A 112,865-nucleotide genomic window follows, 5' to 3' on the forward strand; every position below is an offset into this window, starting at 1 on the left:
ATATTCTGGAGTAGCCAGATTTCCCTGCTCCATTTTCGCCGTAGATAACGGTCAGACCGGTCGGCGAAATTGGGAGGCGACCGCCTTGAACCAACGCGTTGACGTGTTGTAACTCTTTGATGGCGACAATCTGAACAAGTCGAGTGGGGTTGGTCTGAGGGGCGACCTCGGTGCTTGCTAACTTCTTGGCTACTCGGCCATGCTCGTCGGGGATACCCGCTTCAACCTTGGCAAGCGCATAGATGTCCTCGATGTCCTCCGGCGACAGCTCGCGATTCTCGTACAGTCGGGCAATAGCGTCTTGCTGCCAGGCCGAAAGAGTCTTCGACCACTGATGAATTTCTTGGATGATTGTCACAGGTCAAGCCCCCGTAATTTATCGAGACTGATGTAGTTGCTTTGGTCGGTGCATTATTTGAAATGGGATAGATATTTTAATGTTATACGCGCGAATATAAATGCGTATACCGAAAAATCGGTATTTTTTTGACCGACCCCTGCAACCGTTTTCAACAAGACGACGCGCCGAGAGACTATGCACGCGAGTTGTGAGTCATCCAGAAGTGTGAGTCTGCAATGCGAGGCTACTAGGGCGACTCGCTACCCGTATCTCTCCGTGTGCATCGAAATGGGAACCTAGTACTATATCCCGCGCCTTTCGAGTGGGTAACCTCGGTGAGGGGCGTGTTGATAGGTGCTACTCCTTGGAGGGTGTAGGTCGACATTGCGTTTACCGGGGCGCACGTGCGTTGGTTGACGGTCTCACAGCGCCGGAGGTGCTCGCAGATGCGTTCGCTGGCGGGTGGCGCGGGGACCTCGGAGGCGGAGGTTTCTCCGCTCTCGAGGCATGCTAGAGGGCTGCGCTTTAGTTCTATTCGTTTCCGTTAAGCTGCGTCCCGCCCGAGTTTGCGGGCGGGACAAAGGCCCTAAGGAAAATTTTTGTAGCAAGCTTCAAGTGGAACCTGTCCGCATTTTTGTGGGCGCGGCACGGTTCACTCGCCCTCACTCCACCGTCACCGACTTGGCCAGATTCCTAGGCTTATCAATATCCGTCCCCCGCGCCAACGCCGCGTGATACGCGAGCAGTTGCATCGGCACCGTATGCAAAATCGGCGACAACGGCCCGTAATACTCATTGAGCCGAATCACCTCGATCCCTTCACCCGGCACGATCCCGCAGTCCACGTCAGCGAACACGAAGAGCCGCCCGTTCCGCGCACTGACCTCATGCATGTTCGACCGGAGTTTCTCGAGCAACATGTCATTCGGCGCGACCGCGATCACCGGCATTTCATTGCTGACGAGCGCCAGCGGCCCATGCTTCAACTCACCCGCCGGATAAGCCTCCGCATGAATATACGAAATCTCCTTCATCTTCAGCGCGCCTTCCAATGCGATCGGATAATGCATCCCGCGCCCGAGAAACAGCATGTTGTCGCGTCGCGCGAGTAGCTCCGACCACGCCATGATCTGCGGTTCCAGCGCGAGCACTTTCGACATCGCATCGGGCAGATGCCGCAGCGTCCGCAGATGTTCCTTCTCGTCGTCGTCATTCAGCCGCCCGCGCACCTGCGCCAGCGACAGCGTCAGCAGGAACAGCGCGACGAGCTGCGTCGTAAACGCCTTCGTCGACGCCACGCCGATCTCGACCCCCGCACGCGTCACGAACTGCAGCGCGCATTCGCGCATCAGCGCACTCGTCGCCACGTTGCAGATCGCGAGCGTGTGGATCATCCCGCTGCGTTTCGCGACATGCACGGCCCCGAGCACGTCGGCCGTCTCGCCGCTCTGCGATACCGCAACCACCAGCGTGCGCGGATTCGGCACGCTGTCGCGATAACGGAACTCGCTGGCAATCTCCACGCTGGCCGGCAGCTTCGCGATGCTTTCGATCCAGTACTTCGCGGTCAGCGCCGCGTGATAGCTGCCGCCGCACGCGAGCAGCAGCACCGAATCGACGTCATTGAACACGCGCCACGCGCCGTCGCCGAACAGCTCGGGCATGATCGACGAAACGTCGAGCAGCGTATCGGCCACGGCCTGCGGCTGCTCGAAGATCTCCTTCTGCATGTAGTAGCGATACGATCCGAGATCGGCCGCGCCGCTATGCGCGGCGACGCGTTGCACCGCGCGCTCGACGCGCTGACCGTTCGCATCGACGATCCAGTAGCGATGCAGTTGGATATCGGCGACGTCGCCGTTCTCCAGGTACGCAATGCGATCGGTGATACCCGACAGCGCAATCGCGTCGGACGCCAGAAAATTCTCGCCTTCGCCGACCCCGACGACGAGCGGCATCCCGTCGCGTGCGCCGACGATCCGGTGCGGCTCATCGCGGCACATCACCGCGATCGCATAGCTGCCGCGCAGTCGCGCGACCGCGCGCCGTACCGCGTCGAACAGGTCGCCGTCGTACAGATGGTCGATCAGATGCGCGATCGCCTCGCTGTCGGTCTGGCTCGCGAACACATAGCCGTGCGCCTGCAGTTCCGCGCGCAGTTGATCGCAGTTCTCGATGATCCCGTTGTGCGACAGCGCGATGCGCGCATTGGCGTCGCTTGGCGAGAAGTGCGGATGCGCGTTGAGCGTGACGGGCGCGCCATGCGTGGCCCAGCGCGTATGCGCGATGCCCGTGTAACCGGACAACGCTTGGTCGGCAATCTCGCGCTGCAGGTTCGCGACGCGATCGACGCTGCGGGCGCGCGCCAGCGCGCGGTCGCGGTAGACCACGACGCCGCACGAATCGTAGCCGCGGTATTCGAGCCGCTTCAGGCCGTCGACGAGGTTCGGCAGGATGTCCCGCTGGGCAACCGCCCCGACAATTCCACACATATCGCGCTCCGTAAATGTCCTGTCTGGATCAGTGAGAGCGATGGTAGAACCAGCGAAATGGAATTAAATTTCAAAAAATAACAGATAATGAAATGGATGGTATATCGTCTATCATATTGAAATTAAATTTCACTCTCTGACGGGAAGGAGTGGCCGATGGCCGGCATCACCCTCGACGACCTCGACCTGCGCATCCTCGCGATCCTGCAGGACGATGCATCGGTATCGAACCTGCAACTCGCCGAGCGCGCGCTGTCGTCGCCGCCCACCTGCATGCGTCGCGTGCGCCGGCTGACGGAGGCCGGCGTGATCCGTCGGCAGGTCGCGGTGCTCGATCCGGTCGCGATCGGCACGGCCGTCACCGCGCTGATCGAGATCAGCCTCGACCGGCAGACGGCCGAAGACTACGACGCGTTCGAAGCGTACGTGTGCGCGGAGCCGGCCGTCACGCAGTGCTACCGCGTGTCGCCGGGGCCCGATTTCGTCGTGATCGCCGATCTGGCCGACGTCGCCGAATACGACGAATTCGCGCGGCGGCTGTTCACCGGTGCATCGAACGTCCGCAACGTGCGGACGTTTTTCTCGACGCATCGCGCGAAGTTCGAAGCGAACGCGCGGGTCGCGCACGCGACGCGCAAGCGCACATGACGTAAGTCCACCGCGTGTTCGTCCGGCATCAAGCAGCAGCCGCTTCCGCCAGTTGCAGCGGCTTGCCGTATCCGAAGCAATGCGCGGGCTCGGGAAACACGCGCTGCCGCACGTCGTGCGCGTACTGGCGGATCGCGTCGCGCATCACCGCGTTCGCATCCGCGTAGCGCTTCACGAAGCGCGGCGTGTACGCATCGAATGCGCCGATCATGTCCTCGGTCACGAGCACCTGCCCGTCACATGCGGGCGATGCGCCGATGCCGATCGTCGGGATCGTCAGCGTTTCGGTCAGGTGGCGCGCGAGCGCTTCGGCGGTGCCTTCGATGACGACGCTGAACGCGCCGGCCCGCTCGGCCGCACACGCGGCGTCGAACACCTGCGCGGCCGAACGCGGGTCCATGCCCTGCGCGCGGAAGCCGCCCGTCGCGTTGGCTTGCTGCGGCATGAGGCCGACATGCGCCATCACCGGAATGCCGCGATCGGTCAGGAAGCGGATCGTGTCGGTCATCTCGCAGCCGCCTTCGAGCTTCACGGCCTGCGCGCCGGTTTCGGCGAGCAGCCGCGCGGCGGAGCGATAGGCTTGCGCGGGCGATTCCTGGAACGTGGAGAACGGCAGGTCGACGACGACGCACGCCTGCGCGGCGCCGCGCCGCGCACGACGGCCGCCCCATGTGCAATCATCATGTCGAGCGTGACGCGCAGCGTATCGGGCATCCCGTACAGCACCATGCCGACGGAGTCGCCGACGATGATCACGTCGGCTACTTCATCGACGAGCTTCGCCATCGGCGCGGAGTACGCGGTCAGCGACACGAGGCTGCCGATGCCTTTGGTCGAACGGATCGCGGTGACGGTCTTGCGGGTGATGCGGGTATGAGCGCTCATGGGCGGAAGCCGTGTGAAAAGGGAGCCGCCACGGTAGCATCGCGTGCGTTCGTGCAATGACCTTCGGAGGACGTCTTATGTTGCTGTCGGGACAACCCGGCGACCCTTACGCGGTGCCGCCGATGGCGCGCCTACCGAGGCCGCTGTACGTGCGGGCGTTCGGCATTCCCGGTAACGTGAGCGTCGACGCGCACAGTCATCCGTGGGCGCAGTTGATGTATGCGACGAGCGGCGTGCTCGAGGTGTCGACGCCGTCGGGCCGGCAACTGCTGCCGCCGCACTACGCGATGTGGATTCCGCCGCATGTGCCGCATGCGGTGTCGACGCGCGATTGCGTCGCGTTCCACAGCCTGTATCTCGACGAAGCCATTGCGCGCAGCGACGTGAACGACGATTGCACGATCCTCTGCATGACGCCGCTGCTGCGCGAACTGGTGATCGCGACCGGCGAGTTGCCGGTGAATTACGACGAGGCGGGGCCCGACGGTGCGCTCGTGTGCCTGATCGCGGACCGGATCGCGCGCATGCAGCCGGCGCCGCTCACGGTGCCGCTGCCGCGCGATCCGCGCCTGCTGAAAATCGCGCGCGCGTTGCATGCGGCGCCGGGCGATACGCGCAGTCTCGACGAATGGGGCCATCAGGTCGGCGCGACGCGGCGCACGCTGTCGCGGCTGTTCCGGCAGGACACGGGGCTGTCGTTTACCGAATGGCGGCAGGGCGTGCGGCTGGTCGCGTCGCTGCCGCTGCTCGATGCAGGCGAGCCGATCGGCACGGTGGCCGCGCAGCTGGGTTACGACTCGACGTCGTCGTTCATCGCGTTGTTCCAGACGAAATTCCGCATGACACCCGGCGCATATGCGAAGCGTGAAGCGCGCCGGCCGCTGCTGCCCGCGTGACGCGCTTCGTCGATCAGAACGCGAGCGCCTGCTGCATCGGATGATGCGCGCCGCGTGAAAGCTCTGCGCCTTCGAGCGACAGCAGCGCACGTTTGCGATCGATGCCGCCCGCATAGCCGGTCAGGCTGCCCGATGCGCCGACCACGCGATGGCACGGCACGATGATCGATACCGGATTGCGGCCGACCGCACCGCCCACGGCGCGTGCGCCGCTCATCGGCAGCCCGACGCGTTCGGTGATGTCGCCATACGACACGAGTTCGCCGAACGGAATCGCAAGCAGTTCCTGCCAGACGCGTCGCTGAAACGCGGTGCCGCGCAGGTGGATCGGCACCGAGAACGTGTCGCGCGCGCCGGTGAAGTATTCGGCGATTTCTTCCGCGACCCGGCGGGCGACCGGCGACCTGGCGAGCGTGTGCGCGTCGTTCAGGATCGCAAGCGACGGGAAGTATTTCTGGCCGACGAAGTACAGGCCGGTCAGCGCATCGTCCTCGATGCGTACGGCGATGTCGCCCAGCGGGCTCGGAATCAGGTGAGCGGGAGTCATCGCGATACATCTCCATGAAGACGCCACACATGCAGTGCGGCATACGCGCGCCACGGCGCCCAGCGCGCCGCATGCGGTGCTGCTGATGGCACGCGCGTGCGGTCGGTGCGGGCGGCGCGGGCGGACAGCAACACGTCGTCGGCGGGGAATGCATTCGGCCATGCCATCGCACGCATCGCGACGTACTGCACCGCGCGTTCGTCGAAGCCGGGCAGCGCGCGCAGCGCGGCGAGCGTTGCATCGAGCGGCGCCATCGGTTCGAGCGCGAGCGTGCCGTCGTCGACCGCGCGGGCGAGCGACACGATCGCGTGCGCCATGTCGCGCTCGATGCCGATCGTTTCGAGGGCCGAAGGCGGCAGCGCGGCCAGTGTCGCGGCACAGGGCAGGGCGCGCATGAGGCCCGGCGGCGCACCATCGACCGAGTGACCGAAGCGCTCCGCGATTCGTGCGAGCAACGGCATATCGGCCTGCGCCGCCGCCAGCTGCTCGCCCGCGATCGCACGGATCGCGATCTCCAGGCCGTCGAACGCGCCGGGCACGCGCAGCCCCGGCGAGCCGCTCGCGAGATCGCCGAGATGCGCGTCGATCACGTCGGGCCGGCTGTCGAGATCGAACAGCCGGCGCACGCGTGCGAGTACGGCCGGTACGACCGGCGTCAGCGCGGGCGACACGGTGACGGCCAGCGCGAAGCGCTGCGGCACGTGCGCGACGGACAGCCAGCCGGCCACGCAGCCGCCGTCGTGTCGATTCGGCAATTCGACGACGCGTGCATAACCGCGCGCGTCGATCCGCTCGACGCCGTCGATCTGCCGCTGCGCAAGAAAACGCATCAGGTCGGCCCACGCGAACGGCGGCCGGTACGGCAGCGGGAAGGTCATGTCGCCGTCGGCCGACGCGCCGGCCCCTTTGCGCAGTCGCAGCGGATTGAGGCCGTAGCGCTGACGGAACAGGTCATTGAAGCGCCGTACGCTGCCGAACCCGGCCGTCGACGCGACGACGGCCACCGGCAGCGCGGTATCGGTCAGCAGCCGCTTGGCCATCAGCAGCCGCTGCGTCTGCGCGAACTCGACCGGCGACACGCCGAACTGCGCGCTGAAGATGCGGCGCAGATGGCGTTCGGTCACGCCGACGCGCCGTGCGAGCGCGGCGACGGAATGCGCGTTCAGGAAACCGTCGTCGATCAGCGTCGCGGCCGCGTCGGCGAGATTGCCGGACAGGTCGAGCAGCCCGTGGCCGGGCGCGAGTTCGGGGCGGCAGCGCATGCAGGGCCGGAAGCCGGCTTTCTCGGCGGCCGCGGCGGTCGGGTAGTAGCTGCAGTTTTGCGCTTTCGGCGGCTTCACCGGGCAGACCGGGCGGCAGTACACCCCGGTCGTCGCGACGCCGACGAAGAACCAGCCGTCGAAGCGGCGGTTCCGCGAAAGCAGGGCGTCGTAGCAGGTGTCGGGATCGAGGCGCATGGGACGACTGTAAACCATCCCCGCGGTCGATTCTGGCTGGAATCGGACATGTGTCTCGGCTGCCGCGCGCCTGCCGCGCCGCAGCGGGAAAATCAGGGGAAAAACGGTTAATACCACTTTGCGAAACAGTCGTCTCTTTTACCGCGACTAATTTGAGATGACTCATCGAAATCCCCGACTGACACGGCACCGGCAGACGCCCTATCCTTTGAAAAACGTTTTCCAGATGGGTTGGCGAAAAGGGCCGGTGCGTCAGCGCGTGGGCCGTTCGCCCCGGCGCCGGTCGCCGGTCAACGAATACCGCGCGGCGCGACGGGCGCGACCGCGCATCGGAGACATTCATGCAATCTGCCGTCGTCGGCGCCGTGCGCGCGGCCGCCAGCCGCTACCGCTGGACCGTCTGTGCGCTGCTGTTCTTCGCGACCGTGATCAACTACATGGATCGGCAGATCCTCGGCCTGCTCGCGCCGATGCTCCAGCACGACATCGGCTGGAGCCAGGTGCAGTACGGCCGCATCGTGATGGCGTTTTCGGCGTTCTATGCGCTGGGTCTGCTCGGCTTCGGGCGCATCGTCGACTGGCTCGGCACGCGCGTGTCGTACGCAGTGGCGATGCTGGTATGGAGCATCGCCGCGATGCTGCATGCGGCGGTCGGCTCGGTGACGGGCTTCGCGTTCGTGCGTGCGCTGCTCGGGATCGGCGAGGGCGGCAACTTCCCGGCCGCGATCAAGACGACGGCCGAATGGTTCCCGCGCCGCGAACGCGCGCTCGCCACCGGCATCTTCAACTCGGGCGCGAACATCGGCGCGGTGTTCGCGCCGGCGATCATCCCCGCGATCGCGGTGGCCTACGGCTGGCGCGCGGCGTTCGTGATCATCGGCGCGATCGGCATCGTGTGGCTCGCGGTGTGGCTGGTGATGTATCGCACGGCCGACACGCGCGCGCTCGCCGCGGAATACGACGAGCCGCGCGACGAAGCCGAAGCGCTCGACGCGGCGAACGCGAACGCCGGCGCGCCGCGCTGGGGCGAACTGATCCGCAAGCGCGAGACGTGGGCCTTCCTGATCGGCAAGTTCCTGACCGATCCGGTGTGGTGGTTCTACCTGTTCTGGCTGCCGAAGTGGCTCAACGAATCGCGCGGGATGGACATGCAGCACATCGGTTTGCCGCTCGTGTGCATCTATGCGCTGACGACGGTCGGCAGCATCGGCGGCGGCTGGCTGTCGTCGATGCTGCTGCGTGCGGGCTGGAGCGTGAACCGGGCGCGCAAGACGGCGATGCTGATCTGCGCATGTTGCGTGCTGCCGATCGCGTTCGTGTCGCAGGTGCAGAGCCTGTGGATCGCGGTGCTGATCGTCGGCCTCGCCGCCGCCGCGCACCAGGGCTGGTCGGCGAACCTGTTCACGACGGCGTCCGACCTGTTCCCGCGCCGCGCGGTCGCATCGGTGGTCGGTATCGGCGGGATGGCCGGCTCGATCGGCGGCGTGCTGTTCTCGGAAGTGATCGGCCAGGTGCTGCAGCGCACCGGCCACTACTGGGTGCTGTTCGCGATCGGCGCGTCGGCCTACCTGATCGCGCTGGCCGTGATGCACGTGCTCACGCCGAAGATGAAGCCCGCGAAACTCGATGCGTGATCGCGTATCGGCAAGCGACAACGCCGCCCTCGGGCGGCGTTTTTGCGTTCGGGGACGTGACGCGTCGCGACCGCGTCAGCCGGCCGATGCGGTCGACGCGCGCATGATCAGCCGCGGCTCGAACGTCGAATAGCTCGCGTCGGTGCGCCCGGCGAGCGCATCGATCAGCTTCTGCATCGCAAGTTCGCCCATGTTCTCGCTCTGGATGTCGACGGTCGTCAGCGCGGGCGCCGCGTATGCGCCGTACGGCACGTTGTCGATGCCGGCGACGGACACGTCCTGCGGCAGGCGGAAGCCGAGCGACGCGGCTTCCTTCATGAAGCCGAGCGCGATCAGGTCGTTGTAGCAGATCACGGCCTGCGGGCGCTGCGGCCCGAGCATCACGCGCGAGCACGCACGCTCGCCGGCCTCGGCGGTCGGCGCGTGCGCGTCGTGCACGTCGAGCGTGAGCCCCGCTTCGGCGAGGCAGTCGCGCGCGCCCTGGATTCGTTCGTCGTTCACGCGCGCGGTGCCGAAGCCGAGATATGCGATGCGCGTATGGCCGAGGTTGAGCAGGTGGCGCGCGAGCATGTAGGTCGACAGCCGGTTGTCGATGCCGACGCTCGGAATCGGCAGGCCGGGGCTGCGACGCAGCAGCACGAGCGGCTTGTTGAGGTCGAGCATCCAGCCGGCTTCCTCGTCGGGCATCCGCGTGCTGACGATCAGCCCGTCGACGCGCTGCGCGAGCGCCTCGATCAGCGAGCGTTCGCGCGCCTGGCTCTCCTCGGTATCGACGAGCAGCAGCGTGTAGTCGTGCTGCAGCGCGACGCGGTTCGCGCCTTTCACGACGTTCGTGAAGTGCGGGTTGCTGATGTCGAGGATCACGAGGCCGATGGTGCGCGTGCGGCCGGTGATCATCGAGCGCGCAAGCGGATTCGATCGGTAGCCGAGCCGCTCGATGGCCTCCTTGAGCCGTGCCTCGACGGTCGGCGAGAAGCGTTGCGTGCCGTTCACGTACTTCGATACCGTCGCGACCGACACGCCGGCTTCCGCGGCCACGTCGCGGATCGTCGAGGAAACTTTTTTCATCGGAAGGGTAACGTTTTCGTTCGATAACGCCGGATTGTGGCAGAAAAAGCCGGCGTGCAGCCACCCGTCGATATCGGGAAAGTGCGGATGGCTGCGAGCAGATTCGACCATTGACGCTCGACGCCGCGCACGCGTATAGTTGGAAAACGTTTTCCGCTTTAAGTCAGATCAAGGAGATTCGATGAACGCCTCATCCACCGCCGCGCGCAAACCGTTCGGCCGCCTGCTGCTGACGGGCGCGGCCGGCAACCTCGGCCGCCAGTTGCGCGGCGCGCTCGCCGACTGGGCCGACGTCGTGCGCGTCAGCGACATCGCGGCGCTCGGCGACGCGGCCGCGCATGAAGAACTCCGCGTGGTCGACCTGGCCGACCGGCCGGCCGTGATGCAGCTCGTCGACGGCGTGGACGCGATCGTTCACCTGGGCGGCATTTCGGTCGATGCGCCGTTCGACGATCTGGTCGGCGCGAACATCACCGGCACGTACAACCTGTACGAAGCCGCGCGCAAACACGGCGTGAAGCGCGTCGTGTTCGCGAGCTCGAACCATGCGATCGGGTTCCATCCGGTCACCGAGGTGCTCGACGCCGATGCGCCGCTGCGCCCGGACAGCCTGTACGGCGTGACGAAGTGCTTCGGCGAATCGCTGTCGCGCTACTACTTCGACCGCTTCGGGATCGAAACCGTATGCCTGCGGATCGGCTCGTCGTTCGAGGTGCCGAAGAACCCGCGCATGCTCGTCACGTTCCTCAGCTATCGCGATTTCATCGAGCTCGTGCGCTGCTCGCTGCTGACGAACCGCGTCGGGCACGCGATCGTCTACGGCGCGTCGGACAACCCGGTGAAGTGGTGGGACAACACGAAGGTCGGCTTCCTCGGCTTCCGTCCGCGCGACAGCTCCGAGCAGTTCGCCGGGCTGTTCCCGGTGACGGCGCCGACCGCCGAGTACGACGATCCCGCGCAGCGGTTCCAGGGCGGCGGGTTCGTCGTCGGCGAGCCGATGGAGCGCAACGTGAAATAAGTCAGGCCGGCGGCGGGCGCGGGCGTCGGCGATCAACGCAGGATGTCGGTCGCCTTGTGCCGCTCGTCGACGCCGTCGATCAGGATCAACGGGCCGCTCGCGTGCCGTGCGCGCAGCGGCTGGATCTGCCGGTACGCATCCGAGTCGTACCACGCGCGCACCATGTCGAGATCCGGAAACGCGATCGCGATCAGGTCGCCGTGCCATGCGCCTTCGCGTACCTCCGGCCGTGCGCCGTGAATCACGAAATGGCCGTCGTACGGTGCGAGCGTGCCGTCGATCCGTTCGAGGTATTCGACGATGTCGTCGCACATTTCGACGTCGTGCAGATGGGCGATGGCGTAGGCGGTCATGGCGGGCTCCTTGGCGTGATGCGGTTCGAGAATCGATGGCGCCATGATCGCGGCGCGGGCGGCGCGCGTCGATTACCTGCGACGTAAGCAAATCGGGGCGAGCGCGCCGCGTCTTGCTTCAGGCCGAGGCGCGCATCGATCGATGGACGGCGCGGCGCAATCCCGCATCACAATCCCGCGGCACACGCCATCACGCCCGCTTGCGCGCTGCCCGCACGACGGGCGTCGCCTCCAGCGGCTCGCTGGCCTGCTCGCCCAGCCGGTCGAGCATCCGTTGCGCGGCGCCCGCGCAATCCTCGCCCGCCGGCTTGTTCTCGATCTCGTCGATCAGCGTTTCCAGATGCTGCCGGTTCTGCGCGAGACGCCGTTCGAGCAGCGCGATTTCGTCGACCTTGTGCCGCAGCGCGGCCAGCAGTTCGTCGTGCGGCCATGCGCCGAGATCGGGCGGCAACACCGCGCGGATCTCGTCGAGCGAGAAGCCCGCGCCCTGCGCGCGGTCGATGATCGCGAGCCGCGTCAACGCTTCCGGCCCGTATTCCCGATAGCCGTTCGCCTGCCGGCGGGCCGGTTCGAGCAGGCCGCTCGCTTCGTAGAAGCGGATGCGCGACGCCGCGAGGCCGCTCGCCTTCGCCAGTTCGCCGATTTTCATGATGGGCTCCAAAAAGGGCTTGACCTTAAAGTTGACTTTAAAGTTATCGTTGGCCATCGTCAATCGAGGATCTGCACCATGAATCTGTTTGCGCCCCTCACACTGCCCAACGGGGCGGTGATTCCGAACCGTCTGGCCAAGGCCGCGATGGAAGAAAACATGGCCGATGCGGATCACGCGCCGTCCGACGCGTTGCTGCGCCTGTACCAGGCGTGGGCCGACGGCCAGGCCGGCCTGATCCTGACCGGCAACGTGATGGTGGACGGCCGCGCGATGACGGGGCCGAACGGCGTCGTACTCGAAAGCGACGCGCATCTCGACCGTTTCCGCCGCTGGGCGCAGATCGCGCGCTCGAACGGCGCGCACGTGTGGATGCAGATCAATCACCCGGGGCGCCAGATGCAGGCGGCGCTCGGCCAGACGACGCTCGCGCCGTCGGCCGTGCCGCTCGCGCTCGGCGCGCTGTCGAAGCAGTTCCCGGTGCCGAAGGAGATGACGGCCGCCGACATCGCGGACGTGCAGCAGCGCTTCGTCCGTGCCGCGCAGCTCGCGGAGCAAAGCGGCTTCACCGGCGTGCAGGTGCATGCGGCGCACGGCTATCTGCTGAGCCAGTTCCTGTCGCCGCTGACGAACCGCCGGCAGGATCAATGGGGCGGCAGCATCGAGAATCGCGCGCGCCTGCTGCTCGATATCGTGAAGGCGGTGCGTGCGGCGGTGTCGCCGGCATTCGTCGTCGCGGTGAAGCTGAACTCGGCCGATTTCCAGCGCGGCGGTTTCAGCGCGGACGACGCGAAGCGCGTGGTCGAACTGCTGAATCCGCTCGGCGTCGATCTCGTCGAACTGTCGGGCGGCAGCTATGAAGTGCCGGCGATGCAGGGCGACGCGCGCGACGGCCGCACGCTGGCGCGCGAAGCGTATTTCCTCGAATTCGCGCGCGACATCACCGCCGTCGCGCGGATGCCGCTGATGGTCACGGGCGGCATCCGCCGTCGTGCGGTGGCCGAGCAGGTGGTGAACAGCGGCGTGGCGATGGTCGGCATCGCGACCGCGCTGTCGATCGCCCCGAACCTGCCGCGCGACTGGCGCGCCGGCAAGGACAGCGCGCCGGTGCTGCAGCCGATCCGCTGGAAGAACAAGGCGCTGGGCGCGCTGGCGAACATGGCCGTCGTCAAGTTCCAGCTCGCGCGATTGAGCGAAGGGCGCCGCACGCATCCGCAGGTATCGCCGCTGCGCGCGCTGGTGGGGCAGCAACTGGCCGCGCAGTGCCAGACGCGGCGCTACCGGAAGTGGATGGCGGGGCGCGCGGCGGGCACGCGTGCATGATGCATCGACGCGCGCCGGCGATGCCGAAGGCTGACCGGCACGCCGCCGCGGTCGTGCCGCCTGGCACGTTGCGCGGCGGCCTGCGCGCTCAGAACCGGTAGTTCGCCAGTACCTCGAAGCGCCGGTCGTTGCCGAGCAGATACTGCGTCTCGTTGTAGTACGCGGACTGCACGTAGCGGCGATTGAACACGTTGTACGCGCGGGCGGTGATCGTCGTGTCCTTGCGCGGCTTCCACGCGAGGCCGAGGTCGACGGTCGTGTACGACGGCATCACGAACTGGTTCGCGGTATCGGCGAACCGCTTGCCGACGTACTTGACGCCCGCGATGCCGGTCCAGTCCGGCGCGAAGCGCCAGCTTACCCACAGGTTCGCGAGCCGCTGCGGCACCGACACCGGCACGTTGCCCGCGCGCGACACGGTCGTGCCGGCGGACGACTGCTGGAAATCGTCGTATTTCGCGCGCAGGATCGACACGTTCGCATCGACGCGCCAGTCCTTCGCGATCTCCGCGCCGACCGTCGCCTCCAGCCCGCGCGACGACTGCTGGCCGACCTGGATCGACTGGTTCGGATTCACCGGGTCGGCCGTCAGGAGGTTGCTCTTCACGATCCGGTACGCGGCGAGCGTCCATTCGGCCTTGCCGTCGAGGAACGACTGCTTCACGCCGATCTCGATCTGCCGGCCGGTGGCGAGCGTGAAATTCGCCTTCGACGCATTGAGCGACAGCAGCGAGCTGACCGGATCGGCCGCGACCGAATACTGGCCGTACACGGCGAGGCCGGGCCGCACGTCGTACACGGTGCCGATGCGCCAGCCGGTGTTCGCGAACACCTTCGTGAATGCGCCGCCGTTCACGAGATCGTCGCGGTTCACGCTCGCATGGTCGTAGCGCAGCCCGCCGATCACCGACCAGCGCGGCGTGATCTCCAGCCGGTTCTCCGCGAACAGCGCGTACTGGTTCGACTGGCTGCGGTACTTCGGAAACGTGCCGGCCGTGTTGATGAAACTGCCCGGATCGAAGTTGTACGGATCGACCGTCGACGTGCCAGCATACGGCGAATTGTTGTCGTGCTGGAACGTCGTGTGGTTGAACTCGACGCCCGCCGAAAACGTGTTGCGCATGCCGAGCAGCGCGCCGCCGACGGTGGCCGTCGTCACGTTGCCGTACTGTTCCTGGTCGTGAAAGATCTCGGTGTAGCTGCTGCGCCGCACTTGCGCGCTCGACGGCAGGTACGTGTAGTACTCCGCATCCTTCCAGTGACGGTTGCTCTTCATCCGGTACAGCGTGCTCGTCACGTTCAGGCTGTCGCTCGGCTGCCAGTTCGCCGAGACGGTGGCCCAGCTGTCGCGGAACGCGATGTCGGCGTCGCCGACGTTGTAGTTCTTCTTGTCGAGCGCGCGGTCACGGGCACCGTTGACGAGCGGCACGCCGAAATACTGCATCGGATGCATGAAGCCCTGCGCGTACGACGCCGTCACGTACAGCTCGGGCGTCACGTCGTAGCGCAACGCGCCGGACACCGACAGGTTGCGCGAATCGCCGCGGTCGACCCAGTTCGACGCGCGGTTGCCGCTGATGTCGAAGCGGTACGACAGCTTGTCGTTGATCGCGCCGCCGCTGCCGAACGCGGCGCGTGCCGTGCCTTCGGTGCCGCCGCCGACTTGCAGTTCGTTGCGGATCGGCGTGCGCGTCGGCTTCTTCGGCACGATGTTGACCACGCCGCCGATCGCGCCTTCGCCGTAGATCACCGAAGCGGGGCCGCGCAGCACGTCGATATGGTCGACCGACCACGTGTCGAACGGGAACGTGACGCCGATCGCGCCGTACGGGCGCACGCCGTCGTACAGCTGCGTGACCGACGACGCGCCGACGAAGCCGCGCGCGGCGAGCTCCGAGTTGCCGTTGCCGGGATGCGGCGACGCGCTGATGCCGGCGGCGCGGCTCACGGCGTCGATGATCGAACTGTCGCCGCGCGTGTCGAGTGTCGCGCGGTTGATCTGCTCGACGCTCGCGGGCGTTTCGAGCGGCGACAGCCCGAGATGGCTGCCGGTGTCGAGCGGTTGCGTCAGGGCGGGCGCCTTCCGCGCGTCGACGCGAATCGGTGCGAGCGTGGCGCCGGTGCCGTCGACACTGCGTTCCTGTGTTTGTGCCTGCCCGGCCGGCGACAGCGCCGCGAGCACGGCGGCGGGCAGCATCAATCTGAACTTCATTGTTTCGGTTTCCTTCGAATGGGGGGACGCGCTTGCGTCGGTCACGCCGCGGCGCGCGCCGCGCGGCCGAACAGCAACCGGTCGAGCAACCAGACCGCGACGATCGTCAGACCCATCAACGGGAAGACGAGGCCGAGCAGCACGAGCCCGGCGAGCCAGCCGCGCATCGGCGGCGTGCCGCGTTCGCGCGACGGTGCGCCCAGCGTCCCGGCCGGGCGGCGCTTCCACCACATCACGGTGCCCGTGACGGCCATCGCGGCCAGCCCGAGCGACAGCACCGCGCAAATGATCTGGTTCGCGAGCCCGAAATAGCGGCCCATGTGCAGCGACGTGCCGTACGACACCGCTTTCGATACCGCGCCGTAGTCGCCATAGCGGATGTCCTTCAAGACCGCGCCGCTGTACTGGTCGACGTAGATCGTGCGTTCGGCCTTCGGGTCGGCCGGAAAGTACGACGCGGTGAACACGCCGTCCGGGCCGGACGGCAGCGCGAGCGTGTAGCCGCTCGTCACGCCGAGCCCGGCGACGATCGCGATCGCGCGGCCCAGCGGCAGCGGCGCGGGTGTGGGCGCGGCCGGCGAATGCGGCACGGGTACGTTGCCGACCGCCCACGGCGTTTGCGGCAACGGCAGGTCGTCCATCACCATGCCCGGCATCGATTCGCCGGAATCGTGGTGATGGCCGGACGGCGCGGCGGCCTGCGCAGGGGCATGCCCGGCCGTCGCGGCGGCACCCGGGCGCGTCGAGCGCATCGACGCGCCGCCCCACGCGCCTTCCGGCGCGCCGAGGTTCACGGTCGCGGCGAGCGCCTTGAAGTTCTTGCCCCACGAGCCCGACCACGGCAGCCCGGTCAGGATGAACGCGATCGTGCCGGCCGCGAGCCAGATACCGGCCGTCGCGTGAAGGCTCTTCCACAGCGGCCGGCCGCGCAGCGACAGGTCGGGCCGCAGCGCGCGCCCGACGCGTGCCGCGCCGCGCGGCCACCACAGCGCGATGCCGGTGCCGATCATCACGAAGGTCCAGCAGGCGGCGAGCTCCATCAGCAACTCGCCGGTCTTGCCGAGCAGCAGCTTGCGATGCAGCATCCGGTCGACCTGCATGAAGCGGTTCTCGACGCTCAGCGTGCCGAGCACGCTGCCGTCGTACGGGTTCACGTACACGCTCTCGCGGCTGCCGTCGCGCAGCCGGAAACCATACTCGGCGCTACGGTCCGGCGCGGTGGAGACCTGCACGGAAACCGGCGTGGCGTCGGCCGGCATCGCGGTGCGGGCGCGGGCGAGCAGCGTGTCGGCATCGAGCCGCGGCGTCGTGCGCGGTTCGACGACCAGCCGGTGCGGATACAGCAGCGGCTCGATCTGCGGCTGGAAGCAATAGAGCGTGCCGGTGATCGCGAGGATCACGAGGAACGGCATCACGAACAGGCCGGCGTAGAAGTGCCAGCGCCAGAGCGTCCGGTAACCGGCGCTGGCGGAACGGGCGGGCGAGATGGCCCGATCGACGGTGGTCGACATGGTGTGAACTCCTCGGGTTCGTCGAGCGGCGGGGCTGGCGCGGGCCGGCGGCCGTCAACGTGCGTCGCACCCGCGTGCGGGCATCGCCGCAGCAGGCGGCGCGGCGCGCTGCGCAAACGGGGCGCAGGGCGGCGTCGCCCGCGCGATGCGGGCAGGCGGGTGAGCGCGTGAATCAGGTCGGGTGAAACGAACGGCGTGAACGCGCAGGCACGTCGACGTGCCTGCGCCACGGGGCGGAACGCTCAGCAGAACCGAGGAGGGGCGCGGGAGGGCGGGCGATCGTCGAATACCGATCGCACGAAAGGAAGACTGTCGAAGTGAACGCGGAAGCGTCGCGGCGCCGCCGCGGGAAACAGCAGCACCAGCAGCACGAACGATGCGATCGCGGTGAACAGCGCGGCGCCGAATGCGCACAGGCTGTCGCCGTTACCGGAAGACGCCGCCTTGTCGGCGTGCGCGTCGTGCTTCAGTGCATCGACGAGCGCCAGCGCATCGTTGGCCGGCGTGATCGGCGCGCTCGCGTCGAAGCGGGCGGCCAGCGCGGCGGCGGTGACGATCAGCGGGCCCTGGCCTGAACACAGCACCACCGAGCCCGCATCCGGACCGTCCGGATCGAGCATCACGGCGCCCGACATCAGCGCGCGGGACAGCAGCGTCACGAGGAGGAACCCCCACAGCCACTGTCGCGCGACGCCTGGCCGAAGCAGGAAGCGGCGAAGTGCGTTCATGGCGCGCGATTGTACCTCCGTTTGCGTGGAGGGGCAGGCGGGCCGTGCGTGTGGAGTGGGGCAAGTCAGGGGGAGCCAGGGGTGACGTCCCGTTCTCCGTCGGCCAGCAGATCGGCGCGATCGGCCGGCGACAGTCGCTTCATCATGCGCTCGGTGTCGTGACCGTAGCGGCGATCGTTCGATCGGGATGCTTCCGCGCGTTGCGACCGTATTGCTTCACGAAGAAGCCGAATTCGCCGGCTGGCCGGGATGTCCGGTTTCTATTGCCAACGCTCATGCGGCGAGGTTATCCGACACTCGCGCGAATCGCGTATGGCCGGCGTTGCCGCGACGGTCCTGCGCGGCCCCCGAGCCGTTGCGCCCGCTTACACCGGATACGCATCGTCGACCTTCAGGTTCGCGAGCCGGAATAGCGTGCGCAGCGTCTGCGGATGGATGTCGCGGTGCGCGGCGAGCGACGTCAGCATGAAGTCGAGCACCTTCGCGTAGCGGAGCAGCACGAGGCAACGCGCAAGATCGGGCGTGCGGCCGCGCATGTCTTCGGCGAGCGTGACCATTTGCGTCGACAGCGTGCGCGCCATCTCGAGTTCCATCTGCTGTTTTTCGGTCCAGTCGGGCAGCGGCTGTTCGAGCACCTTCGCGAGGAAGAGCTGGAACGACGTATCGGACGAATTGGGCTGCGCATCCATGAAGAGCCTCGTTGCGTGTGCATAGCGTACGGGCGTATCCGTGGGAGCGCCCGAGGGTGAGATCATGTCCGCGCGGTACCGGGCGCGGCTTCTGCCCGAACGGAATGCAGATTCCGTACCAGCCCTGCCGGACGATTGTTGAGCAATGTTGAGCCGTGATCCGGCATCGGTCGGCGAGTCCCGTCGGGACTGGATCGCGCAGGCGATCGAGGAGGGTGTCTACGGGCGGGAGGTGGGCGACGTCGGGCGCCCGACGCGGCGCGACGACGCGAAATGCTTCACGGATGTAACGTAACGCGGGCGTCCGGCGCATCGCGCGCTCGTGCCGGCGAATGGCCGGAACGATGCGTGCCGCGCGGTGCGGCCATGCCCGCCGTGCGTCCGCCGACGGGAAACGGCTGCAGGGCGCGCGCGCCGCCGCATCGCGCGAACCGGCGGCGAATGCGCCAGTTGTTTCAAAACAGAGACGGTTCGGCGCGGCGACTGGTTGCATGGCCACGCAACTGGCCCAGCGATTGGCCGCGTAATTGTCCATGGGCAGACGGTGCAGGTTTGCCAACAATCTCCCGAACATCCCCGCGAGGTTCGATATGAGCGTCCACACCTTCTTCTCGGCCAACCTGCTGCTCGCCTACACCGCCTATTTCATCGGCACGGCCAGCCCCGGGCCGAGCAATCTCGCGATCATGTCGGTCGCCGCGAACCAGGGCCGCAAGGCGGCGCTCGCATTCGCGCTCGGCGTGATTTCAGGGTCGATGTTCTGGGCGACGGTGGCGGCGCTCGGCATCTCGGCCGCGCTGCTCGCGTGGTCGAAGCTGCTGGTCGCGATCAAGGTGTTCGGCGGGCTGTACCTGCTGTGGCTCGCGTTCAAGTCGGGCCGCACGGCGCTGGCGGGGCCGCCGGCGGCAGCGGCGAACGCGGCGCGCGAGCAGCGGCTGTCGCGCTTCTACGTGCGCGGCGCGATGCTGCACCTGACCAATCCGAAAGCGATTCTCGTGTGGGTATCGATCGTCGCGCTGTCGTCGAACGGCGCGGGCGGCGCGCATGGCGCGGTCGTGCCGGGCTGCCTGGCGATCGGCTGCGTGGTGTTCGGCGGCTATGCGCTGGTGTTCTCGATGGACGGGGCGCGCCGGTTGTACGTGCGCGGCCGGCGCGCGATGGAAGCGTGTCTGGCCGTCGTGTTCGGCGTGGCGGGCGTTCGGCTGCTGGTGACGAACGTCTAGCCCGCGCAGCGTGTGCCGGAAGCGCTCCGCCGCGTTGGCGTGCGACGGAGGCTCCGGTATCGGTCAAGCCGGCTTCAGAAAATGAAGCCCGTATTGATGAACTTCGAGTGGTGATCCGACACGATCGAGTCGAGCAGCTGCTTGCTGCTGTCGGTCTGCTTCGCCGCGACCATCGAGCGGATCGAGAACGCGCGCAGCGCGTCGCTCACCGACAGCGTGCCTTCCGCCGAATCCTTGCGGCCCGCGAACGGGAACACGTCGGGCCCGCGCTGGCACTGGCAGTTGATGTTCACGCGGCACACCTGGTTCACGAGCGGATCGACGAGCGCGCCGATCTGCGCCGGATCGGAACCGAAGATGCTGACCTGCTGGCCGTGCTCCGACGTCGTCACGTAGTCGAGCGCGGTTTCCACGTCGTCGAACGGCGCGACCGGAATGATCGGCCCGAACTGCTCCTCGCGGTACAGCTTCATCCCTTCGGACACCGGATACACGACGGCCGGGTAGAACAGCGTCTTGCTGAATTCGCCGCCCTGATGGTTGACGACCTGTGCGCCTTTCGCCTTCGCGTCGTCGATCGCGTCGGTCATGTACGCGGTGCGATGCATGCCGGGCAGCGGCGTGATGCTGACGCCCTTTTCCCACGGCATGCCGATCTTCAACTGTTCGAGCGCGGCGGTGAAGCGCTTCAGGAATTCGTCGACGATCGAACGATGCACGAGCAGCATCTTCAGCGCGGTACAGCGCTGGCCGTTGAACGACAGCGCGCCGAGCAGGCACTCCTTCACGGTGAGGTCGAGATCGGCGTCGGGCAGCACGATCGCCGCGTTCTTCGCGTCGAGACCGAGGATCGCGCGCAGCCGGTGCGACTTCGGGTGCTGCTTCTTCAGGTGATCGGCGACCTTGCTCGAGCCGATCAGCGCGAGCACGTTGATCTTGCCCGACGCGAGCATGTGCGGCACGACCACCGCGCCCGGCGCATAGATCGTGTTGATCACGCCCTTCGGGAACGCATCGCGGAACGCTTCCAGCAGCGGCTCGAACAGCAGCGTGCCGTACTGAGGCGGCTTGAACACCACGGTGTTGCCCATCAGCAGCGCGGGGATCAGCGTCGCGAAGGTTTCGTTCAGCGGATAGTTGTACGGGCCCATGCACAGCACGACGCCGAGCGGCGTGCGGCGGATCTGGCCGATCGTGCCTTCCGCGATCACGAAGCGCGAGTTCGCGTTGTCGAGCTCCTTCAGCGCGTCGATCGTCTGCGTCATGTACGTGACGGTGCGGTCGAACTCCTTCTGCGAATCGGCAAGGCTCTTGCCGATCTCCCACATGATCAGGTTCACGACGAGTTCGCGCTGCGCGACCATCCGCTTGATGAAGTCCTGCATGCACGCAATGCGCTGCTCGACCTTCATCGTCGGCCACTCGCCGCGGCCGGCGTCGTACGCGCGCACCGCGGCGTCGAGCGCCGCGTCGCTTTCCGTTTCGCCCATCACCGGGTAGCTGCCGATCTCGACCTGCTCGACGCTGCCGTCCGCCTGTCGCACGCATACCGGCGACAGCACGGTCTTGGTTGCGCCGTCCCACGGTCGCAATTCGCCGTCGACGAGCGACACGCGCTGGTGGATCGGCGAAGCCAGCCGGAATTCGGCGGGAATCTCTTGCAAGGCGGGAAACAGGTGCTGCAGGGAGGCGGAATCGGGCATGACGGTCTCGTTTGACGGGGTGTCCGGGAAGGACGGGCGATGCGAATCCTGAGCGGAATGATCCTCGATCCTGAATCGGCATCATGACGCGCACGCGGCTGCTCGTCACGCACGAACATGGCCGATTCAATGATTGGAACCAGTTCCATTTAAAAGGAACGCCGCAATGAATGCAACCTGGGTGCTATCGCGTCGAAATGACCGTAAGCATTTGGAAAGATTGTTGCCGAATCGTCGATATAACAGCCAGGGTGCAACCGCAAACGTTTTACTTCGGCGGAATTGAGCGGATAATGGCCCGACGCGGTGAGAAAAAAATGCAGTGAACCTGAGAGCAGACGTAGTGAAGAACAGAAGAAGATCCGCCGCGCCGCCGATACGAGGTCGGCTGCCCGGAGCGCCGGGTCGGGGTTGCCCGGTCCGGCGCGCACCGGACGATTGAATCCGTGCCGCCTGCTGCTCCTGATCCTTCGTGATCCTCTCCAGCTTCTCCGTCACCCCTGTCCCGCATCCCGCCTCTTGCCGATCGTTGCCGCATTCAGGCGACCGATTCAATTCTTTCGTTTTTATTACGTTTCAAGCCGTTCAATAATCTGAAATAGAAAGGCATTCGTCAGGAATGCAGAGCGCAATGCGCATTCACGTTGCGGCCAGGCGACACGCTGAAAATTAATTAAAAACACGAATCATTCTCGTTTATTATTTCGCCGCATTACGAGCCGTGACGGGAAGTCACGGCTTTTTTCGTGCCGGTTGCGCCGGCCGGCGTGCGTTCGTTCGCCGTTTTCTTCACCCCCTTCTACGTTCACGATGAAACTCAACACGAGCGCGTGCCATGCGCTTCTGATCGCCACGTCGCTGGCCGGCGCCCGCACTTCGTTTGCGCAGGCGGCCGACGCCGCGGCAACCCTGCCCGCGATTTCCGTCAACGCGGCCGCCGAGCATGCGTCGTACGACGGCGGCCATTCGCGTGCGGCGACCAAGACCGACATGTCGCTGATGGACGTGCCGCAGACCGTGAACGTCGTGCCGCACGCGGTGATCGAGGATCAGAACGCGACGTCGCTGCAGGACGCGTTGCGCAACGTGCCGGGCGTCGGCTTCTCGGTCGGCGACGGCCAGCGCGACCAGATCACGATCCGCGGCTTCAACAGCATCACGGACCAGTACGTCGACGGCATTCGCGATGACGCGCTGTACTACCGCGACCTGTCGAACGTCGATCGCGTCGAGGTGTTGAAGGGGCCGGCGGCCGTGCTGTACGGACGCGGCTCGGCGGGCGGCATCGTGAATCGCGTGCTGAAGCGGCCGCTCGCGAGCCCGGTGAACGACGTGGGCGTGACGCTCGGCACGCGCGGCGAGCGACGCGGCGAATTCGACCTCGGCTGGAACGCGAACGACGCGGCACGCTTTCGCATGACCGGTGCGGCCGAGAATTCGAACAGCTTCCGCGACCAGTTCCAGCTCAACCGGCAGGCGATCGCGCCGTCCGCGCAGTTCAAGCTCGACCGCGACACGGTGCTGAACGTCGAATTCGACTACCTGCACGACCGCCGCACGTCCGACCAGGGGATCCCCGCGTATCTCGGCCGGCCGGTCGACGTGCCGATCAACACGTACTACGGGTCGGCCGACGGGGTGAACAGCTCGTACAACGACGTCTCCGCGAAAAGCGCGACGGTGTCGCTCGATCATCGCTTCAACGATTCGCTGTCGTTCCACGGCGCGATCCGCGCGTACGACTTCTCGCTCGAGCGGAAGAACTACGTGACGTATGAGCCGATCAAGACCGCCGCGCATCCGGTCGTCACGCTCGACCAGTCGACGCGCCAGCGTACCGATCACGGCATCGACGGGCTGTTCGAACTCACGCAGAAGACGTCGCTGTTCGGCATGCGCCACGAGCTGCTTTACGGGCTGGAACTGTCGCAGCAGCAGAAGTTCGACACGATCTACAGCGTGTCGAAGGTCGCGACCTACGATCTCTTCAATCCGCAGCCGGTCGTCCTGCCCGGCGTGCCGACCGGCACGCGTGCGAAGACGAACGCGTCGACCGTGGTCGGGCTCGCGGGCGTCTACGCGCAGGACCTGATCTCGCTGACCGAACACTGGAAGGTGCTTGCCGGCCTGCGCTTCGACTACCTGAACCAGATTCGCCACGACTACACGTCGTCGAACGTCAATCTCGATCGCACCGACCATGCGTGGAGCCCGCGCGTCGGCCTGATCTACGAACCGCTCGACTGGCTGACGCTGTACGGGTCGTTCAGCCAGTCGTTCTCGCCGCTGGCCGACACGCTGATCAGTTCCGGCGCGTTCACGAACGGCGCCGCGCTCGCGCCGCAGAAGACCACCGCGTATGAAGTCGGCTCACGCTTCGACCTCGGCGGCAAGGCGACGGCCAGCGTCGCGCTGTTCGACATGCGCCAGACCAACCAGCAGATCGGCGACCCGGCGAATCCCGGCTATGCGCTGCCGATCGGTACCCAGCACGTACGCGGGATGGAGCTCGGCTTCACCGGCGAGATCGCACCGAAGTGGTCGGTGTATGCGGGTTACGCGTACCTGAACGGCACGGTGGACGGCTCCGCGCAATCGACGGCGGCCGGCCTCGCGGTATCGAGCAATACGCCGGGGCTGATGCCGCGCCACAGCGCGAACCTGTGGCTCAAGCGCGAGCTGCCGTACGGCTTCTATGCGGCGGCCGGCATGCAGTTCCAGTCGGCGCGCTACACGTCGGCGAGCGATCTCGTCACGCTGCCGTCGTTCACGGTGTTCAACCTGGGCGCAGGCTATCGCAGCAAGAAGGTCGACGTGACGCTCACGCTCGACAACCTGTTCAATCGACGCTACTTCATCGCCGCGCACGGCAACGCGGACCTGTACAACATGCCCGGCGATCCGCGCACGCTGACCGCCACGGTGAAGTGGCACATGTAACGCACGCGGTGCGCGACGATGCGGGGCTTCCTCGCGATGCCTCGCACTCGAGCGCCCATGATCCGGCTCGCGCTTGATGTGTCGAGCATGAGCGGTCGCGCCCGCGCGCTGCTGGTGAAGATCGTTTCTGCCGGCGTGCCGGCGCGGCACGCATGCGGCGCCACCGCGTCATGACACCGGCGCGACCGCGCCGTTACTCGACGTCTTCGTCATCCTCTTCATCGGCGTCTTGCACGTCGCGTTCCGGCGCCGCATACGCGCTCGCCTGTTCGAGCAGCCAGCCGCGGAACGATTCCAGCGGCTTGCTGTGGCTGAACTCGGTCGGATACACGAGGTAGTACGCCGAATCGCCGACGGTTGCCGCGTCGCACGGCACGACGAGGCCGAGCTGCTGCAGCTGCTCCTCGACGAAGAACTTCGGCACGAGCGCGACGCCGAGCCCGGCCGCGGCCGCGCTGATCAGCATCGTATGCAGTTCGTAGCGCACGCCCTGCATCGTGCGGATGTCCTCGACGCCGTGCGTCTCGAACCACTGCGCCCACGCGCCGGGGCGCGTCGTCGAGTGCAGCAGCGGATACGCGAGCAGATCCTCGACGCGCTCGACCGGCCCGTTCAGCAGCGCGGGCGAGCAGATCGGCACGACTTCCTCGCCGAACAGGTAGTCGGACGACGTGCCGGGCCAGGTCGGCTTGCCGTAGTGGATCGCGGCTTCGAAGTGCGTGTCCTCGAACGAGAACAGGTCGGTGCGGCTGCCCATGTTCACGCGCACGTCGGGCGTGCGGTCGTAGAAGCTCTTGATGCGCGGGATCAGCCAGTGCGACGCGAAGGTCGGCAGCACCGCGAGTTCCAGGTAACCGCCACCGCTGCCGTGCGCGATGATCGACAGCGTGTCGCGGTCGAGCGTTTCGAGCGCGCGCCGCACCTGCGTGCCGTACAGCTTGCCGGCGCGCGTCAGCACGACGCGCTGCTTCACGCGCGCGAACAGCCGCACGCCGAGGCTCGCCTCCAGCGTCGCGATCTGCCGCGACACGGCGCTTTCGGTCAGGAACAGCTCCTTGGCCGCGTGCGTGAAGCTCTCGTGGCGGGCGGCGGCTTCGAAAGCCACGAGCGCGCCCATGTTGGGGATCTTGAATTTGCGCATGATGCTCGATTGATCTGATGAATGGACCCGTACGCCGCCCGGGCGAAACGCCGGCGATGAGCGGCTGATAATTCCAAAAACTCATCACGTATCAATTTAATCTCGCTTTACGCCCCGCTGCAACCCTTTGAATAATGCTTGCCATGCAAGGCTTGGCGCCCGCGGGCGGCGGGCCGACGAGTGGCCGGCACGTTTGCCGGCGAGTCCCCGAGACGAGAATCCTGATGCGCAATCCGAATATCGACAGCTTGCTGACCAAGCTGCTGGGACAGGCGAAGACCGACGCCCTGTTCTCGACCCTGAACATGCCGGCCATCCTCGAAGAATGGGAAGACGGCGTCGTGACCCGCGCGGAAATCGCGCAGGCGATGAACATGGCGCTGTTCGAAGGGCTGCTCGACCGTTCGGCGAACGGCCGCGCGTACACGGCCGAGGCGATCGAAAACGGCGGCTCGGTCCATTTCGACCACGGCGCGCTGCGCACGGTGCGCTGGCCGCACACGGGCGCACTGCCGCCGGGCGAGGCGGCGTTCACGCGCATCCTGCGTCCGCTCGGCTTCCGTCTGAACGGCCGCTACCCGCTCGACAAGCTCGGCATGACCGGCCGCGCGTATGCGCATGAAGACGCCCCGGATGAAATCGCGCAGTTCTTCGTCAGCGAACTGCATCCGGAGCGCTTCTCGAAGGAATTCCAGCAGGCCGTGACGAACGTGGTCGGCTCGTCGCGCGACCCGCTGTCGCCGGCCGCCGTCGCGCGGCTGTGGGAAGTCGAGCGCGAAGGCTGGCTGTCGCTGGAAGACGCCCATGCGCTGCTGCCGGAAATCGTCGGCGCGTTCGCGCGCCAGCACGACGTGCCGAACGAGCTCGACTACGAGACGCTGCTGATGGAATCGGCGGAAATGGCGTGGATCGCGACCGAGGGCAACGCGTTCAATCACGCGACCGACCGCGTCGCCGACGTGTTCAAGCTGTCCGACGACGAGAAGGCGAAGGGGCGACCGATGAAGCCCGAAGTCGAACGCTCGCGCTCGGGCCGCGTGTTCCAGACGGCCTATCGCGCGGATACCGTCGAGCGCGAATTCCGCACCCGCGACGGCGGCACGGTGAAGCGCAACGTGCCGGGTTCGTTCTACGAGTTCATCACGCGCAAGCGCACGTTCGACCAGGCGGCGCGTCGCTGGGTGACCGACCTGCGCTTCGATGCGGGCAACGCGCAGGGCATCTTCAAGATGACGGCGAACGCGGCGAAGTAAGCGCGACGCGTCACGCACTGCGGATGAAAAGAAACGGGCCGGCGGCTGATTTCAGCCGCCGGCCCGTTTGCATTGACGGGGCGTCGCGCGTCAGAAGAGGTGCGTGACCAGAAAAAACAGCACCAGCAGCCCGATCGGTACGCCGAGCAGCCATGCGATCAGATATTTGCCCATGTCGTGGTCCTCCTCGTGGCCGCGACGCGGCGTGCGTCGCGGCGGGGTGAGACGACTGGCGCGTTACAGCTCGCGGTCGAACTCCTTCAACTGCTTCTCGGCTTCGTCGCGGGCGATCCCGTAACGCTCCTGGATCTTGCCGGCCAGATAATCGCGATTGCCTTCCGCGACCTGGAGATCGTCGTCGGTCAGCTTGCCCCACTTGGCCTTCAGCTTGCCGGTGAGCTGCTTCCACTGACCCTTGATCTTGTCTTCGTTCATGGTGTGCTCCTTTCGTAAGGGGAGAAAAGTGCGGCGCTCGGCCGCGGGGTAGCTCAGGCCTTCGCCTTCAGGCCGGATGCGTCGACGTGCTTCACGCCCTTGATCGCGCGGGTCACGGCGACGGCCTTCTTCACGGCGACCTTCGTCGGCAGCACGCCCGTCAGCGTGACGACGCCGTCCACCGTCTTCACGCTGATGTCGGTGCTCTTCACGCCGTCGGTCGTTGCGAGCTCACCTTTCACCTTGGTCGTGATCCACGTGTCGGTGACAGGCTGATTCGATTCGCTCGCCATGCCGCTGTCGGTCGACGAGGCCTGGGCATGCGCGTTCGTGAGCGGCGCGGCGGAAAGCAGGAAGGCCGCGCTGACGGCGAGCAGGGTCGAAAGGTGCGAGGTCTTGTTCATTGATGTTCTCCTTCGATTGGCGGGTTGAATCAATCAGTCGGTGAGCACGGCGCGTTCCCGTGCGGTTCCGGTGCGTTCAACGCGCGATCGGCGTGTCGTAGCCGGGCTCGCGCGGCGGCATGTCCGGGCGCGGTACGTCGGGTGGCAGCGGTACCGGCGGGTCGGTGCCGGGCGCCGGTTCGGGCGGATGGTCCGGGGCCGGTTCGGGCCGCGTCGGATCGGGTGTCTGATGCAATTTCATCCGGGTGTCCTCCCTCTGCGGTATGAAAGGGCAGCGCATGAGCGCCGATGCAGTACCAGCGTACCGACGCGAACGCGAGCGGACATCGCGCAAATTCACCGGATCGGTTAGTGCGTTTGCACTGGGGGACGGAACAGACGGCGGGGTGGGGACATGCACCACGACCCGGGCAACGCGGCGCGACAGGCGCGCTGGCCGCATCGCACCATTCGGCGGGGCACCGCACGATCACGGGCGGCGTGCGAATGTACTATTCGAGATAGTGCATTCGCGCGTGTCGCGCCGTTGCGCGGCACGCGATCATCGCCGCACGCGCCGGCCGGGGCATGCCGCTGCAACGGGCGCTCGGCCGGCGCTCATGTTGATCGCTCATGTTGACGACAAGGGACAACGATTCGATGAACGAACCAGTAGACGAACAGGCGCTCAAGTCGCATACCGACCGGCGCCAGCTGCACCAGATCATCGCGGGGCTGACCGAGGGCGTGATCCTGATCGAGCCCGACCAGCGGATCGTCTGGGCGAACGAGGCTGCGCTCGCGATGCATGGCGTGACCGAGTTGAAGGCGCTCGGCGCGGACGTTACCGAATACCGCGAGCGATTCCGGCTGCGCTACCGGAACAATCATCCGGTGCGCGACGGCCACTATCCGATGGATCGCGTGATCGCGGGCGAGGAGTTCAGCGACGTGACGGTCGAAGTCGAATCGGCCGCCGACGAGTCGGTGAGCTGGGTGCACCGCATCCGCAGCCTGGTGCTGACGAACGCGGCCGGCGCGCCCGACTGCCTCGCGCTCGTGCTGCACGACGCGACCGAATGGGCGAGCGCCGAGGAACGCTTCGAGCGCACCTTCAACGCGAATCCGGCGCCGGCCGTGATCTGCCGGCTCGACGACTTGCGCTACGTGAAGGTCAACCAGGGCTTTCTCGACATGACGGGCCACGCGCGCGACGACGTGCTCGGCCGCTCGGTGTACGAGATCGACGTGCTCGAACAGGCCGAGCGACGCGAGCTGGCGATCGAGCGGCTCGGCGAAGGCGCGACGATCCCGCAGATGGAGGCCGTGCTCAAGCTTGCCGACGGCAGCACCAAGGCGGTGGTCGTCGCCGGGCAGCCGATCGACATGAACGGCGAGGCGTGCATGCTGTTCACGTTCATGGATCTCGAGCCGCGCAAGCAGGCCGAGCGCGCGCTGATGCAAAGCGAGGAACGCTTCGCGACGGCCTTCCGGATGGCGCCGGTCGCGATGGCGATCGTCACGGCCGACCGTTTCGAGCTGCTCGACGTGAACGATGGGTTTGCCGCGATGACGGGCCATGCGCAGGCCGATCTCCTTGGTAAATCCGCGGACGAGATCGGGCTGTGGGCCGAACGCGGCGCGTGGTCGCGTATCGAAGGCCGGCTCGCGGGCGACGGTCACGTGCGCAACGTGGACGTGCAGATTCGCACGCGCGACGGCGACGTGCGCGATTGCGTCGTGTCGGCCGACCCCGTCGCGATTCACGGGCGTGACTGCCTGCTGGTCGCGCTGCTCGACATCAGCGACCGCAAGCGCACCGAGATGGAGCTCGTCTATGCGATCGAGACGGCGATGCAGGACGCGTCGTGGTTCAGCCGCACGCTGATCGAGAAGCTCGCGAACGTGCGGCGCGCGAATGCGCCGGATGCGGGCGCGCAGCTGTCCGACCTGACCGCGCGCGAGCGCGACGTGTTCGACCTGCTGTGCCACGGTCTGGCCGACAAGGAAATCGCCGGCCGCCTCGGGCTGGCGCCGAACACCGTGCGCAATCACGTCGCGACGATCTACGCGAAGCTCGACGTGCACAGCCGCGGCGAGGCGATCGTGTGGGCGCGCGAGCGCGGCATCGTGGGCGCGGCCGAAGCGAACGGCGCGCGCGGCGACAAGAGCGGCGCGAAGGGCAAGGACTGAGCGCGGCGGTACGAATGCACCATGTGGATTGGTGCATCCGCATCTACCTCGCGCGGCGCCCCGCTTGCGATCCTGTCCACTCGGCGGTGCGACGGAAGGCGCCGCATCGCCGGCTCTCCCTCAAACCATCGCAGGAGATGACCATGGACAGGAATCGCATCGAAGGCAAGCTCAAACAGGTCAGGGGTTCGGTCAAGGAAGCACTCGGCAAGGTGACGGGCGACCGCGAGACCGAAGCGGAAGGCGTGGCCGAACAGCAGGCCGGCAAGCTTCAGGAGAAGGCCGGCGAGGCGGCCGATGCGGTGCGCAACCACACGGGCACCGATCGGCACTGACCGATGACGCGGCGCCCGCAAGGGGCGTCGCGAAGGCCGGCCGGGCCGGCATCGCAACGATGATGCGTTGCCGGCATGACCACGACCGGCCCCGACCCGGCGGCGCAGCCGCTGTCTCCTGCCGCGGACTTCCATCCCGGCTCACCGTCGTACGGGCCGCGGAGCGGCCATGACCACGGAACTTGATGACCAAATCTCACAACATAGTTCCGATATTTCGTTTGCTGCACGGGTATTGGCTACCCACAATCCATTCACCTCTTTCGCGATGAAAGGTTCTTCGGAGACGGAACCACGGTGAACGGCCAGCCGGTCGGGCGCATGGCGCCTCGGCGGCGCACGCCATCGCCGGCGCGCAGGAGGTTGCCGACGCGCGCCGATCGCGCGTTGCATCCCGATCCCCAGCAGAAGGACAGCCATGACGTTCCACATTCGTTCGCTTTCCGGCGTCGCCCTGACCGCCGCGCTTCTCGCGTTCCAGACGGGCGCGGCCCATGCGCAGGAGACGATCGTCAAGGTGGGCGTGGCCGGCCCGCTGACGGGCGGCGGCGCCGCCTACGGCAAGGACATCGAGAACGGCGTGCGCATGGCGGTCGACGAAGCGAATGCCGCGCGCACGATGGTCGGCGGCAAGCCGGTGAAGTTCGTCATCGCGTCGCAGGACGATCAGAGCGATCCGCGCACCGGCGTGCAGGCCGCGCAGCAACTCGCCGACGCGCAGGTGGCCGTCGTGATCGGCCACTTCAATTCGGGCACGACGCTGCCCGCGTCGAAGATCTACGCGAAGGCCGGCATTCCGATGATCACGCCGTCGGCGACCAATCCCGACATCACGCGCGCCGGGCTCGGCACCGTGTACCGCGTGATCGCGACCGATACGCAAAACGCGGGCAACGCCGGTGCGTACGCCGCGAGCGTGACGAAGGCGAAGCGCATCGCGATCATCGACGATCGCACCGCGTTCGGCCAGGGCGAAGCCGACGAATTCGAGAAGGCCGTGAAGGCGAACGGCGGCACGATCGTCACGCGCGAATTCACGAACGACAAGGCCGTCGACTTCAGCGCGCAGCTCACGAAGATCAAGAGCACCAACGCCGATCTCGTGTTCTTCGGCGGCCTCGATGCACAGGCCGCGATGCTCGTGAAGCGCATGCGCCAGCTCGGCATCCGCGCGCAGTTCCTCGCGGGCGGCGGCGTGATGAACGCGAACTTCATCAAGCTGGCCGGCAATGCGGCCGAAGGCGCATCGGTGTGGGAATACGGGCAGCCGCTGTCGCGTCTCGCGAAGGGCAAGCTGTTCGAAACGAAATTCAAGCAGAAGTACGGCGTCGACATGCTCGCGTATGCGCCGTTCGCGTACGACGCGACGTGGATCGCGATCAACGCGATGCAGAAGGCGAACTCGACGAAGCCGGCCGATTTCAACGGCGCGCTGAAGGGCACGCGCTACGACGGCATCACGGGCACCATCGCGTTCACGAACACGGGCGACCTGAAGAATCCGAGCTCGACGCTGTATGAAGTGAAGAACGCCGCGTGGCAGCCCGTCACGACCCAGTCGGCGGACTGAACGCAACCCGCGCGCGGGCTTTCGCGGCGATGCCGGACGTGCTGAAATAGCCGCAGCGATCGTCCACGAAGCCTGCCCGCGGCACGCCGCGCGAGTCGCGGCGCGAATCACCCACAGGCCCTGAGCCTTTTACGTGCAACCGGAGTCAGTCGTGAGTTCTCAAGTCGTCATCGTCGGCGGTGGTGTGATCGGCAGCTCGATCGCTTATTTCCTGCGCGCCACCGATCCCACGGTCGCCGTGACCGTCATCGAGCGCGACCCTACCTATGCCAGATCGTCGTCGGCGCTGTCGGCCGCGTCGATTCGCCAGCAGTTCTCCACGCCGCTGTCGATCGAGATGTCGCTGTTCGGCATCGAGTTCCTGCGCACGATCGGCGAGCGGCTCGAAGTGGACGGCAACCGGCCGTCGATCGATCTGCACGAAGGCGGTTACCTGTTCCTCGCGACGCCGGCCGGCGACGCGACGCTGCGCGAGAACCATGCGCTGCAGACGCGCCTCGGCGCCGATATCCGGCTGATGGACGGCGACGCGCTGCGCGCGAAGTTTCCGTGGCTGAACGTCGACGATCTCGTGTCGGGCGCGTACGGCGTGAGCGGCGAAGGCTGGTTCGACGGCTACGGGCTCGTGCAGGCGCTGCGCAAGAAGGCGCAGGCGCTCGGCGCGCGCTACGTGCCGGCCGACGTGAAGGACGTGGTGCGCGACGGCCGCAGGATCACGCATGTCGTGACGGGCGACGGCGAGCGTTACGCGTGCGACACGCTCGTCAACGCGGCCGGCGCATGGACGCGCACGCTGTCGTCGATGATGGGCATCGACATTCCCGTGTATGCGCGGCGGCGCAGCATCTTCAACGTGTCGTCGCCGGCGAAGCTCGCCGATTGCCCGCTGCTGATCGATCCGACCGGCGTGTATTTCCGGCCGGAAGGGCGCACGTATATCTGCGGCACGTCGCCGAGCCCGGATCGCGACCCGGACGACCTGCCGCTCGACGAAGTCGACCACGACCTGTTCGACGACGTGATCTGGCCGACGCTCGCGCACCGCGTGCCGGAATTCGAGGCGCTGCGCGTCGAGAATTGCTGGTCCGGTTACTACGAGTACAACGTGTTCGATCACAACGCGATCATCGGCTACCACCCCGAACTCGACAACGTCGTGTTCGCGAACGGCTACAGCGGCCACGGGCTGCAGCAAGGGCCGGCGACGGGGCGGGGCGTCAGCGAACTCATTCTGGGCGGGCGTTACGACACGCTCGACCTGTCGTCGCTCGGCTGGGCGCGCGTGCTCGAAAACCGGCCGATCGTCGAAAAGAACGTCGTGTAGCGCGGCGTGACCGCCCGGTATGGGGTGGGCGGGATTCTCCTAGTGTCTCAAACCCGTTGGCCCGACCGTGTCGGGCCTTTTTTCGTTGCGCGGGCGGGTTATCGCGCGCCGTAGACGGCATCGCGCAGATCGAGCGTGTACTGCCCGTTCATCCCTTCGTAGAGCGTGTTCGTCAGCGACACGACGGTGAGCCCGCGTGCGCGGTCGACGAACCACGAATGACCGTAGACGCCGCCCCAGCGCCACGTGCCGACGGATTCCGGCGACGCGGCCGCCCGCGGGTCGCGCAGCACCGAGAAGCCGATCCCGAAGCCCGCGCCGGGCAGGTCCGGCAATTCCCGATCGCCGGTCTGTACGCGGCCCATCTCGTCGACCAGCTCAGCCGGCAGGATCGTGCCGCCGCCCGCGCGCAGCGTGTCCAGCACCGTCAGCACGTCGCCCGCGGTGCCGACCATCCCGGCGCCGCCCGACGGGAACGCGTGTGCATTCAGCGCGCGCGACGGCGAGTACGTGACGCCGACGAACCCTTCGTCGATGGGCACCGTCTCGTTCTCGGCGAGCCGGTGCGGCTGCGGCGTGTCGTTCACGTACGGCGTGGCGAGCCGCGCCGGATCGCGTGCGACGAAGCTCGTGTCGCGCGCACCGAGCGGGCGCAGCACGAGCGCATCGATCGCATCGGCGAGCGGCACGCCGCAGACGGCTTCGATCAGCGCACCGATGACGTCGATCGACAGCGAATAGTTCCAGCTGGTGCCGGGCGCGAACAGCAGCGGCACGCTCGCGATCCGGCGCAGGTTTTCGGTGAGCGTGATCGATGCGCCATCGAGCCCGTCGGAGACACCCGCACGCGCATAGGGGCCGTTCGCGTCGGTTTCGTTGAAACGATAGTCGAGGCCGGCGGTATGCACGAGCAACTGGCGCACCGTGATCGTCGGCACGCGGCCGTCGGGCAGCGCCGGACGGAATTCGGGCAGCCAGCGCGCGATGTCTTCGTCGAGCGACAGCTTGCGTTGCGCGACGAGCGCCATCGCGGCCGCCGAGACGATCGGCTTCGTCACCGATGCGAGCCGGAACAGCGTGTCCTCGCGCATCGGCGTACGCGATTCGCGATCCGCGAACCCGGCCGCGCGGCGATAGACGAGCTCGCCGTCGCGGGCGACGAGGACGACCGCGCCGACCAGGCGCTGCGTGTCGAGCTGGCGGGACAGGACCGTGTCGATGCGTTCGGCGAGCGCCGGATCGGTGGACGACTGCTGTGACGATGCGGGAGAGGAGGTCATCGAAGTTTCCGTCGTGAAGAGCCTGGTCGACATGTTATGAGGCGGTTGCCGCACGCGTCGTTAACCCTTACTCCGAACAGGGCGATGGGCGCGGCACGGGCCGGCATGGGCGAACACCGACCCCGGCGGCCGACAAAATAGGCGCCAATCGTCCGTTGGCGTTCGTTAGAATCTGCTTTCGTCGAGGAAATGACGCATTTGCATGGTGCAGAGCAGTATCGAATCGAAGACGCTGCTCGTCCTGATTCCATCGTTCATCTTTCACCGGAGGCGAGCATGCCAGGTTTACTTCCCGATGTTGACCGCGAGGGGCTCCTTGAATATTCGGTGGTGTACACCGATCGCTCGATCAACCATATGTCGCAGCGTTTCCAGGGCGTCATGCGCGACATCTCCGCCACGCTGAAAAAAGTCTACAACGCGAAATCGGTCGCGATCGTCCCAGGCAGTGGGACGTTCGGCATGGAAGCCGTGGCGCGACAGTTCGCGACGAACAAGAAATGCCTCGTGATCCGCAACGGCTGGTTCAGCTTTCGCTGGTCGCAGATCTTCGACATGGGCAGCATTCCGTCCGAGACGACGGTGCTGAAGGCGCGCCCGGTCGAAGCGGGCAGGCAGGCGGCCTATGCGCCGGCGCCGATCGACGAAGTGGTTGCCGCGATCAAGGAAAACAAACCCGATCTCGTGTTCGCGCCGCACGTCGAAACCGCGTCCGGGATCATGCTGCCCGATGCGTACCTGCGCGCGGTGGCCGATGCCGTGCATGCGGTCGGCGGCATGTTCGTGCTGGATTGCATCGCGTCCGGCACCGTGTGGGTCGACATGCAGGCGAGCGGCGTCGATATCCTGATCAGTGCGCCGCAAAAGGGCTGGAGCGCGTCGCCGTGCTGCGCGATGGTCATGTTGAGCCCGCTCGCACGCGAGCGTATCGATGCGACGACCAGCACCAGCTTCGCGTGCGATCTGCGCAAGTGGCTGCAGATCATGGAAGCGTACGAGGGCGGCGGGTTCGCGTATCACGCGACGATGCCCACGGACAGCCTCACGACGCTGCGCGACGTGATGAAGGAAACCGACGCATACGGCTTCGACAAGGTGAAGGCGGAACAGCTCGAGCTCGGCGAGCGCATTCGCGCGCTGCTGACGGAGAAGGGGATCAGGAGCGTGGCCGCGAAAGGGTTCGAGGCGCCGGGTGTCGTGGTGAGCTACACGGACGATGACGGGATTCGCACCGGGAAGAAATTCGCCGATGTCGGTTTGCAGATCGCGGCGGGCGTACCGTTGCAATGCGACGAGCCGGAGGATTTCAAGACGTTCCGGCTCGGGTTGTTCGGTCTCGACAAGCTGCATGATGTCGATGGCGCGGTGAAGCGGTTTGCCGATGCGTTGAACCGGATTGTTTGACGCGGTTTTGCGGGGTGGAGTGTTTTGGTGGCCGCCGCTCATTCGTTGAGCGGCGGCTTTTTAGTCGTTGAAAACGCAACCATTCTGGATCGTGACATGACCGAAGGCGCTCTGACGTTTGCCAGTCAGGCTGAATGGGAAAGCTGGTTGGAGCAAAACGGCGGCACGTCGACCGGAGCATGGCTGCGGTTCGCGAAAAAAGGCGTGGGGCAGCGAACCGTCAGCTATGAAGAGGCGGTGGAAAGCGCCCTCTGCCACGGCTGGATCGATGGTCAGAAGAAGGCCGAGAGCGAGCAATACTGGTTACAACGCTTTACCCCGCGTTCGGCGAAGAGCATCTGGTCCAAAATCAACAAGGACAAGGCCGAAGCGCTGATCGTCGCCGGCAGGATGCGCCCGGCCGGCCTGCGTGAAATCGAGAGGGCCAAACAAGACGGCCGTTGGGAGGCTGCCTATACGTCGGCCAGCAATTCGATCGTGCCGGACGACTTGCAGGCGGCTCTGGACGCCAATCCGAAAGCCGCGAAGTTTTTTGCGACGCTGAACAGCCGTAATCGCTATGCGATCCTGTTCCGGATACAGCACGCCAGGAAGCCTGAAACACGGGCACGCAAAATCGCGGAATTCATCGACATGCTGAAGCGGGGCGAGACGTTTCATCCGTAGATGAGTGGGGTTTCTGACGGAGATTTTGTCGAACCCGATCGACGCGGGAAATGTTCCGGTCGCCGTATGAACGGGAAAACAGGAATGGGAGCAAGAATGCATATCCGCGCATCGGCGTTCAGCCCGCGTCGCGCGGCGCTCGGCGTCGTCATGGCGCTGACGTTGTCGTGGTTCACCGCTGCGCAAGCGCAGAGCTGCGCACCGGATAGCGTGGCTCCCGAGTGCTTGCTGCAGCGTAGTCAAGATGAGTTGCAGCGAGTCGATGGCGAATTGAACCGTACTTACCAAAAGGTTCTGAAGTCGCTGTCACGGCCACGTGACGAGTACGTCGACTATCCGGCACTCAAGGTGAAATTTGTCGCGGCACAGCGGCAATGGCTCCGTTTCATCGACGACGAGTGTTCCGCTTGGTATCTGATAAACGAGGCAGGCGCGGATCGTAATCTTGATCTACTGACTTGCGAAATCGATAGAACACGGGATCGTACGCGTGAATTGAACGCGTGGCTCAAGCAAGTGAGCCATGATTAGCGCAGCGCTAGATAAAGACAGCCATGAGTGCCGGGCGCGCGGCTAGAGTCAGCGCAGTCACGTGGTGCACCGGCATGGTAGCTCCGACATAACGGAGAAGCGAGCGATGATCTCAAAGAACGTCCGCAGAGCGACGGCAGACGATGTCCCGGTGCTGACACAGATCCGGAACGACGCCCATGCCAGGAAAGTCGCGCACGGCGACTACGTGTGGGGCAGGGAAGGCGACGGTTTTTCCGAGCGGTGGGTGCGAAACCATGTCGCCGAGAAAGCCGTGTACGTCGTCGAACAGGATGGCGCGCTGGTCGGCACGTTCTCGCTCGACTTCGACGAGGACAGGCACTGGGGCCGCAAGCGCCGATCGCCGGTTACGTGCATGGGCTTTGCGTGCGGCGAGGTTTCAACGGGCTCGGACTCGGCGGCTTCATGCTCGACTGGTGCGCTCATGAGGTGAGCCGCTTGAACCGGCGTTTGCTTCGACTCGACTGCGGCGCTGAAAACACGAAGCTCTGCGCTTACTACGAGTCGCTGGGCTTTGTCCGCGTCGGATTGAAAACGGACGGTATTGTCTGGTCCCTGTACGAAAAACCTGTCAGTTCGGCCAGCCGGTGATCGCGGCGGTCCGTCTGCAAACGCTGCCAGTGGGCCGCACGATTGACCATCGCGCGTTCGCGAACGGTTCGACGTCACTCGACGCCGCGTCACCGTTGCCCTGCTACGCAGGCAACAGCCCCGCTTTACGATAATTGTCGATCAGCGCGTCATAGAGCGAGAGATCGGCGCGACTCCGCGCGATGAGCTGCGCGCCGGCGATGGCCGCGAAGATGGCCCGCGCCCGCTGTTTGCTCTCCCGGGCGCCGACCACGGCCGCCGCGGACAGAGCCTTGCTCAGCCACGCGACATTCACGTCGGCGAAGGCCAGGACTTCTTTCATCACGACTTCCGGCAGATCGTCGGTTTCGGCGGCCATGAAGCTGCAAAGGCACAGGCGGTTGCCGGTCTCGAGCGCCTTGCGGAAGGTATCCGGATAGCGACGCAGGCAATCCAGCGGATCGCGCGAGTTGGCCAGCATGTCGTCCAGCGCCGCCGCCGAGTCTTCCCAATAACGCCTCGCTACCGCTGCGCCAAGATCGGCCTTGCTTTCGAAGTGGTGGTAGATGCTCGCGGCCTTGATCCCCACCTCGCTGGCGAGATCCCGATAGTTCAACCCGCCGTAGCCGTGCGTCTGCGCGAGCCTCGTGGCGGCCGCCAGGATTCTTTCTCTCGAGTTCGAGCTCGCATCGTTCGTCACTGCTTCAGTCTCCGCGCACGGGAAAAGGGTGTTGACACCCGGGATTGTACCTTATATGGTTAACCTAACAAACGTTAGGTAGATTCATGAGAGACGTGTCTTTCACGTCGTCCGACCCAGTGCAACCGACTACGGAGCGCCCCGCAATGACTTCCAGCAACGTCGATTTCGATGCAGCCCGACTGCCCCTGATGAAGATCCACGATTTCCCGACAGGGCCCTATCCGACCCGCGTGCGTATCGCGCTGGCCGAAAAAGGGCTGCAATCGCGCGTCGAGTTCGTGATGGTCGATCTTTACAAGGGCGAGCACAAAAAGCCCGAGTTCATCGCCGGCAAGAATTATTCGGGTACGTTGCCGGTGTTGGAGCTCGATGATGGCACCTGTATCGCCGAGTGCACGGCCATTACCGAATACCTCGACGCGCTCGACGGCGTGCCCACGCTCACCGGCAGCACGCCACGCGAAAAGGGCATCATCCACATGATGAGCAAGCGCGCCGAGCTCGAGCTGCTCGATGCCATCAGCGTCTATTTCCATCACGGCACGCCGGGGCTGGGCCCCGACGTCGAGACGTATCAAAACCCGGAGTGGGGGTTCCGCCAACGCGACAAGGCGCTGAAGGGCATGCGCTACTTCGATGCCATTCTGCAAAGCCAGCCGTATGTCGCGGGCGAGGCGTTCTCGATGGCCGACATCACCGTCATCGGCGGTCTGATCTTTGCGATGCTCGTGAAGCTGCCGGTGCCCGAGGAGTGCGAGGCGCTTCGAGCCTGGTACGCGAGAATGCGCCAGCGTGAGAGCGTCAGGAACCAGCCGGTGTTTGCCAACCTGACTTGATCTGGCGCGGCCGCCGGTCGATAACGGGCAGGGGGTTCACGCAGCCCCTGCACGGCACACATTGAACGGCGCGGGCGTGGCAGGCGACGCTTCGTTATATGAAGTAATCGCTGTCATACGGCATGAAATCCCGTTCCGTTGAGTCGGCCAGAGTGGCGGGCGCCGTAGTCTGCACTGAGCCTTGGCCGTCGCCTCGCCCTACACCGATTCCGTCGCGCCGCCCGCCACCGGGCGCAGGTGGTGGCGCAACAGCGGCGCGGTGATCGCGGTGGTGAACAGCGCGAAGATCACCAGCATCGTGTAGACGTTCTGCGGCAGGATGCGCAGTTGCAGCCCGATCGACAGGAAGACCAGTTCCATCAGGCCGCGCGCGTTCATCAGCGTGGCGATCACCGTCGCGTCGCCGCTCGTGTGTCCCGTCAGTCGCGCGCCGGCGAACACGCCCAGGTATTTTCCCGCGAAGCCGACCACGATGAAGGCCAGCAGCCAGAGCCATTGCGCATGGGCGGTGACGTCGAAGAACTGCAGGTTCAGGCCCGCGCAGGCGAAGAAGATCGGCATCAGGATGGTATGCAGGAAGCCGCCCAGCAGGCGGTCGAACTGCTCGCGCACGCTCGGTACGTCGCGCAGCAGCATGCCGATCAGCAGCGCGCCGAACGCGCTATGGAAACCGAGCTGCGAGGTGATCCACCCCGACACCAGCACCGAGGCGACCAGGATCGCCACCGTGTCGCGCGACCAGCCCTGCGCAAGCGAGCGCCCGACCACGCGCAGCAGCACACCCTTGGCCGCGATCACGAGTAGCGCCACGTAGGCGGCGAGCAGCACGACGTTGACGGCGAGGGCGCGCCATCCGGCGGCGTTGTGCGACAGGCAGACGAGCAGCGAGAGCGCGCCCCAGCCGAGCAGGTCGCCGACCATCGCCGCCGACAGCGCCGACGCGGCGCCGGCATGCCGCGTGAGATTCAGGTCGGTCACGATGCGCGCCATCACCGGTACGGCCGATACCGACAGCGCCACGCCGCAGAACAACACGAACGGCCAGAACGGCTGCTGCGGCGCCAGGACGTCGTGGGCGAGCCAGCCCACCGTCAGCCCCCGCCGAACGGCAGCAGCATGCCCGGCACGGCGATCAGCACCGGGCCGAGCAGCGCGCGTTGCGCCGGCAGGCGCACGTCGAGGCCGATCTCGAACATCAGCAACGCGAGGCCGATCTCGCCGATACGACTGATCGCCGAGGTGTTGTCGGGCGTGAACAGCTCGTGATAGAGCGACGGCGTGACGACGCCGAGCGCGAGCGGGCCGAGCAGGATGCCGCCGGCGATCTCGCCGATCACCTTGCATTGCCCGAGCCGCTCCGCGATCGCACCGCAGCCGTTACAGACCAGAACGACGAGCGCCACTTGTATCAGCCACATCACGTGTTCCTTGAGGAAGAAGGGGAAAATCGTTTCGCGACCATGCGGCCCTGCGGGGGCGCGCGGCAGTGGGTTCAGTCGAGCAGCGCTTCCGAATCGACGCTGTCGAAGATGATTTCGCGCACCAGTTCGCTGGCGCCGGCGGCGATCGTGCCGGCGGTCGCGTCGCGATAGAGCCGCGCGACATCGGATTCCGACAGGTAGCCGCGCGCGCCGTGAAATTGCGCGCACAGATGCGCCGCTCGCTTCGCCAGCTCGGTGCTGCGCAGCTTCAGGATCGACGCGTCGCCGCTGCCGAGCCTGCCGCCCACGTATTGCTGCACCAGCTGATAAGCGAAATGGCGCAACAGCCGCAATTCGGCGATCAATTCGACCAGTTCGTGCCGGATCGTCTGGTTCGCGCTCAGCGGCGCGCCGCGCACCACGCGCTGGCGCACGAAGCGATTCATCAGCCGGATGCTGCATCCCGCGCCACCGAGCGCGAGCATGCCTGCCACCATGCGCTCGAAGTCGAGGCATCGCATCAGGTAGGTGAACGCCTTGTCGGGCTTGCCGAGCGTGTTCTCGCGCGGCACCGCGACGTCCTCGAAGCGGATGTCGCAGACATCGGCGCTGCGCCAGCCCAGCAGGTTCAGCGGCGTGCGCGTGACGCCGGGCGCCTCGGCATCCACGACCAGCAGGCTGCAACCGCCCAGCGCGTGGCGCCGCGCGTTGCTGCGGACCAGCGCGACGATCAGCGTGGCCTGCGAGCCGTTGGAGACGAAGCGTTTCGTGCCGTTCACGCGCCAGCCGTCGCCGCTCGCCGCGGCGCTGCATTGCAGGTCGCTCAGGTCGCTGCCGGCCTGATCCTCGGTGATGGCGAGCGCCGCCACGGCCGTGCCGTCGCGCATCCTCGCCAGATAGCGTTCGCGCTGGGCGTCGTCGCCGAACCAGGCGAGGTAGGACGCCGCCATGAACGCATGCACGCCGATCGAGGCGCGCACGCCCGCATACCCGAGGCGTCCCAGCTCCTCCAGGAACACGGCGCTGCGCACGAAGCCTTCGCCCGCCAGCGGCAGGTCCAGCCAGCCCTCGGCGGCCAGCGCCGGCCAGATGGCGCGCGGAAGATGGCCGCGCGCCTCGGCGCCGTCGGCTTCGGGCAGCAGGCAGGCCTGCAGGCGCTCGCGCAGCTCGGCCGCGAGGCCGCGATACGACTCGTCCGGATAGGGACTGGACATGGGCAGCCTCGTTACTTCACCGAGACCACGCGATGCGCGGGCAGCACGTCGGTGAAGCGGCCGGCGATCTTGAACACCGCGCTCGGCGTACCGGCCGCCGCCCACAGTTCGTCGAACTGGAGCAGGTCCTCGTCCACCAGCAGCGCAACTTCCTCCCGGTGGCCGAACGGCGGCACGCCGCCGATCGCGAAGCCGGTGGTTTCCTTCACGAAGTCGGCATCGCCCTTGACGATCTGCGCGCCTATCAATTCGGAAATCGCCGCCTCGTTCACGCGATTCGGCCCGCTGGCGAGCACCACCACCGGCCGGTTGTCGGCCAGCGAGCGAAATACCAGCGACTTGACGATCTGCGCCTTCTGGCAGCCGAGCGTGCGCGCGGCGTCGTCGGCGGTGCGCGTGGAGGCGGGCAGTTCGAGGACTTCCATCTGCAGGCCGCGATCCGCCAGCAGATCCTGGAAATATTGGGCGCGTTTGCTCAGGCTCATGCTTGTCACTCCAGTGTCTGTTTCAGATGTCGATGATCGATCTTGCCGTTGGCCGAGATCGGCAGTTCGTCGCAAAGATGGATTTGTGCCGGCACCATGTACGCGGGCAGGACTTCGGCCAGCGCGGCGCGAATCTGCTCGGCCCCGCTGCCTTCGCTCCTGGGCACGACGAACGCCACCAGCCGCTTCTCGATGCCGTTGTCATGCACGGTCACATAGCTGCGCCGCACTTCGGGCCGGTTCTGCAGATGGAACGCGATCTCGCCGAATTCGATCCGGAAGCCGTTGATCTTGACCTGGTCGTCCAGGCGCCCCTTGAACACCAGCACGCCGTCCTCGCGCAGGTAGCCGATATCGCCGGTGTGGTAGAGCCGCTCGCGTCGCCCCGCGATCTCGTATTCGACGAAGCGCTCGCGGGTGATCTCCGGCATGCCGAGGTAGCCGGGCGTCAGGCCCGGCCCCGCGACGCAGATCTCGCCGGGCTCGCCGGCGCGGCACAGCGCACCCTGGTCGACGACATAGAGGCGCGTGTTCTGGATCGGCAGGCCGATCGGCAGCATGGTTTCGTCGGGGCCGATCTCGCGCACCGGATACCAGGTCGTGAAGGTCGTGCATTCGGTCGGACCGTAGACGCTGACGATCCGGTCCGCGCCGTAGCGGCGCAGTGCCTCGTTCATATGGCGCAGCGAGTGGGCCTCGCCGCCGGTCAGCACCGTCTCGACGTTCGCGAGCGTCGCCGGCGCTTCGTCGACGAGCGCGTTGAACAGCGCGGTGGTCAGGAACAGCAGGTTGATCCGGTGGCGCTCGATCAGGTCGCGCAGGCGCGACGCGCGCACGAAGCCGTCTTCGTAGACGACGCACGCGCCGCCATTGAGCAGCGGTCCCCAGATCTCGAAGGTCGCGGCATCGAACGTGACCGGCGCCATCTGCAGCACGCGGCTTTCCGTGTCGAGCCGCGCATAACGCGCGCCGAAGACCAGCCGCGCGACGCTTCGATGCTCGATCGGCACACCCTTGGGCTGACCGGTGGAGCCCGACGTGAAGTTGATGTAGGCGATCGAGGCCGCCGTCGCGCGCCCGTGGGGCGCTTCGCGTTGGCCTTGCTCGCGGAGCGTGTCGACCGACACCGGCAGCGCGCGACACGCGCCGAGCGCCGCGGGCGCCGGGCCGGCCGCGCCGTACAACGCATGGCGGCAGCCGGTCTGCTCGAGCAGGTGCGCGATGCGCTGGGCGGGCCAGGCCGCGTCGAGCGGCAGGTAGGCCGCGCCGGCCTTGACGATCGCCAGCAAGGCGGCCACCAGATCCACGCCGCGCGGCAGAACCAGCGCGACCACGTCGCCGGGGCGCACGCCCTCGTCGATCAGGCGCCAGGCCAGCGCATTGGCGCAGTCGTCCAGCTCACGATAGGTGCAGATCCGGCTCGCCGTGATCACGGCTGCCGCCTCCGGCCGGCGCGCCACGGCGCGGTCGAACAACTCGCCGATGCTCGCGTCGTCAGGGTAGGGCACGGACGTCTGGTTGATCCGCTCGTGAAGCGACCATGCGGCTTCATCGCAGCGAAGCGATTTCATCGAACTAGCTCCTCAAACGAGTAGCCATGTGCGCAAGCAACGGCTCGCGATGGCTATCGAGAAAGAAATGCGCGCCGTCGAACCCGACCAGCTCGCATCCGGATGTAGTGAAGCCGCGCCAGCCGGCCACGCTGGCCTCGCTGTCGATCGGATCGGCGTGGCCGTAGTAGACATGGAGCGGCACGTCGAGCGGCGTGCGGTGCCAGTTGCCCCACAGCTCCGCGAGCCGCATGTCGGCGCGCATGATCGGCAGCATCAGGCTCATCAGCCGTTCATCCTCGAGCACCTCGGTCGGCGTGCCGCCCATGGTGCGCAACGCGGCGCGGAACGCGGGCTCCGGCAGTTCGTGCAGGTAAGGCCGCGCCTGCGGACTGTCGGGGCTGCGGCAACCGCCGATGAACAGCCCCCGGCAGGTGCCCGGCGGCAGCACCGGGCGCATCCGCTGCGCGATCTCGTAGGCGAGACGGCCGCCGAAGCTGTGCCCGAACAGCGCGTGCGGCTCGCCGAGATACGGCGCGAGCGCGCTCGCGCAATCCTCGACGAGCGCGGGCCACTCGCCGTACAGCGGCTCGCGCAGGCGCATGCCGCGGCCGGGCAGGCGCACCGCCACCAGTTCGACATCCGGGGCGAGGTGCTCGACCCAGTTGCGGAACAGGTCGGCGCTGCCGCCCGCATACGCGAAACAGATCAACCGCAGCCGGGGAGCGGCCACGGGGCGCGGAACCAGGCACCACCGTGCCTGGGCCGCGCCGGCTTGCACCTGCGTCACGAGGTGCGCGTTTCGCTGTGTTGCGCGATGTGGCTCGCGATGTCGGACAGGCGGCTGTGCTCGAACAGCGCCTCCGGGGTCAGCGCATCCTCGCCGAAGCGCTCCTCCACGCGCGAAAGCAGCTTGACCGCGGTGATGGAGGTGCCGCCCGCCGCGAAGAAGTCGCTGTCGGCGTTCTCGACCCGCAGGCCCAATGCACCGCAGGCCTCGACCAGCCACGCCTCGATGTCGGTGATATCGTTGCGATTGCTCATGGTGTTTAGTGCTCCTGCCGGATTAGTTGGCCTGGAAACGGAAGCCGTTGACGTTCTCGGTGACGAAACGGTTGTGACCGAAGGCGTCCTGGCCCGCGACCTGCACGCAGCCGAACTTGTCGAGACTGGCGCTGCCGCCGAATTCTTCCAGCGTGTTGGAATACGGATAGACGCGCACCGAGTTGGGCAGATAGCGCGCGGCGAAGCCCAGCCGCATCTTGTCGGTCAGCCCGCTGTGCGGATGCGACGCGTGCATGAGCGTCGACCAGAAGATGATGAACTGGCCCTGGCGCATGACCATCGACTTGGCCTGGCTCTCGTCCGGGCTCCAGTTCGGGTCCTTCTGCAACTGTCGGTAGTCGTAGCCGAAGAAGCCGCGGCGCACGCCCTGTTTTTCCCGGTTGTTGATGGCGTCCTCGCGATACTCCATGACCTTCGATTCGTCGTAGTTCATGGTGCGATGCGTGCCGGGAATGAACTGCAGGCAGCCGTTCTCGATGGTGGCGTCGGTAAACGCCGACCAGACCGTGATGGTGCCGCCGAATTGCGCATCCTCCGGCCACACGATCTGCGGGTGCTTGGAGCCGGCCACGTTGGAGAAGTTGTCGGCCTGATGCCAGTCCGTGCCCTCGTCGCCCGGATACTTCGGGAAGAACTCCGAGCGCCAGCACAGTACGTCCGGGCCGAGGATGCTCGCGACCCGGTCGGTGATTTCCGGGCGCGTGATGTGCGAGGCCAGGAAGTCGATATCGAGATGGCGATCGTAATTGGCCAGATTGGTGACGCCGGAAATCGATTTTTCCTGGCTGTAGATGGCCTTTTTGGTGTTCAGCAGCTTGGGGCGCAGCGCCTGAAGGTTGGCTTCCATCTGGTCGCTGGGGTAAAGATCGAACGGCCCGATATAGCCGTTGCGATGAAAATCTGCCAATTCTTCCTGGCTCAAAGCAAACCTGGTACTACGTACCTCGATAGTATTGTTCATGGTTATTTTTACGGCCCTCGAAAGATGGAACTGAATTGCTCGACTGCGACATCAAAAAGCGAATATCTTTTATTGTTGTTACGTTTTTGTTTTTAATCCGGGAGTTTGATTCGCGCTGCGGCATGCATGTCGCAAGCCGCAGGCGCTACAGCTGCTCAGCCCTGCAGGGCCGGCTTGGCGTGGCTCATGCCGAACTTGATCGGCGCGCCACGTGGTTTCTTCTGCTCGATTTCCATTTGATCGATAATATCGCGAAATTCGATTTGATGGTCGGCCATTTCGCCCATCAAGAGCGCGATTACCGCGAGGTGAGACGGCACAGCACCTTTTTGTGAATAATTGGTGATTGAATTTTCATTCATCTTCACCAGGCTCGCAAATTCCCGCACGGTCAGCCGCGCGCGTTTGAGCTGATCGCGGAATTCGAAATACGTCATTACGGACACAACGGCTCTCCTTCAAAAAGCTCCGGGGCTTTGCCTGAACAAATCCGCCCTGCACGATTTCTCGATTCCGCGATCCCGGGCAATGGCCCGCTTACATCTTCACCTGATCGAGGAACGTCTTCTTGCCCGCCTTGTAGACGTACAGCGAGATCACGCCATGCGCGAGATCGCCATGCGAATCGAACTGGGTTTCACCGATCACGCCGTGATAGTCGGTCGGCGGCATCTGCGCGAGGATCTTGGCGGGGTCGGTGGATTTCGCCCGCTTCATCGCATCGACGATGATGTACACGGCGTCATAGGCGAACGGCGCGTCGTATTCGACTACCTGTCCGAAGCGCTTCTTGTATTTCGCCTGGAACGCCTCGCCGCCCGGCATCGTCTGGATCGCCGCGCCGGCCTGCGAGCACACCACGTTCTCGGTCGCATCGCCGGCGAGATTGGCCAACGATTCCGTGCAGACGCCATCGCCCGTGAAGACGCGTGCGCGCAGGCCGAGCTGCTTGGCTTGCTTGGCGAACGGGCCGCCGGTCGAATCCGAGCCGCCGTACATGATCGCGTCAGGCGTCTCGCCCTTGATTTTGGTGAGTACCGAGCGGAAGTCGATGGCCTTGTCGCTGGTGGCATCGTGCGACAGCACGGTGATGCCCAGTTCCTTCGCGCGCTTCTCGAATTCGTTCGCCAGGCCCTGGCCGTAGGCGGTCGAATCGTCGACGATCGCCACACGATGGATGTTGCCCAGCTTCTTCGCATAGTTCGCCAGCGCCGGGCCTTGCTGCGCGTCGGTGGCCACGACCCGGAAGGTGGTCTTGAAGCCCTGCTGCGTGTAGACCGGATTGGTCGAGGACGGGGAGATCTGCGTGATGCCGGCTTCGCTGTAGATCTTCGAGGCCGGGATCGACGTACCCGAGTTCAGGTGACCGACCACGGCCACCACCTTGTCGTCGACGAGCTTCTGGGCCACTTGCGTGGCCGTGCGCGGATCGGCTGCGTCATCCTGGGCGTCGAGCTGCAACGTGACGGAGTGCCCGCCGATCGTCAGGCCTTTCGCGTTGATTTCCTCCACCGCGAGGCGCGCGCCGTTTTCGTTGTCTTTACCAAGATGCGCGATCCCGCCGGTCAACGGCTCGACGCTGCCGATCTTCACGACGACCGGGTCTGCACTCGCTGCCGTCGCGGCGGCAAGCGCCAACACCGCAATCGTGGCGTTCAGCGAAAGCTTGAGTGCGCTGGATAAATGTGCTCGTTTCAAGTGCGGCTCTCCTGCGAGTGTGGTTGAGAACTTCCCGTCACGCCCGGCAACTGACCGGTGCCTTGTTTTGAATCACGCCAGCCCCTCGCTCGCGACCCCGTCGGCAGCCTACTGGCCCCCCGGGTTTCGCCGCTCTGGTGCAGGACGACGACGTGCAACACCGCAAATCGTCTTATGTATCCATATTATGTATTTTGGATACATTGGTAGCATATCGGTGCCAAGATACAATTGGCAAGTCAAAAAAATCAAGCCGGAGGTATGCATTGCGACCCCCAAACACGCTGGTCGCGGAAGCGATTCGCGAGGACATCCTGCGGGGAGAATTGCCGCCTGGAACGCCGCTGATCCAGGAGAACCTCTCGGTCAGATATGGTGTGAGCCGGATTCCGATCCGGGAGGCGCTGGTGCGCCTGGAAGCCGACGGGCTCGCCCGGCAGGAGGGCAAGCGCGGCCTGACGGTGGCGCCGCTGCATGCCACCGAGGCCGAGGACTTGTGGATGATGCGATCGCGCCTGGAGCCGCTCGCGCTCGAAATGGCGTTTCCGTTCCTGACCAAGAGCGTGCTGGGCGAAGCCGAGGACCTGATCGACAAGGTCGAACACCTCGGCAACGACCCCGCGAAACAGAGCCAGGCGAACTGGCTGTTCCACCGCACGCTTTACGAGAAGGGCAACCGCCGGCGCCTGCTGGTCACGCTCGACGGGCTGCATTTGCAGGCGGAAAGGTACTTGCGGTTCCAGTACGACGTGATGAGCCACAGCCGCGACAGCCGCACCGAGCACATGGCCATCCTCGATGCGCTGCGTGCCCGCGACCTGGAGACGGCCTGCCAGGGCCTCGTGCGGCACATCGAGGACGCCGGGCGCAAGCTGGTCACGGCGTTGCGCAACGTGCCCATCGCGGAGGCGTAGGCTTTCGCCGCATGGGCCTCGCCGACTGAACCGATGCCGGCGATGCCGGTTGGCGGCAGCCGGCGAGATCACTGACAATATGCCGCTGTAAAAAATGAGAGAGGGTGCGGTATGCGCTGGATCGGCAAGACGCTCGCGGTGATCTCGGGCATGGCGGTCGTCGGTATCGCGTGCGTTCAAGCCGCCCCCAGCGAAACTGCATTCCCGCGCTTCACGCAGGCCGAAGGCAAGCTCGATGCCGACGGGCTCCCGCTGTCCGGCGTGAAGCTCTGCGTGCTTCCCGACCATGCGCCGTGCTTCGAGATGCCGCCGACGCTTGTCCCCGGTTCCGCCAAGGAGCTGTATCAGTTCGGTCTGAATCCGCGGTCCGAACGATTGCCGATTGCATCCGGCGGCTCGTGGGTGTTTTTAGCCGGAACGTTTTCAGGCGGCGGCAGCGGAATGCTGGAGCGCGTGGCCGTCCTGCGTGTCGGCGCGAACGGCAAGATCGAGAACCTGATGCCGATCGTCACCGAAACGGAGATGGCCGATCGCGCGATGTGGAACTTGCCGGCGGTGTCGCCGTATCCGCTGTTCGTCCGGGCCGACTATGTGTGGGGCAAGGGCGAGGATCATTTCGGCACGCACTTCTTCGACGTCGACGCATGGGCGTTCGATCCCGCCGTCAATCAATACGCGAAGCGCTTTTCCTACCGGACGAGCCAGCGCTACGACAGGGGCGAGGGTGCGGACCACGTGCTGAGCGCCGAGCGTGCGGAAATCCTCCGCCGCCTCGCCGCCGCCAAGTAGCGCGCTATCGCTGCGCGTCCCCGTAAGTCTCCTTGCACACCGCGCGTAGCGCGTCGACGAGCAAATCCCGCGCGGGCGACCGGGAATCGGCGGAGCGCGTGAACAGCGCAATGGGCGGCAACGTCCACACCAGCGAATACGGCACGATCGCCACGCCGGCGATCCGCACCAGTTCCTCCGCGATATCGGCCGGCACGATCGACACGGCTTCGTCGCTCGACGCGATCATTTCGCCGATCAGCTTCGACGAGTAGCTTTCGACGATCGGCACGGGCGGCGCGATGCCGGCCGACAGGAACAGGTCGGTCACCTGTTCGCGCATCGGCGTATGCGGCGCGCCGAGAATCCAGTCGAGCGCGTGCAGCTTGTGCCAGTCGAGCGGCGTGCGGGCGAGCTTCGCCGCCAGCCGCCGGCTCGCGATCATGCGCGGCTGCTGCTGATACAGCACTTCGAACGAAACCTGCCCGAGATCGATCGCCGACGACGCGCGCCCGATCACGATATCGACACTGTGATCCTTGAGTTGCAGCAGCAGCTGATCGCTGGTGCCCTCGTGAATCGTCACGGTCAGGCGCCGCTCCATGCGCGCCTGCAGCCGCTTCAGCGCGGCCGACAGCATCTGGCCGGAGATGAACGGAATCACGCCGATGTGCAGATGGGCCGCATGCCCGGCGGCGACGGCCTCCATCTCGCGGGCGAGGTGGTCGAGATCCTTGATCATCGCCTTCGCGCGCTCGAGCACGACCGCGCCGAGCGCCGTGGGCCGCATGCCGCGCGACGAGCGCTCGAACAGCGGCGTGCCGAACATGCTCTCCAGTTCGGACAGCGCGTTCGTCACGGCCGGCTGGCTGCTCGCCATGTGCTCGGCGACCCGCGTCAGCGAGCCGTGCTGCTGGATCTGCAGCAACAGCACCAGATGCCGGATCTTCAGACGCGCGCCGAGCCGCCTGACCACGTCGTTTGCATCAAAATTCATTGACTGGTCATGCATTCATCATGAAAAAGTGATGGACCGATATTAAAACAGAATCATCACGTTATGGCAGATCCCTAGAATCCTCTTCATGGATCGCGCCGGGACTGGCCTGGCGCCCACGCCGAGACCCAGAACATGAAACAGACAGAGACACAGCAGCAGGCCGCGTTCGACTATCACGAGTTTCCGACCCCCGGGAAAATCTCGGTCGTGGCGAGCAAGCCGCTGGTGACCCAGCGCGATCTGGCGCTGGCCTATACGCCCGGCGTGGCGAGCGTGTGCGAGTCGATCGCCGCCGATCCGCTGCAGGCGCACCGCTTCACGAGCCGCGGCAACCTGGTCGGCGTGATCACGAACGGCACCGCCGTGCTCGGTCTCGGCAACATCGGCCCGCTCGCATCGAAGCCGGTCATGGAAGGCAAGGCCGTCCTGTTCAAGAAGTTCGCCGGGATCGACGTGTTCGACATCGAGATCAACGAGACCGACCCGGACAAGCTGGTCGACATCATTGCCGGCCTCGAACCGACGTTCGGCGGCATCAACCTCGAGGACATCAAGGCGCCGGAATGCTTCACCGTCGAGCAGAAGCTGCGCGAACGCATGAAGATTCCCGTCTTCCACGACGATCAGCACGGCACGGCCATTACCGTGTCCGCCGCGTTCATCAACGGGCTGAAGGTCGTCGGGAAGTCCATCAAGGAAGTGAAGGTCGTGACGTCGGGCGCCGGTGCGGCCGCGCTGGCGTGTCTGGACCTGCTGGTCGACCTCGGGCTGCCGGTGGAAAACGTCTGGGTGACCGACATCGAGGGCGTCGTCTATCGCGGCCGTACCACGTTGATGGACCCGGCCAAGTCGCGCTTCGCGCAGGAAACCGACGCGCGCAAGCTTGCCGAAGTGATCGGTGGCGCGGATGTGTTCCTCGGCCTGTCGGTCGGCGGCATCCTTACGGCAGAGATGCTGAAGGCAATGGCAGCACGCCCGCTGATTCTCGCGCTGGCCAACCCGACGCCGGAAATCTTCCCGGAACTGGCGCATGAGACGCGCGACGACGTCGTGATCGCGACGGGCCGCTCGGACTACCCGAACCAGGTCAACAACGTCCTCTGTTTCCCGTACATTTTCCGCGGCGCGCTCGATGTGGGCGCGACGACGATCACGCGCGAGATGGAAATTGCCGCGGTGCACGCGATCGCCGGGCTGGCCGAGGAAGAGCAGAACGAAGTCGTCGCGGCGGCCTATGGTGCGTACGACGTGTCGTTCGGCGCGCAATACCTGATTCCGAAGCCGTTCGACCCGCGCCTGATCGTGCGGATCGCGCCGGCCGTGGCGAAGGCGGCGATGGAAGGCGGCGTGGCGACGCGTCCGCTCGCGAATCTCGATGCGTACGTCGAGCAGTTGCAGCAATTCGTCTATCACTCGGGCGCGTTCATGAAGCCGCTGTTCGCGACTGCCCGCCAGCTCGTGCGTGACGGCGGCAAGGCGCGGATCGTGTTCACCGAAGGCGAGGACGAACGCGTGCTGCGGGCGGTGCAGGTGATCGTCGACGAGAAGCTGGCGCGTCCGATTCTGGTCGGGCGCCCGGAGGTGCTGCTGGCGCGCATCGAGCGGTTCGGCCTGCGTTTGCGACTCGGTCAGGACGTCGAAGTGACCAATCCGGAATATGACGAGCGCTTCCCGCAGTACTGGACGAAGTATTGGGAACTGCGCTGCCGCGACGGCATTTCGAAGGAAATGGCGCGCGTGGAAATGCGTCGGCGCCTGACGTTGATCGGCGCGATGATGGTGCAGCTCGGCGACGCGGACGGGATGATCTGCGGGACGGTGGGCGAGTATCACAATCACTTGCGGTTCGTGGACGAAGTGATCGGCAAGAAGCCGGGGGCCTCGACTTACGCGGCGATGAACATCCTGTTGCTCGATCAGCGGACGGTCGCGCTGGTGGATACGCACGTGAACGACAACCCCGATGCGGAGCAGATCGCGGAATTCACGATCGCGGCGGCGCGGCAGATGGAATGGCTGAACCTGACGCCGAAGGTGGCGCTGCTGTCGCGGTCGAATTTCGGGTCGGGGAGCGCGGCTTCGGGCGTGAAGATGCGCCGGGCGCTGGAGATCGTGCGCGAGCAGGCGCCGGACATCGAGGCGGATGGCGAGATGCATGGCGACTGTGCGCTCGATGAAGGGCTGCGCGCGAAGCTGCTGCCGATGTCGCCGTTGAAGGGGGCCGCGAACTTGCTGGTTTGTCCGAATGTGGATGCGGGGAATATCGCTTACAACCTGCTCAAGACCGAGGCGGGGAGTAATGTGGCGGTGGGGCCTTTCCTGTTGGGTGTTAATGCGCCGGTGAATATTCTTACTTCCAGTGCGACCGTGCGGCGGATCGTGAATATGGCTGCGTTGACGGTGATCGAGGCGAATCGGGGTGTGGCGGGCTGATTGATTGGTTGGTTGTTGTGGGGCGGCTGAGGCTGCCCTTCGTTTGTCGGCTTCAGTTGCGGGTTGAGTCCGCAGCCAGAAGCGGTCGTTAGCCGCCACCGGTATCGGCTTCCTGCACGAATGCTTCGGTTTTGCCTGAGCCTGGGTCGCCGAGCAACACGTATGCCGTTAAAGCTCGCGTGTCGCTCAGCGGGATCGGTTTTGCAACCGGACCATCTTTGATGTCAGATTGGCGCGTGCATGTGCGCGGTACCAGCAGCATCTGCGTCTCTTATCTTTTGGTTGAGTTCATTGTTCAGCGAGTCCCAATAGTAACCGTACGCCGATGCACATCACGTAATCCATGACTTCACGGCCATGCTTTCAGGCATCTAGGCGGCGGAAGCGGCGATGCGGGATATGCGAGGGAATGCGTGACTTCGGGAGCACGCCCCAACACGCATCAAATCCGCACGCCATGCCGCCCGTCCCCCCATTTAATGACCAAACCGCAAGACCTAGTGCATAGATATCGTTTGCCGAGCCCTTAATGACTATCGACAATCGTGGCTCGAATTCCCCGCCGCGGCGCCAGAAGCGCCTTGGCGGCCGGCACTCGGCGGCTATTCCGGCCGCCCACGCCTTCCAGCACACGACGACATGTACGCGTTCACGCCCTCATTCCAAAACCCTGCCGGCTCGCCGATCCGCGAGTTGTTCAAGTACCTGTCCGAACCGGGCATGATTTCCTTCGCGGGCGGCTATCCGGCGAGCGACCTGTTCGACGTCGACGGCCTGAACGCGGCCGCCGAACGCGCGTACGCACAGCCCGTCCGCTGTCTGCAATACGGCCCGACCGACGGCCTCGCCGAGCTGAAGCAGCAACTGATCGCGCTGATGGCGCGTCGCGGCGTCGGGTGCACGCCGGCCGAACTGCTCATCACGACCGGTTCGCAGCAAGGCCTCGACCTGCTGCTGCGCGTGATGGTGTCGCCCGGCGACGTCGTGCTGACCGAACAGCCGGCGTACCCGGCCACGCTGCAGGCGATGCGGTTGCAACAGGCGCGCATCGTGACGATTCCGGTCGACGGCGAAGGCCTCGACGTCGATCGCCTCGCAGCGCAACTCGCGTCCGGCGCGATCGCGCAGCCGAAGCTGCTCTACACGGTCCCGACCTTCGCGAACCCGACGGGTGCGACGCTCACGCGCGAACGCCGGCTGAAGCTGCTGCGTCTCGCGGTGCAATACCGTTTCCTGATCGTCGAGGACGATCCGTACGGCGACCTGCGTTTCGCCGGCGAAGCCGTGCCGTCGATGCTCGCGCTGGCCGGCGAGGTGGACGGCGCGCGCGACTGGCTCGTGCATTTCGCGAGCCTGTCGAAGATCGTCGCGCCGGGGCTGCGCGTGGGCTGGACGATCGCACCGGCCGAGATCACGCGGCGCTGCGTGATCGCGAAGCAGACGGTCGATCTGTGCAGCACGCCGTGGACGCAGGCCACCGCCGCCGAATATCTGGCCGACGGTGCGCTCGAACGTCATCTGCCGCGCATCACGGCCGCGTACCGACGCAAATGCGACGCGATGTGCGACGCGCTGCGCGACGGCTTCGGCGACGCGATCGAATTCCATCGTCCCGAAGGCGGAATGTTCGTGTGGGCGCGGCTCGGCGCGGTATCGTCGGACGTGCTGCTGCAACAGGCGATCGCCAACAAGATCGTGTTCGTGCCCGGCAAGGCGTTCTTCGCGGACAACGTCGACGCGGCGTCGCTGCGCCTGTCGTTCGCCGCGCCGGACGTCGATGCGATCCGGGAAGGCGTCGCGCGCCTCGTGCGCGCGTATGGTGCGGCGCTGGCCGCGTGAGGAGACATCAGCGTGAATATCACCGTCAACGAAACGGCATCGACGGGGGCGGCGGCGAGCGCCGCCTATAAGCAGCCGGCGAAGCATCGCTCGTCGCAGATCAGCGCCGGGCCGCAATATGTGGCCGACGTGCTCGGCCGCTTCGGCGCGGAGCCGGCGCCCGATGCAGGCGATGCGGCGCCGGTCGTGCTCGGCTACAACTGACGGGCGTACGGGCGGCGACGCATCCCATGCGAGCCGTCGCCGAAACAAACGGTTAAGCTGGCGCGATCGAAACACCGACGATCGCCGCCGCCCCATGTCCGACTCGACCACCGACTCGATCTCCGAATCGCTCGCGCAAACCTACGACCGCTTGTGGTCCTGCCTTGAATCCGGCGTCAACGTGCAGCGCTCGCCGTTCACGATGCTGCAGGCGGCGACCCTCGGCCTCGATGGTGCGCCGAAGGTTCGGACGATCGTGTTGCGCCAGGTGAGTCGCATCGAGCGCGTGCTGTCGTTTCATACCGATGCACGTTCGGCGAAGGTCGCGGAGTTGCGTCGCGATCCGCGTCTCTCGATCGTCGCCAACGATCTCGACACGCTTGTGCAGATTCGTGCGGAAGGCGTTGCATCGATCTGCGACGACGAGGCGCAACGGCGCGCGATCTGGGAAGCGAGCCGTCCGCATACGCTGCTGCTGTATCGTGCGCCGCTGCCGCCCGGCACGCCGGTCGTATCGCCGGAAGCCGCGCATCTTGACAGCACAGCTCCCACCGCCGACGGCTACGAAAACTTCTGCCTGATCTACATGACGGTCACGCGCATCGACTGGCTCGAACTCGCGCGCGCCGGCCATCGTCGCGCGGTATTCGAGCTGAACGAACGCGGCTACGAAGCTCGCTGGATCGCGCCCTGACGCTGGCCGAGCGTACCCAATCCGCTCAAGGCCGCCCGTCCGACGCGGCCTGGATCATCCACGCGCGCATCACCGCGATCGCATCGTCGTCGCGGCGCTCGGCCGGATACACGAGATAAAACCCCATCGACAGCGGAAACGCGAAGTCGAACGGCTTGCACAGCCGTCCGGCGGCGATGTCGCGCTCGACGAGCGGCTCGGTCGCGAGCGCGATGCCCTGGCCGGCGACGGCCGCATCGATCGCGAGCGACGTCTGGTTGAAGCGCAGCCCCTTGTGCGGATCGACGTCGACCGGTGCGGGCATCGCCGCGAGGAACTCGGGCCACAGATCGTGCGCGTCGTGCAGCAGCACCTGCCCGGCGAGCGCGCGCGGCGAAGCCGGCGCGGTCAGCACCGACGGGCTGCACACTGCGCACACGTCGAGCGGGAACAGCGCATGGGTGGCGAGATGCTTGCCGAACGGCGGCTTGCCATAGCGGATCGCCAGATCGACGCCATCGTGGCGGAACGTCGCGATCTGCGGATCGGCGATCACGCGCACGTCGTAGTCGGGGTGTGCTTCGGTGAACTGCGCGAGCCGCGGGATCAGCCACTTCGACGCGAACGACGGCGTCGTGCTGATCGTCAGCGCGGCGCGTCGTTTGACGAGCTTGTCGGTGGCGTCGGCGATCGCATGCAGCGCGCGCTGCACGTCGGAGAAATACGCGGCGCCGTCGTGCGTGAGCGCGAGGCCGCGCGGCAGGCGCTCGAACAGCTTCAGGCCGAGCACGTCCTCGAGGTGGCGCACCTGCTGCGCGACGGCGCCCTGCGTGACGCCGATCTCGTCGGCGGCGGCGCGGAAATTGAGGTGCCGCGCGGACACTTCGAACGCACGAAGCGCATTCAATGGCGGCAGACGGGAAGGGCGTGGTGGCATCGTCAGGCTGTAGAAAAACTATCGGCTGGCGGCAGAAATACTGGTTCGACAGCCGGAATCGATGCGCCTACATTACCACCATGGCGCGCCGAATGGCGGCTGCGCGGCGGCAGAATCGGAACGAGGAGCACATCGTGACTGTAGAAAAAGTGGCGTTGATCACGGCGGCGGGCAAGGGCATGGGCGCGGCGATCGCGCGCGAACTGGCGGCGACGGGCTATCGCGTCGCGCTGATGTCGCCGTCGGGCAGCGCGGTGGCGCTTGGCGAGGAACTGGGCGGTTTCGGCATCCAGGGCTCGGTGACTGAAGAAGCCGATATCGACAAGCTCGTGCAGGAAACGATCGCGCGCTACGGGCGGATCGACGCGGTCGTGAACAACACCGGCCATCCGCCGAAGGGCGAGCTGCTGGCGATCACCGACGACAACTGGCACGCAGGGCTCGACCTGATTCTGCTGAACGTGGTGCGCGTGATGCGTCGCGTGACGCCGATCTTCCAGAAGCAGGGCGGCGGCGCGGTGGTGAACATCTCGAGCTTCGCGGCGGACGCGCCGGAGCAGCCGATGCCCGTGTCGTCGGCGCTGCGCGCGGCGTTGAGCGCATGGACGCGCCTGTACGCGGAACGCTATGCGGCCGAGAACATCCGGATGAACGCGGTGCTGCCGGGCTTCATCGACAGCTGGCCGGAAACGCCGGAGATCGTCGCGCGCATTCCGGCCGGGCGCTTCGGCAAGACCGGCGAGATCGCGAAGACGGTCGCGTTCCTGCTGTCGGACGGCGCGGGCTACATCACCGGGCAGAACATTCGCGTCGACGGCGCGATCGTCAAGGCGCTCTGAGCGCCGCATCGGCGAGCGGCCATACAGGCGTGGCCGCTCACCACGCAACAGCTACAAACGCGTACAAATCAGACAAATCCGGGATACATCAGACCTTTCGAATAGGCGACGCCGCGTGACGAGGGCGCGCCTGATTGAAAGCCTGGGCGCGATTCCGCGCGCGGCATGTTCACTTTCCACTTCACGAAAGGAGATGCCGAACGATGTCTTCCACACCGTTTTCCCCGATGCGTCGCCACCTGCTGGCCACTTCCGTGGCCGCCGGGGTGTCGGCGATGCTGCCCACCGCGCTGCATGCGGCCACCGGCGCGAGCGGCATACGCTCGTTTACCGCACACATTCCCGATGAAGCCGTGGCCGACCTGCGCCGTCGCATTGCCGCGACGCGCTGGCCGGGCCGCGAGACCGTCGCCGACGAATCGCAGGGTGTGCGGCTCGCGCGCATGCAGGCGCTGCTGCGCTACTGGGGCACCGACTACGACTGGCGCAAGGGCGAGGCGCGCCTGAACGGTTTCCCGATGTTCATCACGGAAATCGACGGGCTCGACATTCATTTCATTCACGTGCGGTCACGGCACGAGAACGCGATGCCGATGATCATGACGCACGGCTGGCCCGGTTCGATCTTCGAGCTGCTGAAGGCGATCGGCCCGCTCACCGACCCGACCGCGCACGGCGCGAGCGCGGACGATGCGTTCCACGTCGTCGTGCCGTCGCTGCCGGGCTTCGGCTTCTCGGGCCGGCCAACGAAGACCGGCTGGGGCTCCGATCACATCGCGCGAGCGTGGGGCGAGCTGATGGCGCGGCTCGGCTATACGCGTTTCGTGTCGCAGGGCGGCGACTGCGGCTCGGTGATCTCGCACCGGATGGCGATGCAGCGCGTGCAGGGGCTGGTCGGGATTCACGTGAACATGCCGGCGACGGTGCCGCCGGAGATCGCGACGCTGCTCGCGACCGATGCGCCCGCGCCGGCTTCGCTGTCGCCGAAGGAGAAGGCCGCGTACGAGAAGCTCGCGACGTTCTATCGCGACAACTGCGGCTACTCGGCGATGATGGTCACGCGGCCGCAGACGGTCGGTTATGCGCTGGCGGATTCGCCGTCCGGGCAGGCTGCGTGGATGTACGACAAGATTTCGCAGTGGACTTATAGCGGAGGAGTACCGGAACGCTCGATTCCGCGCGACGAGATCCTCGACGACATTTCGTTGTACTGGCTGACGAACACCGCGACGTCGTCCGCGCAGATCTACTGGGAGGATCACTCGAACAATTTCAACGCGGTGGATATCTCGTTGCCGGCGGCGATCACGGTGTTTCCGGGCGAGATCTATCAGGCGCCGCGCAGTTGGGCCGAGCGCAGTTATCACAACCTGATCTACTTCAACGAAGTCGACAAGGGCGGGCACTTCGCGGCATGGGAGGAGCCGGAATTGTTTGCGCGTGAAGTGCGTGCCGGGTTCCGGCCGTTGCGGCGCGTGTAAGCAGGGGGCGCGACGAATGCGGGCCGGCCTGTTGCGCGGCTCGCGTTCGTTTTCAGGTCACCGCCTGCAACGCCTGCGCAAACCGCTTGTCCGCCAGATACGCGACGTTGAAGCGGCAATACTTCGACGGACGATCGGCCTGCGGCGAGAACACCGCCCCGGGCGCGAGGATCACGCCGCGCTCCAGCAGCGCCTGCGCGAGCAACATCGAATCCGGCCAGCCGGGCAGCGCGGCCCACAGATACAGGTTCTGCTCGCACGGCCGATAGACCTCCGCGCCGAGACGGCCGAGCGCATCGAGCGCGGTGCCGGTCGCGCGCCGCAGCTTCTCCTGCAGATGATTCGTATGCCTGAGAAAATGGCCATCGCTGACGATCGCATCGAGCGTGCGTTCGCAGTATTCCGAGGTGCTGACGTGCGTCAGCATCTTCACGTCGGCGAGATCGCTGGCAAGCGCCGCATTGCACGCGAGAAACCCGACACGCAGCGCGGCCGACACCGATTTCGAAAAACTGCCGATATAAATGGTGCGGCGCAACTGGTCGAGCGTCGCGATGCGCGTGAGCGAGCGCGGCCGCAGGTCGGCCAGCGCATCGTCCTCGACGATGATCAGGTCGTGCGCGTCGGCGAGTTGCAGGATACGGTGCGCCTTGGCCGCACTCGTATCGGTTGCGGTCGGGTTGTGACCGACCGATTGCGTGAAGAACAGCTTCGGCCGGTACGCGGCGATGTGCTCGGCCAGCTTCGTGACGTCGGGCCCGTCGATCTCGCGCGGCACGCCGACGATGTTCGCGCCGCTCAGTTTCAACTTGCCGAACAGCGGGTAGTAGCCGGGATCGTCGACGAGCACGGTGTCGCCGGGGCGCACGAAATAGCGCAGCACGAGGTCCATCGCCTGGTTCGCGCCGTGCGTGAGCACGATCTGCACGGGCGGCGCCTCGATCTCGTAGCCGGCGAGCTTCTGCTGCAGCGACTGGCGCAGCGGCAGGTAGCCGAAGCGGCTGCCGTAGCGGAACAGCGACGCGGCGCTCGTGCGCATGATGCGCTGCTGGTACTGGTTCAGCCGCGTTTCCTCGAGCCACTCGATCGGCGGGAAGCCTTCGCCGAGATTGAGCACGTCGGGCTTCGCGTGCAGTTGCTCGCGCATCAGCCACACGATGTCCATCGCGCGGTCGAGCGAGCTCGGCTCGTCGAGCTCGGGCGCGGCCGCCGCGCGTCGCGTGACGAAGAAGCCCGAGCCGCGGCGCGGCTCGATCAGGCCGTCGGCCGCGAGCATCTCGAACGCGCTGATCACGGTGTTCTTCGAGCAGCCGGCTGCCTCAGCGTATTCCCTGATCGACGGCAGTTTCGCGCCGGCCGGCAACACCCCTTCCTCGATCTGTCTGGCGAGATTGTCCGCCATCGCGCCAGACAGGCTGGCTTTTGCACGCTGTTTCATCGGAATCTTCCGTCGGACCGGCCCACTGTCATGGGTACGGTTGAGTGACTGTCTGCGCCGTTTGTACCTTTTCAATGGGTACAGCGTGACTATTATTCGGCTGTCCGCCGCTCGCCGCAAGCACCGACGGGCGACATCGCCACCCGCAACAGTCAATCCATCATGCCGATCGATTCCGCCTTGCCGAACTTCCGCTCGCTGACGCCCGAGCAACGCCTGTCCCACTTGTCCCGTGCCGTCGGGCTCGACGATGCCGAGCACGCGCTGCTCGCCCGACCGGGCGCGCTGCCGCTCGATACCGCGAACGGGATGATCGAGAACGTGATCGGCACGTTCGAGCTGCCGATGGCGGTGGCCGGCTACTTCCGGATCAACGATCGGGACGTGATCGTGCCGATGGCCGTCGAGGAGCCGTCGATCGTGGCGGCCGCATCGTACATGGCGAAGCTTTCCCGCGCGGCGGGCGGCTTCCGCACGTCGAGCAGCGGCCCGCTGATGCGTGCGCAGGTCCAGGTGGTCGGCGTCGACGATCCGTATGGCGCGCGGCTCGCGATCCTGCGTCATGCGGCCGAACTGATCGCCCTCGCGAACAGTCGCGACAAGGTGCTGGTCGGCCTCGGCGGCGGCTGCCGCGACATCGAGGTTCATGTGTTCCCCGACACGCCGCGCGGCGCGATGATCGTCGCGCACCTGATCGTCGACGTGCGCGACGCGATGGGCGCGAACACGGTCAACACGATGGCCGAAACCGTCGCGACGCGCATCGAGGCGATTACCGGCGGCCAGGTACGGTTGCGGATACTGTCCAACCTCGCCGACCTGCGGTTGGCGCGCGCAGAGGTACGGTACTCGGCCGCGACGCTCGCGACCGACGATTACGCCGGCGAAGCGGTGATCGACCGCGTGATCGACGCATACGTGTTCGCGGCGACCGATCCGTACCGCGCGGCGACCCACAACAAGGGCATCATGAACGGCATCGATCCGGTGGTGGTCGCGACCGGCAACGACTGGCGCGCGGTCGAGGCCGGCGCGCATGCGTACGCGAGCCGCAGCGGCCGCTATACGTCGCTGACGACGTGGGAGAAGGCCGCGAACGGCGACCTCGTCGGCACGATCGAGATGCCGATGCCGGTCGGGCTCGTCGGCGGCGCGACGAAGACGCATCCGCTCGCGCGCCTCGCTTTGAAGATCATGAACGTGACGTCCGCGCAGGCACTCGGCGAAATTGCGGTCGCGGTCGGGCTTGCGCAGAATCTCGGGGCGCTGCGTGCGCTTGCGACCGAAGGGATCCAGCGCGGCCACATGGCGCTGCATGCGCGCAACATCGCCGTCGCGGCCGGCGCGACCGGCGCCGACATCGACCGGATCGCGCAGCGGATGGTCGCGGCGAAGGACGTGCGTACCGATTTCGCCGTCGAGCTGCTCGCGGGCCGCAGCGGCGGCTGACGCGCGGCTGCGCGCCGCGTGATCGATGCGGCGTGCAGTCCGCGCCGCGCCGGCCCGGCCGGCGACATATCAAACCAGGAGGAGACACATGGAACAGACCGGTTCAAGCGCCGTCGCACCCGCGCCGCATCGCACCCGGCCGTTGGCCGGCGCCGATGCGGCGGCCACGACGCTCGTCGAGGTATGGGGCGACACGGTGGCGACGAAGCATCTCGCGTGGTCGGTGCTGCTCGGCATCGCGATCAGCCTCGGCGCGTTCGAGATCGGCCGCATCGCGCTCGCATCGTTCGTGCACGACGCGGCGATCGCCCGCGCTTATGCGATGCTGATCGGCCTCGGCGGGTGCCTGCTGGCTGGCACGATCTGCGCCGTGCTGTTCAAGCCGAAGCGCACGGTGATCGAACATGCGGCGGGCAGCGCCGAGCGCGACGACGCCTTGCGGCAACTCGCCGAAGCTTCGGGCGGGATCGGCGCACCGAGCGACCTGTCGGCCAGCGCGCGCGCCGAGATGGAGGAACTCGGGCTGCTCGACCTGTTCGCGTCGTACGACGCGTCGACCGGGCGCGCACGCGCGGGAGGCCGCTGATGGATGCACTGCTGCAGGCGTTGCCGGCCGCGTTCGCGATGGGGCTGCTCGGCGCGATCGTGTTCTCCGGCATCGGGCTGATCTCCGGCACCGACGAAACGACGACGATCGCGCCGCTCACGTTGCTCGTCGCGCTGCTCGGCGTGCCGCCGGCCGGCGTGTTCACGTTTTTCCTCGCGGGCGCGGTGGCCAAGCACATCACGCATGCGATCCCGACCGCGCTGCTCGGCATTCCCGGCGACACGATGGCGGCGCCGCTGCTGCAACAGGCGACGCTGCTGCGCGCGCTCGGCGTGCCACACATCGCGCTGCGCAAGATGATCTCCGGTGCGATCGTCGCCGCGTTCGTCGCGCTGCCCCTCGCGGTGCTGTTCGCGTCGTTGCTCGCGCCGTTCGGCGCGGCGATCGCGAAGGCCGCGCCGTGGGTGTTCCTCGCGGCGGCCGTCGGCATCGCATACTGCTCGGCGGGGCGTTGGGCGTCGGTGCTGCTGCTGGTGCCGTTCGTGATGCTGGTGGTCGGGCTGCAGGCGCTCACGGGTCATTACGGCGTGAAGCTGAGCGTCAGCTACTTCCTCGGGATCGCGATCGGCCCGCTGGTGGCCGACCTGTTCTCGATCCTGTCGCCGGCCGAGCGGCGGCGCATGCGCCGCGACGGGCCGTCGACGTTCGTGCTCGCGCCCGACGTGAAAAGCTGGCGCGGCTATTTCCCCAATCCGCTGAAGGTACTCGACCGCGAGCAGGTCGCGTGGACGGTCGGCACGGCGGCCGTGTCGAGCGCGACGTTCGTGTTCAGCCCGGTCGCGATGACGGTGCTGATGGGCGAGATCGTCGGCGCGCGCGTGCGTCATGCGTATCAGCGCCTGACGACCGTGATCGCCGCACGTAACGGCGTGACCGAGGCCACCTATATCGCCGAGGCACTGATTCCGCTGATCGCGTTCGGGCTGCCGCTGAGCCCGGTGGCGGCCGGCCCGGCCGCGCCGCTGTTCAATGCGCCGCCTCGCTTCACGGTCGACGTGGCGAGCGGGCAGATCCACAACCTCCATACGCTGATGAGCTGGCCCGAGTTCCTCGGCTACGGGCTGCTGTCGATCGTGCTGGCCGCGCTGATCGCGTATCCGCTCGCGATGCACCACGCGCACCGCGCGGCATCGTTCGTCGCGCGCAAGCTGAGCCACGAAGCGATCATCGCGACCTTCGCGGGGCTGATCGTCGTGATCGGCGTGTGGGAAGGGCAACTGCTCGGGCTCGCCGTGATCGTGACGATCGGCCTGTTCGGCGGGATGCTGTCGCGCCTGTTCGCGTTCAACACCGGCGTGCAGTTCATGGGCTATTACGTCGCGGTGCTCAGCGTGCCCGCGATCGCCAGGCTGTTCTGACTCGCCGGCGCACGGGGCCGCGAGTGCCGCGCGGCCGTGCCGAAGCGTCGTTTTCCCGCGATTTTTGAATCGCTGTGTGTCGTGTTCGCACACGGATACGTTGAGATACAAAGCGTCCGGACGGTTCGGATATAAAACCGGTGAAGCGATTCACACGGCGGCGCGGTGCCATGCGCTGCCGCCGCGAATGGCGAGAACCGATTGCCCGCACGTGCCGCGGGCCCTTTCCTTAGCGATCGACAATGGAGAACGAGTCATGCCTGATACCGTGAACACCCGCCGCCGCCTGATCCTGGGCTCGACGCTGGCGAGCCTGAGCCTGGCCGACCTCGGCTTCAGCGCACTCGCGCAGGCCCAGTCGGCGCCCGATGCATCCGCGGCGAAGCGCCCGGCCGGCGTCGCGTCGCTGGGCACGATCCACCAGATCGACGCGGGCGTGCTCAACGTCGGGTATGCGGATCTCGGCCCGAAGAACGGCCCCGTCGTGTTCCTGCTGCATGGCTGGCCGTACGACATCTACAGCTACGCGGACGTCGCGCCGCTGCTCGTCGCGGCCGGCTATCGCGTGATCGTGCCGTATCTGCGCGGCTACGGCTCGACGACGTTCCGCTCGGCCGATACGGTACGCAACGGCCAGCAGGCGGTGACGGCCGTCGACATCGTCGCGCTGATGGACGCGCTGAAGATCGACCGCGCGGTGTTCGGCGGCTACGACTGGGGCGCGCGCACGGCCGACGTCATCGCGGCGCTGTGGCCGCAGCGCGTGAAGGCGCTGGTGTCGGTGAGCGGCTACCTGATCGGCAGTCAGGCGGCGAACGCCAAGCCGTTGCCGCCGCAGGCCGAATTCCAGTGGTGGTATCAGTTCTATTTCACGACGGAGCGCGGCGAACTCGGCTACGCGCAGAACCGCGAGGCGTTCAACAAGCTGATCTGGCAACTCGCGTCGCCGAAGTGGCAGTTCTCCGACGAAACCTATGCGCGCTCGGCCGCATCGTTCCGGAATCCGGATCATGTGGCCGTCGTGATCCACAACTATCGCTGGCGTCTCGGGCTCGCGAAGGGCGAAGCGCAATACGACGACATCGAGCGGCGTCTCGCGGCGGGGCCTGCGATCGCCGTGCCGACGATCACGATGGAAGGCGACGCGAACGGCGCGCCGCATCCGGAGCCGGCCGCGTACGCGAAGAAGTTCACCGGCAAGTATCAGCACCGGACCATCACCGGCGGCATCGGCCACAACCTGCCGCAGGAAGCGCCGCAGGCTTTCGCCGATGCGGTCCTGCAAGTGGAGCATCTGTGATGCGGGCCCGTGTAGGGCTGGGGCCGCACGGTGTGCGTCGTGCGCTCGTCGCGGGTGTGCTGCTGGCCGGCGCGTGGTCGGCGAGCGGGCCGGCCGCGTTCGCGGAACAGCCGAAACCGGCCGCGGCCGCGTCGCCGATCTACGGCGTGACGATTCCGCCCGGCTACCGGAAGTGGGAGATGGTCGCGCCGGCCGAAGAGGCCGCCCCGCTCGACGAGCTGCGCGTGGTGCTCGGCAACCCGGTCGCGATCCGCGCGCTCGAACAGGCGACGCTGCCGTTTCCGGACGGCACGATCCTCGTGAAGCTCGCATACAAGCGCAAGCAGTCCGACGAGTTCGCGCCCGCGACGGTGCCCGGCCAGGCGACGACCGTGCAGGTGATGGTGAAGGATTCACGCCGTTACGCAGCGACGGGCGGCTGGGGATTCGGGCGCTTCGTCAACGGCGTGCCGGCCGACATCGGCCAGCATCAGACGTGCTTTGCGTGCCATCAGGCGCGGGTAAAGAACCACGACTACGTGTTCACGCGGCTCGCGCCATGACGTGACACGGCGGTGTGAAGGCGAAGGAAAGGCGTGCCCCGCGAGGCACGCCTTTTTTCGTGGTGCGTAGCGCGAGGCGAAACGAATCCCCTCGGCAAACGGGTTTGTATCGCTCTGTATCTGCAGCCGCTTCTGAAAAACTGGCATGCAGAAAGCCCGGTTTCGGAAACATGCCGGATACGTGCGCGGGTTCTACTGTCGACATGCAGCAAACGTTCGGTGCCAGACGTTCGCACCGGATGCCTAAGTGATCGACCACCCAACTTCGTTCAAGGAGAAATCTCATGAAAGCCGCTCGAATCCTCGCCGTTGCCGTTCTCGCCGTCGCCCCCGCACTGTCGTTCGCCGATACCGGCCACGGCCTCACGCGTGCCGAAGTGCGCGCCGACCTCGTCCGTCTCGAGAAGGCCGGCTACAACCCGGCCGGCAGCGAAGCGCATTACCCGGACGACATCGCCGCCGCAGAGCATGCCGTCGCGGCTGCCGAGCAGGTCGCGCGTTCCGACCAGAACGGCCCGTCGAAGTCGCAAGACGACAACGTGGCCGATGCGTCGACGCCGGCCGGCCATCGCGATGCCGCGCCGTCGCGTGCCGCACGCAACGCCGCCGACGACCTGTACGCGCATTCGTGATCTCGCGTCGCGCCTGCCGCATGCAGGCGCGGCCGCTCAGACAGTACTTCACTTCAACGACACGATTAAGAAAGGAGCATGACGATGGCCGGTTTGATGAAACGCGCTCTGGTATCCGCCGCGATGATCGGCGGACTGTTCGGTGCGGTCGCGGCGCAGGCCGCGCCGAAGGAAGACCTGAAGGGCACCAACGTCGTGCTCGTGCATGGCGCGTTCGCCGACGGGTCGAGCTGGAACCGCGTGATTCCGCTGCTCGAGGCGCGCGGCCTGCACGTGGTGTCGGTGCAGAATCCGCTGAGCTCGCTCGCCGACGATGCGGCCGCGACGAAGCGCACGATCGATGAACAGAAGGGACCGGTCGTGCTGGTCGGCCATTCGTGGGCCGGCGTCGTGATCAGCGATGCGGGCAACGACGACAAGGTGAAGTCGCTCGTATACGTCGCGGCGTTCGCGCCCGACAACGGCCAGTCGATCGCGGACGTCACGCAGGGGCTGCCGGCGCCGTCATGGGCCGGCGAGCTGCGCCAGGACGCGGGCGGTTTCGCGCGGCTGTCGGACAAGGCGATCGCGCAGGATTTCGCGCCGGATCTGCCGCCCACGCAGCAGCGCCTCGTTGCCGCGACCCAGGGGCCGTGGTATGGCGGGTGCATCTCGGAGAAGGTCACGCAGGCGGCGTGGCATGCGAAGCCGTCGACGTTCGTGGTCGCGACGCAGGACCGGATGATCGACCCGAAGCTGCAGGAGGCAATGGCGAAGCGGATCGGCGCGACGGTCACGCGCGTGAATGCCAGCCACGTCGCGATGCTGAGCCAGCCGAAGGCCGTGGCCGACGCGATCATTGCCGCCGCCGAGCGCGCGAAGCAGGATACGCAGTGAGCGAATGCGGCGCCGCGCTGTCGTGAGGCGGCGCGGCGCCGCGTGATCGTGATGTCTTTTCACCAGGAGAAGTCATGACCGAACTCTGGCAACTGTCGGCAACCGAGCTCGCGAAACGCGTGCGGCAGCGCGACGTATCGGCGCGCGAAGTGGCGGACGCGGTGCTCGATCGTCTCGATGCCGTGAATCCGGCGATCAACGCGGTGGTCGAACATCGTCCCGACGACGTGCGGCGGCAGGCCGACGAAGTCGATCGTGCGATCGCGCGCGGCGAGGATCCGGGGCCGCTCGCGGGCGTCCCCGTCACCGTGAAGATCAACGTCGATCAGGCTGGCTTTGCGACGACCAACGGCACCCGCCTGCAGCGCGACCTGATCGCGCGTGCCGACAGCCCGGTGGTCGCGAACATCCGGAAGGCTGGCGGGGTGTTGCTCGGCCGAACCAATTCCCCGACGTTCGCACTGCGCTGGTTCACGTCGAATCGCGTGCATGGTCACACGCGCAATCCGCGCAATCCGTCGCTGACGCCGGGCGGATCGAGCGGCGGCGCGGCGGCGGCGGTGGCTGCCGGAATCGGCCCGCTCGCGGTCGGCACCGACATCGGCGGCTCGGTGCGCTACCCGGCCTATGCGTGCGGCGTGCACGGGATACGGCCGTCGCTCGGCCGCGTGCCGGCGTTCAATGCGTCGTCGCCGGAGCGGGCGATCGGCGCGCAACTGATGTCGGCGGCCGGGCCGATCGCGCGCACGATCGACGATCTCTCGCTCGCGCTGCGGGCGTTCTCCGCGCCGGACCCGCGCGATCCGTGGCACGTCGCGGTGCCGTTCGACGGGCCCGAGGTGGCGAAGCGCGCGGCGCTGTGCGTGCGGCCGCGCGGCCTGGCGGTCGTGCCCGAAGTCGAGGCCGCGTTGCGCGATGCCGCGCGCCGGCTCGTCGATGCCGGCTGGATCGTCGACGAGATCGACGATACGCCGCCGATGCGCGAGGCTGCGCTGCTGCAGGAGCAGCTTTGGCTCGGCGACGGGTTCGACGCGCTGGCGAATGCCGCGGAGCAAGACGGCGATCCGGGTGCGGCCGCGGTGATCGCCGCCGTGCGTGGCAAGGTGCGCGATCTGCCGGCGGATGTGATCAGCCGGGCGCTGGTCCGGCGCACGACGTTGACGCGGCAATGGCGGCTGTTTCTAGATGAATATCCGGTGCTGTTGCTGCCCGTTTCATCGGAACTTCCGTTTCCCGACGATCTCGATCGGCAAGGGCCGGAAGGGTTCGATCGCGTGTGGGAAGCGCAGCTCACGTTGCGCGCGCTGCCTGCGATGGGGCTGCCGGGGCTGGCCGTCACGACTGCGCTCGTGAACGGCGTGCCGGTGGGCGTGCAAGTGGTCGCCACGCATCATCGCGAGGATCTGTGTCTGCTTGCCGGACGCGATATCGAGGCGCGTGGGGTGCCGGTTGTGCCCGTCGACCCGGTGGTATGACATCCTGAAGAACCCATGCATCGGCGAGGCTCGGTGGCTTCGCCGGCGCATTTCGGATTCCATGACGATGCGCCGAATGCCGCGCTGATCGTTCTTTCCCTTCCTTTCAAACCCCTTCGATGTACGCCATCGAACGGTCATCGTCTTCCATTCTCAACCCGCCATCAACCGCGCACCGATAGCGCGCGTCTGCTATTGCATTCCCCGCGGCGCTGATTAGGAAATGAATTTTTATTGGTTCTGCTTCCCCGGCCGCACTCGCATAGTGGCGTTGACGGCTATAGACAGCACGCAAGCTGCAACAGCCGCATTCCCGGTGTCTTTGTTCATACGAATCTGAGAATACAAGGAAGTGTCATGACGGTTGAACTGCAAGAACGAACCGCTGCGCAACAGGCGCTCGAAGACGCGCGCGCGGCGGCCCTGGCGGCCGGCAAGCCCTACGCGGGCGGCGTTGCGCCGGAAACCGCGTGGGCGTTGTTTTCGGCGGGCGACGCCGTGCTGGTGGACGTGCGCACGACCGAGGAACGGAAATTCGTCGGCTACGTGCCGGAGTCGCTGCACGTGCCGTGGGCGACCGGTACGAGCCTGACGCGCAACCCGCGCTTCGTGCGCGAACTGGAAGCGAAGACCGGCAAGGACGCGGTCGTGCTGCTGTTGTGTCGCAGCGGCAACCGTTCGGCGCAGGCGGCCGAGGCCGCGGCGAAGGGCGGCTTCACGCAGGTTTTCAATGTGCTCGAAGGCTTCGAGGGCGACCTCGACGAGCGGCAGCATCGCGGCGGCCAGAACGGCTGGCGTTTCCGCGGCCTGCCTTGGGCGCAGGATTGATTCACGGCGGTTACGGGGAGAAAGCAGCATGGCCGCATTCGATATCGACGACATCGTTCAATCGCTGCAGACGGTGCGTCGCGCATGGCGCGAAAAGCAGCGGCGTTCGCTCGAACCCGGCGGGCGCGATTTGCCGGCGCGCGAAGCGCTCGCGCAGATCGTCGGCGCACTGAAAGGCGTGCTGTTCCCGATGCGGCTCGGGCCGCCCGACCTGCGGCAGGAGAGCGAGAACTTCCACGTGGCCCACGCGCTCGACGCGGCGCTGAATGCGTTGCTCACGCAGGTGACGCTCGAATTGCGCTACGCGGCGCGTCACCGCAATGCCGACGGGCCGGCAGACAACCTCGACGAAGTCGCGTCGAAGGCCGTGCAGGCATTCGCCGCGCGCTTGCCGGAGATTCGCCGGCTGCTCGACAGCGACGTGCTGGCAGCGTTCCACGGCGATCCGGCGGCCGGCAGCGTCGACGAGGTGCTGCTGTGCTATCCGGGCATCCTCGCGATGATCCATCACCGGCTCGCGCACGAACTGTACGGGCTCGGCCTGCCGCTGCTCGCGCGGATCATCGCCGAGCAGGCACATGCGGAAACGGGCATCGACATTCATCCGGGCGCGCGCATCGGCGCGGGCTTCTTCATCGACCACGGCACGGGCGTCGTGATTGGCGAGACGGCGATCATCGGCGAGCGCGTGCGCGTGTACCAGGCCGTCACGCTCGGCGCGAAGCGCTTTCCGCGCGATGCGGCCGGCCATCTGGAGAAAGGGCTCGCACGCCATCCGATCGTCGAGGACGACGTGGTGATCTATGCGGGCGCAACGATCCTCGGCCGCGTGACGATCGGGCGCGGCGCGGTGATCGGCGGCAACGTGTGGCTCACGCAGGACGTGCCGGCCGGCGAAAACGTCACGCAGGCCGTGCTGCGCAGCGAAGCGAACGCCGCGCCGCGCACGGCGGCGCGCGTCGCCTAGGAGGCGCGATGAGCGACCTCATCCATCACTTCGGCGCCACCGTGCGCAAGCTGCGCGAAGCGCGCACGTGGTCGCAGGAGCAACTGGCCGAGCATGCGGGGCTGAACCGCTCGTACGTCGGCGAGATCGAGCGCGGCGAGGCGATCGCGTCGATCGTCACGGCCGACAAGATCGCGCGCGCGTTCGACGTGTCGATCTCGACGCTGCTGCCGGGCGCGTACGTCACCTGAGGCCGCTCGCACCGTTTCCCCTTTCGGGTGCACGACCTGACGGCTATAGCATGTTGAGCCGGCAGGGGCGTGCTTCCGATAATCACCCAGCGTCATAAGCAATCCCGTTTTTCATCTTAAGAACCCGGAGCCACACATGTCGACCGTTGCAAGCGGCACGGCTGCGCTGAGCGATCACGCCGCCCGCCAACTAGCGAACGCTACCAAGACCGTCCCCCAGCTTTCCACGATCACGCCGCGATGGCTGACCCATCTGCTGCAATGGGTGCCGGTCGAGGCCGGCATCTATCGCCTGAACCAGGTGAAGAACCCGGAAGCCGTGCGTGCCGCGTGCACGCAGCTCGAGGACGAAAGCGTGCTGCCGCAGACGTTCGTGCCGTACGAGGAACAGCCGCGCGAGTACTTCCTGAACGCGGTGAGCACGGTGCTCGACGTGCATACGCGGATCTCCGATCTTTACAGCAGTCCTCATGACCAGATCAAGGAACAGCTGCGCCTGACGATCGAGACGATCAAGGAGCTGCAGGAAAGCCAGCTGATCAACAACCCCGACTACGGGCTGCTCGCGAACGTGACCGACGAACAGCGGATCTTCCCGCTGACGGGCGCGCCGACGCCGGACGATCTCGACGAGCTGCTGACGAAGGTGTGGAAGGAGCCGGCATTCTTCCTCACGCACCCGCTCGCGATCGCCGCGTTCGGCCGCGAATGCACGCGGCGTGGCGTGCCGCCGCCGACGGTCAGCCTGTTCGGCTCGCAATTCCTGACGTGGCGCGGCATTCCGCTGATTCCGTCGGACAAGGTGCCGGTCGCGGACGGCAAGACCAAGATCCTGCTGCTGCGCGTCGGCGACAAGCGTCAGGGCGTCGTCGGCCTGTATCAGCCGGGCGTCGCGGGCGAGCAGGGGCCGGGCCTGTCGGTGCGCTTCATGGGGATCAACAACCAGGCGATCGCGTCGTACCTGATCTCGTTGTATTGCTCGCTCGCGGTCCATTCGCCGGATGCGCTGGCTGTCCTCGATGACGTCGAAATCGCCAAGTTCCATGACTATCCCGACACCTACCGTTAATCCCGGCCTGGCCGGCGGCGACGCGCACGCGTTGCCGCATGCGCCGCTGCCGGCCGGCTTGCCCGACCCGGCGACGCTCGCGCGGCTCGCGTCCGAGTTCTTCGCGACGCCGCCCGGGCAGGCCACCGCGCCCGGATTGTCGGCGGGCAGCGGCGCGGTCGGCGGCGTGCCGTCGGCCTTGCCCGCGACGGCGCCGATTCTCGCGTCGGTGAGCAACCCGGTGCCGGGCGGTTCGCCGCTCGCGGGCCCGGGCGGGGCGGGCACCGGCATACCGGGGCTCGCGCTGCCGCAAGGCAAGGTACCCGGTGCGAACCTCGCGCCGTCCGCGCCGACGCACGTGCTGTCGCTCGGCAACCGTGCACCCGCGCTCGCGCCGCATGCGGCCGCGCAGAACGGGCTGCCCGACAACGTCGTATCGATCGCGCCCGCGCTCGAGCCGCGCGTCGGCGGCGCGGCGCTCGGCGTGCCGCAGGTGAATGCGCCGGCACCGGAAGGCGCGGCGAAGGCGTCGCCGTACTACTTCACCGACGGTTCGCTGCAGGGCTGGCAGGGGACGCCGCAGGACATCGTCGTGCCGTCGAACGGCCTCGCGTCGCCGGAAGCGTTCGGGTTGCCGGGCGACGACGCGCTGCGCGCGCTGCTCGCCGTGCAGCGCGACGTGCCGGTGTCGCATGCATCGGGCGCATCGGGCGCGGATGTGCCGCGTTATTTCATCGACGATGCGCACGCAGCCGAGCCGCAAGGCCAGCTGTATCGTGGCGCTCATCCGCCGTTCGACGTGAACGCGATCCGCCGCGATTTCCCGATCCTGCACGAGCGCGTGAACGGCAAGCAGCTCGTCTGGTTCGACAACGCGGCGACGACGCACAAGCCGCAGGCCGTGATCGACCGCCTCGCGTACTTCTACGCACACGAGAACTCGAACATCCACCGCGCGGCGCACGCACTGGCCGGCCGCGCGACGGATGCGTACGAGCATGCACGGGAAACGGTGCAGCGCTTCATCGGCGCATCGTCGCCCGACGAGATCGTGTTCGTGCGCGGCACGACCGAGGCGATCAACCTGATCGCGAAGACGTGGGGCGTGCAGAACGTCGGCGAGGGCGACGAGATCGTCGTGTCGCATCTCGAGCATCACGCGAACATCGTGCCGTGGCAGCAGCTTGCCGCGCTCAAGGGCGCGAAACTGCGCGTGATTCCGGTCGACGATTCTGGGCAGGTACTGCTCGACGAATACCGGAAGCTGCTCAACGATCGCACGAAGATCGTGTCGGTCACGCAGGTGTCGAACGCGCTCGGCACGGTCGTGCCGGTGAAGGAGATCGTCGAGCTTGCGCATCGCGCGGGCGCGAAGGCGCTGGTCGACGGTGCGCAGTCGATCTCGCACATGCGTGTCGACGTGCAGGCGCTCGATGCGGATTTCTTCGTGTTCTCCGGGCACAAGATCTACGGGCCGACCGGGATCGGCGTGGTGTACGGCAAGCGCGCGATCCTCGACGACATGCCGCCGTGGCAGGGTGGCGGCAACATGATCGCGGACGTGACGTTCGAGCGCACGGTGTTCCAGCCGCCGCCGAACCGTTTCGAAGCCGGCACCGGCAACATCGCGGATGCGGTGGGGCTCGGCGCGGCGCTCGACTACGTGAACCGTGTCGGCATCGAGAACATCGCGCGCTACGAGCACGATCTGCTCGCGTATGCGACGAGCGTGCTCGCGCCGGTGCCGGGCGTGCGGCTCGTCGGTACCGCGCGCGACAAGGCGAGCGTGCTGTCGTTCGTGCTGAAGGGCTATGAAACCGAGGAAGTCGGGCAGGCGCTGAACGAAGAGGGCATTGCGGTGCGCTCGGGGCATCACTGTGCGCAGCCGATCTTGCGGCGCTTCGGGCTCGAAGCCACGGTGCGGCCGTCGCTCGCGTTCTACAACACGTGCGACGAAGTCGATGCGCTGGTGAGTGTCGTCAGGAGGCTGGCGGCGCGGCGTTGACGTTGTCGTTGCGCTGATGTTGACGTTGCCCGCTTGCGGCGGCCTTCGCGGGCCGCCGCAAGCGTTTTTATGCTACCCGGTCAGAAGCGCACGACCGGCTTCTGCTCGACACTGAACCCGTCACGCAGCACGCACGCCGAATCGGCGAAGTAGCGGCGGATCTCCGACAGCAGATCGGTGTTGCCGCGTCGGCAGAACACGACCCCCGATCCCTCCTCCGTCAACAGCTCGTCGATCAGCGATTCGGGTTGCCCGATATCGGCGAGATGGACATTCTGCACGCCGTGTGCGAGCGCATCGAGCGCGTCCCGTACGCACGGCGCCGCGTCGGCGGCCGGATGCTCGGCGAGCCATTGCTCCAGCTCCGTGATGCCGTACAGCCCGACGAGCTCGCCAAGTTCGTGCAGCAACCCTTTGTCGACCATCATCACCAACGAGACGGCGCACGTGCGTTGCGCGAGCAGGCTGCCGAGCCGTTCAGGGCGCAGCAGGCAGTCGCGACCCGCGTCGTCTGGTGCGACCGGCATCACGACGGGCACCAGTCCGTTGTCGAGCAACGCGTTCAACGCGGTGACGTCGAACCGCGCGACCGTGCTCGTGTTCGCGCTGTCGGGTACGGCGCTGGCGACGAGCAGGCCGCCGTCGTGACCGTCGATGCCGATTGCCCGCGCGCCGTGGCTGCCGATCAGGCGCGCGAGTTCATGGTTGATGCCGGTCATGGCGGCGTGCACGGTGTGGATCGATTGCGTACCGGACGTGGACGGCGCGCTCTGGACGACGATCGGACGGATGCCGGTGAGCGCGAGCAGCGCGACATCCTGCGCGAAGGCCGAGCGCGTGTGGACGTCGCTGGCGGCACCACCGTCGACGATGACGACGGTCTGTCCGTGCAGCGCCTGCATGAACGGCAGTGAGCGGGCCAAGCCGGCCACGCGTCGAGTGGGAGTGTCAGGGTCTGGGAACATTGGCGTTCGAAAGGATGAAGGGGATACCTGTCGTTGCGCGACGCTCGATCAAACAGTGCGTTGCATGAGTCGGCGAATCTCGTCGGGCGTTTGTGCGTCGCGTGACGCTTGCCGGATCGCGCGTTCGCCGAACCATCGCGCGGCGTCGGCGAGCAGTTCGAGGTGTGCACGGTCGTCCGCGTGCGGCAGCACCAGCACGACGAATTCGCGCACGGGCTTGCGGTCGGGCGCGTTGAACGTGAACGGGTATCGCGCGCGGACGAACAGCGCGACGGCCGAACCGATCCCGTCGACGCGCGCATGCGGAATCGCGACGCCCTGGCCGAGGCCGGTCGAGCCGAGTTGTTCGCGCTTGATCAGTTCGGCCCGGATCCGTTCCGCGGATACGCCGCTGTCGCGTGCGACATGGTGAGCGACGAGGTCGAACAACTGGATTGCACTTTCCACCGGTACGTCGAGCAGGATATTGTCCGGCGGACAGGCGTCGGCGAGCGCGGTCGCGAACGGCGTGCCACCGCGTTGCTGAGGGCGGTCGGATTGGCCGCCGACGGCGGCCTGATGCGTTTGCATGCGGATCTCTCCGTGTCGGAATGACAGGGGAATCCTAGACAAACCCGCGTAAAGACGGTGTCAGATACGCGGGGGCCGGGCATTAAAATATCGTATCGAGCGCCGATGCCGCCGCGCGCGATACGGACACCTCAGGTTCCCGACAGCACGAACGGCAGCGTCGTCAGCAGAAACACTGAAATGCCGACGACCGGCGCGCCCGATGCGATTGCCGCGAACGCCACGATGGCACTTGCCAGCACGAGCGTTCTCGACACCCGGCGGTGTCGGCCGTGCGCCGTCGTCCGGTCCTCGCGCAGAGCAGGGGTTCGCGCGCCGATCACGTGTTTCCAGAACGTCAAGCCCAGCATCATTCCTTTGCTCCTGTATGAAAGACGATCGAGACGGGGCGCGCGCGGCTTCGGAAGCGAGAATCCCCATGAATAAAATCAGTGATGCAAAATAAATGGATCGGATCGGCAGACCGATGACGTGCCGTTACGCGGAACGTGTCGCACGCATTGCGATGTGCGATGCGGGACGACCGCATCGACGTCGTGTTCAAGCATGCACGGGAAGGGCCACGGCGCGCACCGTCCGCCTGTCGGCGGGACGGTGGCTCGGGAAGGAGACGCAGGCGTCCGGCCTGTCAGGCGGAGAAGCAACCCGGAGGACGAGGACTTCGGATGCGCATGGCGCGTGCTCGGTAGTGGATGGCGAATCCATTCTAGCGAACGGATGCGCGGGCGCAAGTAAAAAGGTCGTAAAGGTGGGTGAATCGCCGGTTACGCACGCGCCGGAGACGGGGTGCGTCGGGCCGGTATGGCCGGTGAGCGTTCGAGACGGACGAGTACGCCGCGAATCAACGTCCGGCCAGCATCCGCCCACCCACTGCCATCAGCAACAGTCCGGCGGCCGTATCGAGCGCGGCCTTGCGCCGGACCAGCAACCGGCGCACCGACGGACGCGACGCGAGCAGCGCCATCGTGCAATACCACGCAGCCGGGGTCGCGACCGACAGCACGACGACCGACAGATCGACCCACGCCGGCGCATGGGCCGGCGCCCTCAGCGCGAAGATACTGCCGTAGAATGCGACGGACTTCGGGTTCGTCATGCTGGCGACGTAGCCTTTTCTCGCCGCGCGCCAGTCGGACGTCGCGGCCGGTGCGGCAATCGGTCCGCCGGCAATCGTATTGCGTCGCGCCAAAGTACACAACGCGTGACGACTTTCGTCGCCACGCGTTGCAGGGTCCTGCGCGGCCGCACGCACGCCGGCGAACCGGCGCGCACGCTGCTGCGTCGTCAGAAATCGAACCCCGGCCCGCCCGCACCCGGGCCGCCCGGTGCGGCGGCCGGCGCCGCATCCTTCGGCGCTTCGTACACGGTCGCATCGGTCGTCAGCAGCAGCCCGGCCACCGACGCCGCGTTTTGCAGCGCGGTGCGCGTGACCTTGGTCGGATCGAGCACGCCCGATTCGACGAGATCGCCGTACTCGCCCGTCTGCGCGTTGTAGCCGAAATTGCCCGTGCCTTCCGCGACCTTCGCGACGACGACGCTCGCTTCCTCGCCCGCATTCGTGACGATCTGGCGCAGCGGTTCCTCGAGCGCGCGCAGCACGATCTTGATGCCCGCGTCCTGATCGGCGTTCGCGCCCTTCAGTTCGCGGATCGCCTGCCGCACGCGGATCAGCGCGACGCCGCCGCCCGGCACGATGCCTTCCTCGACGGCCGCGCGCGTGGCGTGCAGCGCGTCGTCGACGCGATCCTTCTTCTCCTTCACCTCGATTTCGGTCGCGCCGCCGACCTTGATCACCGCCACGCCGCCCGCGAGCTTCGCGACGCGTTCCTGCAGCTTCTCGCGATCGTAGTCGGAGGTGGCCTCTTCGATCTGCACGCGGATCTGCTTCACGCGCGCTTCGATGTTCTTCGCATCGCCCGCGCCGTCGATCACCGTGGTGTTTTCCTTGCCGACCTCGATGCGCTTCGCCTGGCCCAGTTCGGCCAGCGTCGCCTTCTCGAGCGTCAGGCCCGTTTCCTCGGCGATCACCTGGCCGCCGGTGAGGATCGCGATGTCCTCGAGCAGCGCCTTGCGGCGATCGCCGAAGCCCGGCGCCTTGACCGCGACCGTCTTCAGGATGCCGCGGATGTTGTTCACGACGAGCGTCGCGAGCGCTTCGCCTTCGACGTCTTCCGCGATGATCAGCAGTGGCCGGCCCGACTTGGCGACCTGTTCGAGCACCGGCAGCAAGTCGCGGATGTTCGAGATCTTCTTGTCGTGCAGCAGGATGTACGGGCTTTCGATCTCGGCGATCTGCTTGTCCGGATTGTTGATGAAATACGGCGACAGGTAGCCGCGATCGAATTGCAGCCCTTCGACGACGTCGAGCTCGTCGGCGAGCGACTTGCCGTCCTCGACCGTGATCACGCCTTCCTTGCCGACGCGGTCGATCGCTTCCGCGATGCGCTGGCCGATCGACTCCTCGCCGTTCGCGGAGATCGTCGCGACCTGCGCGATTTCCTTGCTCGTGGTGGTCGGCTTGCTGATCTTCTTCAATTCCTCGACGGCCGACGTGACGGCCTTGTCGATGCCGCGCTTCAGGTCGAGCGGATTGAGCCCGGCCGCCACGTATTTCTGGCCTTCACGGACGATCGCCTGCGCGAGCACGGTGGCCGTGGTCGTGCCGTCGCCGGCCGCGTCGCTGGTGCGCGACGCGACTTCCTTCACGAGTTGCGCGCCGATGTTCTGCAGCTTGTCCGCGAGTTCGATTTCCTTCGCGACCGACACGCCGTCCTTCGTGACGACGGGCGCGCCGAAGCTGCGTTCGAGCACGACGTTGCGGCCTTTCGGGCCGAGCGTGACCTTCACCGCGTTCGCGAGGATGTTCACGCCTTCGGTCAGCTTCGACCGTGCGATGTCGCTGAAAAGAATTTCCTTGGCTGCCATGATTGCGCTCCGTTATTGATTGACGACCGCGACGATGTCTTCTTCGCGCAGCACGAGAAACTCGTTGCCGTCCACCTTGACGGCTTGCCCCGCGTACTTGCCGAACAGCACGCGTTCACCGACCTGCAGATCGGGTACGATGCGCTGGCCGTCCGTGTCCTTGCGGCCGGGGCCGACGGCGATAACTTCGCCCTGGTCGGGCTTTTCGGCGGCGCTGTCGGGGATCACGATGCCCGACGCGGTGGTGGTTTCCTGATCGAGTCGCTTCACGATCACGCGATCGTGCAAGGGGCGTAGGCTCATTTTTTCGTCCTGTCCTGTTCTGTCGAAATTGGCTGGCACTCTTTAACAGAGAGTGCTGACGAGTATAAAAATGCGCGGCGGCGCGATCCAATAACGGATTCCGAAAAGCATTTGCGCGGATACGCTTTGGACGGGAGGGCGGGGAAGGGAGGATGCGAGGGATGGCGAATGAAGGCGACTTGCGCCGCCTTCGTTCGTTACTGCGCGACGCGAATCACCACCTTGCCGAAGTGCTGCCCCGATTGCAGGTGCGCATACGCTTGCGGCGCTTCGTCGAAGCCGAACACACGATCGACCACCGGCTTGATCCGTTTCGCGTCGACGAGGCGCGCGACGTCGTCGAGCATCGCGCGGCTGCCGACCATGAAGCCGTGCAGTTGCTTGACGCCGCCGATCAGCGGCAGCAGATCGAGTACCGGCCCGCCGAAGCTGCTGAGGCCCCGATGATCGACACGATGCCGCCGAGCTTCGTCGCGGCGATCGAGCGCGGCAGCGTATCGCGGCCGCCGACTTCGACGACGAGATCCGCGCCCGCGCCGCCGGTGAGCCGCAATACTTCATGTTGCCATTCGGGCGTCGTCCGATAGTTGACCGTTGCGTCCGCACCGAGTGCGCGGGCGCGTTCGAGCTTCACATCGCTCGACGACGTGACGATCGTGCGCAACCCCGTGGCCTGCGCGAGCTGCAGCGCGATGATCGATACGCCGCCCGTGCCGAGCAGCACGACGGTCGCGCCCGGCTTCAATCCGCCGCCGACGAACAGCGCGTTCCACGCGGTGATGCCCGCGCACGACAGCGTCGCCGCTTCGTCGTAGTCGAGATGCGGGGGAATCGCGACCAGCGCGGTTTCGTCGGCGACGAAGCGTTCGGCCAGCACGCCATCGAATTGCGCGCCGGGCGAACCCGACACTTTGTGCGGCGTCGGCGGCCCGTCGATCCAGCGCGGGAAGTAGGTGTTGATCACGCGGTCGCCCGGCTTGAAGCGCGTGACGTCGCGGCCGGTCTCGACCACTTCGCCGGCGCCGTCGGCGACCGGGATCAGCGCTTCCTTGCCGATACCCAGATAGTCGCCGCGCGCGAACATCAGGTCGCGATAGTTCAGCGCGGCCGAGTGGATCTTCACGACGACGTCGGTCGGCCCGACCGCGCGCGGCGTCGCGTCGATGCGCCGGAGCCCGGCAAGGCCGTCGCCCGGTTTGAGATGCCATGCATGCATGTCGACTCCTTTTCGAGATAGTCCGGACTATCATAGTGTTGCGCAGGCGGACGCATTGGCGAGAATTCGGCCAACGATTGTCGCCAGCATGGACACAACCCTGTCATCGCACCGGAGCGGAGCGGCATGGATGAACGGCTGAGAGGCGTCGCCGAATTCGTCGACGTGGTGGAATCGGGCAGCTTCGCGGCGGCGGCGCTGCGCCTCGGCATGACGCGCTCGGCCGTCGCGAAGATCGTCGCGCGGCTCGAATTGCGTCTCGGCGCGCGGCTCCTGCAGCGCACGACGCGCCAGCTCGGCCTGACCGACGAAGGGCTCGTCTATTACGAGCAGTGCCGGCGGCTGCTGGCCGAACTCGGCGAGACGGAAGCCGCGCTCGACGCGGGCCGCCGCGAGCCGGCCGGGCGCGTGCGCGTCAGCGTGCCCGTGCTGTTCGGGCGGCAGTGCGTGGCGCCCGTCGTGCGGCGTCTCGTCGAGCGTCATCCGCGGCTCGAAATCGACATGTCGTTCAGCGATCGCGTGGCCGACCTCGTCAACGACGGTTTCGATCTGGCCGTGCGCATCGGCGAGCTGGCCGATACGAGCGCGCTGGTCGGCCGCAAGCTCGGCGTGCAGCGCATGGGCATCTGCGCATCGCCCGCGTATCTCGTGCGTCACGGCCGGCCGGCGGGGCTCGACGAACTGGCGTCACACGTCGGCATCGCGTATTCGCGCGGCGGACAGCCGACACCATGGCGAGTCATCGGCGCGGACGGCGCGGTGCACGACCATCGCGCGACCGGCCGCCTGCGGTTCGACGACCTGCAGGCGATCGCCGATGCGGCCGCCGCCGGCGCGGGCCTCGCGTGGCTGCCGTGCTGGCTGATGGCGCCGTACTTGCGCGACGGCCGTCTCGCGCTCGTGATGGACAGCAACAGCGTGTCGGGCGCCGAGGTGTTCGCGGTGCGGCCGGCGGCGCGCCACGTGCCGTCGAAGGTGCGGGCCGTCGTCGATGCGCTGGTCGACGAGATTCCGCACATGCTGGCGTCCGACGACGCAAACGGGGCGCGCGCATGACGACGGCGCGACAACCCGGCTGGCCGCGCATCGCGCCCGCTCGCGTCTCATATATCGAGAACACATCCCGGTAATTGACGCGAATTTCACGGGGCTCCTAGACTGGCTTGCATGACGCCGCGCCTCACGCGAGACGATCCAGGAGACATGCCGATGACCGCCACCGCCCCGCAGTTGCACGCCGCGACGATGCGACGCCTGAACCTGCGCCTGATTCCGTTCCTGATGCTGCTGTACCTCGTCGCGTATATCGACCGCTCGAACATCTCGGTCGCGGCGTTGCAGATGAATGCCGACCTCGGTCTCAGCGCCGAAATGTACGGGCTCGGCGCGGGGTTGTTCTACGTGACCTACATCCTGTTCGAGGTGCCGAGCAACCTGTTCCTCGCGCGGGTCGGCGCACGCCGCTGGATCGCGCGGATCATGATCACGTGGGGCATCGTCGCGGCCGCGATGAGCGCGGTGCAGACACCGGGGCAGCTCTACGCGATGCGCCTGCTGCTCGGCGCGGCCGAAGCCGGCTTCACGCCGGGCATCATCTACTACCTGTCCGCGTGGTATCCGCAGAGCGACCGGGCACGTGCGATGTCGTTCTTCTATATCGGCGCGACGCTCGCGTCGGTGATCGGGCTGCCGCTGTCCGGCGCGCTGCTGAACCTGAACGGCGCGCTCGGCGTCGACGGCTGGCGCTGGTTGTTCCTGCTCGAAGGCGTGCCCGCGCTGCTGCTCGGGTTCGTCGTGCTGCGCCGCCTGCCCGATACGCCGGCGCACGCGCGCTGGCTGCCGGCCGACGAGCGCGCGTGGCTCGAAGCGACGCTGCGCGACGGCGCGCCGCGCGAGCATCTGTCGCATGGCGTCGCATTGCGGCGTGCGTTCGGCGACGGCAAGGTGTGGGCGCTCGCCGCGTTCTGGTTGTTGCAGGCGTTCGGCACGATCGGCCTGACGTTGTTCCTGCCGCTGCTCGTGAAGAGTCTGTCGGGGCAGTCGAGTTTCGCGGTCGGCAGCCTGTCCGCGCTGCCGTTCCTGTTCGCGTGCGTCGCGATGTATCTAAATGGCCGGCATTCGGATCTCGGCGGCGAACGCGCGCTGCATCTCGGCGTGCCGATGCTGTTGGCCGGTGCGTTGCTGGTCGCGGCGATCTACACGCCGGTGCTGTCCGTCGCGTATGCGCTGCTGGTGCTCGCGGTCGGCTTCAACTGGGCGGCGACGCCGGTGTTCTGGGCCGTGACGACCGAGTACGTGTCGGGCCTCACGGCGGCCGCGTCGATCGCGCTGATCAACGCGGTCGCGAACATCGCGGGGCTCGCGTTGCCGCCGGTGATGGGACGGATCAAGGACGTCACGCATTCGTACGATCTCGCGCTGCTGCTCGTCGCGGTCGCGTTGCTGGCGGGCGGTGTGCTCGCGTTGCGGATCGCGTCGCGGCGCGCGATGCCGGTGGTGGCGGGGCGGGTGGGGTGAGCGACGACGGGTCAATCGACGGTGGGTGAACCACTCGGGCGGATCTGCGCGTGTTCGGTATGGATGAGGAAAAGCCCGCAAGCAGCGGGGCTTTTTTGCGCGAGCGACTAGCGCTTGTGTCGTCGCGGATCGATGCCGTTCTGTTCAAGTAGCTTGCGCAGCCGCGTGTTATCGATCCAAAGCGTAGCGAACGCGGTCACCATGATCAGGATCGGGAACCATTCTCCTGTCGCGCTGATGATCGCCCAGCCTACGGCCGCGACAATCAGTGCCGTGACGATGAGAAGCAATCGGTCTGCGATCCACTTCATCGCGCACCCCTGATCGCAGTGTTCGCTTTCGGTCCGAGATAGCTATGCGAGCCCGGTGCAAGCACTTCAGGGTGGCGCAGGATTTGAGCCATGACCAAAGGATGAATCGCGAGTCCGTAACGTGTGCCCCATCGAGCGACCGCCAAAGACATATTGGTTCCTCGCTTGCCGACTGCGCACGCCAATGACGCATCGGTTGCGACCATCAAGCTGCCGATGATCGCGCCCAGATAGATGCTGCCGAGAATCGAACTGCCGATGGTGACGACTTCCAGCTTCGTCGTCGCGCCAATTAGTTCACCGACCGTTGCATCCGCACCTAAGGTTTTCAGGACGCTCATCATCGCGGCAACGCTGGCGATGGAGGTTTGCAGTATTGCGAAAACAGTTGTTGGAACGGGCATATGCAACGCGGTCATGTTTGCATGGAAGGCTGTGGAAAAACTCGGACATTTCGACATCGGAACTTTCTCCGGATAGGTATGAAATTCTTACATATCCCTTTCCAAAGATTGACCGGCAACGCTAGCAGGTTGTCAAACTGACCGATCGAGATAGTTTTTGCGGACCTTCTTGACCGTCTTGAGACCTTTCCTAACGTTTTCAGGACAAGGATGGCGAGTGGTATGGAGAATGTCGCAGCGACCGATTGACGGATAGCCAGCGACGACCGTACGCGTTTCTCATCGCTGCGGCACAATCGGGCACAGCACGCGCGCGCCGGGTGACCACGAGGCGCGTTGCGCCATTTCCTCCGGATTCCTTCCCAAGGGCACGCCCATGTCATCCCGCACTTATCTCGTCACCGGCGCATCACGCGGCATCGGCCTCGCGATCAGCACCACGCTCGCCCGACGCGGCCATCGCGTCGTCGGTCTCGCGCGGCACGCGCAGGGCATCGACTTCCCCGGCGAATTGCTCGCGTGCGATCTCGCCGATATCGAGCAGACCGCCGCGACGCTCGCACGGATCGGCGAACACCACCATGTCGACGGCATCGTCAACAACGCGGGCATCGTGTTGCCCCAACCGCTCGGGAAGATCGATTTCAAGTCGCTGCAGACCGTGTTCGATCTCAACGTGCGGGCCGCGATCCAGGTCACGCAGCATTTTGCCGATGCGATGAAGGCGCGCGGCCACGGGCGCATCGTCAACATCTGCAGCCGCGCGATTTTCGGCAGCCTCGACCGCACCGCGTATTCCGCCGCGAAGAACGCGCTGGTCGGCTGCACGCGCACGTGGGCGCTCGAACTCGCCGAGCACGGTGTGACCGTCAACGCGGTGGCGCCGGGCCCGATCGAGACGGAACTGTTCCGCCAGACGCGGCCGGTCGGCAGCGAAGCCGAGCGCAAGGTGCTCGCGACGATTCCCGCGCGCCGGCTCGGCACGGCCGACGACGTCGCGGCCGCGACCGTGTTTTTCTTGTCGGACGAAGCCGGCTTCGTCACCGGGCAGGTGCTGTCGGTGGACGGCGGCGGCAGCCTCGGCGGGCGCAGCTGACGCACGGCGGCGCGGTGCGTGGCGCACGACCTCCGTCGCATATTCCCTCACCCCGTTAGCATGTGACGAATCCGACTTTGGGCGCTGCGCGAGCGACGCTAAGATCGCCGATCCCGTAGATCGAGCGTCAACAATAATGAAAAAGTCCGCGTCGCCGTTGCATGCTTTTCGTTTCCGTGTCGTCTGCGCCGCGATTGCCGGCGCGGTGTCGCTCGCGTCGTGCGGCGGCGTCGACAGCGACGCGCCGCCGTCGCAGGCCGGCGTCACGCCGACGCCCACCCCGACCCAGGCCGCGAAACGCCCGAACATCCTGTACATCATGGCCGACGATCTCGGCTATTCCGACATCCATGCGTTCGGCGGCGAGATCAACACGCCGAACCTCGATGCGCTCGTCGCATCGGGCCGCATCCTGTCGAATCACCACACGGGCACCGTCTGCGCGATCACGCGCGCGATGCTGGTGTCCGGCACCGATCATCATCTCGTCGGCGAAGGCACGATGGGCGTGCCGACCGACGAGCGGCGCGGTCTGCCCGGCTACGAGGGCTACCTGAACGATCGCGCGCTGTCGTTCGCGCAACTGCTGAAGGACGCCGGCTATCACACGTATATCGCGGGCAAGTGGCACATCGGCTCGGGCATCGTCGGCAGTGCGACGGGCAGCGGGCAGACGCCCGACCAGTGGGGCTTCGAGCGCAGCTACGTGCTGCTCGGCGGCGCGGCGACGAACCACTTCGCGCACGAGCCGGCCGGCTCGTCGAACTACACGGAAGACGGCCGCTACGTGCAGCCGGGCCAGCCCGGGCAGCCGGGCGGCACGGGCGGCAGCCCGGCCGTGTTCTATTCGACCGATTTCTATACGCAGAAGCTGATCTCGTACATCGATGCGAACAAGCAGGACGGCAAGCCGTTCTTCGCGTACGCGGCCTACACGTCGCCGCACTGGCCGCTGCAGGTGCCCGATCCGTGGCTGCACAAGTACGCGGGCGTGTACGACGCCGGCTACGATGCGATCCGCAACGCGCGGATCGCGCGGCAGAAGGCGCTCGGCCTGATTCCGGCCGATTTCAAGCCGTTCGACGGGCTGCCCGAGATGACGGTCGCCTCGCCCGCGACCGCGAACAACGGCACGGCCAGCGCGAAGTACATCAACGCGGTGCATTCGGCCGCCGACGGCTACAGCGACTACGGCCCCGGCAAGGTCGACAAGCTGTGGTCGAGCTTGTCGCCGGCCGAACGCAAGGCGCAGGCGCGCTACATGGAGATCTACGCGGGGATGGTCGAGAACCTCGACTACAACATCGGCCTGCTGATCCAGCACCTGAAGGACATCGGCGAATACGACAACACGTTCATCATGTTCCAGTCGGACAACGGCGCGGAAGGCTGGCCGATCGATTCCGGCGCCGACCCGACCGCCACCGACACCGCGAACGCGCAGGAGCCGACCTATTCGGCGCTCGGCACCGACAACGGCAAGCAGAATGCGCAGCGCCTGCAGTACGGGCTGCGCTGGGCCGAAGTGAGCGCGGCGCCGTTCCGGCTCACGAAGGGCTATTCGGGCGAAGGCGGCGTGTCGACGCCGACGATCGTGCACCTGCCGGGCCAGTCGCAGGCGTTGCCGACGCTGCGCGCGTTCACGCACGTGACCGACAACACGGCGACGTTCCTCGCGGTCGCGGGCGTCACGCCGCCGTCGCAGCCGGCGCCGCCGCTGGTGAACACGCTGACGGGCGTCGACCAGAACAAGGGCAAGGTGGTCTACAACAACCGCTACGTGTATCCGGTCACGGGCCAGTCGCTGCTGCCGGTGCTCACCGGTTCGGCGACGGGCGAAGTGCACACGACGCCGTTCGGCGACGAAGCGTACGGCCGCGCGTATCTGCGCAGCGCCGACGGCCGCTGGAAGGCTTTGTGGACCGAGCCGCCGCTCGGCCCGCTCGACGGTCACTGGCAGCTGTACGACCTCGCGTCGGATCGCGGCGAGACAACCGACGTGTCCGCGCAGAACCCGTCGGTGATCGGCACGCTGGTCGACCAGTGGAAGACCTACATGGGCAACGTCGGCGGCGTCGAACCGCTGCGTCCGCGCGGCTACTACTGATCGCGGGGCGACACGATGCGGTTGCGTTTCTGGACGATCGGCGCGGCGCTGGCCGCCACGCTGTTCGCCGCCGCGTTCGCGGCGGGCTATGCGAATCCGGCGGCGCCGGCGGACGGCGCGTTCGACGACCTGAATCGCGGCCGCGCGCTCGCGCCGCTCGGTTCGGAGCGCGCGTGCGAACGCTATTCGGGGCTGCCGTCGAAGTGGCGTGACGATCCGCAGGCCGGGATGGTGCACCTGCGCGGCGGCGCGTTCGTATTCGGCAGCACGCGCGGCTATGCGGACGAGCGCCCGGTCGGCGACGGCAAGACGCGCGTCGGCGGCTTCTGGATCGACCAGACCGACGTGACGATCGCGCAGTTCGCCGCGTTCGTGCAGGCCACCGGTTACGTGACCGAGGCCGAGCAGCAGGGCGGCGCGGCGGTGTTTCATGTACCCACGCGCGACGAGATGAATGCACGCGACCTCGCGTGGTGGTCGTGGGTGAAGGGCGCGTCGTGGCGACATCCGCGCGGTCCGGGCAGCGACGTGGAAGGGCGCGGCAACCTGCCGGTGACGCTCGTCACGCAGCGCGATGCGCTCGCGTATGCGCGCTGGCTCGGCCGCGACCTGCCGACCGAGGCCGAATGGGAATACGCGGGCAAGGGGGGCCGCGACGACGCATCGCTCGATGCGGCGCCGCGCGATGCGAACGGCAAGCCGGCCGCGAACTACTGGCAGGGCGCGTTTCCGGTGCTCGACTCGGCCGAGGATGGCCACGCCGGATTGGCGCCCGTCGGCTGCTATGCGGCGAACGGCTTTCGTCTTTACGACATGATCGGCAATGCATGGGAGTGGACGAAGGACGCGTACACGGGCCCGCATCAGTCGCACACGAACGGCGATACGGCGGCCGTGGCGCCGCCGACGCGCCGGCACGATACGCCGATGGTGATCAAGGGCGGTTCGTTCCTGTGCTCGCGAGACTACTGCGTGCGCTATCGCGCATCGTCGCGCGAACAGCAGGAAGCCGATCTCGGCGCGTCGCACATCGGGTTTCGCACGATCCTCAGGGACGCGTCATGACGGCGCGCATCGGGCGTTTCATGGCGGCGTGGCTGCTGGCTGCATGCGGCGTCGTGCTTCACGGCGCGGCAGTGGCTGCCGAAGCCGCGGCGCCGGCCGTGCGCGTCGGCGTCACACGCGGCGTGCATGCGCAGATCCTCGACGAAGTGAAGCGGGTGGCCGCCGCGCGCGGGCTGAGCGTCGACGTCGTCGAATTCGACGATGCGTCGCGCATCGACACGGCGCTGGCCGACGGGCGGATCGACGCGGCCAGTTTCGAGGATGCGCAACAGCTTGCCGCGACCCGGGCGCGCCAGCGCGTCGCGCTGACCGAAGTCGCGCCGACCGTCACGCTGCCGATGGCGTTCTATTCGCGCAAGCTGAAGAACCTGAACGAACTGCAACCCGGCGCGACGGTCGCGTTGCCCGCCGATCCGCGCGGGATGGCGCGTGCGCTCGTGCTGCTGCAGAACGACACGCTGGTGACGCTGCGCGAAAAAGCCGGCCTGCATGCGACGCTGCGCGACGTGACGGGCAACCGGCTCGCGCTGAAATTCGTCGCGCTGCGCCGCGACCGGCTTTACGCGGCGCTCGACACGGCCGCGTTCGTCGCGATCGACAGCGACGACGCGGTTCGCTTCGGACTGCAGCCCGCGCGCGACAGCATCAGCCTCGAGGACGCCCGCTCGCCGTATGCGAACGTGCTCACGGTGCGCGACGCCGATCGCGCGAAGCCGTGGGTCGCGCAGCTCGTCGCCGCGTATCACTCGGATGACGTCGCGCGCTTCATCCTCACGCGCTACCAGGATTCGGTGCGGCGGCCGTGGTAGACACCTACCAGCTCGCGTGCAACGCGTGCGGCCGCTGCTGCAACAGCGCGCCGACGCTGTCGTTGCGCGAACTGTTCCGGCATCGGCATCGCTTCGTCGGCGCGTTGACGATTCGCCGCGTGCCGAAGCGGCGGATCGGCGAACGCTGGCAGGCGGGCAGGCGCGAGCATGTGCTCGACGCGGACGACGTCGCCGCGGCCGACGCGCTGGCGGACCGGCTGTTCCATCGCGGCGACGGCGTGCAGGGTGAATGGCTCGCGCTGACGCTGCAAGGCTACGACTATCCGTCGCTGGGCCGTTGCGCGGCGCTGGCGGACGATGGCCGCTGCGGCGTGCATGCGAACAAGCCTTCGATCTGCGGCGCGGTGCCGCTCGATCCGATGCTGCCCGACCGGTTGCAGGCACGCGCGCTCGCGGCACGGCGCGACGATGCGGCGTGGCTGGGCGCGAACTGCATCGTCGAAGCGGGGCATGCGCGGTCTGCCGATGAATCGGTGTTCCCGATTCCGCTGGTGACGGCCGGGCAGGTCGCGGATCGCGCGGCGCTCGACGCGCATCGCGAGGCACTCGTGTTCGAGCGCGCGGTGTGGCGCGACGCCGTGTTCGCGTCGCTGGCCGACGGCGGGCCGGGCGTGAGCCATGCGCTGGCGCGGCTGGCGCCCGGCGGCTACCTGACCGTGTCGATCGTGCCGGTCCTGCTGGCCGTCGCGCAGGTTTCCGCGCATTGCCGCGCGCTGTGCGTCGACTTCATCGACGCCCAACTGGCCTTGATCGGCGCGAACGTCGAAGCGGCACTCGCGCGCCGACAGGCCGCCGACCGGCCCGCGACGCACGAATTGCGTGGCTTCGCGCAGGCGCTGGAACGGGCGCGACAAGCGCTCGCGGCGATGCCGGCACCGGCAGCCACCGCGCATGAAGATGCGTCGCGCATCGACGCGTGGCTCGACGATCGCGGCGCCGCCGCGCCGCTCGCCGCCTGACGCTCGCGGTACGCCGCGTGTGCCGTACACTTGGCGCTCTTTCAATCGTGGCAGAGCGAGCAGGCATGTACGCATCGACCTTCATTTTTCGTGCCGGGCAGTACGACGACGAATTCCACCGGCTCGACCGGCAGATCGCCGACATGGCGCGCGCGACGCCCGGCTATCTCGGCGAGGAAACGTGGGAGAACGCGGAAGCCGGCCTGGTCCAGAACGTCTATTACTGGGAATCCGAGGCGGCGCTGCGGCAGTTGATGCAGCATCCCGCGCATCTCGAGGCCAAGGCGAAGCAGGCGCGCTGGCTGGACGGGTATCGCGTCGTGATTTCGCAGGTGCTTCGCGAGTATGGCGACGGCAAGCTGACGCCGCCGCATGCGGGGCCATCCGCGTAACGGTTGCCGGTCGGTCAGGCGGTCGCGCCGGTTTCTCCCGGCGTGGCAGGTTCTCCCGCCGCGCGCGCCCAGATCGGGAACGTCGCGTTCTGGATCGACGTCTGCGCGTCGATGACCTTGCGGTGATCGATGCCGGGCAGGTCGAGCAGCCGGTCGACCGCCGCCTTCGCGCCTTCGGCATCCTGCGGAAAGGCACACGCGAACTGCTTGTTCGTATCGAACAGAATCCACCAGATATCCGACGCGAACGGCCCCTGGTCGTTGGTCTCGATCACGATCGCGCCGAGGTCGGACAGCGCGATGCCGCGCATCGCCCCGGTCCCGTCGGTCGCTTCGATGCGCGTGTCGGTTGCCGTCACGGTCCAGCCGCTCTGCCGGGCAGGCGGTCGGGGCGATGACGGCGCGGCATCCGGTCGGGCCGGGCTGCCGGTGACTGCGCTGGTGCCGGTGCCGGTCGGCACGGCCCCGCCCGCGGCACCGACGCCGAGGCTCGGCGCACCGTCATCCTGCGAACCGCGCCCATCGATCCACGGCAGCGCGGCGGCGCCCACCATCACCGCCATCCATAAGTAGTACCCGGCCCCGAACGTACGGATCGTTTCGTAGTTCGCGTCGGTCGGGATCGTATGCCACCCGAGCGCGAAGACCACGACCACGGCCAGCAGCGCGGATACGGTACGGCTCGGCCTGAGCAGCGCGACGACGAGCAGCGGGTTGCCGAGCCATGCGAATTGCAGGTCGAGGATCGCGAGCGGGCCGAGCACGAGCACGGTGTAGCCATGCCACCAGCTCACCGCGCCGGCCGCGTTCGGCGGTTCGGCCGCGACGGGCAGCAGCAGCGACGCGACATACAGCGCGACGATCACGACGCGTGCGAGGTTCAGGCGGGGCGAAGCGGAACGAATCTGCATGTTGCCTTCTCGTGGTGCACGATCATGCGAAGCGACGAATGCCGGGCGGCCGGGCCGTCATTCACGGTGCGCGGCGCCGATGCGGCGACGCGTCGAACGCGATTGTGGGCGATTCATGCGGCGATGTCGAACTGGCGTCGCCCGCCGCTGCAAGGTCAAAGCGCTTCGACCAGCAACCGCGTGCTCTTCTCGCAATACTCGTGACATGCCGCGCGCGCCGCGATCGACGCGCCGTGCACGAACCGCGGCGCGTCCGTCCGCCGCGACATCGACACGACGATCGACGGCGGCGACGGCTGCAGCGGCAGCTCGACGACTTCGCCGCTTTCGATCAGCGCATCGACGAACAGCACCGGAATCGCGGCGACGCCGAAACCGTCACGCACCAGTTGCACGATCACCGAGATCGATGGCGAACCGGTGATGCGCGTCTCCGACAGCGGTACGCCGTGCGCATGCGCGAGCGTGCGGACGATGTCCTCCAGCGCGCGATGGGGCGCGGTGCCGCGGCCGTAGGTGAGGATCGGCTGGCGCAACACCTGCCGCGCGAGGCCCGCGCGGGTATTCGGCAGCAGGCCGGCGCGCGCGATCCAGCGCACCGGGTAGTTCGCGAGCGCGTCGCACACGACCGACGCCTCGTCGCTGCCTTCCACACGGATGATCAGGTCGAGCTCGCCGGCCATCAGCCGGCGCTGCAGCACGACGCTGACGTCGACGGTCAGGTCGATCTCGAGCTCAGGATAGTCGGCCGCGAGCCGCCGCATGTAGTGCGGCAGCCAGCTGTGCACGACCGTCTCGATCACGCCGAGCCGCAGCTTGCCGCGCAGCGCACTCTCGCCGGACGCGGCGGCCTGCAGTTCCTGCGTTGCCTCGACCACGGCTTTCGCATAGCCGAGCAGGTATTCGCCGTTCGGCGTGAGCCGGAATTCGCGACTGTCGCGATCGACGAGTACCGTATGCAGTTCGTCCTCGAGCGCCTTCAGGCGCTGCGAGATCGCGGCCGGCGTCGCGTGCAGCGCCGCCGCGGTCGTGCGGAAGTTGCGCAGCTTCGCGAGCGTGACGAAGGTTTCGAGAAAACGCGTGTTCATGGCGGTCGGGCGAGGCAGTGGATGCGCAGCTTGCCGGCGACGAAAAGTGAACGGGACCGGGGAAAACCCGCAGGTCCGTTAAGAAATTCTATACAACAGGCGCAAAAAAACTCGTTGGCGACAAAATTTTTTCCTTTCTATTCTTCGCCCTATCCGATGACACACCACCGTCATCGCCACGCCATCCCGATCTGCGACCGACTCTCATGACGCCTTCCGAATTCCGTCAATCCGTGCGCCGCGGCGCGTTCCGCGGCCCGACCGCCGGCCATTGCGGCCCGTTTGCCCAGGCGAACCTGGCGATCCTGCCCGACGCGTACGCGCACGATTTCCTGCGCTTCTGCCAGGCGAACCCGAAGGCCTGCCCGCTGCTGGGCGTCGGCGAACCGGGCGCGTTCCGGATCGACGCGCTCGGCGACGATCTCGACATCCGCACCGACGTGCCGAGCTACAACGTCTATCGGGACGGCCGCCTGACCGAGCGCGTCGAGTCGCTCGACGCGCTGTGGCGCGACGATTTCGTCGTATTCGCAATCGGCTGCTCGTTCTCGTTCGAGGACATGCTCGCCCGCGAAGGGATCGGGCTGCGCCACGTCGAGGAGGGTCGCAACGTGCCGATGTACCGCACGTCGATCGCGAACCGCCGCGCGGGCATCTTCGGCGGCCAGTTGGTCGTGTCGATGCGGCCGCTGCGCGGCGCCGACGCGATCCGCGCGGTGCAGATCACGAGCCGGTTCCCGGGCGTGCACGGCGCGCCGATCCATATTGGCGACCCGCGGGCGCTCGGCATCGAGGATCTGAACGCGCCCGAATTCGGCGACGCGGTGACGATCCGCGACGGCGAGCTGCCGGTGTTCTGGGCATGCGGCGTGACGCCGCAAACCGCGCTGATGGACGCGAAGCTGCCGATCGCGATCGCGCATACGCCCGGCCACATGCTGATGACCGACATCACGAATGCCTCGCTGGCCGTGTTCTGACCCGGCCGGCCCACCCGTAAGCGACGTACAGACGACACACCGCACCCCACGCCATTGGATCGGCGCATAACGACAGGAGTACCACCATGGAAAGCAAGACCCTCGCGGCGCCCGCCGCCGAGCCCGCGAGCCGCGAGCGCACCGGCCTGTTCTCGTGGTACGCGGATGCGCAGCCGCGCGAGCGCCGCGCGTTCTGGAGCTGCAAGGTCGGCTACATGCTCGACGGGATGGACACGCAGATGCTGTCGTTCGTGATCCCGACGCTCGTCGCGACCTGGGGCATCTCGCTCGCCGACGCGGGCTTCATCGGCACGATCACGTTGCTCGCGTCGGCGCTCGGCGGCTGGATCGCCGGCATCCTGTCCGACCGGATCGGCCGCGTGCGCACGCTGCAGCTCACGGTGCTGTGGTTCGCGGTGTTCACCGCGCTGTGCGGGCTCGCGCAGAACTACCACCAGCTGGTGGCGGCGCGCGCGCTGATGGGCTTCGGCTTCGGCGGCGAATGGACGGCCGGCGCGGTGCTGATCGGCGAAGTGATCCGCGCGCGCGACCGCGGCAGGGCGGTCGGCCTCGTGCAGTCGGGCTGGGCGATCGGCTGGGGGCTGTGCGCGCTGCTGTATGCGCTGCTGTTCTCGGTGCTGCCGGCCGAGCAGGCGTGGCGCGCGCTGTTCCTGGTCGGGCTCGCGCCCGCGCTGCTGGTCGTCGCGATCCGCCGCTACGTGAAGGAGCCGGACGTCTACGAGAAGGAGAAGGCCGCGCAGGCGAAAGTGGCCGATGCGCCGCGCCTCACCGAGATCTTCGCGCCGAAGCTGATCACGACGACGCTGCGCGCGGCGCTGCTGACGACCGGCGCGCAGGGCGGCTACTACGCGATCACGACGTGGCTGCCGACCTTCCTGAAGACCGAGCGGCACCTGACGGTGATGGGCACCGGCGGCTATCTCGCGATGATCATCTTCGGCTCGTGGGTCGGCTACCTGACGAGTGCGTACCTGACCGACCGCCTCGGCCGCAAGCCGAACTTCATCCTGTTCGCGGTCGGCTCGATGGTGATCGCGTTCGCGTACACGTCGCTGAACCTGACCAACGCGTCGATGCTGTGGCTCGGCTTCCCGCTCGGCTTCTTCGCATCGGGCATCTTCTCGGGGATGGGCGCGTTCCTCACCGAGCTGTTCCCGACCCGCGTGCGCGGTTCCGGCCAGGGCTTCTGCTACAACGTGGGTCGCGCGATCGGTGCGCTGTTCCCGTTCCTGATCGGCGCGCTGTCGAAGCAATACGGGCTCGGCACGAGCATCGGCATCTTCGCGGTCGCTGCCTACGGCGTGGTGATCGTCGCCGCGCTGACGCTGCCCGAGACCCGCGGCCGCGAACTCGACGCCGCCTGACCGGCGGCAGCGGCGGGGCCGCCGGCCCCGCGTGTTTCCTCCTCTTTCATCGACACCGTGACACGGCGCGCGACGCGCGCCGTGCGGCGGCGCTCGTCCCTCGAATCAACGACGCATCGACCGACATCATGACTGACCGACACCTTTCCCCCGTTCCCTCCGACGCCGCGCGCTGGCAATTCTGGATCGACCGCGGCGGCACGTTCACCGACATCGTCGCGCGGCGGCCCGACGGCACGCTCGTCACGCACAAGCTGCTGTCGGAGAACCCCGAGCAGTACCGCGACGCGGCCGTGGCCGGCATCCGCCACCTGCTGGGCCTCGCGGCCGACGAGCCGATCACGCCCGCGCAGGTCGACATGGTGAAGATGGGCACGACGGTCGCGACCAACGCGTTGCTCGAACGCAAGGGCGAACGTACCGCGCTGGCCACGACGCGCGGTTTTCGCGACATGCTGCGCATCGCTTACCAGAACCGGCCGCGCCTGTTCGATCTCGACATCGTGCTGCCCGACGCGCTGTACGAGACGGTCGTCGAGATCGACGAGCGCGTCGGCGCGCATGGCGACGTGGTCGTGCCGCTCGACGTTCAGGGTGCCGAAGCGTCGTTGCGCCGCGTGTTCGACAGCGGCGTGCGTGCGCTCGCGATCGTGCTGATCCACGGCTACCGCTACACCGCGCACGAACGGATGCTGGCGGCGCTCGCGCGCCGCATCGGCTTCACGCAGGTGTCGGTGTCGCACGAGGTGTCGCCGCTGATGAAGATGGTGTCGCGCGGCGATACGACCGTGGTCGACGCGTACCTGTCGCCGATCCTGCGCCGCTACGTCGAGCAGGTCGCGCACGAGATGCCGGGCGTGAACCTGCAGTTCATGCAGAGCAGCGGCGGCCTCACGCGCGCCGATGCGTTCCAGGGCAAGGACGCGATCCTGTCGGGCCCGGCCGGCGGCATCGTCGGGATGGTGCGTGCGGCGCGCGCGGCCGGCTTCGACCAGGTGATCGGCTTCGACATGGGCGGCACGTCGACCGACGTGTCCCACTACAACGGCGAATTCGAGCGCGAGTTCGAGACGCAGGTGGCCGGCGTGCGGATGCGCGCGCCGATGATGAGCATCCACACGGTCGCGGCCGGCGGCGGCTCGGTGCTCGGCTTCGACGGCGCACGGCTGCGCGTCGGGCCCGAATCGGCCGGCGCGAACCCCGGGCCGGCCGCGTACCGGCGCGGCGGCCCGCTGACGGTGACCGACTGCAACGTGATGCTCGGCAAGATCCAGCCCGATCATTTTCCGCGCGTGTTCGGCCCGCATGCGGATCAGCCGCTCGACCGCGACGGCGTGGTCGCGAAGTTCGCGGCGCTCGCCGACGAGATCCACGCGGCGACCGGCCGGCGCGAGACGCCCGAGGCGCTCGCCGAAGGGTTCCTGGAGATCGCGATCGGCAGCATGGCGAACGCGATCAAGAAGATTTCCGTGCAGCGCGGCCACGACGTGTCGCGCTACGTGCTGACGACGTTCGGCGGCGCGGGCGGCCAGCACGCGTGCGGCGTGGCCGATGCGCTCGGGATGACGCGGGTGTTCGCGCATCCGCTCGCGGGCGTGCTGTCCGCGTACGGGATGGGGCTGGCCGACCAGACCGCGATGCGCGAGCGCGCGGTGGAAGCCGTGTTGTCCGACGCATCGCTGCCGGCGCTGAACGCGGCGCTCGACCGGCTCGCCGACGAGGCCATCGGCGCGCTGCTCGAACAGGGCGTGCCGCCGGAGCGGATCGCGACCGAGCGGCGCGTGCACCTGCGCTACCAGGGCACCGATTCGGCGCTCGACGTGCCGGCCGGCAGTGTCGCCGCGATGCAGCAGGCGTTCGAGGCCGCGTACCGGCAGCGCTACGCGTTCCTGATGCCGGGCACGCCGCTGGTGGCCGAACTCGCGTCGGTCGAGGCGATCGGCCGCTCGGACGCGCCGGTCGACATCGCGCCGCTCGCGCCGCGCGAGGCGGGCGCGGCGCCGCAAGCGCACGCGGCCGTGCGCTTTTATTCCGGCGGCCAGTGGCACGACGCGGCGCTGGTCGTGCGCGACACGCTGCGCGCCGGCGACACGATCGACGGCCCGGCGATCGTCGCGGAGCAGAACGGCACGACCGTCGTCGAGCCCGGCTGGCGCGCCGCGATGACCGCCCAGGGCAACCTCGTGCTGACGCGCACGACGCCGCTGCCGACGCGCCGCTCGCTCGGCACCGATGCCGACCCGGTGCGGCTCGAGATCTTCAACAACCTGTTCATGTCGATCGCCGAGCAGATGGGGCTGCGGCTGCAGAACACCGCGTACTCGGTGAACATCAAGGAGCGGCTCGACTTCTCGTGCGCGATCTTCGACGGCGACGGCAACCTGATCGCGAACGCGCCGCACATGCCCGTGCACCTGGGCTCGATGGGCGAGAGCATCCGCACGGTGATCGAGCGCAACCGCGGCCGCATGCGCGACGGCGACGTGTTCATGCTGAACGATCCGTACCACGGCGGCACGCATCTGCCGGACGTGACCGTCATCACGCCGGTGTTCGCGGACGGCTCGGACGCGCCGCTGTTCTACGTCGGCTCGCGCGGCCACCACGCGGACATCGGCGGCACGACGCCGGGCTCGATGCCGCCCGACTCGACGCACATCGACGAGGAAGGCGTGCTGATCGACAACTGGCAGCTCGTGTCGGCCGGCGTGCTGCGCGACGCCGACACGCGCGCGCTGCTCGCATCGGGCCGCTACCCGGCGCGCAACGTCGAGCAGAACATGGCCGACCTGCGCGCGCAGGTCGCCGCGAACCAGAAGGGCGTCGACGAGCTGCGCCGGATGGTCGCGCAGTTCGGCCGCGACGTCGTGCTCGCGTTCATGGGGCACGTGCAGGACAACGCGGAAGAAGCCGTGCGGCGCGTGATCGGTGCACTGCAGGATGGCGCGTACCGCTATCCGCTCGACAACGGCGCGGAGATTCGCGTCGCGATCCGCGTGGATCGCGCGGCCCGCCGCGCGGAGATCGATTTCACCGGCACGTCCGCGCAGCTCGACAACAACTTCAACGCGCCGAAGGCCGTCTGCATGGCGGCGGTGCTGTACGTGTTCCGCACGCTGGTCGGCGACGACATCCCGCTGAACGCCGGCTGCCTGAAGCCGCTGACCGTGATCGTGCCGGCCCGCTCGATGCTGAACCCCGACTACCCGGCGGCCGTCGTGTCGGGCAACGTCGAGACGTCGTCGGCGATCACCAACGCGCTGTACGGCGCGCTCGGCTGCGTCGCGTCGAGCCAGGGAACGATGAACAACTTCACATTCGGTAACCATCAGTACCAGTACTACGAGACGATCGCCGGCGGCAGCGGCGCGGGCGACGGCTTCGCGGGCGTCGCCGCGGTGCAGACGCACATGACGAACTCGCGGCTCACCGATCCGGAGGTGCTCGAATGGCGCTACCCGGTGCGGCTCGATTCACACGTGATCCGCGCCGGCTCGGGCGGCGGCGGCCGCTGGCGCGGCGGCGACGGCGCGGTGCGGCGGGTCCGCTTCCTCGAGCCGATGACGGCGTCGATCCTGTCGAACAACCGGATTCACGCGCCGTTCGGCGCGGCGGGCGGCGCGGCCGGCGCGCTCGGCCGCAACACGATCGAGCGGGCGGACGGCACGGTCGAGGTGCTCGACCATATCGGCCGCGCGCAGATGGCGCCCGGTGACGTGTTCGTCGTCGAAACGCCGGGCGGCGGCGGCTACGGCGCGGCGGACTGAGCCGCGCATCCGGCTCCCGGCGCGGATGCCCCGCGCCGGGGCGGGCAGAGGATATTGCAACGAACTGTGGAATAAAGCCCGGCATTCACGCGCGAATGGAATCAAAAATGACAAAAAGCCGGCGCGCGGTGCGCGATTCGACCCCGCCGCGGCGACACCTTCGAGCATCCGGCCCCTTATCCATGGATCGGTCATGAACGCCCGCCCGGCGGGGCTTCCGGGCCGTCTGGCCGCCCCGGATGCACGCCGGGTCACCTGCGCATTCGCCGCTGCCAATCATGAAAAATCCGGCTTGCCAATCGAGTCCCGATTCCTTGACACTCTGCTCTAAATGTGAGTGCCAATCCTCATCGTCATTTGATAAGATGGCTCTCATCATTCGTAAGGTGGAACCTGCGCATCACGCGCGAACGCCGGTCGCATCAGCTGGAAACAAGTAACGGGACGAGGCCCGCCGTCACGGCAATCACGGCAGCCCTGCCAGGCACGCGCACTGCGTGGCCCGGGAAGGCGGTCGGCCCACTCGCCTCCGTCTACACTATGCGTTTTTTTCTGGATCGGGGCGTGTCCATGGATGACGAAAACGATAGCGCGGTGCTCGAGGCGCATGTCGGTACGCGCAGCCCCTGCTGGCGTCTCGGCAGCGACAGCAATGCGCTCGAACTGGCCGCGGTCCGCGGTCTGACCAACGTCGCGGTCGCGCTGACGGTCGAGCAGGCCGCGCGCATCCGCGCGCTGACTGGCGTCACGTCGCACCTCGTGCTCGACATCGTGCTGTTCGGCAACCCGGTCAGCCTCCATCTCGTCGGCAGGAAGGTCAATACGGTCGACTGGGCCGGCACGGCGTCCGCCTATTCCGATACCGAGTCCGTCGCCGGCGACCTGTCGCACGGGCTCGCGTTCGCCGAGCAGGTCGTGTCCGAAGTGAATTCGCTCGTCGTGATCCTCGACCGCAACGGGATGGTGCAGCGCTTCAACCGCCTGTGCGAGGAAGTGACGGGCAAGCGCGAGGTCGACGTGATCGGCCGCAGCGCGTTCGAGCTGTTCATGAGCCCCGAGCAGGGCGCGCAGTCGCGCAGCAACATCACGGGCTTCTTCGCGAGCAACCAGTCGTTCGCGGTCGAGCGCTACATCAACACGGTCAACGGGCCGCGCCTGTTCCAGTTCCGCAACAAGTTCGTGCAGAGCGGCAGCGGCGTCGACGAGCAGTACCTGATCTGCTCGGGCATCGACATCACCGAGGAGCGCAACGCGCAGCAGCGGCTCACCGAGCTCGCGAACACCGACGTGCTTACCGGGCTGCCGAACCGCCATGCGATCAGCGAGCGCATCCACGCGGCGATCGCGGAGGAAGACGCCAATACGCGCGGCCACGTCGGCATCCTGTTCCTTGATCTCGACAACTTCAAGCGCGTCAACGATCACTACGGGCACATCACCGGCGACCGGCTGCTGCAGGACGTGTCGGCGATCATCAGCGGCTGCCTGCCGTCCGGCGCGACGCTCGCGCGGCTCGGCGGCGACGAATTCCTCGTGCTGTTCGAACACGCCACGCGGCCGCTGCTCGAAGCGACCGCGCAGATCATCCTCGAACGGCTGCGCACGCCGATCCATCTCGGGCTGATGGAGGTCTACACGAGCTGCTCGATCGGCATCGCGATGCATCCGCAGCACGGCGATTCGCTCGAGACGCTGATCCGCAGCGCCGACACCGCGATGTACGTCGCGAAGGAAGAGGGCAAGCATACGTATCGCGTGTTCTCGCTGGAGATGAACCAGAAGGTCGCGAAGTACATGTGGCTCGACACGAACCTGCGCAAGGCGCTCGAGGAAGAGCAGTTCGTGCTGCACTACCAGCCGGTCGTCGACATCGCGACGGGCGACGTGCATGCCGTCGAGGCGCTGATCCGCTGGCAGTCGCCCGATCGCGGGCTCGTCGCGCCGGTCGAGTTCATCCGCTTCGCGGAAGAGTCGGGGCTGATCGCGCCGCTCGGGCGCTGGGTGATGCGCACCGCGGCCGCGCAGGCCGCCGCATGGAAGGCGAAGGGGCTCGGTGTCCGGATCGCGGTGAACCTGTCCGCGCGGCAGTTGCAGGACATGAACATCGTGCACCAGTTCGCGTCGATTCTCGACGGCGCGGGGCTGAAGCCCGGCCTGCTCGACATCGAGCTGACCGAGAGCTGCTTCATCGAGGACGAGGAGGCGGCCAACGGGCTGATGCGGCAGTTCCGCCAGCTCGGCGCGGAGATCCATCTCGACGATTTCGGCACCGGCTATTCGTCGCTGTCGCAGTTGTCGCGCCTGCCGCTCGACGCGATCAAGCTCGACCGCACCTTCATCACGGCGATCGACCGCAATCCGCGCTCGCAGGCGCTGGTGCGCTCGGTCGTGTCGCTCGCGAAGGCGCTGAATTTCGCGGTGGTCGCGGAAGGCGTCGAAACGCATGCGGAAGCCGAATTCCTCAAGCAACTCGACGTCGATCACGCGCAGGGCTACTACTACGCGCGGCCGATGCCGGCGCAGGCGTTCGAGGCGTGGCTCGCGGAGACGAGAAAGCTCAGGCTGATCGCCTGAGCATCGTTCCGGAAAAAGGCGCCGCCGGCCCCCGGCGGCGCCCGTCGCATTACACCGTGCGCAGTTTCGACACGCGCCGGTTCTGCAGCATCACCAGGCGTTCCATGTACGCGAGATCCTTCGGCTCGATCGTGAACGCCGCATGCACCCACGCTTCCGTGATGTCCATCAGCTCCGAGCGCGACAGCTGGAACACGCGTTCGCGGGCGCGCAGCATCGCGCGGATACCGTTCAGCTTGGGCTTCGTCACGTCGATGAAGGTGCGCGTCGCCAGATACGCATCACCGGCGTCGAACGTCTCGTCGATCAGCCCCTGATCTTCGTACCATTCGGCCGCATGCGCTTCACCGGTCGCGATCAGCGATTCCGCGAGGCCGCGGTTCGCCTTGCGTGCGACCAGCGAATAGCCGCCCATGCCCGGGAACAGGTTGAACGCGATCTCGGGGAAGCCGAGTTTCACGCCCTTCTGCGCGAGCACGTAGTGATGCGCGAGCGCGGCCTCGAAGCCGCCGCCGAGCGCGCTGCCCTCGACCATCGCGATCGAGATCGCGCCGGTGCCGAAGCCCGTGTAGATCTCGTACACGCCGTCGATGCACGAGCGCGCGTACGCCATCAGCTGGTCGCGTCGGCCGCTGCGGATCGCGTCGACGAAGAAGCTCAGGTCCCCGCCGACGTTGAACAGCTCGGGGACGAGCGAGCCCGTCACCCAGAAGTCGAACTTGAGGCCCGAGTCGCGTGCGACGCGCGCGAGATGGATGATGTCGGTGACGAGTTGTTGGTTGAAGCACGGCCGCGGTTCCGATCGCAGCATCATCCACATGACGTTACGGCCTTCTTCGTAGAAGGCCGTCAGTTGGGAGAGTTCGCCGGCTTCGTAAAACGGACGGCAAGCCGGATGGGATTGGAGTTGCATGGTATGTCCTCGTGAGATGTGGTTTTAAAGACCGCCGCGCCAGGCGCCAGGCGGGCATCGGGTTGCCCGCCTGGCGCCTGGCGCGAGGCATCGCCATTGTTGCGCGCGCACAAATGTCGAATTGCGGGGAACAACGCACGACCGGGACACCGGTGCGGCTTGCGTTCGGGCGAAAGGGCGGGTGACGACGGACGGAGGGACGAGGGGCTGAGGTCGGTGGGTGGGGAGGGGACTCGAGTGGAGCGGGCGCACCGGCGGTGAGGCAGCCGGCGTCGTCGGCCGCTTACGCGCTGAAAGCGACGCCAGGACGCCGATCCGCTGTTGCGGGTCGGGCCGGCCGGCGTGCGGGCGGTTCGTCTCGCCGTGAGCGAGAGAGAATGCGCGGCGCGCATGGCCGCTCGGCGTCGATCGGTTTCGGATGCCGCTGTTCGAGATGCAGCACCGTCGGTAGCGTGCCTGAACAGGACCACGCGCAGCCACGCGAACGCCATCACGCGGTCACCGCTTTCGAAAGCGTCGCCGATCGACATGAGGTGTCCTTCCCGCTGGCCGCGGCTTGACGCTCGCCAGCCCGTCGCCCACACTGGGCCGCACGACGGCCACGCGTGCGGGTGCGCGCGAGCGGCCTGTCATGCGCGCGTCATGCGGTACGACTTCCGTTCCGGCGCGCGGCGCTGACGTCCGGTAACGAACGCGCGGAGAGCTTCGACGTGGTGCGTTTTTATTCCCGATGGACCGGCTGCCTGTTCGCGTGCGCCGTGGCGCTCGGCGCGGGTAGGGCCGTGGCCGATACGCCCGACTCACACGACACGCGGGACGCCCGCGACGCGGCCGATATGGCGCCCGTCACGCTCGTGAGCGACGTCCATGAATTCGTGATCCAGCACGACGGTTCGCTCGACGAGCACGACGATTCGACGCTGCGCGCGAACGACGCGAACGGCATCGATGCCGTTGCGCAGCGCTACGTGTGGTACGACAAGCATCTCGAGAAGGTGGAACTGCTCGCGGCCGAGACGATCGACCGCGACGGCGTCGCGCATCCGGTCGGCGCGGACGGCATCCGCGACGTGCAGGAGCCGCGCTCGGCCGGCGCGCCGACGTTCCAGGACGGCCTGCTGCGCACGGTCGTGTTTCCCGGCGTCGAAGCCGGGTCGAGCACCCGCGTCGCGTTCCGCAAGACCCGCACGAAGCCGGTCAATCGCGGCTACTTCGGCTACACCGTCGAGCCGTCGCGCGAGCCGGTCGACAGCCAGCGGCTGATCTTCGACGTGCCGGCCGACATGCCGCTGTACGCGGACGCGCGCGGCTACGTCGCGCTGCCGCCCGTCACGGCAAACGGCCGCACGCGTTACGAATTCGACTACCGGCACGGCGCGTACGATCGCATCGAAAGCGGCTCCGTCGGCTATCCGACCTACGGCGACCGGCTCGTCGTGTCGACGCTGCCCGACTACGCGGCGTTCGCCGCGCGCTACCGCAACGCGGCCGTCGACCCGAGCGCGAACGATGCGGCTGTCGTGCAGCTGGCGCGTGCGCTCACGGCGAATGCCGCCGATCCGCGCGACAAGGCGCGCATCCTGTACGACTGGGTGCAGGCGAACGTGCGCTACGTCGGGTTGTTCCTCGGCGAGACGGCCGCCGCGCCGCATCGCGTGACCGACATCCTGCGCAACCGCTACGGCGACTGCAAGGATCATGTCGCGCTGTTCGGCGCGTTGCTCGCGGCGGTCGGCATTCGCAGCGAACCGGTGCTGATCAATCTCGGCGCCGTGTACACGCTGCCGTCGGTGCCCGGCTACGGCGCCGGAGCAATCAATCACGCGATCACGTGGCTGCCCGATCTCGCGCTCTACGCGGATACGACGACGGCCGGCATCGCGTTCGGCTACCTGCCGCCGATCGTGATGGATCGCCCGGCGCTGCTGGTCGATACGGGCGTGCTGTCGCGCACGCCGGCCACGCAGCCGCGCGCCCGCACCGCGCGGATCTCGATCGATGCCGCGCAGCCGGGCGCCGCACGTGTTCAGGCTTATGTCGAGGACGACGGCTGGACGGCCGAACTCGAACGCAACCTGTTTCGCCGCGCGTCACGCGAGCGCATCGCGCAGCTCGCGACCGAGCGCCTGCGGCAAAGCGGCCTGCGTGGCCGCGCGCAACTGTCGACCAGCGACCGGCGCGTGACGGACGGGCCGTTCGACGTGACCGTGACCGGCACGCTCGATCATTTCGTCTGGCCGGACGGCACGACCGCGTTGCCCGCGCTGTCGAGCGTCACGGGCGGTATCGCGACCCAGGTCGAAACCTGGCTGGCCGAGCCGGTGCGCACGCAGCCGTGGGGCTGCATCGGCGGCGCGTTCGACGAGACCGGCCAGATCGCGTTGCCGGCGGGCGTGGTCGTGACTGACCTGCCGGCCGATACGGCCGTGCGCGACCGCTTCGTCGATTTCACGTCGCATTACGTGTTCGATGCGGCCGCGCGCGTCGTGCAGGTCACGCGGCGGATGAACGCGGATTTCGGGCGGCAGGTCTGCACGCCGGACGAATTCGCGGCGCTGCGCGCGTCGCTCGAGCGCATCGAGCGCGACACGCAGGCGCAGATCGTCGTGCGGGCGAAGCAGCGGTGAGCGGCGCGGGCACGGCATTCGCTCCGGACGGGCGAATCACCGGAATCGCCGACGCGCAGGAGGGACATCATGACGGAACGGGATCACGAGATCGCCGAACTCTCGAAGGAATTGCTGGGCCGGATCGTGCAGGGCACGGTCGCGGCCGGCGCGGCCGTCGACGTGGAGCAGTGCGCGGCGCTCGCCGTGCAGTGCGCGACGGCGCTGGTCGACCGGCTCGACGCATTGAAGTGACGGCCTGCGGGCCGGCACCGCCGCCGGCCCCGCGCGCCGCGCGTTACGCTTCGGCGGGTACGTCGCCGTCCGCGCGCACGGCGCCCGGCGGCTTGCCGACCACGCGCTTGAACGCACGGCTGAACGCCGCGAGCGAACCGTAGCCGAGCCGGTACGCGACCGCTTCGATCGTCTCGCGGTCGCGGGCGATCCATTGCGCGGCGAGCCGCATCCGCAGCTCGGTGAGGTAGCGCACGGGCGTCATCCCGGTGGCCGCGAGGAAGCGCTCGGCGAACACCGAGCGCGACACGCCTGCCTCGGTCGCGAGTTCCGCGACGCTCCAGTTGCGGCCCGGGTCGCGATGCAGCGCGACGATCGCGCGGCCGAGCTTCGGCTCGCGCAGCGCCTGCACCCAGCCGGTCGCATCGCCGCACCCGCACTCGACCCAGCCGCGCACGATGAACGCCGCGACCACGTCCGCGAGCCGCGCGAGGATGCCCGCGAAGCCCGCGCGCGCCGTGCACGCCTCGCGCTCCATCGCATCGAGCATCGGGCGGATTTCCGGGTAGCGCGCGAGCAGCGTGCCCACGTGCATGAATGCGGGCATCGTGCCGACGAGCGGCTGCATGCCGCCGAGGTCGAGTTCCATGCAGGCGCTGAAGATCAGCGCATCGCCGGCGCCGGGTTCCTTCGTCGCGCAGCTCGTGGGCGACACGCCGGCCGACGCCACCGACGCGACCGTATCGCAGATCTTCGCGACCTCGAAGCCGTCGATCTCGCGGCACGGTACATCCGGATCGGACACCAGTGCGTGCATGCCGCCGTGCGGCAACAGGATCGCGTCGCCGGCCTCGAGCCGCATCGTCTCGCCCGTCGCGTCGCGCAGCAGCACGGGTCCGCGCACGATGAAATGGAACTGCGCGCGGCCCGTTCCGTGGCCGAAACTCAGTCCGAACGGCCGCGCGACCTGGATGCGGCGGTACTGGACGCCGCTCAGCCGCATCCCCAGCAGCAACTCGCTGACGAGGTCGTGCACTTCGGGAATCGGGGGCAGAAGGGGCTCGGACATATCGAGATACGGACGTTCGATCAACAAGAACGGATTGTATGTCATAGACCGTCCTGCTGCTGTTCCTTACGATACGCCTTTATCAGTACTTTCCCTAACCGACACGGAACCCCGCATGAATCCCGGAATCTCCTCGGCCGCCTCGACGGCGGCCCCCCGCGAACCGGCCTGGGGCGCGGTCTTCGCGATGACGCTCGGCGTGTTCGGGCTCGTCACGGCCGAATTCCTGCCGGCGAGCCTGCTGACGCCGATGGCCGACAGCCTCGGCGTGACCGAGGGCGTGGCCGGACAGGCCGTCACGGCCACTGCCACGGTCGCGCTCGTCACGAGCCTGCTGATCTCGGCGCTCACGCGCACGATCGACCGGCGGCGCGTGCTGCTCGTGTTCTCGGTGCTGCTCGTCGTATCGAACCTCGCCGTGGCATTCGCGCCGAATTTGGGCGTGCTGCTGTTCGGCCGCGTCGTGCTCGGCATCGCGCTCGGCGGCTTCTGGACGATGGCGACCGCCACCGCGATGCGGCTCGTGCCCACAGCGATGGTGCCGCGCGCACTGTCGATCATCTTCAGCGGCGTGGCGGTCGCGACCATCGCGTCCGCGCCGATGGGCAGCTACTTCGGTCACCTGATCGGCTGGCGCAACGTGTTCCTGATCGCGGCCATGCTCGGCGGCATCGCGTTCGTGTCGCAGATCGTCACGCTGCCGTCGATGCCGCCGAGCGGCACGACGCGGCTGCGCACGCTGATCGACGTGCTGCGCCGGCCGACCGTCGGCCTCGGGATGTTCGCGACGATCCTCGTGTTCACCGGCCATTTCGCGTTCTTCACGTATCTGCGGCCGTTCCTCGAACAGGTGGCGGGCGTCGGCGTGAACGGGCTGTCGGCGATCCTGCTCGGCTACGGCATCGCGAACTTCGTCGGCACGTCGCTCGCGGGCCGCGTGCTCGAACACCGGCTGCGGCCGATGCTGATCGGCATGCCCGCGCTGATGGTCGTGCTCGGCATCGCGCTCGTCGTGCTCGGCCGCGCGCCGATGATCGACGCGGTGCTGGTCGCGTTGTGGGGGATGGCGTTCGGCGGCGTGCCGGTCGCGTGGTCGACGTGGGTCACGCGCACCGTGCCCGACGAGGCCGAGAGCGCGGGCGGGCTGATCGTCGCGGCGATCCAGCTCGCGATCGCGACGGGCGCGGCCGCCGGCGGCGTCGTGTTCGACGCGAACGGCGCGGCAGGCGTGTTCGTCGGCGCGGCGATCGTGCTGGCGGTCGCGGTCGCAACGATCGTGACCGGCGTGCCGAAGCGGGTCGGCGTGGTCGCGTCCTGACCGGCCCGGCGGCCCGCAGCCCGCGTGGTACGGGCCGCCAGGCGATCGTCCGCGCGTCAGGCGGCGCCAGCGCCCGCGATGCGGTCGAGTGCCGCGAGCGCGTCGGCCGGCAGATCGAGGTCGGCGGCCGCGAGATTCTCGCGCAGATGCGCGACCGACGACGTGCCGGGAATCAGCAGGAGATTCGGCGCGCGGCGCAGCAGCCACGCCAGCGCGACCTGCATCGGCGTCGCGCCGAGGCGGCCCGCGACGCCGGACAGCGTCGACGACTGCAGCGGCGAGAAGCCGCCGAGCGGAAAGTACGGCACGTAGGCGATGCCGTCACGGGCCAGCGTGTCGATCAGCGCATCGTCGCCGCGATGCGCGATGTTGTAGTGGTTCTGCACGCAGACGATGTCGCAGATCCGCCGGCCTTGCGCGACCTGCGCGGGCGTGACGTTGCTCAGGCCGATGTGCCGCACGAGCCCGCGCCGCTGCAACTCCGCGAGCGTGGCCAGCGGCGCCTCGATCGATCCTTCGGCCGGCCCGTGCGTATCGAACATGATGCGCAGGTTGACGACGTCGAGCACGTCGAGCCCCAGGTTGCGCAGGTTGTCGTGCACGGCCCGTTCGAGCTCGTCGGGCGCGAACGCGGGCAGCCATGATGCGTCGTCGCCGCGTCGCGCGCCGATCTTGGTAACGATCACGAGATCGTCGCGATACGGATGCAATGCGTCACGAATCAACTGGTTCGTGACATGCGGGCCGTAGAAGTCGCTGGTGTCGAGATGGTCGACACCGGATTCGACGGCTTCGCGCAACACGTTCAATGCGGCTTCGCGATCTTTCGGCGGGCCGAATACACCGGGGCCCGCGAGCTGCATCGCGCCATAGCCGATCCGTCTGACGTGGCGATCGCCGAGCCTGAAGGTGGCGGTGTGGCGAATATCGGGCATGACCTTGCTCCTGTCGAAGAGATGAATGCGTTCAGCATAAGGACGAGTCGCCTGCGCGATAAGCCGGCATAATTCGCACGGGTTGTACGAAAAGGCGAACAATGCAAACCGATCTGGGCGATCTGAACGCGTTCATGGCCGTGGCACGCGCCAGTGGATTCCGCGATGCCGCACGCGTGACGGGCCTCAGCGCGTCGGGGCTGAGCGAGGCCGTGCGCCGGCTGGAAGCGCGGCTCGGCGTGCGGCTGCTGCACCGCACGACGCGTAGCGTCGTGCCCACCGAAGCCGGCGAGCGCCTGCTCGCGCGTCTCGCGCCGGCCCTGACCGAAGTGGCGGCGGCGCTCGATGGGATCGACGAATTCCGCGGCCGACCGGCCGGCACGCTGAAGCTCAACGTGCCGGTCAGCGCCTCGCGGCTCGTGTTGCCGGCGATCGTGCCGCGCTTTCTCGAGGCGTATCCGGACATCCGGCTGGAAGTGACCGCCGACGAAAATTTCGTCGACGTGCTGGCGGCCGGCTGCGACGCGGGCATCCGCTACGACGAACGGCTCGAACAGGACATGATTGCGGTGCCGATCGGCCCGCGCATCCAGCGGTTCGCGACCGCGGCGGCGCCCGGCTATCTCGACCGGCACGGCCGGCCGCGGCATCCGCGCGACCTGCTCGGCCATCGGTGCCTGCGCGGACGCTTCGCCAGCGGCGCGATGCCGCCGTGGGAGTACGAGCGCGACGGCGAGGTCGTGCGGGTCGAGCCGGCCGCCGGGCCGCTGCTGGTCCAGATCGGCGGGGCGACGGAGCTGATGGTCGACGCGGCGATCGCCGGGACGGGGGTCCTGTATCTGTTCGAAGACTGGGTGCGCCCGCATTTCGACAGCGGCGCGCTCGAACCGGTGCTCGAACCGTGGTGGCGGCCGTTCTCGGGGCCCTTTCTGTATTATCCGGGGCGGCGCCTCGTGCCGCCGGCGCTACGCGCATTCATCGATTTCGTCAAGGCATCCTGAACGTCGGTCAGCGCACCGGCGCGTGCGCGTCGAGCAATTGCCGGTGGCGCGCGTCGGTCGCGTCGTCGGCCGGAAACATGCACTCCATGCGCAGCTCCTGCGCGGCCGCGCTTTGCGGCGTACCGATCGTCGTGATCGGCGAGAAGTAGCGCAGCACGACGCCTGCGTGAACAAAGCCGATCGGGGTGACCGGCAGCGGCGGCGCGGCGGCCGCCCGCCGCCCCGCGAATCGGTCAGCCGCCTTGCCTGACCAGCGCCGCCAGCGTCTTCATTGCCTGCAGATACGGATACGGCCCGTGGCTGATGCGCGCCACGCCGTACTCCGCGAGTTCCGCGAGCGTCGGCGTTTCCGCGACGCGCATCACGTTCACCGGCAGCGGCGACGCGGCCGTCAGCGCGCGAATGAGCGCCGGCGAGCGCAGGCCGGGCACGAACAGGCCGTCGGCGCCGGCTGCCGCGTACGCGCGGGCGCGCGCCAGCGTCGCGTCGAGCAATCGTTCGTCGTGCGTCTCGGTTGCCGCCTTGAAGAACACGTCGGTGCGCGCGTTGATGAAATAGTCGATGCCCGCGCGATCGGCCGCCTGCCGGGCCGCCGCGATACGGGCCGCCGCTTCGTCGACGTCGCGCAGTTCGCCCGTCGACGGAAAACTGTCTTCGAGATTGCAGCCGATCGCGCCGGCCCGGATGCTCATCGCGATCGTCTCGGCGACATCCTCCGGCCGCTCGCCGTAGCCGCTTTCGAGATCGACGGTGACGGGCAAGTCCGTCGCACGCACGATCCGCTCCAGCACCTCCATCATCAGCGCGCGCGGCATCTGCTCGCCGTCGACGAAACCGTTGGCTGCCGCGACCGACCAGCTGCCGGTGGCCAGCGCGACGGCGCCGGCGTCGGCCACCGCGCGCGCACTGCCGGCGTCCCACACGTTGAACAGCGCCAGCGGCTGGCCCGCGCGGTGAAGCGACCGGAAAATCGCGCCCTTCTCGTTGTTGCCCATGCTCGTCTCCTTATGGATACCGGATCGGTTGTCGTGTCGAGCGATATTGCCATCGAATCGGGCGGTGCGACGGACGCCGGCAATGTCTGCTGACAGCGCGTGACAGGAAGTGCGCATGATCGCCACCGCTGGGCGATCCGCGCGCCGCCTCAGTCGCGCGAACCCGGATCGATCGACAGCGTGCGCAACTGGCCGCGCAACTGGTCGACTTCCCCCGGCGCGAACGGCCGCTCGATCTCGGCATGCGTCTGCTGCCACAGCGGGAACGCTTCGGCCAGCAGCTCGTGCCCGGCCGGTGTCAGTTCCAGCAGGCGGCTGCGCCGGTCATCCGGGTCCTGCGTAATCGTGACGAGGCCGCGCCGTTCGAGCGGCTTGAGCGCCGCGGTGAGCGTGGTTCGGTCCATCGCGAGCAGCGACGCGACCGATTTCATCGGGGCCGGTTGCGGCCGGTTCAACGACATCAGCAGCGAAAACTGGCCGTTGGTGAGGTCGAGCGGGCGCAGCACATCGTCGAAGATGCGCGCCAGATTGCGCGCCGCGCGCTGCATGTGCAGGCACAGGCAGCAATCGCGCACCATCAGCGTCGTTTCGAAGGGAAGCTTTTCTTTTCGTGCCATGTTGCAATTGTGTTGATATCAACCTATCTTGTCAAGGTCGAGGCGCGGCAACCCGCCGTGCCCGTCATCGGAGGAGAAGGCATGAGTGCGCAACAACCGTTGTATCTCGCCGTATTTCTCGGGACCCGGGACAGCCCGGCGATGAAGGCCTGGATGGCGCTGCCGGAGGACGAGCGGCGCACGCGCGAGCGCGATGGCATCGCCGCGTGGCATGCGTGGGTCGAGCGCCATCGCGACGCGATCGTCGAGCTGGGCGGCCCGCTCGGCAAGACCAAGACCATCGACGCCGGCGGCATCCGCGACACGTCCAATGCGCTGAGCGGCTTCAGCGTCGTGCGGGCGGCATCGCACGAGGCGGCCGCCGCGCTGTTCGAAGGTCATCCGCATTTCACGCTGTTCCCGGGCGTGTCGGTGGAGGTGATGCCGGTGCTGGCGATTCCCGGCGCATGAGCGACGCGCGCTGCGGGGCGCCGCGCGTCGCTTCGCGCGATGTGTCATGCCCGGCATGCGGCAGACATTTTTACGACATTCTGGATGGAGACTGGCGATGAAGCTTTACGGATTTGCCGGCACCCGCTCGCAGCGGGCGCTGTGGGGGCTGAAGGAACTGGATGCGGATTTCGAATTCGTGTCGGTCAACCTGCTCGAGGGCGAGCACAAGCGGCCCGAATTCCTGCGCCTGAATCCGGCCGGCAAGGTGCCGGTGCTGGTGGACGGCGACCTCGTGATTCCCGAATCGGCCGCGATCGTGCTGTATCTCGCGGACAAGTACCCGGAGAAGGCGCTGCTGCCCGTCGATCCGGCGCTGCGGGCGCAAGCCTATCGATGGATCATGTTCGCGGTGACGGAGCTCGAGCAGCCGCTGTGGCGGATCACGCGGCATACGTTCCTCTATCCGCCGGAGAAGCGCTCGCCGGCCGATATCGAACTGGCCCGCGAGGATTTCATGACGATGGCCGCGATTCTCGACACGCATCTCGAAGGGCGCGAATTCATCGTCGGCGATTCGCTGACGGTGGCCGATTGCGTGACGGCCTACCTGATCGACTGGGCGAGCGAATGCCACCTGATCGAACCGTTCCCGCAACTGCGCGCGTATCTGGAGCGGCTGTATGCGCGGCCGAAGGCGCCGCAGCGGATCGCGGAGGCGCGCAAGGCGGCGTGACAGTGAAACGGGTGCCGGGTCATGCGCCGCATCGGCACGACCCGCCGCGTCCGCGTGCGATCACGACACCGTATCGGGTCCGCCGAGCGCACGACACAGCATCGCCAGATCGCGCAACGTGAGATGCGGTGTCGCCGCCTGCGGCGGAGCCGGTTCCCCGTCCGCCCGAGGCTCGCGCACGACCCACGCGGCCTGAAGCCCCGCATTCAGCGCGCCGACGATGTCGAGGTGGAAGTCGTCGCCCACATGCAGCAATTCGGCCGGCCGCACGTCGAGCGCGTCAGCCGCCGCATGGAAGATTTCGGGCTCAGGCTTGGCGAAGCCGAATGCACGCGCGCTGAGCGTCGTGCGGAAGAATTCGTCGCCGCCGGTCAGCCGGAGGTCGGCATTGCCGTTGGTGACCGCGATCAGCGGAAAGCGGGCGCTCAACCACGCCAGCGCCGGCAGCGCGTCTTCGTAGAATTCGACACGATTGCGCGCCGCGTAGAAGACGTCGTAGGCACGATCGGTCAGCGAGGCATCTTCGTTCGCGCGTTCCAGCGCAAGCCGGATCGAGCCGATTCGCATCGCGCGATAGTCGCTGGCGAGATCCGGGCGCAACCGTTCGTATTCCTCACGGAGCGCGCTGAGTGCCTGTTGCGTCGGCAACACGCTCGCGGTATTGGGCGCGTGCTCGATCAGCCATGTGCGCAGCGTCGCCTCGGCCCGGACGACGGACGGCCCGAACGGCCACAGGGTGTCGTCGAGGTCGAACGAGAGGGCGGAAACTTTGGCGAGACGCATGGCGGTTGAGAGCGGGAAGTCGTTTTACCAGGGCCACGGAACGGAGGTTCCGCTGCCGTTGTCGAGCGCGTGTCGATACAGGAAGCGCGCGACGGTCAGATCCTGCAGCGCGAGCCCCGTCATGTCGAAGACGGTGATCTCGTGCGCGGAACGCTCGACCGATGCCGCACCCGCGAGGATGTCACCGATTTCCGTGCGCGGCAAATCCGGCGCCCACTGGCACTCGCCGATGCCGCGCGCCTGATCGTGATCGTCCACGACGATGCGCGCGCGTTCCAGCACGCCGGCCGGCAGTTCGCGTTTGCCGGCAGTATCGGCGCCCACGCAGGTCAGATGGGTGCCTGGCTGCACCGCATCCGCGTCGAACAAGGGGCCGCCGCCGGGCGTGGCCGTGATCACCACGTCGCTATCGGCGACCGCATCGTTCCGGTCGCGCGCCACGCCGATCGTGCATCGTTCGACGAAGTGCGATTCGAATACCGGGTCCGGCTCGCCGCTGACGTTCACGTATTGCACCGTGCACCGCTGCGGCAGCAGCCGGAGCGCGTAGTCGAGCTGCACGCGCGCCTGCACGCCCGTGCCGAACACGCAGAGCCGCGTGCTGTCGCGCCGCGCGAGCTGTTGCAGCCCGAGGCCGCCGGCGGCGCCGGTCCGCGCGGTGGTGATCGCGTTGCCGTCCATGATGCACAGCGGGCGGCCCGTCGCCGGATCGAACAACGCGACCGTGGCCTGATGCGGCTCGCCGCCGACGGTTCGATTGGCCGGCCAGAATCCGGCCGCCTTGAAGCCGAGCAGATCCTGACCGGCGACGTCGCCCGACTTGATGCCGAACACGCCGCCGGTATGCAGCTTCTCGCGCACCACCGGGAATACCCGTCCGGCCCTTTGACTGTGCAGCACGAAGGCTTCGCGCACGGCCGCCATCACTTGCCCGGCTTGCAGGGCGGGCTCGACGGCATCGCGGTCGAGGAGAAGGAGGCGGGCGTCGGTCGGCATGGTCGGGGGTGCCTGTCCGGCACGAGACGAATCGAGGGTGTTTAAAGTTTGTCCAGAATTGGATAAATAGTCAATGCACGGATGACGCGGCATGGGCGCCGGACTTCGCTCACCACCCGTAGAAGCGCGGCCACGTCTGCGCGGCGCCGTCGTGGCCGATCGCCTGGTAGTCGGGATGTTGCGCGCCGGTGGCGCACGCGTGATTCGGCAGGATGCGCAGCCGCGTGCCGATCGGGAATCGCTGCGCGATGCCCGTATCCGGCGTGCCCACCCGCGACACGGTCCCGTGCTCCTGGTTGGCGGCGCTCAGCAGGTAGTCGCCGAGCACGTCGCCGGCTTCGGTGCAGATTTGCCCGTAGCCGAAATCGCGCGCCTGGCGCTGCGTGCCGCGGTCGCGGCTCATCGCCATCCAGCCCGCGTCGACGATCGCCCAGCCTTTCTCTTCCTGATGACCGATGACGGTGGTCAGCACCGACAGCGCGATGTCGGACAGTTCGCACACGCCGACGTTGTGCATCACGAGGTCGAACATCACGTACACGCCGGCGCGCACTTCGGTCACGCCGTCGAGCCGTTCCGCCGCCAGCGCGGTGGGCGTCGACCCGATGCTCACGACCGGGAAGGGCAAGCCGGCGGCCCGCAGGCGCTCCGCGGCCCGCACGGTGCGGCT

The 112,865-nt window shown here is 67.1% G+C and carries 106 protein-coding genes and 4 pseudogenes (2 of these 110 only partly in view); 57 read left to right on the forward strand and 53 right to left on the reverse strand.

All coding sequences use genetic code 11. The features are described from left to right. Positions 1–358, reverse strand: partial view of an AAA family ATPase gene (locus SY91_RS28215; protein ID WP_023475345.1) — the 5' portion only. Its footprint begins 2,255 nt before the window's first position; only the first 358 of its 2,613 coding nucleotides appear in the window; the start codon lies at positions 356–358; its stop codon lies beyond the left edge, outside the window. 644 nt (positions 359–1,002) lie between these two features. Further along, entirely contained in the window at positions 1,003–2,832 is a 1,830-nt protein-coding gene (gene glmS / locus SY91_RS28220; protein ID WP_023475346.1) for a glutamine--fructose-6-phosphate transaminase (isomerizing), read from the reverse strand. 156 nt (positions 2,833–2,988) lie between these two features. On the opposite strand from glmS, the gene SY91_RS28225 reads away from it, so the two are divergent. After that, complete coding sequence (locus SY91_RS28225; RefSeq protein WP_023475347.1) at positions 2,989–3,480, forward strand: Lrp/AsnC family transcriptional regulator; 492 nt, start codon at positions 2,989–2,991, stop codon at positions 3,478–3,480. 28 nt (positions 3,481–3,508) lie between these two features. Here SY91_RS28225 and panB read toward each other — a convergent pair. Continuing rightward, positions 3,509–4,365: pseudogene (gene panB / locus SY91_RS28230) on the reverse strand (3-methyl-2-oxobutanoate hydroxymethyltransferase). Positions 4,366–4,442: 77 nt separating this feature from the next. Here panB and SY91_RS28235 point away from each other — a divergent pair. Then, a complete protein-coding gene (locus SY91_RS28235) occupies positions 4,443–5,261 on the forward strand; it encodes an AraC family transcriptional regulator (RefSeq protein ID WP_023475348.1) in 819 nt (272 codons plus the stop codon). A gap of 13 nt (positions 5,262–5,274) precedes the next feature. Here the strand turns inward: SY91_RS28235 and SY91_RS28240 are convergent, their stop codons facing one another. Together SY91_RS28240 and SY91_RS28245 are read right to left on the reverse strand one after the other, a co-directional pair. Beyond that, positions 5,275–5,808, reverse strand: a complete 534-nt coding sequence (locus SY91_RS28240; RefSeq protein WP_023475349.1) for a methylated-DNA--[protein]-cysteine S-methyltransferase — start codon at positions 5,806–5,808, stop codon at positions 5,275–5,277. Further along, a complete protein-coding gene (locus tag SY91_RS28245; protein WP_043886941.1) occupies positions 5,805–7,283 on the reverse strand; it encodes a DNA-3-methyladenine glycosylase 2 family protein in 1,479 nt (492 codons plus the stop codon). Before SY91_RS28245 ends, SY91_RS28240 begins: the two co-directional genes overlap by 4 nt. Before the next feature lie 323 nt (positions 7,284–7,606). Here SY91_RS28245 and SY91_RS28250 point away from each other — a divergent pair, with 323 nt between their 5' ends. Then, positions 7,607–8,899, forward strand: a complete 1,293-nt coding sequence (locus tag SY91_RS28250) for an MFS transporter (protein WP_006479818.1) — start codon at positions 7,607–7,609, stop codon at positions 8,897–8,899. Between the two features lie 75 nt (positions 8,900–8,974). Here SY91_RS28250 and SY91_RS28255 read toward each other — a convergent pair whose 3' ends face one another. Continuing rightward, positions 8,975–10,078, reverse strand: coding sequence for a LacI family DNA-binding transcriptional regulator (locus tag SY91_RS28255; RefSeq protein ID WP_006479817.1), 1,104 nt, complete (start codon positions 10,076–10,078; stop codon positions 8,975–8,977). Positions 10,079–10,148: 70 nt separating this feature from the next. On the opposite strand from SY91_RS28255, the gene SY91_RS28260 reads away from it, so the two are divergent. After that, on the forward strand, positions 10,149–10,985 hold the full coding sequence (locus SY91_RS28260) for an NAD-dependent epimerase/dehydratase family protein (RefSeq protein WP_011694502.1): 837 nt from the start codon (positions 10,149–10,151) through the stop codon (positions 10,983–10,985). A gap of 32 nt (positions 10,986–11,017) precedes the next feature. Here SY91_RS28260 and SY91_RS28265 read toward each other — a convergent pair whose 3' ends face one another. Then, positions 11,018–11,338 carry a DUF1330 domain-containing protein gene (locus SY91_RS28265; protein WP_023475351.1) on the reverse strand — a complete coding sequence of 107 codons (321 nt, stop codon included), beginning with the start codon at positions 11,336–11,338 and terminating at the stop codon, positions 11,018–11,020. Between the two features lie 190 nt (positions 11,339–11,528). Continuing rightward, positions 11,529–11,987 (reverse strand): MerR family transcriptional regulator, encoded by a 459-nt coding sequence (locus SY91_RS28270; protein ID WP_006479814.1) that lies wholly within the window; start codon positions 11,985–11,987, stop codon positions 11,529–11,531. A 78-nt stretch (positions 11,988–12,065) separates the two neighbouring features. Here SY91_RS28270 and SY91_RS28275 point away from each other — a divergent pair, with 78 nt between their 5' ends. After that, a complete protein-coding gene (locus tag SY91_RS28275) occupies positions 12,066–13,310 on the forward strand; it encodes an NADH:flavin oxidoreductase/NADH oxidase family protein (RefSeq protein ID WP_023475352.1) in 1,245 nt (414 codons plus the stop codon). A gap of 88 nt (positions 13,311–13,398) precedes the next feature. Here SY91_RS28275 and SY91_RS28280 read toward each other — a convergent pair whose 3' ends face one another. The 4 genes from SY91_RS28280 to SY91_RS28295 all read right to left on the reverse strand — a co-directional run bounded on the left by SY91_RS28280 (position 13,399) and on the right by SY91_RS28295 (position 18,450). Continuing rightward, on the reverse strand, positions 13,399–15,522 hold the full coding sequence (locus SY91_RS28280; protein ID WP_023475353.1) for a TonB-dependent receptor: 2,124 nt from the start codon (positions 15,520–15,522) through the stop codon (positions 13,399–13,401). Between the two features lie 41 nt (positions 15,523–15,563). Next, on the reverse strand, positions 15,564–17,033 hold the full coding sequence (locus tag SY91_RS28285) for a PepSY-associated TM helix domain-containing protein (RefSeq protein WP_023475354.1): 1,470 nt from the start codon (positions 17,031–17,033) through the stop codon (positions 15,564–15,566). Positions 17,034–17,275: 242 nt separating this feature from the next. Further along, positions 17,276–17,761, reverse strand: a complete 486-nt coding sequence (locus SY91_RS28290; protein WP_023475356.1) for a hypothetical protein — start codon at positions 17,759–17,761, stop codon at positions 17,276–17,278. A gap of 365 nt (positions 17,762–18,126) precedes the next feature. Beyond that, positions 18,127–18,450 carry a hypothetical protein gene (locus SY91_RS28295; protein WP_006484612.1) on the reverse strand — a complete coding sequence of 108 codons (324 nt, stop codon included), beginning with the start codon at positions 18,448–18,450 and terminating at the stop codon, positions 18,127–18,129. A 590-nt stretch (positions 18,451–19,040) separates the two neighbouring features. On the opposite strand from SY91_RS28295, the gene SY91_RS28300 reads away from it, so the two are divergent. Beyond that, positions 19,041–19,673, forward strand: coding sequence for a LysE family translocator (locus tag SY91_RS28300; protein ID WP_023475360.1), 633 nt, complete (start codon positions 19,041–19,043; stop codon positions 19,671–19,673). A 74-nt stretch (positions 19,674–19,747) separates the two neighbouring features. Here the strand turns inward: SY91_RS28300 and SY91_RS28305 are convergent, their stop codons facing one another. Beyond that, on the reverse strand, positions 19,748–21,376 hold the full coding sequence (locus SY91_RS28305) for an NADP-dependent glyceraldehyde-3-phosphate dehydrogenase (protein ID WP_011694510.1): 1,629 nt from the start codon (positions 21,374–21,376) through the stop codon (positions 19,748–19,750). 810 nt (positions 21,377–22,186) lie between these two features. Between SY91_RS28305 and SY91_RS28310 the strand changes: the two genes are divergently transcribed. Continuing rightward, on the forward strand, positions 22,187–24,316 hold the full coding sequence (locus tag SY91_RS28310; protein WP_034174986.1) for a TonB-dependent receptor: 2,130 nt from the start codon (positions 22,187–22,189) through the stop codon (positions 24,314–24,316). Positions 24,317–24,509: 193 nt separating this feature from the next. On the opposite strand, the gene SY91_RS28315 is transcribed toward SY91_RS28310, so the two are convergent. Beyond that, on the reverse strand, positions 24,510–25,457 hold the full coding sequence (locus SY91_RS28315) for a LysR family transcriptional regulator (RefSeq protein WP_006479806.1): 948 nt from the start codon (positions 25,455–25,457) through the stop codon (positions 24,510–24,512). A 224-nt stretch (positions 25,458–25,681) separates the two neighbouring features. On the opposite strand from SY91_RS28315, the gene SY91_RS28320 reads away from it, so the two are divergent. After that, the gene (locus tag SY91_RS28320) at positions 25,682–26,710 is read left to right on the forward strand and encodes a DUF1338 domain-containing protein (protein ID WP_023475362.1); all 1,029 of its coding nucleotides are present in this window, start codon (positions 25,682–25,684) and stop codon (positions 26,708–26,710) included. 237 nt (positions 26,711–26,947) lie between these two features. Here SY91_RS28320 and SY91_RS28325 read toward each other — a convergent pair whose 3' ends face one another. From SY91_RS28325 to SY91_RS28335, 3 genes are all read right to left on the reverse strand, one after another. After that, complete coding sequence (locus SY91_RS28325) at positions 26,948–27,145, reverse strand: CsbD family protein (protein WP_006479804.1); 198 nt, start codon at positions 27,143–27,145, stop codon at positions 26,948–26,950. A 53-nt stretch (positions 27,146–27,198) separates the two neighbouring features. After that, positions 27,199–27,549, reverse strand: coding sequence for a BON domain-containing protein (locus SY91_RS28330; protein WP_006479803.1), 351 nt, complete (start codon positions 27,547–27,549; stop codon positions 27,199–27,201). A gap of 76 nt (positions 27,550–27,625) precedes the next feature. Further along, the gene (locus SY91_RS28335; protein WP_012338780.1) at positions 27,626–27,790 is read right to left on the reverse strand and encodes a hypothetical protein; all 165 of its coding nucleotides are present in this window, start codon (positions 27,788–27,790) and stop codon (positions 27,626–27,628) included. Between the two features lie 398 nt (positions 27,791–28,188). Between SY91_RS28335 and SY91_RS28340 the strand changes: the two genes are divergently transcribed. From SY91_RS28340 to SY91_RS28355, 4 genes are all read left to right on the forward strand, one after another. Further along, on the forward strand, positions 28,189–29,721 hold the full coding sequence (locus SY91_RS28340; protein WP_006479801.1) for a helix-turn-helix transcriptional regulator: 1,533 nt from the start codon (positions 28,189–28,191) through the stop codon (positions 29,719–29,721). Positions 29,722–29,864: 143 nt separating this feature from the next. Further along, the gene (locus SY91_RS28345; protein WP_023475363.1) at positions 29,865–30,056 is read left to right on the forward strand and encodes a CsbD family protein; all 192 of its coding nucleotides are present in this window, start codon (positions 29,865–29,867) and stop codon (positions 30,054–30,056) included. 418 nt (positions 30,057–30,474) lie between these two features. Next, positions 30,475–31,626 carry a branched-chain amino acid ABC transporter substrate-binding protein gene (locus SY91_RS28350; RefSeq protein ID WP_023475365.1) on the forward strand — a complete coding sequence of 384 codons (1,152 nt, stop codon included), beginning with the start codon at positions 30,475–30,477 and terminating at the stop codon, positions 31,624–31,626. Positions 31,627–31,777: 151 nt separating this feature from the next. Continuing rightward, positions 31,778–32,950 carry an NAD(P)/FAD-dependent oxidoreductase gene (locus tag SY91_RS28355; RefSeq protein WP_023475367.1) on the forward strand — a complete coding sequence of 391 codons (1,173 nt, stop codon included), beginning with the start codon at positions 31,778–31,780 and terminating at the stop codon, positions 32,948–32,950. Between the two features lie 98 nt (positions 32,951–33,048). Here the strand turns inward: SY91_RS28355 and SY91_RS28360 are convergent, their stop codons facing one another. Further along, positions 33,049–34,230: a serine hydrolase domain-containing protein gene (locus tag SY91_RS28360; RefSeq protein ID WP_023475368.1), complete on the reverse strand. Its 1,182-nt coding sequence runs from the start codon at positions 34,228–34,230 to the stop codon at positions 33,049–33,051. A gap of 276 nt (positions 34,231–34,506) precedes the next feature. Between SY91_RS28360 and SY91_RS28365 the strand changes: the two genes are divergently transcribed. From SY91_RS28365 to SY91_RS35620, 5 genes are all read left to right on the forward strand, one after another. Next, positions 34,507–35,634 (forward strand): aminotransferase class V-fold PLP-dependent enzyme, encoded by a 1,128-nt coding sequence (locus tag SY91_RS28365; RefSeq protein ID WP_043886948.1) that lies wholly within the window; start codon positions 34,507–34,509, stop codon positions 35,632–35,634. 96 nt (positions 35,635–35,730) lie between these two features. Next, on the forward strand, positions 35,731–36,300 hold the full coding sequence (locus SY91_RS28370; RefSeq protein ID WP_043886950.1) for a YdeI/OmpD-associated family protein: 570 nt from the start codon (positions 35,731–35,733) through the stop codon (positions 36,298–36,300). Between the two features lie 96 nt (positions 36,301–36,396). Beyond that, positions 36,397–36,831 carry a lysozyme inhibitor LprI family protein gene (locus SY91_RS28375; protein ID WP_234621348.1) on the forward strand — a complete coding sequence of 145 codons (435 nt, stop codon included), beginning with the start codon at positions 36,397–36,399 and terminating at the stop codon, positions 36,829–36,831. A 106-nt stretch (positions 36,832–36,937) separates the two neighbouring features. Then, a complete protein-coding gene (locus SY91_RS28380; RefSeq protein ID WP_260632463.1) occupies positions 36,938–37,285 on the forward strand; it encodes a hypothetical protein in 348 nt (115 codons plus the stop codon). Beyond that, positions 37,219–37,443, forward strand: coding sequence for a hypothetical protein (locus tag SY91_RS35620; protein ID WP_409557533.1), 225 nt, complete (start codon positions 37,219–37,221; stop codon positions 37,441–37,443). The genes SY91_RS28380 and SY91_RS35620 overlap by 67 nt, the downstream gene beginning before the upstream one ends. Positions 37,444–37,546: 103 nt before the next feature. Here the strand turns inward: SY91_RS35620 and SY91_RS28385 are convergent, their stop codons facing one another. Beyond that, positions 37,547–38,122: a TetR/AcrR family transcriptional regulator gene (locus SY91_RS28385; RefSeq protein ID WP_023475372.1), complete on the reverse strand. Its 576-nt coding sequence runs from the start codon at positions 38,120–38,122 to the stop codon at positions 37,547–37,549. 146 nt (positions 38,123–38,268) lie between these two features. Here SY91_RS28385 and SY91_RS28390 point away from each other — a divergent pair, with 146 nt between their 5' ends. Further along, positions 38,269–38,961 carry a glutathione S-transferase gene (locus SY91_RS28390; protein ID WP_023475373.1) on the forward strand — a complete coding sequence of 231 codons (693 nt, stop codon included), beginning with the start codon at positions 38,269–38,271 and terminating at the stop codon, positions 38,959–38,961. Between the two features lie 198 nt (positions 38,962–39,159). On the opposite strand, the gene SY91_RS28395 is transcribed toward SY91_RS28390, so the two are convergent. From SY91_RS28395 to SY91_RS28435, 10 genes are all read right to left on the reverse strand, one after another. After that, positions 39,160–40,050, reverse strand: coding sequence for a cation:proton antiporter (locus SY91_RS28395; protein ID WP_260632464.1), 891 nt, complete (start codon positions 40,048–40,050; stop codon positions 39,160–39,162). A gap of 2 nt (positions 40,051–40,052) precedes the next feature. Beyond that, a complete protein-coding gene (locus SY91_RS35255; RefSeq protein ID WP_260632465.1) occupies positions 40,053–40,379 on the reverse strand; it encodes a cation:proton antiporter in 327 nt (108 codons plus the stop codon). A gap of 74 nt (positions 40,380–40,453) precedes the next feature. Further along, positions 40,454–41,596, reverse strand: coding sequence for an acyl-CoA dehydrogenase family protein (locus SY91_RS28400; protein WP_023475375.1), 1,143 nt, complete (start codon positions 41,594–41,596; stop codon positions 40,454–40,456). Between the two features lie 11 nt (positions 41,597–41,607). Continuing rightward, positions 41,608–42,081: a YbaK/EbsC family protein gene (locus SY91_RS28405; protein WP_023475376.1), complete on the reverse strand. Its 474-nt coding sequence runs from the start codon at positions 42,079–42,081 to the stop codon at positions 41,608–41,610. Positions 42,082–42,086: 5 nt separating this feature from the next. Then, entirely contained in the window at positions 42,087–43,652 is a 1,566-nt protein-coding gene (locus SY91_RS28410) for an amino acid adenylation domain-containing protein (RefSeq protein ID WP_023475377.1), read from the reverse strand. Positions 43,653–43,656: 4 nt separating this feature from the next. Then, positions 43,657–44,364 carry a thioesterase II family protein gene (locus SY91_RS28415; RefSeq protein ID WP_226239639.1) on the reverse strand — a complete coding sequence of 236 codons (708 nt, stop codon included), beginning with the start codon at positions 44,362–44,364 and terminating at the stop codon, positions 43,657–43,659. A 53-nt stretch (positions 44,365–44,417) separates the two neighbouring features. Next, positions 44,418–44,675, reverse strand: a complete 258-nt coding sequence (locus SY91_RS28420) for a phosphopantetheine-binding protein (RefSeq protein WP_023475379.1) — start codon at positions 44,673–44,675, stop codon at positions 44,418–44,420. 22 nt (positions 44,676–44,697) lie between these two features. Then, the gene (locus SY91_RS28425; protein WP_043886952.1) at positions 44,698–45,657 is read right to left on the reverse strand and encodes a chlorinating enzyme; all 960 of its coding nucleotides are present in this window, start codon (positions 45,655–45,657) and stop codon (positions 44,698–44,700) included. A gap of 155 nt (positions 45,658–45,812) precedes the next feature. Then, positions 45,813–46,094 (reverse strand): hypothetical protein, encoded by a 282-nt coding sequence (locus SY91_RS28430; RefSeq protein WP_034174981.1) that lies wholly within the window; start codon positions 46,092–46,094, stop codon positions 45,813–45,815. Between the two features lie 100 nt (positions 46,095–46,194). Continuing rightward, entirely contained in the window at positions 46,195–47,355 is a 1,161-nt protein-coding gene (locus SY91_RS28435; RefSeq protein ID WP_124591392.1) for a branched-chain amino acid ABC transporter substrate-binding protein, read from the reverse strand. A gap of 266 nt (positions 47,356–47,621) precedes the next feature. Between SY91_RS28435 and SY91_RS28440 the strand changes: the two genes are divergently transcribed. Then, positions 47,622–48,269, forward strand: a complete 648-nt coding sequence (locus SY91_RS28440) for a GntR family transcriptional regulator (protein WP_011694537.1) — start codon at positions 47,622–47,624, stop codon at positions 48,267–48,269. Between the two features lie 111 nt (positions 48,270–48,380). After that, positions 48,381–49,058: a hypothetical protein gene (locus SY91_RS28445; RefSeq protein WP_023475383.1), complete on the forward strand. Its 678-nt coding sequence runs from the start codon at positions 48,381–48,383 to the stop codon at positions 49,056–49,058. A 4-nt stretch (positions 49,059–49,062) separates the two neighbouring features. On the opposite strand, the gene SY91_RS28450 is transcribed toward SY91_RS28445, so the two are convergent. After that, complete coding sequence (locus SY91_RS28450) at positions 49,063–50,034, reverse strand: LysR substrate-binding domain-containing protein (protein ID WP_006495747.1); 972 nt, start codon at positions 50,032–50,034, stop codon at positions 49,063–49,065. 135 nt (positions 50,035–50,169) lie between these two features. Here SY91_RS28450 and SY91_RS28455 point away from each other — a divergent pair, with 135 nt between their 5' ends. After that, complete coding sequence (locus tag SY91_RS28455) at positions 50,170–52,470, forward strand: NADP-dependent malic enzyme (RefSeq protein ID WP_023475384.1); 2,301 nt, start codon at positions 50,170–50,172, stop codon at positions 52,468–52,470. Between the two features lie 88 nt (positions 52,471–52,558). On the opposite strand, the gene SY91_RS28460 is transcribed toward SY91_RS28455, so the two are convergent. Further along, positions 52,559–52,732, reverse strand: a complete 174-nt coding sequence (locus SY91_RS28460; protein ID WP_185921253.1) for a hypothetical protein — start codon at positions 52,730–52,732, stop codon at positions 52,559–52,561. A gap of 377 nt (positions 52,733–53,109) precedes the next feature. On the opposite strand from SY91_RS28460, the gene SY91_RS28465 reads away from it, so the two are divergent. The 3 genes from SY91_RS28465 to SY91_RS28475 all read left to right on the forward strand — a co-directional run bounded on the left by SY91_RS28465 (position 53,110) and on the right by SY91_RS28475 (position 55,207). Continuing rightward, positions 53,110–54,309, forward strand: a complete 1,200-nt coding sequence (locus SY91_RS28465; protein WP_023475385.1) for a PLP-dependent aminotransferase family protein — start codon at positions 53,110–53,112, stop codon at positions 54,307–54,309. Between the two features lie 12 nt (positions 54,310–54,321). Beyond that, complete coding sequence (locus SY91_RS28470; protein ID WP_023475386.1) at positions 54,322–54,513, forward strand: hypothetical protein; 192 nt, start codon at positions 54,322–54,324, stop codon at positions 54,511–54,513. Positions 54,514–54,607: 94 nt separating this feature from the next. After that, positions 54,608–55,207 (forward strand): pyridoxamine 5'-phosphate oxidase family protein, encoded by a 600-nt coding sequence (locus tag SY91_RS28475; protein WP_023475387.1) that lies wholly within the window; start codon positions 54,608–54,610, stop codon positions 55,205–55,207. Between the two features lie 25 nt (positions 55,208–55,232). On the opposite strand, the gene gcvA is transcribed toward SY91_RS28475, so the two are convergent. Continuing rightward, on the reverse strand, positions 55,233–56,123 hold the full coding sequence (gene gcvA / locus SY91_RS28480) for a transcriptional regulator GcvA (protein WP_023475388.1): 891 nt from the start codon (positions 56,121–56,123) through the stop codon (positions 55,233–55,235). 134 nt (positions 56,124–56,257) lie between these two features. Here gcvA and SY91_RS28485 point away from each other — a divergent pair, with 134 nt between their 5' ends. Both SY91_RS28485 and SY91_RS28490 read left to right on the forward strand, forming a co-directional pair. After that, the gene (locus tag SY91_RS28485; RefSeq protein WP_012338750.1) at positions 56,258–56,962 is read left to right on the forward strand and encodes an SDR family oxidoreductase; all 705 of its coding nucleotides are present in this window, start codon (positions 56,258–56,260) and stop codon (positions 56,960–56,962) included. 203 nt (positions 56,963–57,165) lie between these two features. Continuing rightward, positions 57,166–58,443, forward strand: a complete 1,278-nt coding sequence (locus SY91_RS28490; RefSeq protein WP_023475391.1) for an epoxide hydrolase family protein — start codon at positions 57,166–57,168, stop codon at positions 58,441–58,443. Positions 58,444–58,495: 52 nt separating this feature from the next. Here SY91_RS28490 and SY91_RS28495 read toward each other — a convergent pair whose 3' ends face one another. Continuing rightward, positions 58,496–59,881, reverse strand: coding sequence for a PLP-dependent aminotransferase family protein (locus tag SY91_RS28495; protein WP_023475392.1), 1,386 nt, complete (start codon positions 59,879–59,881; stop codon positions 58,496–58,498). Between the two features lie 162 nt (positions 59,882–60,043). Between SY91_RS28495 and SY91_RS28500 the strand changes: the two genes are divergently transcribed. The 13 genes from SY91_RS28500 to SY91_RS28560 all read left to right on the forward strand — a co-directional run bounded on the left by SY91_RS28500 (position 60,044) and on the right by SY91_RS28560 (position 73,198). Beyond that, the gene (locus SY91_RS28500; RefSeq protein WP_023475393.1) at positions 60,044–61,330 is read left to right on the forward strand and encodes a hydroxymethylglutaryl-CoA reductase, degradative; all 1,287 of its coding nucleotides are present in this window, start codon (positions 60,044–60,046) and stop codon (positions 61,328–61,330) included. Positions 61,331–61,418: 88 nt separating this feature from the next. Further along, positions 61,419–61,916 carry a hypothetical protein gene (locus SY91_RS28505; protein ID WP_023475394.1) on the forward strand — a complete coding sequence of 166 codons (498 nt, stop codon included), beginning with the start codon at positions 61,419–61,421 and terminating at the stop codon, positions 61,914–61,916. After that, on the forward strand, positions 61,916–63,295 hold the full coding sequence (locus SY91_RS28510) for a tripartite tricarboxylate transporter permease (protein WP_023475395.1): 1,380 nt from the start codon (positions 61,916–61,918) through the stop codon (positions 63,293–63,295). Before SY91_RS28505 ends, SY91_RS28510 begins: the two co-directional genes overlap by 1 nt. A 256-nt stretch (positions 63,296–63,551) precedes the next feature. After that, positions 63,552–64,595, forward strand: coding sequence for an alpha/beta fold hydrolase (locus SY91_RS28515; RefSeq protein WP_023475396.1), 1,044 nt, complete (start codon positions 63,552–63,554; stop codon positions 64,593–64,595). Then, the gene (locus SY91_RS28520) at positions 64,595–65,137 is read left to right on the forward strand and encodes a cytochrome P460 family protein (RefSeq protein ID WP_011694552.1); all 543 of its coding nucleotides are present in this window, start codon (positions 64,595–64,597) and stop codon (positions 65,135–65,137) included. Before SY91_RS28515 ends, SY91_RS28520 begins: the two co-directional genes overlap by 1 nt. A 284-nt stretch (positions 65,138–65,421) precedes the next feature. Then, complete coding sequence (locus SY91_RS28525; RefSeq protein WP_006479766.1) at positions 65,422–65,769, forward strand: DUF4148 domain-containing protein; 348 nt, start codon at positions 65,422–65,424, stop codon at positions 65,767–65,769. Positions 65,770–65,853: 84 nt separating this feature from the next. After that, positions 65,854–66,645 carry an alpha/beta fold hydrolase gene (locus tag SY91_RS28530; protein ID WP_023475398.1) on the forward strand — a complete coding sequence of 264 codons (792 nt, stop codon included), beginning with the start codon at positions 65,854–65,856 and terminating at the stop codon, positions 66,643–66,645. A 74-nt stretch (positions 66,646–66,719) separates the two neighbouring features. After that, the gene (locus SY91_RS28535; protein ID WP_023475399.1) at positions 66,720–68,120 is read left to right on the forward strand and encodes an amidase family protein; all 1,401 of its coding nucleotides are present in this window, start codon (positions 66,720–66,722) and stop codon (positions 68,118–68,120) included. A gap of 357 nt (positions 68,121–68,477) precedes the next feature. Beyond that, positions 68,478–68,948 carry a rhodanese-like domain-containing protein gene (locus tag SY91_RS28540; RefSeq protein WP_006479763.1) on the forward strand — a complete coding sequence of 157 codons (471 nt, stop codon included), beginning with the start codon at positions 68,478–68,480 and terminating at the stop codon, positions 68,946–68,948. A gap of 28 nt (positions 68,949–68,976) precedes the next feature. Further along, positions 68,977–69,915, forward strand: coding sequence for a serine O-acetyltransferase EpsC (gene epsC, locus SY91_RS28545; protein WP_011694557.1), 939 nt, complete (start codon positions 68,977–68,979; stop codon positions 69,913–69,915). 8 nt (positions 69,916–69,923) lie between these two features. Beyond that, entirely contained in the window at positions 69,924–70,145 is a 222-nt protein-coding gene (locus SY91_RS28550; protein WP_006484517.1) for a helix-turn-helix domain-containing protein, read from the forward strand. A gap of 136 nt (positions 70,146–70,281) precedes the next feature. Further along, a complete protein-coding gene (locus SY91_RS28555) occupies positions 70,282–71,214 on the forward strand; it encodes a family 2A encapsulin nanocompartment shell protein (protein WP_006479760.1) in 933 nt (310 codons plus the stop codon). Further along, entirely contained in the window at positions 71,189–73,198 is a 2,010-nt protein-coding gene (locus tag SY91_RS28560; RefSeq protein WP_185921254.1) for a family 2A encapsulin nanocompartment cargo protein cysteine desulfurase, read from the forward strand. The genes SY91_RS28555 and SY91_RS28560 overlap by 26 nt, the downstream gene beginning before the upstream one ends. A gap of 80 nt (positions 73,199–73,278) precedes the next feature. Here SY91_RS28560 and SY91_RS28565 read toward each other — a convergent pair whose 3' ends face one another. The 7 genes and pseudogenes from SY91_RS28565 to SY91_RS28595 all read right to left on the reverse strand — a co-directional run bounded on the left by SY91_RS28565 (position 73,279) and on the right by SY91_RS28595 (position 79,177). Further along, positions 73,279–74,163 carry an acetylglutamate kinase gene (locus SY91_RS28565; protein WP_185921255.1) on the reverse strand — a complete coding sequence of 295 codons (885 nt, stop codon included), beginning with the start codon at positions 74,161–74,163 and terminating at the stop codon, positions 73,279–73,281. A 48-nt stretch (positions 74,164–74,211) separates the two neighbouring features. Then, on the reverse strand, positions 74,212–74,733 hold the full coding sequence (locus SY91_RS28570; protein WP_185921256.1) for a PTS sugar transporter subunit IIA: 522 nt from the start codon (positions 74,731–74,733) through the stop codon (positions 74,212–74,214). 131 nt (positions 74,734–74,864) lie between these two features. Beyond that, on the reverse strand, positions 74,865–75,086 hold the full coding sequence (locus SY91_RS28575) for a hypothetical protein (RefSeq protein WP_006479756.1): 222 nt from the start codon (positions 75,084–75,086) through the stop codon (positions 74,865–74,867). Positions 75,087–75,574: 488 nt separating this feature from the next. Next, a pseudogene (locus SY91_RS28580) lies at positions 75,575–75,892 on the reverse strand (LysE family transporter); the annotation flags it as partial. Between the two features lie 125 nt (positions 75,893–76,017). Then, entirely contained in the window at positions 76,018–77,658 is a 1,641-nt protein-coding gene (gene groL / locus SY91_RS28585) for a chaperonin GroEL (RefSeq protein ID WP_006479755.1), read from the reverse strand. A 12-nt stretch (positions 77,659–77,670) separates the two neighbouring features. Further along, the gene (locus tag SY91_RS28590) at positions 77,671–77,961 is read right to left on the reverse strand and encodes a co-chaperone GroES (protein WP_011694564.1); all 291 of its coding nucleotides are present in this window, start codon (positions 77,959–77,961) and stop codon (positions 77,671–77,673) included. 197 nt (positions 77,962–78,158) lie between these two features. After that, positions 78,159–79,177, reverse strand: a pseudogene (locus SY91_RS28595) (zinc-dependent alcohol dehydrogenase family protein). A gap of 126 nt (positions 79,178–79,303) precedes the next feature. On the opposite strand from SY91_RS28595, the gene SY91_RS28600 reads away from it, so the two are divergent. Both SY91_RS28600 and SY91_RS28605 read left to right on the forward strand, forming a co-directional pair. Next, a complete protein-coding gene (locus SY91_RS28600; protein WP_124591422.1) occupies positions 79,304–80,233 on the forward strand; it encodes a LysR substrate-binding domain-containing protein in 930 nt (309 codons plus the stop codon). 153 nt (positions 80,234–80,386) lie between these two features. Then, positions 80,387–81,694, forward strand: coding sequence for an MFS transporter (locus tag SY91_RS28605; protein ID WP_185921257.1), 1,308 nt, complete (start codon positions 80,387–80,389; stop codon positions 81,692–81,694). A gap of 107 nt (positions 81,695–81,801) precedes the next feature. Here SY91_RS28605 and SY91_RS28610 read toward each other — a convergent pair whose 3' ends face one another. Together SY91_RS28610 and SY91_RS28615 are read right to left on the reverse strand one after the other, a co-directional pair. Further along, a complete protein-coding gene (locus SY91_RS28610) occupies positions 81,802–82,005 on the reverse strand; it encodes a hypothetical protein (protein WP_034174970.1) in 204 nt (67 codons plus the stop codon). Beyond that, complete coding sequence (locus SY91_RS28615; RefSeq protein ID WP_185921258.1) at positions 82,002–82,466, reverse strand: hypothetical protein; 465 nt, start codon at positions 82,464–82,466, stop codon at positions 82,002–82,004. The genes SY91_RS28610 and SY91_RS28615 overlap by 4 nt, the downstream gene beginning before the upstream one ends. A gap of 319 nt (positions 82,467–82,785) precedes the next feature. Here SY91_RS28615 and SY91_RS28620 point away from each other — a divergent pair, with 319 nt between their 5' ends. The 6 genes from SY91_RS28620 (at position 82,786) to SY91_RS28645 (ending at position 88,858) form a co-directional block, all read left to right on the forward strand. Further along, the gene (locus SY91_RS28620; protein ID WP_124476559.1) at positions 82,786–83,505 is read left to right on the forward strand and encodes an SDR family oxidoreductase; all 720 of its coding nucleotides are present in this window, start codon (positions 82,786–82,788) and stop codon (positions 83,503–83,505) included. Positions 83,506–83,641: 136 nt separating this feature from the next. Then, positions 83,642–85,612, forward strand: a complete 1,971-nt coding sequence (locus tag SY91_RS28625; RefSeq protein WP_185921259.1) for an arylsulfatase — start codon at positions 83,642–83,644, stop codon at positions 85,610–85,612. A gap of 15 nt (positions 85,613–85,627) precedes the next feature. Then, positions 85,628–86,677: a formylglycine-generating enzyme family protein gene (locus SY91_RS28630; RefSeq protein ID WP_185921260.1), complete on the forward strand. Its 1,050-nt coding sequence runs from the start codon at positions 85,628–85,630 to the stop codon at positions 86,675–86,677. Next, a complete protein-coding gene (locus SY91_RS28635) occupies positions 86,674–87,486 on the forward strand; it encodes a MetQ/NlpA family lipoprotein (RefSeq protein ID WP_185921261.1) in 813 nt (270 codons plus the stop codon). Before SY91_RS28630 ends, SY91_RS28635 begins: the two co-directional genes overlap by 4 nt. Beyond that, positions 87,480–88,466 (forward strand): YkgJ family cysteine cluster protein, encoded by a 987-nt coding sequence (locus tag SY91_RS28640; RefSeq protein WP_185921262.1) that lies wholly within the window; start codon positions 87,480–87,482, stop codon positions 88,464–88,466. The genes SY91_RS28635 and SY91_RS28640 overlap by 7 nt, the downstream gene beginning before the upstream one ends. A 65-nt stretch (positions 88,467–88,531) precedes the next feature. Beyond that, complete coding sequence (locus tag SY91_RS28645) at positions 88,532–88,858, forward strand: antibiotic biosynthesis monooxygenase family protein (protein WP_034174967.1); 327 nt, start codon at positions 88,532–88,534, stop codon at positions 88,856–88,858. A gap of 14 nt (positions 88,859–88,872) precedes the next feature. Here SY91_RS28645 and SY91_RS28650 read toward each other — a convergent pair whose 3' ends face one another. Further along, complete coding sequence (locus tag SY91_RS28650) at positions 88,873–89,769, reverse strand: hypothetical protein (RefSeq protein ID WP_006479744.1); 897 nt, start codon at positions 89,767–89,769, stop codon at positions 88,873–88,875. A 155-nt stretch (positions 89,770–89,924) separates the two neighbouring features. Then, entirely contained in the window at positions 89,925–90,857 is a 933-nt protein-coding gene (locus SY91_RS28655) for a LysR family transcriptional regulator (protein ID WP_006479743.1), read from the reverse strand. A 206-nt stretch (positions 90,858–91,063) separates the two neighbouring features. On the opposite strand from SY91_RS28655, the gene SY91_RS28660 reads away from it, so the two are divergent. From SY91_RS28660 to pdeR, 4 genes are all read left to right on the forward strand, one after another. After that, positions 91,064–91,837, forward strand: a complete 774-nt coding sequence (locus tag SY91_RS28660) for a putative hydro-lyase (RefSeq protein ID WP_006479742.1) — start codon at positions 91,064–91,066, stop codon at positions 91,835–91,837. An 86-nt stretch (positions 91,838–91,923) separates the two neighbouring features. Then, positions 91,924–93,222, forward strand: a complete 1,299-nt coding sequence (locus tag SY91_RS28665; RefSeq protein ID WP_006479741.1) for an MFS transporter — start codon at positions 91,924–91,926, stop codon at positions 93,220–93,222. A gap of 128 nt (positions 93,223–93,350) precedes the next feature. Further along, positions 93,351–96,989 carry a hydantoinase B/oxoprolinase family protein gene (locus tag SY91_RS28670; protein WP_185921263.1) on the forward strand — a complete coding sequence of 1,213 codons (3,639 nt, stop codon included), beginning with the start codon at positions 93,351–93,353 and terminating at the stop codon, positions 96,987–96,989. A 570-nt stretch (positions 96,990–97,559) separates the two neighbouring features. Beyond that, on the forward strand, positions 97,560–99,563 hold the full coding sequence (gene pdeR / locus SY91_RS28675) for a cyclic di-GMP phosphodiesterase (protein WP_027813444.1): 2,004 nt from the start codon (positions 97,560–97,562) through the stop codon (positions 99,561–99,563). A gap of 49 nt (positions 99,564–99,612) precedes the next feature. On the opposite strand, the gene SY91_RS28680 is transcribed toward pdeR, so the two are convergent. Further along, complete coding sequence (locus SY91_RS28680) at positions 99,613–100,476, reverse strand: crotonase/enoyl-CoA hydratase family protein (RefSeq protein WP_006479738.1); 864 nt, start codon at positions 100,474–100,476, stop codon at positions 99,613–99,615. Positions 100,477–101,186: 710 nt separating this feature from the next. On the opposite strand from SY91_RS28680, the gene SY91_RS28685 reads away from it, so the two are divergent. After that, on the forward strand, positions 101,187–103,103 hold the full coding sequence (locus SY91_RS28685) for a DUF3857 and transglutaminase domain-containing protein (protein ID WP_043887488.1): 1,917 nt from the start codon (positions 101,187–101,189) through the stop codon (positions 103,101–103,103). Between the two features lie 69 nt (positions 103,104–103,172). After that, positions 103,173–103,337 (forward strand): hypothetical protein, encoded by a 165-nt coding sequence (locus SY91_RS28690; protein ID WP_006479736.1) that lies wholly within the window; start codon positions 103,173–103,175, stop codon positions 103,335–103,337. 43 nt (positions 103,338–103,380) lie between these two features. On the opposite strand, the gene SY91_RS28695 is transcribed toward SY91_RS28690, so the two are convergent. Then, positions 103,381–104,430, reverse strand: coding sequence for an AraC family transcriptional regulator (locus SY91_RS28695; protein WP_023476135.1), 1,050 nt, complete (start codon positions 104,428–104,430; stop codon positions 103,381–103,383). Between the two features lie 70 nt (positions 104,431–104,500). Here SY91_RS28695 and SY91_RS28700 point away from each other — a divergent pair, with 70 nt between their 5' ends. Then, positions 104,501–105,703 (forward strand): MFS transporter, encoded by a 1,203-nt coding sequence (locus SY91_RS28700; RefSeq protein WP_023476134.1) that lies wholly within the window; start codon positions 104,501–104,503, stop codon positions 105,701–105,703. A 56-nt stretch (positions 105,704–105,759) separates the two neighbouring features. Here SY91_RS28700 and SY91_RS28705 read toward each other — a convergent pair whose 3' ends face one another. Beyond that, on the reverse strand, positions 105,760–106,638 hold the full coding sequence (locus SY91_RS28705; RefSeq protein ID WP_023476133.1) for an aldo/keto reductase family oxidoreductase: 879 nt from the start codon (positions 106,636–106,638) through the stop codon (positions 105,760–105,762). A 101-nt stretch (positions 106,639–106,739) separates the two neighbouring features. Between SY91_RS28705 and SY91_RS28710 the strand changes: the two genes are divergently transcribed. Beyond that, on the forward strand, positions 106,740–107,639 hold the full coding sequence (locus tag SY91_RS28710) for a LysR family transcriptional regulator (protein ID WP_023476132.1): 900 nt from the start codon (positions 106,740–106,742) through the stop codon (positions 107,637–107,639). A 7-nt stretch (positions 107,640–107,646) separates the two neighbouring features. On the opposite strand, the pseudogene SY91_RS28715 reads toward SY91_RS28710, so the two are convergent. From SY91_RS28715 to SY91_RS28725, 3 genes and pseudogenes are all read right to left on the reverse strand, one after another. Then, positions 107,647–107,844: pseudogene (locus SY91_RS28715) on the reverse strand (transcriptional regulator); the annotation flags it as partial. A 28-nt stretch (positions 107,845–107,872) separates the two neighbouring features. After that, complete coding sequence (locus SY91_RS28720) at positions 107,873–108,634, reverse strand: isocitrate lyase/phosphoenolpyruvate mutase family protein (protein WP_043887485.1); 762 nt, start codon at positions 108,632–108,634, stop codon at positions 107,873–107,875. Positions 108,635–108,783: 149 nt separating this feature from the next. Then, complete coding sequence (locus SY91_RS28725) at positions 108,784–109,251, reverse strand: MarR family winged helix-turn-helix transcriptional regulator (protein WP_006479731.1); 468 nt, start codon at positions 109,249–109,251, stop codon at positions 108,784–108,786. Between the two features lie 81 nt (positions 109,252–109,332). Here SY91_RS28725 and SY91_RS28730 point away from each other — a divergent pair, with 81 nt between their 5' ends. Then, a complete protein-coding gene (locus SY91_RS28730) occupies positions 109,333–109,701 on the forward strand; it encodes a hypothetical protein (RefSeq protein WP_023476129.1) in 369 nt (122 codons plus the stop codon). A gap of 97 nt (positions 109,702–109,798) precedes the next feature. Beyond that, positions 109,799–110,416: a glutathione S-transferase family protein gene (locus SY91_RS28735; RefSeq protein ID WP_023476128.1), complete on the forward strand. Its 618-nt coding sequence runs from the start codon at positions 109,799–109,801 to the stop codon at positions 110,414–110,416. A gap of 60 nt (positions 110,417–110,476) precedes the next feature. On the opposite strand, the gene SY91_RS28740 is transcribed toward SY91_RS28735, so the two are convergent. The 3 genes from SY91_RS28740 to SY91_RS28750 all read right to left on the reverse strand — a co-directional run. Further along, positions 110,477–111,199 (reverse strand): HAD family hydrolase, encoded by a 723-nt coding sequence (locus SY91_RS28740; RefSeq protein ID WP_023476127.1) that lies wholly within the window; start codon positions 111,197–111,199, stop codon positions 110,477–110,479. 24 nt (positions 111,200–111,223) lie between these two features. Further along, a complete protein-coding gene (locus tag SY91_RS28745; RefSeq protein WP_023476126.1) occupies positions 111,224–112,195 on the reverse strand; it encodes an ornithine cyclodeaminase family protein in 972 nt (323 codons plus the stop codon). Positions 112,196–112,304: 109 nt separating this feature from the next. Beyond that, positions 112,305–112,865 carry the 3' portion of a DSD1 family PLP-dependent enzyme gene (locus SY91_RS28750; RefSeq protein WP_043887484.1) on the reverse strand. Its footprint extends 570 nt past the window's final position, so the window shows 561 of its 1,131 coding nt (coding positions 571–1,131); the start codon falls outside the window, past its right edge; its stop codon occupies positions 112,305–112,307.

Source organism: Burkholderia cenocepacia, from assembly GCF_014211915.1.
Lineage (GTDB): Bacteria > Pseudomonadota > Gammaproteobacteria > Burkholderiales > Burkholderiaceae > Burkholderia > Burkholderia orbicola.

What these genes read in the sequence shown, in the direction of transcription:
- glmS (WP_023475346.1), bottom strand. Translation starts at nt 2,832, where the DNA reads ATGTGTGGAATTGTCGGGGCGGTTGCCCAGCGGGACATCCTGCCGAAC.
- SY91_RS28225 (WP_023475347.1), top strand. Translation starts at nt 2,989, where the DNA reads ATGGCCGGCATCACCCTCGACGACCTCGACCTGCGCATCCTCGCGATC.
- SY91_RS28235 (WP_023475348.1), top strand. Translation starts at nt 4,443, where the DNA reads ATGTTGCTGTCGGGACAACCCGGCGACCCTTACGCGGTGCCGCCGATG.
- SY91_RS28240 (WP_023475349.1), bottom strand. Translation starts at nt 5,808, where the DNA reads ATGACTCCCGCTCACCTGATTCCGAGCCCGCTGGGCGACATCGCCGTA.
- SY91_RS28245 (WP_043886941.1), bottom strand. Translation starts at nt 7,283, where the DNA reads ATGGTTTACAGTCGTCCCATGCGCCTCGATCCCGACACCTGCTACGAC.
- SY91_RS28250 (WP_006479818.1), top strand. Translation starts at nt 7,607, where the DNA reads ATGCAATCTGCCGTCGTCGGCGCCGTGCGCGCGGCCGCCAGCCGCTAC.
- SY91_RS28255 (WP_006479817.1), bottom strand. Translation starts at nt 10,078, where the DNA reads ATGGTCGAATCTGCTCGCAGCCATCCGCACTTTCCCGATATCGACGGG.
- SY91_RS28260 (WP_011694502.1), top strand. Translation starts at nt 10,149, where the DNA reads ATGAACGCCTCATCCACCGCCGCGCGCAAACCGTTCGGCCGCCTGCTG.
- SY91_RS28265 (WP_023475351.1), bottom strand. Translation starts at nt 11,338, where the DNA reads ATGACCGCCTACGCCATCGCCCATCTGCACGACGTCGAAATGTGCGAC.
- SY91_RS28270 (WP_006479814.1), bottom strand. Translation starts at nt 11,987, where the DNA reads ATGAAAATCGGCGAACTGGCGAAGGCGAGCGGCCTCGCGGCGTCGCGC.
- SY91_RS28275 (WP_023475352.1), top strand. Translation starts at nt 12,066, where the DNA reads ATGAATCTGTTTGCGCCCCTCACACTGCCCAACGGGGCGGTGATTCCG.
- SY91_RS28280 (WP_023475353.1), bottom strand. Translation starts at nt 15,522, where the DNA reads ATGAAGTTCAGATTGATGCTGCCCGCCGCCGTGCTCGCGGCGCTGTCG.
- SY91_RS28285 (WP_023475354.1), bottom strand. Translation starts at nt 17,033, where the DNA reads ATGTCGACCACCGTCGATCGGGCCATCTCGCCCGCCCGTTCCGCCAGC.
- SY91_RS28290 (WP_023475356.1), bottom strand. Translation starts at nt 17,761, where the DNA reads ATGAACGCACTTCGCCGCTTCCTGCTTCGGCCAGGCGTCGCGCGACAG.
- SY91_RS28295 (WP_006484612.1), bottom strand. Translation starts at nt 18,450, where the DNA reads ATGGATGCGCAGCCCAATTCGTCCGATACGTCGTTCCAGCTCTTCCTC.
- SY91_RS28300 (WP_023475360.1), top strand. Translation starts at nt 19,041, where the DNA reads ATGAGCGTCCACACCTTCTTCTCGGCCAACCTGCTGCTCGCCTACACC.
- SY91_RS28305 (WP_011694510.1), bottom strand. Translation starts at nt 21,376, where the DNA reads ATGCCCGATTCCGCCTCCCTGCAGCACCTGTTTCCCGCCTTGCAAGAG.
- SY91_RS28310 (WP_034174986.1), top strand. Translation starts at nt 22,187, where the DNA reads ATGAAACTCAACACGAGCGCGTGCCATGCGCTTCTGATCGCCACGTCG.
- SY91_RS28315 (WP_006479806.1), bottom strand. Translation starts at nt 25,457, where the DNA reads ATGCGCAAATTCAAGATCCCCAACATGGGCGCGCTCGTGGCTTTCGAA.
- SY91_RS28320 (WP_023475362.1), top strand. Translation starts at nt 25,682, where the DNA reads ATGCGCAATCCGAATATCGACAGCTTGCTGACCAAGCTGCTGGGACAG.
- SY91_RS28325 (WP_006479804.1), bottom strand. Translation starts at nt 27,145, where the DNA reads ATGAACGAAGACAAGATCAAGGGTCAGTGGAAGCAGCTCACCGGCAAG.
- SY91_RS28330 (WP_006479803.1), bottom strand. Translation starts at nt 27,549, where the DNA reads ATGAACAAGACCTCGCACCTTTCGACCCTGCTCGCCGTCAGCGCGGCC.
- SY91_RS28335 (WP_012338780.1), bottom strand. Translation starts at nt 27,790, where the DNA reads ATGAAATTGCATCAGACACCCGATCCGACGCGGCCCGAACCGGCCCCG.
- SY91_RS28340 (WP_006479801.1), top strand. Translation starts at nt 28,189, where the DNA reads ATGAACGAACCAGTAGACGAACAGGCGCTCAAGTCGCATACCGACCGG.
- SY91_RS28345 (WP_023475363.1), top strand. Translation starts at nt 29,865, where the DNA reads ATGGACAGGAATCGCATCGAAGGCAAGCTCAAACAGGTCAGGGGTTCG.
- SY91_RS28350 (WP_023475365.1), top strand. Translation starts at nt 30,475, where the DNA reads ATGACGTTCCACATTCGTTCGCTTTCCGGCGTCGCCCTGACCGCCGCG.
- SY91_RS28360 (WP_023475368.1), bottom strand. Translation starts at nt 34,230, where the DNA reads ATGACCTCCTCTCCCGCATCGTCACAGCAGTCGTCCACCGATCCGGCG.
- SY91_RS28365 (WP_043886948.1), top strand. Translation starts at nt 34,507, where the DNA reads ATGCCAGGTTTACTTCCCGATGTTGACCGCGAGGGGCTCCTTGAATAT.
- SY91_RS28370 (WP_043886950.1), top strand. Translation starts at nt 35,731, where the DNA reads ATGACCGAAGGCGCTCTGACGTTTGCCAGTCAGGCTGAATGGGAAAGC.
- SY91_RS28375 (WP_234621348.1), top strand. Translation starts at nt 36,397, where the DNA reads ATGCATATCCGCGCATCGGCGTTCAGCCCGCGTCGCGCGGCGCTCGGC.
- SY91_RS28380 (WP_260632463.1), top strand. Translation starts at nt 36,938, where the DNA reads ATGATCTCAAAGAACGTCCGCAGAGCGACGGCAGACGATGTCCCGGTG.
- SY91_RS28390 (WP_023475373.1), top strand. Translation starts at nt 38,269, where the DNA reads ATGACTTCCAGCAACGTCGATTTCGATGCAGCCCGACTGCCCCTGATG.
- SY91_RS35255 (WP_260632465.1), bottom strand. Translation starts at nt 40,379, where the DNA reads ATGTGGCTGATACAAGTGGCGCTCGTCGTTCTGGTCTGTAACGGCTGC.
- SY91_RS28400 (WP_023475375.1), bottom strand. Translation starts at nt 41,596, where the DNA reads ATGTCCAGTCCCTATCCGGACGAGTCGTATCGCGGCCTCGCGGCCGAG.
- SY91_RS28405 (WP_023475376.1), bottom strand. Translation starts at nt 42,081, where the DNA reads ATGAGCCTGAGCAAACGCGCCCAATATTTCCAGGATCTGCTGGCGGAT.
- SY91_RS28410 (WP_023475377.1), bottom strand. Translation starts at nt 43,652, where the DNA reads ATGAAATCGCTTCGCTGCGATGAAGCCGCATGGTCGCTTCACGAGCGG.
- SY91_RS28420 (WP_023475379.1), bottom strand. Translation starts at nt 44,675, where the DNA reads ATGAGCAATCGCAACGATATCACCGACATCGAGGCGTGGCTGGTCGAG.
- SY91_RS28425 (WP_043886952.1), bottom strand. Translation starts at nt 45,657, where the DNA reads ATGAACAATACTATCGAGGTACGTAGTACCAGGTTTGCTTTGAGCCAG.
- SY91_RS28430 (WP_034174981.1), bottom strand. Translation starts at nt 46,094, where the DNA reads ATGACGTATTTCGAATTCCGCGATCAGCTCAAACGCGCGCGGCTGACC.
- SY91_RS28445 (WP_023475383.1), top strand. Translation starts at nt 48,381, where the DNA reads ATGCGCTGGATCGGCAAGACGCTCGCGGTGATCTCGGGCATGGCGGTC.
- SY91_RS28450 (WP_006495747.1), bottom strand. Translation starts at nt 50,034, where the DNA reads ATGAATTTTGATGCAAACGACGTGGTCAGGCGGCTCGGCGCGCGTCTG.
- SY91_RS28455 (WP_023475384.1), top strand. Translation starts at nt 50,170, where the DNA reads ATGAAACAGACAGAGACACAGCAGCAGGCCGCGTTCGACTATCACGAG.
- SY91_RS28460 (WP_185921253.1), bottom strand. Translation starts at nt 52,732, where the DNA reads ATGCTGCTGGTACCGCGCACATGCACGCGCCAATCTGACATCAAAGAT.
- SY91_RS28465 (WP_023475385.1), top strand. Translation starts at nt 53,110, where the DNA reads ATGTACGCGTTCACGCCCTCATTCCAAAACCCTGCCGGCTCGCCGATC.
- SY91_RS28475 (WP_023475387.1), top strand. Translation starts at nt 54,608, where the DNA reads ATGTCCGACTCGACCACCGACTCGATCTCCGAATCGCTCGCGCAAACC.
- gcvA (WP_023475388.1), bottom strand. Translation starts at nt 56,123, where the DNA reads ATGCCACCACGCCCTTCCCGTCTGCCGCCATTGAATGCGCTTCGTGCG.
- SY91_RS28490 (WP_023475391.1), top strand. Translation starts at nt 57,166, where the DNA reads ATGTCTTCCACACCGTTTTCCCCGATGCGTCGCCACCTGCTGGCCACT.
- SY91_RS28495 (WP_023475392.1), bottom strand. Translation starts at nt 59,881, where the DNA reads ATGAAACAGCGTGCAAAAGCCAGCCTGTCTGGCGCGATGGCGGACAAT.
- SY91_RS28500 (WP_023475393.1), top strand. Translation starts at nt 60,044, where the DNA reads ATGCCGATCGATTCCGCCTTGCCGAACTTCCGCTCGCTGACGCCCGAG.
- SY91_RS28505 (WP_023475394.1), top strand. Translation starts at nt 61,419, where the DNA reads ATGGAACAGACCGGTTCAAGCGCCGTCGCACCCGCGCCGCATCGCACC.
- SY91_RS28510 (WP_023475395.1), top strand. Translation starts at nt 61,916, where the DNA reads ATGGATGCACTGCTGCAGGCGTTGCCGGCCGCGTTCGCGATGGGGCTG.
- SY91_RS28515 (WP_023475396.1), top strand. Translation starts at nt 63,552, where the DNA reads ATGCCTGATACCGTGAACACCCGCCGCCGCCTGATCCTGGGCTCGACG.
- SY91_RS28520 (WP_011694552.1), top strand. Translation starts at nt 64,595, where the DNA reads ATGCGGGCCCGTGTAGGGCTGGGGCCGCACGGTGTGCGTCGTGCGCTC.
- SY91_RS28525 (WP_006479766.1), top strand. Translation starts at nt 65,422, where the DNA reads ATGAAAGCCGCTCGAATCCTCGCCGTTGCCGTTCTCGCCGTCGCCCCC.
- SY91_RS28530 (WP_023475398.1), top strand. Translation starts at nt 65,854, where the DNA reads ATGGCCGGTTTGATGAAACGCGCTCTGGTATCCGCCGCGATGATCGGC.
- SY91_RS28535 (WP_023475399.1), top strand. Translation starts at nt 66,720, where the DNA reads ATGACCGAACTCTGGCAACTGTCGGCAACCGAGCTCGCGAAACGCGTG.
- SY91_RS28540 (WP_006479763.1), top strand. Translation starts at nt 68,478, where the DNA reads ATGACGGTTGAACTGCAAGAACGAACCGCTGCGCAACAGGCGCTCGAA.
- epsC (WP_011694557.1), top strand. Translation starts at nt 68,977, where the DNA reads ATGGCCGCATTCGATATCGACGACATCGTTCAATCGCTGCAGACGGTG.
- SY91_RS28550 (WP_006484517.1), top strand. Translation starts at nt 69,924, where the DNA reads ATGAGCGACCTCATCCATCACTTCGGCGCCACCGTGCGCAAGCTGCGC.
- SY91_RS28555 (WP_006479760.1), top strand. Translation starts at nt 70,282, where the DNA reads ATGTCGACCGTTGCAAGCGGCACGGCTGCGCTGAGCGATCACGCCGCC.
- SY91_RS28560 (WP_185921254.1), top strand. Translation starts at nt 71,189, where the DNA reads ATGACTATCCCGACACCTACCGTTAATCCCGGCCTGGCCGGCGGCGAC.
- SY91_RS28565 (WP_185921255.1), bottom strand. Translation starts at nt 74,163, where the DNA reads ATGTTCCCAGACCCTGACACTCCCACTCGACGCGTGGCCGGCTTGGCC.
- SY91_RS28570 (WP_185921256.1), bottom strand. Translation starts at nt 74,733, where the DNA reads ATGCAAACGCATCAGGCCGCCGTCGGCGGCCAATCCGACCGCCCTCAG.
- SY91_RS28575 (WP_006479756.1), bottom strand. Translation starts at nt 75,086, where the DNA reads ATGATGCTGGGCTTGACGTTCTGGAAACACGTGATCGGCGCGCGAACC.
- groL (WP_006479755.1), bottom strand. Translation starts at nt 77,658, where the DNA reads ATGGCAGCCAAGGAAATTCTTTTCAGCGACATCGCACGGTCGAAGCTG.
- SY91_RS28590 (WP_011694564.1), bottom strand. Translation starts at nt 77,961, where the DNA reads ATGAGCCTACGCCCCTTGCACGATCGCGTGATCGTGAAGCGACTCGAT.
- SY91_RS28600 (WP_124591422.1), top strand. Translation starts at nt 79,304, where the DNA reads ATGGATGAACGGCTGAGAGGCGTCGCCGAATTCGTCGACGTGGTGGAA.
- SY91_RS28605 (WP_185921257.1), top strand. Translation starts at nt 80,387, where the DNA reads ATGACCGCCACCGCCCCGCAGTTGCACGCCGCGACGATGCGACGCCTG.
- SY91_RS28610 (WP_034174970.1), bottom strand. Translation starts at nt 82,005, where the DNA reads ATGAAGTGGATCGCAGACCGATTGCTTCTCATCGTCACGGCACTGATT.
- SY91_RS28615 (WP_185921258.1), bottom strand. Translation starts at nt 82,466, where the DNA reads ATGTCGAAATGTCCGAGTTTTTCCACAGCCTTCCATGCAAACATGACC.
- SY91_RS28620 (WP_124476559.1), top strand. Translation starts at nt 82,786, where the DNA reads ATGTCATCCCGCACTTATCTCGTCACCGGCGCATCACGCGGCATCGGC.
- SY91_RS28625 (WP_185921259.1), top strand. Translation starts at nt 83,642, where the DNA reads ATGAAAAAGTCCGCGTCGCCGTTGCATGCTTTTCGTTTCCGTGTCGTC.
- SY91_RS28630 (WP_185921260.1), top strand. Translation starts at nt 85,628, where the DNA reads ATGCGGTTGCGTTTCTGGACGATCGGCGCGGCGCTGGCCGCCACGCTG.
- SY91_RS28635 (WP_185921261.1), top strand. Translation starts at nt 86,674, where the DNA reads ATGACGGCGCGCATCGGGCGTTTCATGGCGGCGTGGCTGCTGGCTGCA.
- SY91_RS28645 (WP_034174967.1), top strand. Translation starts at nt 88,532, where the DNA reads ATGTACGCATCGACCTTCATTTTTCGTGCCGGGCAGTACGACGACGAA.
- SY91_RS28650 (WP_006479744.1), bottom strand. Translation starts at nt 89,769, where the DNA reads ATGCAGATTCGTTCCGCTTCGCCCCGCCTGAACCTCGCACGCGTCGTG.
- SY91_RS28655 (WP_006479743.1), bottom strand. Translation starts at nt 90,857, where the DNA reads ATGAACACGCGTTTTCTCGAAACCTTCGTCACGCTCGCGAAGCTGCGC.
- SY91_RS28660 (WP_006479742.1), top strand. Translation starts at nt 91,064, where the DNA reads ATGACGCCTTCCGAATTCCGTCAATCCGTGCGCCGCGGCGCGTTCCGC.
- SY91_RS28665 (WP_006479741.1), top strand. Translation starts at nt 91,924, where the DNA reads ATGGAAAGCAAGACCCTCGCGGCGCCCGCCGCCGAGCCCGCGAGCCGC.
- SY91_RS28670 (WP_185921263.1), top strand. Translation starts at nt 93,351, where the DNA reads ATGACTGACCGACACCTTTCCCCCGTTCCCTCCGACGCCGCGCGCTGG.
- pdeR (WP_027813444.1), top strand. Translation starts at nt 97,560, where the DNA reads ATGGATGACGAAAACGATAGCGCGGTGCTCGAGGCGCATGTCGGTACG.
- SY91_RS28680 (WP_006479738.1), bottom strand. Translation starts at nt 100,476, where the DNA reads ATGCAACTCCAATCCCATCCGGCTTGCCGTCCGTTTTACGAAGCCGGC.
- SY91_RS28690 (WP_006479736.1), top strand. Translation starts at nt 103,173, where the DNA reads ATGACGGAACGGGATCACGAGATCGCCGAACTCTCGAAGGAATTGCTG.
- SY91_RS28695 (WP_023476135.1), bottom strand. Translation starts at nt 104,430, where the DNA reads ATGACATACAATCCGTTCTTGTTGATCGAACGTCCGTATCTCGATATG.
- SY91_RS28700 (WP_023476134.1), top strand. Translation starts at nt 104,501, where the DNA reads ATGAATCCCGGAATCTCCTCGGCCGCCTCGACGGCGGCCCCCCGCGAA.
- SY91_RS28705 (WP_023476133.1), bottom strand. Translation starts at nt 106,638, where the DNA reads ATGCCCGATATTCGCCACACCGCCACCTTCAGGCTCGGCGATCGCCAC.
- SY91_RS28710 (WP_023476132.1), top strand. Translation starts at nt 106,740, where the DNA reads ATGCAAACCGATCTGGGCGATCTGAACGCGTTCATGGCCGTGGCACGC.
- SY91_RS28720 (WP_043887485.1), bottom strand. Translation starts at nt 108,634, where the DNA reads ATGGGCAACAACGAGAAGGGCGCGATTTTCCGGTCGCTTCACCGCGCG.
- SY91_RS28725 (WP_006479731.1), bottom strand. Translation starts at nt 109,251, where the DNA reads ATGGCACGAAAAGAAAAGCTTCCCTTCGAAACGACGCTGATGGTGCGC.
- SY91_RS28730 (WP_023476129.1), top strand. Translation starts at nt 109,333, where the DNA reads ATGAGTGCGCAACAACCGTTGTATCTCGCCGTATTTCTCGGGACCCGG.
- SY91_RS28735 (WP_023476128.1), top strand. Translation starts at nt 109,799, where the DNA reads ATGAAGCTTTACGGATTTGCCGGCACCCGCTCGCAGCGGGCGCTGTGG.
- SY91_RS28740 (WP_023476127.1), bottom strand. Translation starts at nt 111,199, where the DNA reads ATGCGTCTCGCCAAAGTTTCCGCCCTCTCGTTCGACCTCGACGACACC.
- SY91_RS28745 (WP_023476126.1), bottom strand. Translation starts at nt 112,195, where the DNA reads ATGCCGACCGACGCCCGCCTCCTTCTCCTCGACCGCGATGCCGTCGAG.